At 66.3% G+C, this 112687-nt stretch carries 108 protein-coding genes and 1 pseudogene (2 of these 109 cut by a window edge); 55 read left to right on the top strand and 54 right to left on the bottom strand.

The window, feature by feature from the left end:
• The 4 genes from FBY30_RS07285 to FBY30_RS07270 all read right to left on the bottom strand — a co-directional run.
• Positions 1–544: the 5' portion of an ABC transporter ATP-binding protein gene (locus FBY30_RS07285; RefSeq protein WP_235009369.1), read on the bottom strand. The gene continues 269 nt to the left of window position 1, outside the view; 544 of the gene's 813 nt are visible here — the first part of the coding sequence; its start codon is at positions 542–544; its stop codon lies off the left edge, out of view.
• A 1-nt stretch (position 545) separates the two neighbouring features.
• Positions 546–1577 carry a FecCD family ABC transporter permease gene (locus FBY30_RS07280; protein ID WP_442858297.1) on the bottom strand — a complete coding sequence of 344 codons (1032 nt, stop codon included), beginning with the start codon at positions 1575–1577 and terminating at the stop codon, positions 546–548.
• A gap of 80 nt (positions 1578–1657) precedes the next feature.
• The gene (locus FBY30_RS07275; RefSeq protein ID WP_235009545.1) at positions 1658–2686 is read right to left on the bottom strand and encodes a FecCD family ABC transporter permease; all 1029 of its coding nucleotides are present in this window, start codon (positions 2684–2686) and stop codon (positions 1658–1660) included.
• Positions 2687–2750: 64 nt separating this feature from the next.
• Complete coding sequence (locus tag FBY30_RS07270; RefSeq protein ID WP_142132266.1) at positions 2751–3839, bottom strand: ABC transporter substrate-binding protein; 1089 nt, start codon at positions 3837–3839, stop codon at positions 2751–2753.
• 354 nt (positions 3840–4193) lie between these two features.
• On the opposite strand from FBY30_RS07270, the gene FBY30_RS07265 reads away from it, so the two are divergent.
• On the top strand, positions 4194–4688 hold the full coding sequence (locus tag FBY30_RS07265; RefSeq protein ID WP_142132265.1) for an FBP domain-containing protein: 495 nt from the start codon (positions 4194–4196) through the stop codon (positions 4686–4688).
• A gap of 19 nt (positions 4689–4707) precedes the next feature.
• Here FBY30_RS07265 and FBY30_RS07260 read toward each other — a convergent pair whose 3' ends face one another.
• From FBY30_RS07260 to FBY30_RS07250, 3 genes are read right to left on the bottom strand one after another with little or no spacing between them, the layout of a single operon-like run.
• Positions 4708–8169, bottom strand: a complete 3462-nt coding sequence (locus tag FBY30_RS07260) for an ATP-binding protein (protein WP_142132264.1) — start codon at positions 8167–8169, stop codon at positions 4708–4710.
• Positions 8166–9095: a DUF4194 domain-containing protein gene (locus FBY30_RS07255; protein WP_142132263.1), complete on the bottom strand. Its 930-nt coding sequence runs from the start codon at positions 9093–9095 to the stop codon at positions 8166–8168. Before FBY30_RS07255 ends, FBY30_RS07260 begins: the two co-directional genes overlap by 4 nt.
• Entirely contained in the window at positions 9088–10545 is a 1458-nt protein-coding gene (locus tag FBY30_RS07250; protein WP_142132262.1) for a DUF3375 family protein, read from the bottom strand. The genes FBY30_RS07255 and FBY30_RS07250 overlap by 8 nt, the downstream gene beginning before the upstream one ends.
• A gap of 272 nt (positions 10546–10817) precedes the next feature.
• Here FBY30_RS07250 and FBY30_RS07245 point away from each other — a divergent pair, with 272 nt between their 5' ends.
• The 3 genes from FBY30_RS07245 (at position 10818) to FBY30_RS07235 (ending at position 14143) form a co-directional block, all read left to right on the top strand.
• On the top strand, positions 10818–11120 hold the full coding sequence (locus FBY30_RS07245) for a hypothetical protein (protein ID WP_142132261.1): 303 nt from the start codon (positions 10818–10820) through the stop codon (positions 11118–11120).
• A gap of 61 nt (positions 11121–11181) precedes the next feature.
• Positions 11182–13182, top strand: a complete 2001-nt coding sequence (locus FBY30_RS07240; protein WP_142132260.1) for an acyl-CoA dehydrogenase family protein — start codon at positions 11182–11184, stop codon at positions 13180–13182.
• Positions 13183–13246: 64 nt separating this feature from the next.
• Positions 13247–14143, top strand: coding sequence for a TIGR04086 family membrane protein (locus tag FBY30_RS07235; protein ID WP_142132259.1), 897 nt, complete (start codon positions 13247–13249; stop codon positions 14141–14143).
• Here the strand turns inward: FBY30_RS07235 and FBY30_RS07230 are convergent, their stop codons facing one another.
• A complete protein-coding gene (locus FBY30_RS07230; protein WP_142134998.1) occupies positions 14144–14512 on the bottom strand; it encodes a YchJ family protein in 369 nt (122 codons plus the stop codon).
• A gap of 196 nt (positions 14513–14708) precedes the next feature.
• Here FBY30_RS07230 and FBY30_RS07225 point away from each other — a divergent pair, with 196 nt between their 5' ends.
• The 5 genes from FBY30_RS07225 to FBY30_RS07205 all read left to right on the top strand — a co-directional run bounded on the left by FBY30_RS07225 (position 14709) and on the right by FBY30_RS07205 (position 18891).
• Positions 14709–15359 carry a hypothetical protein gene (locus tag FBY30_RS07225; protein WP_142132258.1) on the top strand — a complete coding sequence of 217 codons (651 nt, stop codon included), beginning with the start codon at positions 14709–14711 and terminating at the stop codon, positions 15357–15359.
• 39 nt (positions 15360–15398) lie between these two features.
• Positions 15399–16403, top strand: a complete 1005-nt coding sequence (locus FBY30_RS07220; RefSeq protein ID WP_142132257.1) for an aldo/keto reductase family protein — start codon at positions 15399–15401, stop codon at positions 16401–16403.
• Positions 16404–17264, top strand: coding sequence for an SDR family oxidoreductase (locus FBY30_RS07215; RefSeq protein ID WP_142132256.1), 861 nt, complete (start codon positions 16404–16406; stop codon positions 17262–17264).
• Positions 17265–17357: 93 nt separating this feature from the next.
• Positions 17358–18473 carry a sulfite oxidase gene (locus FBY30_RS07210; RefSeq protein ID WP_142132255.1) on the top strand — a complete coding sequence of 372 codons (1116 nt, stop codon included), beginning with the start codon at positions 17358–17360 and terminating at the stop codon, positions 18471–18473.
• A 34-nt stretch (positions 18474–18507) separates the two neighbouring features.
• On the top strand, positions 18508–18891 hold the full coding sequence (locus FBY30_RS07205; protein WP_142132254.1) for an RNA-binding S4 domain-containing protein: 384 nt from the start codon (positions 18508–18510) through the stop codon (positions 18889–18891).
• A gap of 17 nt (positions 18892–18908) precedes the next feature.
• Here FBY30_RS07205 and FBY30_RS07200 read toward each other — a convergent pair whose 3' ends face one another.
• Positions 18909–19421, bottom strand: coding sequence for a hypothetical protein (locus FBY30_RS07200; RefSeq protein WP_142132253.1), 513 nt, complete (start codon positions 19419–19421; stop codon positions 18909–18911).
• Between the two features lie 369 nt (positions 19422–19790).
• Between FBY30_RS07200 and FBY30_RS07195 the strand changes: the two genes are divergently transcribed.
• The 9 genes from FBY30_RS07195 to FBY30_RS07155 all read left to right on the top strand — a co-directional run bounded on the left by FBY30_RS07195 (position 19791) and on the right by FBY30_RS07155 (position 29711).
• On the top strand, positions 19791–21167 hold the full coding sequence (locus tag FBY30_RS07195) for an HNH endonuclease (protein WP_142132252.1): 1377 nt from the start codon (positions 19791–19793) through the stop codon (positions 21165–21167).
• Positions 21146–22027 carry a cytochrome c oxidase assembly protein gene (locus FBY30_RS07190; protein WP_142132251.1) on the top strand — a complete coding sequence of 294 codons (882 nt, stop codon included), beginning with the start codon at positions 21146–21148 and terminating at the stop codon, positions 22025–22027. Before FBY30_RS07195 ends, FBY30_RS07190 begins: the two co-directional genes overlap by 22 nt.
• Before the next feature lie 102 nt (positions 22028–22129).
• Positions 22130–22747: a uracil-DNA glycosylase gene (locus FBY30_RS07185; protein ID WP_142132250.1), complete on the top strand. Its 618-nt coding sequence runs from the start codon at positions 22130–22132 to the stop codon at positions 22745–22747.
• Between the two features lie 161 nt (positions 22748–22908).
• On the top strand, positions 22909–24021 hold the full coding sequence (locus FBY30_RS07180; RefSeq protein WP_142132249.1) for a thermonuclease family protein: 1113 nt from the start codon (positions 22909–22911) through the stop codon (positions 24019–24021).
• A 215-nt stretch (positions 24022–24236) separates the two neighbouring features.
• Entirely contained in the window at positions 24237–24872 is a 636-nt protein-coding gene (locus tag FBY30_RS07175) for a DedA family protein (protein ID WP_142132248.1), read from the top strand.
• A gap of 42 nt (positions 24873–24914) precedes the next feature.
• A complete protein-coding gene (locus FBY30_RS07170; protein WP_142132247.1) occupies positions 24915–25622 on the top strand; it encodes a FadR/GntR family transcriptional regulator in 708 nt (235 codons plus the stop codon).
• A gap of 30 nt (positions 25623–25652) precedes the next feature.
• Positions 25653–26735, top strand: a complete 1083-nt coding sequence (locus FBY30_RS07165) for an asparaginase (RefSeq protein WP_142132246.1) — start codon at positions 25653–25655, stop codon at positions 26733–26735.
• Positions 26736–26743: 8 nt separating this feature from the next.
• Positions 26744–28174 carry an aspartate ammonia-lyase gene (locus FBY30_RS07160; protein WP_142132245.1) on the top strand — a complete coding sequence of 477 codons (1431 nt, stop codon included), beginning with the start codon at positions 26744–26746 and terminating at the stop codon, positions 28172–28174.
• A gap of 22 nt (positions 28175–28196) precedes the next feature.
• Complete coding sequence (locus FBY30_RS07155; protein ID WP_142132244.1) at positions 28197–29711, top strand: amino acid permease; 1515 nt, start codon at positions 28197–28199, stop codon at positions 29709–29711.
• Positions 29712–29801: 90 nt separating this feature from the next.
• Here the strand turns inward: FBY30_RS07155 and ggt are convergent, their stop codons facing one another.
• Positions 29802–31634 carry a gamma-glutamyltransferase gene (gene ggt / locus FBY30_RS07150; RefSeq protein WP_142132243.1) on the bottom strand — a complete coding sequence of 611 codons (1833 nt, stop codon included), beginning with the start codon at positions 31632–31634 and terminating at the stop codon, positions 29802–29804.
• A gap of 88 nt (positions 31635–31722) precedes the next feature.
• Here ggt and FBY30_RS07145 point away from each other — a divergent pair, with 88 nt between their 5' ends.
• The 3 genes from FBY30_RS07145 to FBY30_RS07135 all read left to right on the top strand — a co-directional run bounded on the left by FBY30_RS07145 (position 31723) and on the right by FBY30_RS07135 (position 34695).
• Positions 31723–32670: an L-lactate dehydrogenase gene (locus tag FBY30_RS07145; RefSeq protein WP_142132242.1), complete on the top strand. Its 948-nt coding sequence runs from the start codon at positions 31723–31725 to the stop codon at positions 32668–32670.
• Between the two features lie 110 nt (positions 32671–32780).
• Entirely contained in the window at positions 32781–34097 is a 1317-nt protein-coding gene (locus tag FBY30_RS07140; protein ID WP_142132241.1) for an ATP-binding protein, read from the top strand.
• 52 nt (positions 34098–34149) lie between these two features.
• Positions 34150–34695: a flavodoxin domain-containing protein gene (locus FBY30_RS07135; RefSeq protein ID WP_142132240.1), complete on the top strand. Its 546-nt coding sequence runs from the start codon at positions 34150–34152 to the stop codon at positions 34693–34695.
• Here FBY30_RS07135 and gluQRS read toward each other — a convergent pair whose 3' ends face one another.
• Positions 34696–35577, bottom strand: a complete 882-nt coding sequence (gene gluQRS / locus FBY30_RS07130) for a tRNA glutamyl-Q(34) synthetase GluQRS (protein WP_142132239.1) — start codon at positions 35575–35577, stop codon at positions 34696–34698.
• Positions 35578–35904: 327 nt separating this feature from the next.
• Between gluQRS and FBY30_RS07125 the strand changes: the two genes are divergently transcribed.
• Positions 35905–36375 carry an Lrp/AsnC family transcriptional regulator gene (locus FBY30_RS07125; RefSeq protein WP_200830753.1) on the top strand — a complete coding sequence of 157 codons (471 nt, stop codon included), beginning with the start codon at positions 35905–35907 and terminating at the stop codon, positions 36373–36375.
• Positions 36376–36377: 2 nt separating this feature from the next.
• Here the strand turns inward: FBY30_RS07125 and FBY30_RS07120 are convergent, their stop codons facing one another.
• The gene (locus FBY30_RS07120) at positions 36378–36833 is read right to left on the bottom strand and encodes an Lrp/AsnC family transcriptional regulator (protein ID WP_142132237.1); all 456 of its coding nucleotides are present in this window, start codon (positions 36831–36833) and stop codon (positions 36378–36380) included.
• Between the two features lie 106 nt (positions 36834–36939).
• Between FBY30_RS07120 and FBY30_RS07115 the strand changes: the two genes are divergently transcribed.
• Positions 36940–37581, top strand: a complete 642-nt coding sequence (locus tag FBY30_RS07115) for a LysE family translocator (RefSeq protein ID WP_142132236.1) — start codon at positions 36940–36942, stop codon at positions 37579–37581.
• 32 nt (positions 37582–37613) lie between these two features.
• Here the strand turns inward: FBY30_RS07115 and FBY30_RS07110 are convergent, their stop codons facing one another.
• Complete coding sequence (locus tag FBY30_RS07110) at positions 37614–38591, bottom strand: hypothetical protein (RefSeq protein WP_142132235.1); 978 nt, start codon at positions 38589–38591, stop codon at positions 37614–37616.
• 151 nt (positions 38592–38742) lie between these two features.
• Here FBY30_RS07110 and FBY30_RS07105 point away from each other — a divergent pair, with 151 nt between their 5' ends.
• Positions 38743–38973 (top strand): hypothetical protein, encoded by a 231-nt coding sequence (locus FBY30_RS07105; protein ID WP_142132234.1) that lies wholly within the window; start codon positions 38743–38745, stop codon positions 38971–38973.
• A 2-nt stretch (positions 38974–38975) separates the two neighbouring features.
• On the opposite strand, the gene FBY30_RS07100 is transcribed toward FBY30_RS07105, so the two are convergent.
• The 4 genes from FBY30_RS07100 to FBY30_RS07085 all read right to left on the bottom strand — a co-directional run bounded on the left by FBY30_RS07100 (position 38976) and on the right by FBY30_RS07085 (position 43105).
• Positions 38976–39479 carry a DUF456 domain-containing protein gene (locus tag FBY30_RS07100; protein ID WP_142132233.1) on the bottom strand — a complete coding sequence of 168 codons (504 nt, stop codon included), beginning with the start codon at positions 39477–39479 and terminating at the stop codon, positions 38976–38978.
• 106 nt (positions 39480–39585) lie between these two features.
• Positions 39586–40785, bottom strand: coding sequence for an NAD(P)-dependent malic enzyme (locus FBY30_RS07095; protein WP_142132232.1), 1200 nt, complete (start codon positions 40783–40785; stop codon positions 39586–39588).
• Between the two features lie 287 nt (positions 40786–41072).
• Complete coding sequence (locus tag FBY30_RS07090) at positions 41073–41681, bottom strand: TetR/AcrR family transcriptional regulator (protein ID WP_142132231.1); 609 nt, start codon at positions 41679–41681, stop codon at positions 41073–41075.
• A gap of 137 nt (positions 41682–41818) precedes the next feature.
• Entirely contained in the window at positions 41819–43105 is a 1287-nt protein-coding gene (locus FBY30_RS07085) for an MFS transporter (RefSeq protein WP_142132230.1), read from the bottom strand.
• An 88-nt stretch (positions 43106–43193) separates the two neighbouring features.
• On the opposite strand from FBY30_RS07085, the gene rraA reads away from it, so the two are divergent.
• From rraA to FBY30_RS07070, 3 genes are all read left to right on the top strand, one after another.
• Positions 43194–43688, top strand: a complete 495-nt coding sequence (rraA, locus tag FBY30_RS07080; RefSeq protein WP_142132229.1) for a ribonuclease E activity regulator RraA — start codon at positions 43194–43196, stop codon at positions 43686–43688.
• A gap of 99 nt (positions 43689–43787) precedes the next feature.
• Complete coding sequence (locus FBY30_RS07075) at positions 43788–45452, top strand: MDR family MFS transporter (RefSeq protein ID WP_142132228.1); 1665 nt, start codon at positions 43788–43790, stop codon at positions 45450–45452.
• Between the two features lie 213 nt (positions 45453–45665).
• Positions 45666–47108 carry a sugar porter family MFS transporter gene (locus FBY30_RS07070; protein ID WP_142132227.1) on the top strand — a complete coding sequence of 481 codons (1443 nt, stop codon included), beginning with the start codon at positions 45666–45668 and terminating at the stop codon, positions 47106–47108.
• Between the two features lie 81 nt (positions 47109–47189).
• Here FBY30_RS07070 and FBY30_RS07065 read toward each other — a convergent pair whose 3' ends face one another.
• The 6 genes from FBY30_RS07065 to FBY30_RS07040 all read right to left on the bottom strand — a co-directional run bounded on the left by FBY30_RS07065 (position 47190) and on the right by FBY30_RS07040 (position 53642).
• Positions 47190–48416: an MFS transporter gene (locus FBY30_RS07065; RefSeq protein WP_142132226.1), complete on the bottom strand. Its 1227-nt coding sequence runs from the start codon at positions 48414–48416 to the stop codon at positions 47190–47192.
• Between the two features lie 32 nt (positions 48417–48448).
• Positions 48449–48889, bottom strand: a complete 441-nt coding sequence (locus FBY30_RS07060; protein ID WP_142132225.1) for a MarR family winged helix-turn-helix transcriptional regulator — start codon at positions 48887–48889, stop codon at positions 48449–48451.
• Positions 48890–48931: 42 nt separating this feature from the next.
• On the bottom strand, positions 48932–49423 hold the full coding sequence (locus tag FBY30_RS07055; RefSeq protein WP_200830752.1) for a GNAT family N-acetyltransferase: 492 nt from the start codon (positions 49421–49423) through the stop codon (positions 48932–48934).
• 125 nt (positions 49424–49548) lie between these two features.
• Positions 49549–50712, bottom strand: a complete 1164-nt coding sequence (locus FBY30_RS07050) for a mannitol-1-phosphate 5-dehydrogenase (RefSeq protein WP_142132223.1) — start codon at positions 50710–50712, stop codon at positions 49549–49551.
• Positions 50712–52826, bottom strand: a complete 2115-nt coding sequence (locus FBY30_RS07045; protein ID WP_142132222.1) for a PTS mannitol transporter subunit IICBA — start codon at positions 52824–52826, stop codon at positions 50712–50714. Before FBY30_RS07045 ends, FBY30_RS07050 begins: the two co-directional genes overlap by 1 nt.
• Positions 52827–52913: 87 nt before the next feature.
• Positions 52914–53642 carry a TetR/AcrR family transcriptional regulator gene (locus FBY30_RS07040; RefSeq protein ID WP_142132221.1) on the bottom strand — a complete coding sequence of 243 codons (729 nt, stop codon included), beginning with the start codon at positions 53640–53642 and terminating at the stop codon, positions 52914–52916.
• A 162-nt stretch (positions 53643–53804) separates the two neighbouring features.
• Between FBY30_RS07040 and ptsP the strand changes: the two genes are divergently transcribed.
• The 3 genes from ptsP to FBY30_RS07025 are packed head-to-tail and all read left to right on the top strand — an operon-like array spanning position 53805 to position 56795.
• A complete protein-coding gene (ptsP, locus tag FBY30_RS07035) occupies positions 53805–55490 on the top strand; it encodes a phosphoenolpyruvate--protein phosphotransferase (protein ID WP_142132220.1) in 1686 nt (561 codons plus the stop codon).
• Between the two features lie 52 nt (positions 55491–55542).
• Complete coding sequence (locus FBY30_RS07030; RefSeq protein WP_142132219.1) at positions 55543–55965, top strand: helix-turn-helix domain-containing protein; 423 nt, start codon at positions 55543–55545, stop codon at positions 55963–55965.
• Positions 55965–56795, top strand: a complete 831-nt coding sequence (locus FBY30_RS07025) for an alpha/beta fold hydrolase (protein WP_235009368.1) — start codon at positions 55965–55967, stop codon at positions 56793–56795. The genes FBY30_RS07030 and FBY30_RS07025 overlap by 1 nt, the downstream gene beginning before the upstream one ends.
• Here FBY30_RS07025 and FBY30_RS07020 read toward each other — a convergent pair.
• Positions 56758–57978, bottom strand: coding sequence for a PucR family transcriptional regulator (locus FBY30_RS07020; protein ID WP_142132218.1), 1221 nt, complete (start codon positions 57976–57978; stop codon positions 56758–56760). The genes FBY30_RS07025 and FBY30_RS07020 overlap by 38 nt on opposite strands.
• A gap of 234 nt (positions 57979–58212) precedes the next feature.
• Between FBY30_RS07020 and ald the strand changes: the two genes are divergently transcribed.
• Positions 58213–59331 carry an alanine dehydrogenase gene (ald, locus tag FBY30_RS07015; RefSeq protein ID WP_142134995.1) on the top strand — a complete coding sequence of 373 codons (1119 nt, stop codon included), beginning with the start codon at positions 58213–58215 and terminating at the stop codon, positions 59329–59331.
• A 76-nt stretch (positions 59332–59407) separates the two neighbouring features.
• Here the strand turns inward: ald and FBY30_RS07010 are convergent.
• The 6 genes and pseudogenes from FBY30_RS07010 to FBY30_RS06985 all read right to left on the bottom strand — a co-directional run bounded on the left by FBY30_RS07010 (position 59408) and on the right by FBY30_RS06985 (position 67388).
• Positions 59408–60469 (bottom strand): annotated as a pseudogene (locus tag FBY30_RS07010) (Gfo/Idh/MocA family protein).
• 107 nt (positions 60470–60576) lie between these two features.
• Positions 60577–62295: an ABC transporter family substrate-binding protein gene (locus FBY30_RS07005; protein WP_142132217.1), complete on the bottom strand. Its 1719-nt coding sequence runs from the start codon at positions 62293–62295 to the stop codon at positions 60577–60579.
• A gap of 49 nt (positions 62296–62344) precedes the next feature.
• Positions 62345–64540 (bottom strand): ABC transporter ATP-binding protein, encoded by a 2196-nt coding sequence (locus tag FBY30_RS07000; RefSeq protein WP_142132216.1) that lies wholly within the window; start codon positions 64538–64540, stop codon positions 62345–62347.
• Positions 64537–65526: an ABC transporter permease gene (locus FBY30_RS06995; protein WP_142132215.1), complete on the bottom strand. Its 990-nt coding sequence runs from the start codon at positions 65524–65526 to the stop codon at positions 64537–64539. Before FBY30_RS06995 ends, FBY30_RS07000 begins: the two co-directional genes overlap by 4 nt.
• A 2-nt stretch (positions 65527–65528) precedes the next feature.
• Positions 65529–66512 carry an ABC transporter permease gene (locus FBY30_RS06990; RefSeq protein WP_142132214.1) on the bottom strand — a complete coding sequence of 328 codons (984 nt, stop codon included), beginning with the start codon at positions 66510–66512 and terminating at the stop codon, positions 65529–65531.
• A 267-nt stretch (positions 66513–66779) separates the two neighbouring features.
• On the bottom strand, positions 66780–67388 hold the full coding sequence (locus FBY30_RS06985; protein WP_442858272.1) for a TetR/AcrR family transcriptional regulator: 609 nt from the start codon (positions 67386–67388) through the stop codon (positions 66780–66782).
• A gap of 122 nt (positions 67389–67510) precedes the next feature.
• Here FBY30_RS06985 and FBY30_RS06980 point away from each other — a divergent pair, with 122 nt between their 5' ends.
• From FBY30_RS06980 to FBY30_RS06960, 5 genes are all read left to right on the top strand, one after another.
• Positions 67511–68068 (top strand): NAD(P)H-dependent oxidoreductase, encoded by a 558-nt coding sequence (locus FBY30_RS06980; RefSeq protein ID WP_142132213.1) that lies wholly within the window; start codon positions 67511–67513, stop codon positions 68066–68068.
• A 179-nt stretch (positions 68069–68247) separates the two neighbouring features.
• On the top strand, positions 68248–68892 hold the full coding sequence (locus FBY30_RS06975) for a GerMN domain-containing protein (RefSeq protein WP_235009367.1): 645 nt from the start codon (positions 68248–68250) through the stop codon (positions 68890–68892).
• 88 nt (positions 68893–68980) lie between these two features.
• Positions 68981–70273 (top strand): aminotransferase-like domain-containing protein, encoded by a 1293-nt coding sequence (locus FBY30_RS06970; protein ID WP_142132212.1) that lies wholly within the window; start codon positions 68981–68983, stop codon positions 70271–70273.
• 44 nt (positions 70274–70317) lie between these two features.
• On the top strand, positions 70318–70746 hold the full coding sequence (locus FBY30_RS06965) for a universal stress protein (protein ID WP_142132211.1): 429 nt from the start codon (positions 70318–70320) through the stop codon (positions 70744–70746).
• Positions 70747–70923: 177 nt separating this feature from the next.
• The gene (locus tag FBY30_RS06960) at positions 70924–71259 is read left to right on the top strand and encodes a hypothetical protein (RefSeq protein WP_142134990.1); all 336 of its coding nucleotides are present in this window, start codon (positions 70924–70926) and stop codon (positions 71257–71259) included.
• A gap of 30 nt (positions 71260–71289) precedes the next feature.
• Here the strand turns inward: FBY30_RS06960 and FBY30_RS06955 are convergent, their stop codons facing one another.
• The 5 genes from FBY30_RS06955 to FBY30_RS06935 form a co-directional block, all read right to left on the bottom strand.
• Positions 71290–71907 carry a phosphatase PAP2 family protein gene (locus FBY30_RS06955; RefSeq protein ID WP_200830648.1) on the bottom strand — a complete coding sequence of 206 codons (618 nt, stop codon included), beginning with the start codon at positions 71905–71907 and terminating at the stop codon, positions 71290–71292.
• A gap of 3 nt (positions 71908–71910) precedes the next feature.
• The gene (locus FBY30_RS06950) at positions 71911–73395 is read right to left on the bottom strand and encodes a dihydrolipoamide acetyltransferase family protein (RefSeq protein WP_142132210.1); all 1485 of its coding nucleotides are present in this window, start codon (positions 73393–73395) and stop codon (positions 71911–71913) included.
• Positions 73396–73402: 7 nt separating this feature from the next.
• Positions 73403–74383, bottom strand: coding sequence for an alpha-ketoacid dehydrogenase subunit beta (locus FBY30_RS06945; RefSeq protein WP_142132209.1), 981 nt, complete (start codon positions 74381–74383; stop codon positions 73403–73405).
• Positions 74383–75612 carry a pyruvate dehydrogenase (acetyl-transferring) E1 component subunit alpha gene (pdhA, locus tag FBY30_RS06940; RefSeq protein ID WP_142132208.1) on the bottom strand — a complete coding sequence of 410 codons (1230 nt, stop codon included), beginning with the start codon at positions 75610–75612 and terminating at the stop codon, positions 74383–74385. Before pdhA ends, FBY30_RS06945 begins: the two co-directional genes overlap by 1 nt.
• A gap of 149 nt (positions 75613–75761) precedes the next feature.
• Positions 75762–76880, bottom strand: a complete 1119-nt coding sequence (locus FBY30_RS06935) for a histidinol-phosphate transaminase (RefSeq protein WP_142132207.1) — start codon at positions 76878–76880, stop codon at positions 75762–75764.
• Positions 76881–76983: 103 nt separating this feature from the next.
• Here FBY30_RS06935 and FBY30_RS06930 point away from each other — a divergent pair, with 103 nt between their 5' ends.
• Together FBY30_RS06930 and FBY30_RS06925 are read left to right on the top strand one after the other, a co-directional pair.
• Positions 76984–77409, top strand: coding sequence for a phage holin family protein (locus tag FBY30_RS06930; RefSeq protein WP_142132206.1), 426 nt, complete (start codon positions 76984–76986; stop codon positions 77407–77409).
• 224 nt (positions 77410–77633) lie between these two features.
• Positions 77634–78554, top strand: a complete 921-nt coding sequence (locus FBY30_RS06925; protein WP_142132205.1) for a hypothetical protein — start codon at positions 77634–77636, stop codon at positions 78552–78554.
• 27 nt (positions 78555–78581) lie between these two features.
• Here the strand turns inward: FBY30_RS06925 and FBY30_RS06920 are convergent, their stop codons facing one another.
• Together FBY30_RS06920 and FBY30_RS06915 are read right to left on the bottom strand one after the other, a co-directional pair.
• Positions 78582–79928, bottom strand: a complete 1347-nt coding sequence (locus tag FBY30_RS06920; RefSeq protein ID WP_235009366.1) for a hypothetical protein — start codon at positions 79926–79928, stop codon at positions 78582–78584.
• On the bottom strand, positions 79928–80230 hold the full coding sequence (locus FBY30_RS06915; protein ID WP_142132203.1) for a hypothetical protein: 303 nt from the start codon (positions 80228–80230) through the stop codon (positions 79928–79930). Before FBY30_RS06915 ends, FBY30_RS06920 begins: the two co-directional genes overlap by 1 nt.
• Positions 80231–80396: 166 nt before the next feature.
• On the opposite strand from FBY30_RS06915, the gene purB reads away from it, so the two are divergent.
• Both purB and FBY30_RS06905 read left to right on the top strand, forming a co-directional pair.
• Positions 80397–81839, top strand: coding sequence for an adenylosuccinate lyase (gene purB / locus FBY30_RS06910; RefSeq protein ID WP_142132202.1), 1443 nt, complete (start codon positions 80397–80399; stop codon positions 81837–81839).
• A 132-nt stretch (positions 81840–81971) separates the two neighbouring features.
• A complete protein-coding gene (locus FBY30_RS06905; RefSeq protein ID WP_142132201.1) occupies positions 81972–82649 on the top strand; it encodes a histidine phosphatase family protein in 678 nt (225 codons plus the stop codon).
• Here FBY30_RS06905 and FBY30_RS06900 read toward each other — a convergent pair.
• The 3 genes from FBY30_RS06900 to FBY30_RS06890 all read right to left on the bottom strand — a co-directional run bounded on the left by FBY30_RS06900 (position 82646) and on the right by FBY30_RS06890 (position 84554).
• Positions 82646–83626, bottom strand: coding sequence for a serine/threonine-protein kinase (locus tag FBY30_RS06900; RefSeq protein WP_142132200.1), 981 nt, complete (start codon positions 83624–83626; stop codon positions 82646–82648). The genes FBY30_RS06905 and FBY30_RS06900 overlap by 4 nt on opposite strands.
• Positions 83623–83967: a hypothetical protein gene (locus FBY30_RS06895; protein ID WP_235009365.1), complete on the bottom strand. Its 345-nt coding sequence runs from the start codon at positions 83965–83967 to the stop codon at positions 83623–83625. Before FBY30_RS06895 ends, FBY30_RS06900 begins: the two co-directional genes overlap by 4 nt.
• A 71-nt stretch (positions 83968–84038) precedes the next feature.
• The gene (locus FBY30_RS06890) at positions 84039–84554 is read right to left on the bottom strand and encodes a MarR family winged helix-turn-helix transcriptional regulator (RefSeq protein ID WP_142132199.1); all 516 of its coding nucleotides are present in this window, start codon (positions 84552–84554) and stop codon (positions 84039–84041) included.
• Positions 84555–84709: 155 nt separating this feature from the next.
• On the opposite strand from FBY30_RS06890, the gene FBY30_RS06885 reads away from it, so the two are divergent.
• The 4 genes from FBY30_RS06885 (at position 84710) to FBY30_RS06870 (ending at position 89414) form a co-directional block, all read left to right on the top strand.
• Positions 84710–85213: a GNAT family N-acetyltransferase gene (locus FBY30_RS06885; protein WP_142132198.1), complete on the top strand. Its 504-nt coding sequence runs from the start codon at positions 84710–84712 to the stop codon at positions 85211–85213.
• A gap of 193 nt (positions 85214–85406) precedes the next feature.
• Positions 85407–86483, top strand: a complete 1077-nt coding sequence (locus tag FBY30_RS06880) for an extracellular solute-binding protein (RefSeq protein ID WP_142132197.1) — start codon at positions 85407–85409, stop codon at positions 86481–86483.
• 46 nt (positions 86484–86529) lie between these two features.
• Positions 86530–87594, top strand: a complete 1065-nt coding sequence (locus FBY30_RS06875) for an ABC transporter ATP-binding protein (RefSeq protein WP_142132196.1) — start codon at positions 86530–86532, stop codon at positions 87592–87594.
• Positions 87591–89414, top strand: a complete 1824-nt coding sequence (locus FBY30_RS06870) for an ABC transporter permease (RefSeq protein ID WP_142132195.1) — start codon at positions 87591–87593, stop codon at positions 89412–89414. Before FBY30_RS06875 ends, FBY30_RS06870 begins: the two co-directional genes overlap by 4 nt.
• Here the strand turns inward: FBY30_RS06870 and FBY30_RS06865 are convergent, their stop codons facing one another.
• Positions 89415–90470 carry an FAD-dependent monooxygenase gene (locus tag FBY30_RS06865; protein WP_142132194.1) on the bottom strand — a complete coding sequence of 352 codons (1056 nt, stop codon included), beginning with the start codon at positions 90468–90470 and terminating at the stop codon, positions 89415–89417. It abuts the gene before it with no gap.
• 57 nt (positions 90471–90527) lie between these two features.
• Between FBY30_RS06865 and FBY30_RS06860 the strand changes: the two genes are divergently transcribed.
• Entirely contained in the window at positions 90528–91067 is a 540-nt protein-coding gene (locus tag FBY30_RS06860; RefSeq protein ID WP_142132193.1) for a TetR/AcrR family transcriptional regulator, read from the top strand.
• 36 nt (positions 91068–91103) lie between these two features.
• Here FBY30_RS06860 and FBY30_RS06855 read toward each other — a convergent pair whose 3' ends face one another.
• Positions 91104–92294 (bottom strand): 4-hydroxybenzoate 3-monooxygenase, encoded by a 1191-nt coding sequence (locus FBY30_RS06855; protein WP_142132192.1) that lies wholly within the window; start codon positions 92292–92294, stop codon positions 91104–91106.
• A gap of 113 nt (positions 92295–92407) precedes the next feature.
• Positions 92408–93151 carry an IclR family transcriptional regulator gene (locus tag FBY30_RS06850; RefSeq protein ID WP_142134986.1) on the bottom strand — a complete coding sequence of 248 codons (744 nt, stop codon included), beginning with the start codon at positions 93149–93151 and terminating at the stop codon, positions 92408–92410.
• 155 nt (positions 93152–93306) lie between these two features.
• Between FBY30_RS06850 and FBY30_RS06845 the strand changes: the two genes are divergently transcribed.
• A complete protein-coding gene (locus FBY30_RS06845; protein ID WP_235009364.1) occupies positions 93307–94548 on the top strand; it encodes an MFS transporter in 1242 nt (413 codons plus the stop codon).
• A 57-nt stretch (positions 94549–94605) separates the two neighbouring features.
• Here the strand turns inward: FBY30_RS06845 and FBY30_RS06840 are convergent, their stop codons facing one another.
• Positions 94606–95682, bottom strand: a complete 1077-nt coding sequence (locus FBY30_RS06840) for an FUSC family protein (RefSeq protein ID WP_142132191.1) — start codon at positions 95680–95682, stop codon at positions 94606–94608.
• A gap of 154 nt (positions 95683–95836) precedes the next feature.
• Between FBY30_RS06840 and FBY30_RS06835 the strand changes: the two genes are divergently transcribed.
• On the top strand, positions 95837–96679 hold the full coding sequence (locus tag FBY30_RS06835; protein ID WP_142132190.1) for an ACT domain-containing protein: 843 nt from the start codon (positions 95837–95839) through the stop codon (positions 96677–96679).
• On the opposite strand, the gene FBY30_RS06830 is transcribed toward FBY30_RS06835, so the two are convergent.
• The gene (locus FBY30_RS06830; protein ID WP_142132189.1) at positions 96639–97172 is read right to left on the bottom strand and encodes an HPP family protein; all 534 of its coding nucleotides are present in this window, start codon (positions 97170–97172) and stop codon (positions 96639–96641) included. The two genes, FBY30_RS06835 and FBY30_RS06830, sit on opposite strands and share 41 nt — an antisense overlap.
• A 260-nt stretch (positions 97173–97432) precedes the next feature.
• Between FBY30_RS06830 and FBY30_RS06825 the strand changes: the two genes are divergently transcribed.
• The 5 genes from FBY30_RS06825 to FBY30_RS06805 all read left to right on the top strand — a co-directional run bounded on the left by FBY30_RS06825 (position 97433) and on the right by FBY30_RS06805 (position 102532).
• Entirely contained in the window at positions 97433–98791 is a 1359-nt protein-coding gene (locus FBY30_RS06825) for an MFS transporter (protein ID WP_142132188.1), read from the top strand.
• A gap of 80 nt (positions 98792–98871) precedes the next feature.
• Positions 98872–99555: a GntR family transcriptional regulator gene (locus tag FBY30_RS06820; protein WP_142132187.1), complete on the top strand. Its 684-nt coding sequence runs from the start codon at positions 98872–98874 to the stop codon at positions 99553–99555.
• The gene (locus tag FBY30_RS06815) at positions 99552–100340 is read left to right on the top strand and encodes an aspartate/glutamate racemase family protein (RefSeq protein WP_142132186.1); all 789 of its coding nucleotides are present in this window, start codon (positions 99552–99554) and stop codon (positions 100338–100340) included. Before FBY30_RS06820 ends, FBY30_RS06815 begins: the two co-directional genes overlap by 4 nt.
• Before the next feature lie 30 nt (positions 100341–100370).
• Positions 100371–101798: an amidohydrolase family protein gene (locus FBY30_RS06810; RefSeq protein WP_142132185.1), complete on the top strand. Its 1428-nt coding sequence runs from the start codon at positions 100371–100373 to the stop codon at positions 101796–101798.
• An 8-nt stretch (positions 101799–101806) separates the two neighbouring features.
• Positions 101807–102532 carry a maleate cis-trans isomerase family protein gene (locus FBY30_RS06805; RefSeq protein ID WP_142132184.1) on the top strand — a complete coding sequence of 242 codons (726 nt, stop codon included), beginning with the start codon at positions 101807–101809 and terminating at the stop codon, positions 102530–102532.
• A gap of 21 nt (positions 102533–102553) precedes the next feature.
• On the opposite strand, the gene FBY30_RS06800 is transcribed toward FBY30_RS06805, so the two are convergent.
• The 7 genes from FBY30_RS06800 to FBY30_RS06770 form a co-directional block, all read right to left on the bottom strand.
• Positions 102554–103516: a diacylglycerol/lipid kinase family protein gene (locus tag FBY30_RS06800; RefSeq protein ID WP_268815713.1), complete on the bottom strand. Its 963-nt coding sequence runs from the start codon at positions 103514–103516 to the stop codon at positions 102554–102556.
• A gap of 33 nt (positions 103517–103549) precedes the next feature.
• Entirely contained in the window at positions 103550–104923 is a 1374-nt protein-coding gene (locus tag FBY30_RS06795; protein WP_142132182.1) for an NAD(P)(+) transhydrogenase (Re/Si-specific) subunit beta, read from the bottom strand.
• Positions 104920–105225 carry an NAD(P) transhydrogenase subunit alpha gene (locus FBY30_RS06790; RefSeq protein ID WP_142132181.1) on the bottom strand — a complete coding sequence of 102 codons (306 nt, stop codon included), beginning with the start codon at positions 105223–105225 and terminating at the stop codon, positions 104920–104922. Before FBY30_RS06790 ends, FBY30_RS06795 begins: the two co-directional genes overlap by 4 nt.
• Entirely contained in the window at positions 105225–106421 is a 1197-nt protein-coding gene (locus tag FBY30_RS06785) for a Re/Si-specific NAD(P)(+) transhydrogenase subunit alpha (protein WP_142132180.1), read from the bottom strand. The genes FBY30_RS06790 and FBY30_RS06785 overlap by 1 nt, the downstream gene beginning before the upstream one ends.
• 170 nt (positions 106422–106591) lie before the next feature.
• Positions 106592–107248, bottom strand: a complete 657-nt coding sequence (locus FBY30_RS06780; RefSeq protein WP_142132179.1) for a GntR family transcriptional regulator — start codon at positions 107246–107248, stop codon at positions 106592–106594.
• A gap of 131 nt (positions 107249–107379) precedes the next feature.
• The gene (locus FBY30_RS06775; RefSeq protein ID WP_142132178.1) at positions 107380–108168 is read right to left on the bottom strand and encodes an IclR family transcriptional regulator domain-containing protein; all 789 of its coding nucleotides are present in this window, start codon (positions 108166–108168) and stop codon (positions 107380–107382) included.
• A 112-nt stretch (positions 108169–108280) separates the two neighbouring features.
• Positions 108281–109117: a shikimate dehydrogenase family protein gene (locus tag FBY30_RS06770; RefSeq protein ID WP_142132177.1), complete on the bottom strand. Its 837-nt coding sequence runs from the start codon at positions 109115–109117 to the stop codon at positions 108281–108283.
• Positions 109118–109261: 144 nt separating this feature from the next.
• Between FBY30_RS06770 and FBY30_RS06765 the strand changes: the two genes are divergently transcribed.
• From FBY30_RS06765 to FBY30_RS06760, 3 genes are all read left to right on the top strand, one after another.
• Positions 109262–110326 (top strand): MFS transporter, encoded by a 1065-nt coding sequence (locus tag FBY30_RS06765; RefSeq protein ID WP_235009363.1) that lies wholly within the window; start codon positions 109262–109264, stop codon positions 110324–110326.
• A 3-nt stretch (positions 110327–110329) separates the two neighbouring features.
• Entirely contained in the window at positions 110330–110599 is a 270-nt protein-coding gene (locus tag FBY30_RS20945; RefSeq protein WP_235009362.1) for a hypothetical protein, read from the top strand.
• Positions 110600–110753: 154 nt separating this feature from the next.
• Positions 110754–111350, top strand: a complete 597-nt coding sequence (locus tag FBY30_RS06760) for a hypothetical protein (protein ID WP_142132176.1) — start codon at positions 110754–110756, stop codon at positions 111348–111350.
• 32 nt (positions 111351–111382) lie between these two features.
• Here FBY30_RS06760 and FBY30_RS06755 read toward each other — a convergent pair whose 3' ends face one another.
• A complete protein-coding gene (locus FBY30_RS06755; RefSeq protein WP_142132175.1) occupies positions 111383–112192 on the bottom strand; it encodes an IclR family transcriptional regulator domain-containing protein in 810 nt (269 codons plus the stop codon).
• An 11-nt stretch (positions 112193–112203) separates the two neighbouring features.
• Positions 112204–112687, bottom strand: partial view of a 3-oxoacid CoA-transferase subunit B gene (locus tag FBY30_RS06750; protein WP_142132174.1) — the 3' portion only. The gene runs 206 nt beyond the window's last position; only the last 484 of its 690 coding nucleotides appear in the window; its start codon lies off the right edge, out of view; the stop codon is at positions 112204–112206.

Here is a 112687-nt window from a genome sequence, read left to right as displayed (position 1 = left end):
CCAGGTCCAGGACTTCCACCTGGTGGGCCAGGTCGAGGTAGGTGGTGGGTTCGTCCAGCAGCAGGACGTCGGTTTCCTGCGCCAGCGCCATAGCGATCCACACCCGCTGCCGCTGCCCGCCGGACAGTTCGTCCACGTCCCGCCCGGCGAGCTCCAGCGTTCCGGTGGCTTCCAGCGCGCGCTGTACCGCGGCGTCGTCCTTTCCAGTCCAGCTCCGGAAGAAGCCCTGGTGCGGGTAACGGCCCCGGCCCACCAGGTCGCGGACGGTGATGCCGTCCGGGGCTGTGGGGTGCTGGGGCAGCAGGCCCAGGGTGCGGGCCACCTCACTGGCCGGACGTTCGTGGATGTCCTTGCCGTCCAGCGCCACGGTACCGCCGGCGGGCTTCAGGAGCCGGGACAGGCCGCGGAGCAGGGTGGATTTTCCACAGGCGTTGGCGCCCACGATCATGGTCACCCTGCCTTCGGGGATCCGAACGCTGAGGCCGTCCACCACGCAGCGTTGGTGGTACTTGAGGGTCAGGTCCTGGGCTTCGAGAACCGCCATGTCAGGCATCCTTTCGGTTGGCCGTGACCAGGAGCCACAGCAGGAACGGGGCACCGAGCACGCCGGTGATGACGCCCACCGGCAGGACGGTGCCGTCCAACAGCAGGGGCGCCAGGTTGGTAGCGAAATAGTCGGCGACCAGGACAATGAGGGCCCCTACAAAGGCCGACGCCGGCGGGCTGGCTTTCCCGGTGAAGCGGCGCGCGATGGGACCGGACAGGAAGGCGACGAACGAGACCGGCCCGGCGGCCGCCGTCGCCACTGCTGCCAGTGACACCGCGCTGACCACCAGGACCAGCCGCGTCGTGTTCACCCGGATGCCGAGGCCGGCTGCGGCGTCGTCCCCCAGCTCCAGGATTCGCAGCGGCCCGGCGACGAACGCGACGGCTGGGACCAGCACCGCGAGCGCCAGGAACAGGATGCCGGCGCGGTCCCAGTCGGCGGAGTTCAGGGACCCATTGAGCCACACGAGCGCGTCCGCGGCGGTGCGGATGTCGGCGCGGGTCATCAGGAAGCTGACCACGGCCTGCAGGGCGGCCGCGATACCCACGCCGGCCAGGATCAGCCGGTTTCCGGCGGCGCTCCCCCGGCCGGTTCCACGGTGCTTCACGCCGCTGGAGATTGCGTAGATGAGGGCAACCACGGCCAGGGCACCCGTCAGTGCCGCCCCGGACACCACGGCACCGGATGCGCCGAAGACAACGATGGCCACGACGGCTGCCGCGCTGGCACCGGAACTGATGCCGATGACGTCGGGGCTGGCCAGCGGGTTGCGGAGCATGGTCTGGAACAGGACACCGGCCAGCCCGAATGCGATGCCGATCATGGTGCCGATGACGGCCCGGGGCAGCTTGTTTTCCATCACGATGAAGCTGGCACCGGGTATCTTCGCGCCGCCGCTCAGATGGTTGACCACGATGGTGACGAAGTCCGGGATGGTCACCGTGTAGCTCCCCAGCAGGACGGACACGAAAAACAGGAGTACGACGGCGGCACCCAGCACCGCGGTCCGGCTTCCTCCGCGAGATGGCAGATGACCCCAATGTTTTCGCGCGGGACTGCCGTTAAATGCCAATTCGCGGGGTTTGGTCAGCGTCGCAGGCTCCTTGATACTCACAGCGAAGCCCCCTTCCCGCGGCGGACAAGCCACACGAACACCGGGGCGCCGATTAAGGCAGTCATGATCCCGGCCGGAACCTCACCGGGCAGCAGCACCACGCGGCCAATGATGTCCGCGGCAAGCAGCAGTGCAGGGGCGGCCACCATAGAGAAGGGCAGGATCCAGCGGTAGTCCGGGCCTGTGAGGAAGCGGACTGCGTGCGGGATGACAAGGCCCACGAAGCCGATGGGCCCGGCCAGGGCGGTGGCAGTGCCGCAGAGCAGGACGATACCCAGTGCGGTCACCGCGCGGGACAGGCCCACCCGCTGCCCGAGCCCGCGGGCGGTATCGTCCCCGAGTGCCAGGCTGTTGAGGAGCCGCCCGGCGAACAGCACGATCATCGCACCGGCCGCCAGGAACGGCAGGCCCGGCAGGAGCACCGACCAGTCCCGGCCTGCGATGCCGCCCACCTGCCAGAAGCGGAACCTGTCCAACGTGTCCTGGCTGGAGACCAAGATTACGTTCATGAGCGATGACAGCCCGGCACTCAATGCTGCTCCCGCCAGCGCGAGCTTCACCGGCGTGGCTCCCTCCCGGCCCAGCGAAGCGATGAGGTACACGACGACAGCAGCTGCGGCAGCCCCGGCGAAGGCGAACCAGACATAGCCGGTGAAACTGGTGGCACCAAAGATGTAGATCCCGGTGACCACTGCCAGGGCTGCCCCCGCGTTCACCCCGATGATGCCGGGATCGGCCAGCGGATTGCGGGCCACCCCCTGCATCGCCGCGCCGGCAAGGCCCAGCGCGCCTCCGGCCAGCAGGCCCAGGACAGTGCGCGGGATCCGTGCATGGACCACGGCATGGTCCCCGTTCGTGGCGTTGAACGCGGTGAGGGCCTGCCACACGGTGCCGGGCGGAACGTCGCGGGCGCCCACGGCCAGCGATGCCCCGGCCAGCAGCACCAGCACGACGACGGCGGCCAGGAGCCAGGCGGCCCGTCTCCTTCCCGGAGCATCACCGCGGAGGGTGCCCGGGGCTGCCATGGCCGGCAGCCCGGTGCCGTTGTCCGCTGCCGGACGCGCCGTCGTCGTACTCATGTAAATTCCCCTACTTCACTGCGGCCGCGGCGGCGGCCAACTGCGGCAGGAACGCGTCCAGGGACCAGGGCAGGCTCAGCGGCGACGAAGCCGAGATGGACAGGGTCAGCGTGTTGTCAGAATCTGCTACCAGGGCGCCGTTTTTGATGGCGGGGATCTGGCCGAGCAGCGAATCGGCCTTGATGGCGTCCGCTGTGGAGGAGTCGGGAACCCAGGTGACGAAGATGTCCGACAGCAGCTCGTTCGCCTTCTCGGCCGACCATGGAATGTAGAACTCCTTGGATCCCTTGGAGTTGTCCGCAACCACCGGGGCCAGCGTCATGCCGATTTCGCTCAGGAAACGGGGGCGGTTGTCGTTGGCGGTATAGACGTTGACGCCGTCGCCCTTCACTGGCTCCAGGTTGCCGTAAATGAAGCTCTTGCCCTGGATCTGCGGGTACTGGGAAACCTTGTCCTTGACGGTGGCTTCCGTGTCGGAGACGAGCTTGGCGGCTTCGCCCTCCTTGCCCAGGGCCTTGCCGATGATGGTGGTGGCGTCCTGCCACGACGTTCCGTACGCCACGTCGGGGTGGGCCACCACGGGGGCGATCCCGCTGAGTTTCCTGTAGTCCTCTTCGGTGAGGCCGGAGTAGGCGGCGAGGATGACGTCCGGGTTGAGCTTGGCGATTTCGGTGAAGTTGATGCCGTCCGCCTCCGAGTACTGGACTGGTGCCTTGGCCGACCCGAATCCGGCTCCCAGCTTTTCGAGGGCCGCGTCCTTCCATGGTGTGGAGCCCTGCGGGTTGCCGCCCCATTCATTCTTGGGAACACCTGCCGGGACCACCCCGAGGGCGATCGCGACGTCGTCGTTCACCCAGGAGACCGTGGCAACGCGGGTGGGCTGCTTCTCGATGGTGGTCTCGCCATACACGTGCTTGATGGTGACCGGGAATGCTGTGCTGCTGGTGGCGTTGCCCGCATCCGCAACCGGGGTGGTTGGGCCCGTGCTGCAGGCGGAAAGCGTGAGTGCTGCCGCTGCCAGCACTGCCGTCGCCTTGGCGGCGGAAGAGAAGAGCGTCCGGCGGGTGGGTACGGGGCCGGGGAATAAGGGGCTGGTCACGGGACTCCTTGAATCAGGCTGACAAAAACTTAAGTAAGGCTAACCTATGTTTCGGGGTATTACGCAACACTTTCATTGCCTAATCCGGGGAAGGCGATGCAGCACAGACGACCGGGGTTCTTGGACACGGGGGAGTTGAACTGGCAGGATGGCCTTGCCGGACCGGCGGCAGAAACACCGGGATGCTGAACAGGAACAGGACAACGGGAACAATGCGCACGCAGACGGTCACTTGGGCCGCCGCTGCCGCGGGAAGCGGGGTGGCCGCTTTGGCCTGCACCGCGGGAACTGACTGACTCCCCCTCGTTACCCTGGCCCGGCTCCGGGCCGCCCACCTTTCATGAAAGTTCAGCCATGCAATCAGTCACGCCCCAACAGATCCGTTCATCGTTCATCAACGCCAGCCGCTCAGAGGCTGCAAAACTCACACTGCCCAAGAACTTCGACTCCCTTGACTGGGACAACCTGGAGTTCCTGGGCTGGCGCGACGAAAAGATGCCGCTGCGCGGTTACCTGGTGGTTCCCGGGGCCAAAGGCCTGACGGGAATCATGCTCCGGGCACCCGAAGGCGGCGCCAGGAAGAAGCGCTCGGTGTTGTGCGAGCTCTGCCGCGACGTGTTCTCAAAAGAAGACGTGCTTCTTTGGGTCGCCAAACGGGCCGGACAATCCGGCCGCGACGGCAACACCGTGGGCACCCTGATCTGCGCCGACTTCCTGTGCTGCGGCAACGTCCGCAAGGAACCGCCGGTCAACGAGATCAACCCGGATCCGGCCGCCGTGGTGGTGCGCCAGATCCAGGGCCTGCAGGAACGCACGGCGCAGTTCCTGGGCAGAGTGCAGTCGAAGTAGGCGCGCAGTCCAAGTAGGGCTAGCGCAGGACGATGTCCACCGGGTTTGCCTCGGACCGCCAGGCCCCTTCCTCGCCGGGACGGGGCCGGATTACGGGCGCGGTAAGGACGCCGGAGCGGTTGGTGCGCCGGTCGCGGAGGATCTCGGTGACCGAGCCCAGGTGCCGGGACAGGTCGATCACGTTTTCGGGGGCTGCCAGCAGCAGCTGGAAGCCGAACTCGTGCAACGCCTTGATCCCGGCACCTGCGAACTCCTCGGAGGCGAGCACGAAGGCCTCGTCCATCATCACTGTGCCGTAAGTGGTGAAGCCCTGCTCCGCGATGCCCAGCTGGTAGCTCAGGGCCGCGGCCATGATGAACGCCGTAAACCGCTGTCGCTCGCCGCCGGACATGGAACCGGTGTCGGCGTGCATGAACACCTCGGTCTTTTTGCCGCCGCGGGGGCCTGCCACTTCCCTGTGCTCTTTGCACTGGATGAACAGATGTCCGCGCACGTCCAGCACCTCGGCGCGCCATCGCCGGTCCTCGGGTGCCTGCGATCCAAGTCTCTTCACCAGGGTTTCCAGGGACTTGTAGCGGGCGGTGAGCTCGCCGTCGTCGTCCTTGTCGGGGCCGGAACCGTCCGCGCGGGCTGCCTCCGCCTTGGCCGGCCGGGTATGCCGCGCCTTCAGGGCGTTTTGGATGGCGTCCTTGAACTGCTTGGCCGTGGGCGGCAGCGTCTGCTTGATGTCCAGTTCCAGGTAGCTGCCTTCGTGGAAGTTCACCTGCGACAGGATGCCGTTCAGCGGCAGGATCCGGCTGGTGATGGAGCGGCGTTCCTCGTCCAGCAGGTGCAGCAGGGTGCTGAACGATTCATGCGTGCGCTGGTTGAAGAACTGCCGGAACTCCGCTTCCTGCGCAGGCAGCCCGTCGTTGACGATTGCGTGGTACCGGGCCTCGAATTCGCTGGCCGCGCCGATGCTGGTGCCGTGGTCCGCCGAGATGGCGCTGCCCCACTCGCGCACGAAACCTTCGAAGATGCGGGTGAGCCGCTCGGCCGTGGCCTGTCCGCGTGACTCCGCGGTGTGCAGTTCGCCCAGCAGGGCGGTGCGGACCCGGTTGGCCAGGTTGTCCAGCTCGTGCATCTCGGTGACGTCGCCGAATTCCGCGAAGTACGGTTCCAGCGCTTTGACGGTGGGATCCGACGGCGGCGCCTGGGCAAGGCGGTTCCGCGCGGCTTCCAGCAGGGTGTCCGCAGCCGTCAGCTGGCGGTCGAGTGCCTTATATTCGCTTTGCAGGACCGCGGCGGATTCCGTGCTGGACTGGTGCTTCTGCCGGACCTCCTCGATGGTGGCGCGGAGCGGTTCCAGGTCCGCCTGGGCGTCCAGGGCGTCCTTGAGCCGCTGCTCTATCCGCGCCAGCTCATCGGCAGCAACTGCCGCAGACACCTGCTCCCACGGGCGGTCATCTTCGGCAATCCTCCGCAGCGCATCGAGCTGCCGGCTCATGCCCTGGTGCGAGTCCTCGCGGCTCTGCGCCAGCTCGGCGGCTTTGGCCACTTCCTGCCGGAGGTCCTCCACCTGGGCCGCCACAAGTTCCAGCTTGGCGGCGTTGTCGAAGCCCAGGACGTAGTCCTGCCGGCTGGTGAAGCGGTCGTCCTTTTCCACCGTGTGCCGGTTGCGCTTGACCACGCCGCCCAGGCTCAGGCCCTTGTCCATGCCGGCCAGCTCGTCGGGGTCTTCGACGCAGGGGTAGGCAAAGTCCAGGGCGATCCGCTCGCGGACCCATTCGCCGGCCTCGGCAGCCGAGCCGGCGGCGAGGATGTCCAGCTTGGTGAGCAGGTCGCCGTCGCGCGCGTCCTCCACGGCGAGCGCACCGCCGGCAAGCGGCTTGGACACGTCCACTGCCCGGAGCGCGCCGCGGACATTGTGGTCGTTGAGGTACCGGGTCACGGCACCGAAGTGCTCACCGGGGACCAGCAGGGTGGTGGCCAGGCTGCGGAGGGCACGCTCCGCAGCCGGACGCCACCGTTCCTCTCCCTCGGCCAGATCCATCAGTTCACCGGCGAAGGGCATCCGGTCCTCGGGTACGCCGGTTGCGGCGGCGATAGCCGCACGGTTTTCGATGCTCGACGGCGGCAGGAGGGACTTGCGCGTCTTCAGCGAGACGAGCTCCTGCTCGGCAGCGGCCAGCTCGCGTTTCCGGCTGGCATGGGCGTCAAACGCCTCGAACCGCAGCTCCTGAAGCGCCTGCGAATCATCCTTCAGCTCTGCCGACCGTGCCGCCGCCTGTTCGTGGGCCTGCTCCCAACCGGCGGCGCTCCACTCCAGCTGCAGCCCGGCGTCGGCCAGCGCCTGCTGGGCCGCCTCCTCCACCTGCTGGCGGAGCTTCAGGCCAACCCGGGCGTTCTCCAGCGACTGCTCGATTGCGGAGATCGCGTTACCGCCCTGGTTGTTGTAGTCGGTCTCCAGCTGCCGCAGTTCCCTGGCCAGGCCATCCCGGACACCCCGCTCGGCGCCGAGTTCCTTGGCTTTCGCCTGGGCCAGTTCACGGAAGCGGAGCAGGGTCTTCTGATGGACCGTGACGGCGAGCTGCTGCTTGTACGCCTCGAACTCCTCGCCCACCAGCTCCCGGAGCCGGTTGGCGTCCAGCAGCGACTGCGCGTACTCCCGGTTCAGCCCCGGCACCGGCGCCAGCTGGTCGCGCTGCTGCCGGACGTCCTCCAGCCGCTGGCGGATGGACATCAGGTTGCTGAACTCCTCCACCACGTCATCCGCGGCGGCCAACGTTGCGGGGGCGTCCAGGACCTGGTCGCGGAAGAACGTGTTGACGCTCCCGCCCAAGCCCTTGCCGGCCTGGATCACGCGCAGCAGGGGCAGCGCCTGGTCCGAGCTGATACCCAGAAGGCGCCGGAACCGCTCCGCGAACGCCTTGTGGACGTCGAAGACCTGGGCGTGCGGGAAGATCGTCTCCAGCGCTCCCTTGGTGAAGCGCTTGTCCGCAATCCCCTCCAGCGTCTCCAGGTCCAGGGGCACGTTGTCGATCAGGTAGAACCGGCCCACGCTGGACTCCGTGCCGTTCTTGGGCAGGTCGAACAGCGCCGAGATCGTCACCCGCGTGCCGGCCGCGTTGTCGAATGTCAGGGCGACGGCGGACCACGTGGCACCCGGCCGCTGGAACGCACTGGCCGAGCCCTCGCCCACGGCCTTGTCCCCCACCTTGCCGCGCATATACGTGAACGTGGTCCGCTTGTCCTCCACCGCCCCCGAACGCTGCGCCGCCGCCTCATTGGACCGGGGCCGCGCATCAAACACCCGCAGCATCGCATCGAACAACGTCGACTTGCCCACGCCCGAGTTACCCGTCAGCAGCGTCCCGTCGCGGTCCACGTGCATCGTGTGCGCCCCATGGAACGTCCCCCAGTTGACCACCTGCACCAACGCAAGCCGCATCTGCCCCGGGTTCGTGACATCCCCCAACGGGAGCATGCTCGCGATCGTCATTTAGTCACCTCAGTCTTGCTTTCGTTCGCGCCGCCACCGGGCACATGCTCGGCGTGCTCGCTCGTTCCTCGCTTAGACGCACGCTGCCGCATGTCCCCGTCGTCACCGCTGGTGCCGGGGGCGGCATCGGCGTCGTCGTCCCCCGCACCGTCGTCCTCACCCGAAGTATCGCCGTCGAGGTCTATTAGCGCTTCTGTGCCCGTGGGATCTGCCGACGCTGCTACCAAGGCCTCGATGTGGGCCGGGATGTCGCCGATGTTTTCGAACGGCAGGGCCAGGGGCAAGGCATTGGAGATCGTGTAGACGTCGTCCAAGCCCGTGGGCAGCAGGAGTTGGCGGGCCAGGAGCTTGGTGATGGCGCGGGTGACCACGTCGGAGTCGCGGAGGGCGTCCTGTTGCCCGGCAGGCTGGTAGTGCGCCACCAGGTCCGTAATTTCCTCGCGGGTGATGGTGGGATCGGTTTGGGCGGTGACGTGCCGGTCCAGCAGCAGGCGGAGGCGGAGCAGCACGATGGTTTCCACCCGGCTGAGGGCACGCTGCTGGCGCAGGATGCTGGACCGGGTGCTGCCGCCGATCACCTCCGGGTCCACCGGCCGGAGAACGGCGATCTTCCGCTCGTGGTCCAGCTGCAGGGTGAGGAACAACTCGGAGAGGCGGCTGCGCAGGGTTACCTGGTTGTCCAGGAGTACGGTCCACAGCTTCTCGTCGCGGCCACCGTCGATGTACGGGCCCTTGAGGAGCTTCACCAGGGCCTGGCGCACCTTCATGGACAGGACGCCGGTGTCGCCGGGAAACAGCGCAGCGCCGTCGACGAAGGTGTCGCGCGGTGAAACGGTGAACGGGCGCTCGGCTGCCGGTGCGGGCTCGGCCCCAGGCTGGATATCCTCAGCCTCGTCCAGGCCGGCGTCGTGTGAAACCTCAGTCATCTGAATCCTTTGCGAGCGTGACCACCGGCAGGTAGGCCCTGCGGGTTGAGCCGTCTATCTGTTCGAAGTCCAGGCCCTCATAGTCGCTGCGGTTAAAGTCGGCCCCGGCGTGCAGGGCCTCCGACAGCAGGGCGCGGATGGAGTTGATGTGCTGCTCTTCGGGCGGCAGCTGCTGCCAGGCGTCGGCCAACGTTGCGGCTCCTGCCAGGGCCGCCCGGACCACGGCCGGCTTGGCCTTGCCCGTCCTCGGCGAGCGCACCCGGTCCGAGTCGGTGAAGGCGATGGGGTCGGCCAGGCGGGGCGGTGCCGCGAACTCGTCCGGGTCGAACAGCTTCACCATGGACAGGGACTCGAAGCCGGCGTTGTAGAGGACCGGCCCGGGAACCAGACCGGGCCGTTCCCGCTCGTACGGGAGGGAGCGGATGGCCTGCTCGGCTTCGCGCAGGACCTGGCGCAGCCTGACCGATTGGCGGAAGTCGTCACTCTGGACGTACGTGTTGAGGCTTTCGCTGAGCTTGCCGTAGATGCGCTGGATCTGGCTGTGCTGCTGGCGGAGCTCGGCCACCAGGTTCTTCAGCGTTTCCCGGTCCTCGGGTGAGAGCTCGTCCGCGAACTGCCGGCTCAGGACCTCACCGATAGCGGAGCGGAAGCGAAGCTGCTGCTGCGGGTCCTCAAGGAATGCGGTGAAGGAACGGAACGTCCTTCCCTCGGGGCTCTGGCGCAGCCGCTTGTCGGCTTCCAGGACCTGGGCCATCGTGGCACCCTTGGTCAGCGACTCCTCGATGATCTGGTTGCGGAGTTCACCCACCAGTTCCTCGATCCGGTCGCGCATCTTTTTGTAGTCGGCAGGCAGGCTCGCGGCGAGGTCCAGGATGTTCCCGGCAGCTTCGACGGCTTCGTCGTCGTCAAGCAGGCCGTCGAACTCGCCGGTGCTGATGTCCTCGATCAGTTGCTGGCGCTCCTCAATTTCCTCTTCCAGCGCTTCGAGGCGGGCGCTCTGGTCCGGGTTGGTTTCGTTGGCGAGCTTTTCCACATCGCCCAGGAGCGTGCCCAAGCGGGAACCGTTCAGGGTGGACCGCTCACTGGAGAGGCTGTCCAGGAAGGCGAGCACACGGGCTGCAGGCTCGGTGGCCTCATAGACAATCTGTCCGGACTGGTTGCGGCGGGTCAGGAACTGCCGCCGGGTCCACTCATCGCCAAAAGCCTTGCCGTTGGCCCCTCCTCCCAGCCCGGGGTCCTGGCGCCGGAGCTCCTCAAGGAAGGTGTCGACGTCGGCGTGGAACTCCTCGAGCGGCACCTGGGGCCGGGTGCGGGTAAAGGAAGCCTGCAGCACCGCGATCACCCACGGCGCCGAGCGCGTCAGGGCCCAGGCAGGTCCCTTGGTGAGGAGTTCGAGGTCCCGGAGCCGGGCGCTGATGGCGTCAGCGGATGACCTGGCGGAGCGGGGCACACACTCTCCTTGGGCTGTTGGCTGTTGGGCTGTTCCGGGCGCTGGGCAGGGCCGACCGAACGGGACGGACCGGAAAACTGCCAACTACAAGGTTAACGCAGCCCGCCGCGACCGCTTCGTGACCTACCTGCCGGTAGTGTTTCGATCCCGTATCAACAGTCACTTCTGTCCCATCCTGCTCTGGCTGGCCGCGCCGCGTCACTCTAATCTGCTGCTACTGGTCTTCGCCACACAGCAGTCTTTCGCATAGCAATGTCGCAGCAGGGGGATTCATGCAGTTCGATTTGAGTTCAGTGGAAACAGCCACCTTGGTGTTCATCGGTACCCTGGTTTTCGGTGCCGTCCTGGCCGGATTCGTCCTCACGGCGGGGCTGGTCGCGCTGGCGGTACTGGGGGTGGGCAAACTCATTTGGATGGTGGTGGCCAATACGCTGATGGCCGTAGTCCACGGAATCAACGCCGGCTGGGACAAGCTGGTCCGCCGCGCCTCCGCCGTGGACCTTCCGGCCGATTTCCAGGGCCAAACGTCCCCTAGCACCGGAACCTACCCGCGGGTAATCTTGAGGGACAGCTGAAGGGTTCTCCAACCCCGGCGGATCCATGGCTACACCGGCCATCCGGCCAAGGAGATAACCCATGACCTCCGCCACTGACAGCCAGGCCAAGGACGCCCCGGCTGATGAGACCCCCGTCCCCGCCGGCAAGATCGGTGCCGGGGCCACCGCTGAAGATGCCCGGGCCGTCGCCGAAGCCGCCCGCGAATATGGCTGGGACCGTCCAAGCTTCGCCAAGGGCCTTTACCTTGGCAGCTTTGACCTGGACCTGGTCCACCCGTGGCCTGCCGCGGACCCTGCATCCGTGGAACGGGGTGAGGAGTTCATGGCCCGCCTCACGGAGTTCGCCAAAACCATGTCCGGCCGCGCGATCGAGCGGGAAGCAAAGATCCCGGACGACTACATCAAGGGCTTGACGGATCTGGGCGTCTTTGGCATGAAGATCCCGGAGGAATACGGCGGCCTTGGGCTCTCGCTGGTGTACTACGGCCGGGCCCTTGCCTTGCTGGGCAGCGTGCACCCCAGCCTGGGCGCCCTCATCTCTGCCCACCAGTCCATCGGCGTGCCGGAGCCGGTAAAGGTCTTTGGCACGCCGGAACAGAAGCGCGAGTACCTGCCCCGCTGTGCCGCCGGTGCCGTCACCGCGTTCCTCCTCACCGAACCGGACGTGGGCAGCGATCCCGCGCGCCTGGGCAGCACAGCAACTCCAACGGACGACGGCGACGCGTACCTTTTGGACGGCGTGAAACTTTGGACCACCAACGGGGTGATCGCCGAACTGGTGGTGGTGATGGCGGTGGTCCCGGCGCACACCGATCCGGACGGCACCAGGCACAAGGGCGGCATCAGTGCGTTCGTGGTGGAAATGGATTCCCCGGGCATCACGGTGGAGAACCGGAACGCGTTCATGGGCCTGCGCGGCATCGAGAACGGGGTGACCCGCTTCCATCAGGTAAGGGTGCCGGCCGCCAACCGGCTGGGCCGCGAGGGGCAGGGCCTGAAGATCGCGCTCACCACGCTTAATACCGGCCGCCTGGCGTTACCCGCCCTCTGCGTGGCCTCCGGGCGGTGGAGCTTGAAGATTGCCCGGGAATGGTCCAACGCCCGCACCCAGTGGGGCCGTCCCGTGGGCGAACACGAAGCCGTGGGCAAGAAAATTGCGTTCATCGCGGCCTCGGCCTTTGCCCTGGACGCGGTCTTCGAACTCTCCGCCGAGCTTGCCGATGCCGGCCAGAAGGACGTCCGGATCGAGGCGGCGCTCGCCAAGCTCTGGGCCACCGAGATCAGCTGCACCATTGCGGACGAGCTGGTCCAGATCCGTGGCGGGCGGGGCTTCGAGACCGCAGAGTCGCTGGCCGCGCGGGGTGAACGTGCGGTGCCGGCCGAGCAACAGTTGCGGGACCTGCGAATCAACAGGATCTTCGAGGGGTCCTCGGAAATCATGCGGCTGCTGATCGCCCGGGAAGCGGTGGATGCGCACCTTGCTGCCGCCGGCGACCTTGCGTCCCTGGACGCGAGCCTGGCCGACAAAGCGAAGGCCGCCGTCGGGGCTTCCAGCTTCTATGCCAAATGGCTGCCGAAATTGGTCGCCGGCGCCGGCATGGACCCCCGCTCGTACGGTGAGTTCGGCAGGCTGGCCAAGCACCTCCGCTTCGTGGAACGCTCGTCGCGCCGGCTGGCACGTCAAACCTTCTACGGCATGGGCCGGTGGCAGGCCAAGCTGGAGCGGAAGCAGGCGTTCCTGGGCCGCGTGGTGGACATCGGCGCCGAACTCTTCGCCATGACCGCCTGCTGTTCCCGCGCCGAGATGCTCCTCAAGACGTCCCCTGACAAGGCCGCCGGCGCGTACGAACTGGCCGACGCCTACTGCGAGCAGGCCAGGGTGCGTGTGGACGAGTACTTCGACCAGCTGTGGCGGAACACGGACGACGCCGACCGGGAGCTGACGCGCAAGGTCCTGGCCGGTGACTACACGTGGCTTGAGGCGGGCGTGCTGGACCAGTCCGAAGGCACCGGCCCCTGGATCGCCGATGCCTCGCCGGGGCCGTCCCAAAAGGAGGACCTGCACCGGAAATACCGGTAAAACCGCAGGTCACAAAATAGTAAGCACGCTTGCTATCGGCTGGGGCGGGTGGTTGAGTTGAGGCATGAGCAGCTCAACGGACCCAGAGAACCCGCCTCCCCGCCGCGCCCGGGAGGACGAAACCACCCGCAGCGGAAGCTACCGCAACGGTAACGCCGACGACGCCGCCACGCGCTCGTTTGACCAGGCGCCGGCCCGGGAAGGAGTGGGGGCGCGGGAAGAAGTGCCAACCCGCGCCGTGGACCGTGACCGCGGCATTGGCAGGGACCGGGACGCCGTGGTGGACCGTGACCGCGCGGACGTCAGGGCGGAGCGGGAATACCAGCCCGCGCCGACTGTTGCCACCCCCGTAGTTGACGCCGGACTGGCAGACAGGGAAACCGCCGTCGCGCGCCAGAAGGAGCGGTTTGGCGGCATCAAGGTGGGTTCGGCGTTCTTTGGCTGGCTGACCGCTACCGGTATGGCCGTGCTGTTGACGGCGCTGGTGGCCGCCGCCGGCACCGCCGTGGGGCTCGCCAATAACACCGACGTCAACCAGGCCGTAAACCAGGCTGCGCAGAACAGCGGCACCGTCGGACTGGTGGGCATCATCGTCCTGCTGGTGATCCTGTTTCTCTCCTACTACTGCGGCGGCTACGTGGCCGGCCGGATGGCCCGCTTCAACGGCGCCAAGCAGGGGCTCATGGTGTGGGTGTGGGCCTTGATCGCGGCCATCGTGGTGGCAATCCTGGGGCTCGTGGCAGGACAGCAGTTCAACGTCCTCGCCAACCTGAACAGCTTCCCCCGCATCCCCGTCAATGAAGGCCAGCTCACCACCACCAGCATCATCGCCGCGGTGGTGGTGGCAGCAGTGGCCCTCATCGGAGCCATCCTCGGCGGCCTGGCAGGCATGCGCTTCCACCGGAAGGTTGACCGCGCCGGCTTCACCCCGGACAGCGAGTTCTACGACGACGAGGAGTAGTCAGGCGAGGATGTCGCCGTCCACGTAGAACCACCGGCCGTCCTCGCGGACGAACCTGCTGTCCTCGTGCAGGACGCCCCGGTCGTTGCCGTGCCGGTAGTAGGCCTTGAACTCCACTCTTCCCTCGGTATCGAACGGGCCGCCGTTGCTGGTGGCCACGATGTCCAGGCGGCGCCACTCCATGGCCGGATCCAGGTCCAGGCCCGCCGGCGCAGTGGAGGGGTGGTGTGTGCGCAGGAGGTAATCCTCGTCCAGCTGGACAAATGCGGTGTAGCGGGACCGCATGAGCTGCTCCGCCGTCGCCGCCTGGGCCCGGCCCGAATGGAACCGGCCGCAGCACTGGGAGTACGGCTCCCCGGACAGGCACATGCAGTTTGAGGAATCAATTGGGTCGGTCACCCGGCGATGCTGTCACATCCGGTAACAGGTTCGCTACAACCCCGGCCATGATGCTGTGGAGGGCGGCACGTCCGGCCAAAAATCCGTATGGTGGAGAAGGAGCTTGCGGGTCCGGCACTTGTTGCCCGGACGTAGGCCCAGGACGAAGGCAGAGAGGAGAGCTGACGTGGACCACCCGGACACTCTCGTCCTCAACCTGACCTTCCTGGGCACTGTGGGCGTGGCCCTCATGATGTTCGGCGTCCTCTTCCTGCTGGGGGTCATCACCCTGGTCCTCGCAGGCCTTGGCCGCCTGGCCGCCCTCGTGCTGATGGTCCTCTTCGGCCGCGTCCCGGGCAGGACCGGCGAAGGGCGTTCTGCCAACACGGCAACCAGCCGCGCTCAGTCCCGTAAGCCGCTCCGGGAACGGGCCGTCGCGCTGAAGCCGGACCGGGTGAAGGAGTCGCTCCGCACCGCCGTCGTACGCCATCCCAAGCTTGCCGCCGCGCGCCCTGAACCCGCGGTCCTCGCGGAAGACTGGGCCTCCGCTGTTGCCGAGGCGGATAAGCGCGCCCAAGCCAGGGCACGGGCGGAACGGCCGGAAATCAAGTTGTCCGTCCGGGACCTTCCGGACCCGGCCGTACCTGCGGACAAGGTCTCCGAAGTGGCCCCGCTGGTGGAGTCCGCCCTGCACAACCACCGCCCGCCGCATGAAATGCCGCGGTCATTCAAGAAGCCGCAGCCGCTGCACCCGGTGCCGCCGCTGGATACCGGATCCCTCGTGTCGCTGGCCGGCCCGCAGCAGGTACTCAAGGAACAGGCCAAGGAGAATGGCTAAGCCCTTACCCTGAGCAACCATCTGCGTTAGCGTGAACACATGGAATTCAGATACCTCGGAAACAGCGGCTTCAAAGTCTCGGAAATCACGTTCGGCAACTGGCTGACACACGGCTCGCAGGTGGAGAACGACGTCGCCACCCAGTGCGTGCGGGCGGCCCTCGACGCCGGCATCAGCACCTTCGATACAGCAGACGTCTACGCCAACACGGCCGCGGAGACCGTCCTGGGCGAGGCCCTGAAGGATGAGCGGCGCGAGTCCCTGGAAATCTTCACCAAGGTCTTCGGCCCAACCGGTCCCAAGGGCAAGAACGATCTGGGCCTGTCCCGCAAGCACATCATGGAATCCATCAACGGTTCGCTGCGCCGGCTGCAGACGGATTATGTGGACCTGTACCAGGCCCACCGCTACGATTTCGAAACGCCGCTGGAAGAAACCATGCAGGCGTTCGCTGACATCGTCCGCCAGGGCAAGGCGCTGTACATCGGCGTGAGCGAGTGGACCGCGGAGCAGCTCCGCGAAGGCCACAAGCTGTCCAAGGAACTGGGCTTCCAGCTCATCTCCAACCAACCGCAGTACTCCATGCTCTGGCGCGTCATCGAGGCCGAGGTGGTTCCGGCGTCGGAAGAACTGGGCGTGTCCCAGATTGTCTGGTCCCCCATGGCACAGGGCGTCCTCAGCGGCAAGTACCAGCCCGGCCAGCCAGCTCCCGAGGGCAGCCGCGCCACGGACGAAAAGGGTGGCGCCAAGATGATCCAGCGGTGGATGCGGGATGACGTGCTGGCAGCCGTGCAGGAACTGAAGCCGATTGCCCAGGAGGCAGGGCTGACCATGCCGCAGCTGGCCGTCGCCTGGGTGCTGCAGAACCCCAACGTGGCGTCCGCCATCGTGGGTGCGTCCCGGCCCGAGCAGATCGCCGACAGCGTGGGCGCCGCCGGCGTGAAGCTGGAGGCGGAGGTCCTCAAGCGGATCGACGACGCCATCGGCGGCCTCGCAGAACGGGACCCGGCACAGACCAAGTCGCCGGCCACACGGGAAGCGTAAGTGGCGTCCCCGTCGGAACTGCCGGAGCTTGCGGTCACCGGCTCCACCGGAGGCCTGGGCGGCATGGTGGCGCGGGAGCTTGCCGCGTCCGGTTTCGCCCAGCGCCTGCTGGTGCGCGACGCCGTGCGGGCGCCGCAGCTGGACGGCGCGCATGCGGTGGTGTGTTCCTACGGGGACGGCGCGGCCTCCCGGCAGGCCCTGGAGGGAGCGAAAGTCCTGTTCATGGTGTCCGCCGCGGAGTCCGAGGACAGGCTGCAGCAGCATTACGCGTTCGTGGACGCCGCTGCGGAGGCCGGAGTGGAGCACGTGGTGTACACGTCCTTCTACGGCGCGGCGCCGGATGCCACCTTCACCCTGGCCAGGGACCACTACGCCACGGAGGAGCGGATCAAGGCGTCCGGGATGGAATACACCCTCCTGCGCGACAACTTTTACCTGGACTTCCTGCCGTTGATGACCGGGGACGACGGCGTGATCCGCGGACCTGCCGGTGACGGCGTCTTTTCGGGGGTGGCGCGGGAGGACATCGCACGCTGCGCCTACGCGGTGCTGCGCGATCCAGCCATCCATAAGGGCATGACGTACAACCTCACCGGGCCGGAAGAGCTGACCATGGCGCAGGCCGCCGAGGTGCTCAGTACCGGGACCGGGCGGACCGTGCGCTACCAGCCGGAGACGCTGGAGGAAGCCTACGCATCCCGGGCCTCCTACGGGGCTCCGCAGTGGCAGCTGGATGCCTGGGTCAGCACTTACACGGCCATGGCAGCAGGCGAGATGGCAGGGCTTTCGCCGGACGTCCACGGGCTGACCGGCCAGGACCCCATCAGCCTCGCCGAGTTCTTGACGCGGCCGGTGCTGTAGCGGCGATTTAATTTCGTTGACGGGCGGGTGGGCCCGGCGTAGACCTGTTGGTGCCGGGGGCGTCGTTAGTCCGCCAAGCAGAATCGCACGGCCATGAATTACAGCAACCAGCAGTCAACCCGGCAGGAGCCGGCGCCGGCGCCGTCACCGGCCACGCAGCCTGCGTCCGGCCCGCTCACCCGGGAGGAACTGCAGCTCGCCGCCCGGAACCACTCCATGCCACTGGAGGCGCTCCGCCGCGACGTCACCCCGCCCGGGCTCCACTACGTGCTGACGCACTTCGACATTCCGGAGCTCGACGGTTCGTCCTGGCATTTGCGGATCGGCGGGGCCGTAGAACGCGCCCTGGAACTGGGCATGGCGGCGCTCCGCAGGGACCCTGCCATCACCGTGCCCGTCACCCTCGAGTGCGCAGGGAACGGCCGGTCGCTCCTTGAGCCCCGGCCCCTCAGCCAGCCGTGGGTCCTGGAGGCGGTGGGCACGGCCCACTGGACCGGGGTTCCACTGGCCTACCTCCTTGGCAAGGCGGGCGTACTTCCGGACGCGGTGGAGGTGGTCTTCACCGGAGCCGACGCCGGGATACAGGGCGGCGTCCCCCAGCGCTACGCACGCAGCCTGCCGATCCGCGAGGCGCTGCGTCCCGACGTCGTCCTTGCCTACCAAATGAACGGCGCCGACCTGCCGCCGCAGCATGGCTACCCGCTGCGGCTGGTGGTCCCGGGCTGGTACGGGATGGCCAGTGTGAAGTGGCTGGAGTCCATCGAGGTGGTTAGGACGCCCTTCAGGGGCTTCCAGCAGGAGGTCGCGTACCGCTACCAGGACTCCGCGGACGACGCCGGCACGCCGGTTTCGCGGATCAGGGTGCGTTCGCTGATGGTTCCGCCGGGTGTTCCGGACTTCTTCTCCCGGCAACGGTTCCTGCGTGCGGGCCCGGTCATGCTGGAAGGCAGGGCATGGTCCGGCGAAGGTACCGTGACCGCCGTCGACGTGGGGATCGACGGCACCTGGCTGCCCGCCCACTTGGACAAGCCGGCGGGCGGCTACGCGTGGCGGCGGTGGAGCCTGCCCTGGGTGGCGAACCCCGGCGAGCACGTCCTTTCCTGCCGCGCCACGGACATCACGGGTGCCACCCAACCACTGGAGCAGAACTGGAATTTCCAGGGGATGGGCAACAACGTGGTGCAGCAGGTGACCGTGACTGTGGAGTGATGTTGCGGCCCCGGGGCTATACTCGGTGCCAATCATGACCAGCCTTCCTTCCTCCCCCGCCAGTGTCCGGATCGATGCCTGGCTGTGGGCCGTGCGCGCTTATAAGACGCGTTCTGCCGCCACCGCAGCCTGCCGCGCGGGGCATGTCCGCCTGAACGGCAGCCCATCCAAGGCGTCGGCGACGTTGGTGACCGGCGATACCGTCACCGTCCGCATGCCTGGCTACGAACGCATCCTCGAAGTGCGGCGGCTCATCGCCAAACGCGTGGGAGCCGAGGCCGCGTCGCACTGTTTTACCGACCACACTCCCCCGCGGCCCGTTCTGCCGGCACTTGGGCTTCCCCAGCGCGACCGCGGCGCTGGGCGGCCCACCAAGAAGGACCGCCGCGAAATGGAGCGGCTGCGGGGACCTGCGTGACAGGCGCGTTGCCGCCGTCAAGCGCCCGCTTTGGTTCGTGCCTGCACAAGGTTGGCGAACGGTAAGCGGCCAAATTCCTCCACAAAAGCAGCGTGGTAACCAGCTTCTGCGCGGTTTAGCTGGTCCGCCGGAAGTTCCTTCCACGCAATTGCCAGTGATCCGGAGTCGGCGAGTTGCCAGATAAGCCGCCCGTCCCAGTGGCCGGGCGGCTTCCCCTGCCCAAAGTCAGCGAATTCCTGGATCTGGCGCCGAAGCCCGCGGTTCCCCTTGCTTCCGGGTCCGGCCTTCCCCATGTAGAGCACAACGGCGCCATCCACCCACTCGGCGGCTAACGCGGCCGCGGGGAGGGACGGGTCCTTCTTCTTGAAGACGCCCGCGGTGCTTTTCGAGAGGAAGCGGGGCGTGAAGCCGTCCGGAGCAATCACGGCGAAGAGGCCTGTTCCTTGTGGGATCCTCATGGTCTCGAGGTCCTGGACCGGCCGGAAGCCAGCGAAACCTTCGGCCTTCAGGCCCTTCCTGGTGAACTGCATAGTCCATTGAACAGCAGGCCAGGGACCACCGCTGCGTTTGCGTTTTCCACATAGGGATCTTGGGTGTCTGTTGATGTCACACCCTGCTGGAAGACTTTGGTTATGGAGGCAGTTTTGGGGGCAGCGGGAGTTCTGGAGGCACAGCCTCGGGGGTTTTTTGCTGCTGATTTGCCGCAGCCCACGGGTGCTGTGGCAAGCGTTGCTGAAACGCCGGAGGCCTTTCCGTCATTGCCTGCCATCCCGTCCGCTACTAATGCCGGTCAGCGTCAGTTCGCACCGGCTGCCCCTTCCATCTCGCCGGTTGCGCCTTCCATTGGTGACGTCTTGAGCCTGCTTGCCCGCGTCCCGGTCCCTGCAGATGGGGCGGGGATGAACGAGCAGATCCGCGGCCTTGAGGACCTGAAGTGCCTGGCCGGTGCACGCCAGGCCGATACCGCTGTTGCTTTTGATCTTCAGCAGCGGCGGGAGCAGGCCGCGGCCGGTGTCCCTGCTAATGAGCAGGGTGCCGGGGTGGCTGCGCAGATCGCGCTCGCGCGGCGGGAGTCCCCGGCTAAGGGTTCCCGGTTGCTGGGCCTGGCCAAGACCCTTCCCGGGATGCCCCATACGTTCGCCGCGTTCCGGTCCGGCTTGCTGAACGAGTGGCGGGTCACGCTGGTGGTGAAGGAAACCATCTGCCTCTCCCCGGAGGACCGGGCCGGGGTGGATGAGGAACTCGCCGCCGATACCGGCGCCCTGGACGGCATGGGAGACAAAGCCGTAATCGCCGCGGTCCGTGCGGCGGCGTACCGGCGGGATCCCGCCTCGGTTGCGAAGCGGGCTGCCCGGGCCGTGGGTGAGCGGTGCGTGAGCCTGCGCCCGGCCCCGGACACCATGGCCTACCTGACCGCGCTGCTCCCGGTCGCCCAGGGTGTCGCCGCGTACGCCGCCCTGGCCAAAGACGCCGACGACACTGCCCGGTTGGCCGGGGATGACAGGTCGCGGGGGCAGGTCATGGCCGACACCCTCGTCGAGCGCGTCACCGGCACCCCGGGCGGGATCAACGGGGTGGAGATCCAGCTCGTCATGACCGACCGCACCCTCCTCCAAGCCGACGCCGAACCCGCCCGGCTGCCCGGTTACGGCACCATCCCCGCAGCCTGGGCCAGGGAACTCACCCTCACCAACCCACCAACCACACGAACACCCGCCACAGCCTCGGATGCGGGACCCGGTCATGCAGGTCCCGACGAAACCGTCAGTGACGCAAGGGTCAGCGCGGCGGACCCGGAAGAACACACAGGGCTGGAGACGCAGGAGCTCAACCTCTGGGTCCGGCGGCTCTACACCGCACCCGGCACAAATGAGTTGGTGGCGATGGACTCCAAAGCACGGATCTTCCCGGCCGGCCTGAAACGCTTCCTCCAGATCCGGGACGATACCTGCCGGACCCCGTACTGCGACGCCCCGATCAGGCACCACGACCACATCACCGCCTGGCACAACGGCGGACCCACCACCGCCGTCAACGGCCAAGGCCTCTGCGAAGCCTGCAACCACACCAAAGAAACCCGCGGCTGGACGGCAAAACCCGTCCCCGGCCCACGCCACACCGTCACAACCACCACCCCAACCGGCCACACCTACCACTCCACCGCCCCACCACTCCCCGGAGCTCCGGTTCGCGGAGCCCCGGTGCACAACCAAGCAGTCAGACCATTCTCAGGAACGCCACCTATTCTTGGCGCGTGCCACCCCTTGAGATCCTGATGTCCTCCTGGCAACTCGACTGGGCTGCAACTGCCTTCGTCGTTGTGGCCGGCGTCCTGTACGGGTGGGGAATGCGGTCAGCCGCCGGCCGAGGCCAAGGCTGGCCTGTCTGGCGGGCGGTTGCGTTCTACGTCCTGGGCCTGGGCTCGTTCGTCGTCCTGACCTGTGGGTTCACTGGCGTCTACGGCGCGGAGCAGCGGTGGGCATTCACCATCAAGATATCCATGCTGCTCTTTGTCGTTCCGCTGCTTATCGGGCTGGGAAAGCCCCTCACCCTTGCCCGGGCGGCCTTGCCGGCCAGGGGAATAGGCACCCTAAACACTGTCCTGGCCAGCCGGCCTGTCCGGTTCGTCAGCAACTCATTCGGTGCGCCGCTGCTGGGCCTGGTGCTCTTTTCCACGTTCCTGACTCCCATGTTTTACACACTCCGGACAAATCCCGTGGCCGGCGCACTCCTCACCCTCGGTGTTCCGCTGCTTGGCATGCTGATGGCCCTCCCCATCATCGAGGAGTCGGACTTCCAGCGGTCCAGCGCGTACCTGACCCTGGAATTCATGTTCGTCTTCATCGAACTGCTGATCGACGCGATCCCCGGAATCCTGCTCAGCCTGAACGGCCAGGTGCTCGACCACGCAATGTCAGTGCCCAACCCCCAGTGGTGGTTCAGGGATGCGTTCCAGGACCAGCAGTTTGCGGGAAACCTGCTCTGGTTCATCTGCGAAGTTGTGGACCTCCCACTGATCATCCTCATGTTCATCCGCTTCTCACGGAGCGATAAGCGGGAAGCTGGAGTCTTTGATGAGCTGACAGACGAACAGTTGAGCGAGCTGCACAGGCAGCACCTGCGCGGCCCGCACTAGGTTGGCCTGCTCAAAAAATTCGGTGTGCGCACCACTCCCGGTGAAAGCGTAGAGTGACATAGGACGCCTGATTCTGGACGCCTTGCTGCTAAGGGAGAAATCGTGACGATTGATTGGGACGAAAAAAAGGCCCTGTTACAGGAACCGAATATCGCGAAGGTAACCCAGCTTTGCGACGAATTGATGGAAAAGAAGCCCGGTTCCACGGTCCCCTACATCGACCCCGTACACGACGAAGATGAGTGCAGGATCATTAGCCTCCAGGCCAGTCCCGGCAAGGGGACCGAGTCCGGATTTGTTTCCCACAACAACGACGACGAAGCGGCCCGCCGGGCAACCCAGATTTACGAGCTCGCTGAACTGGACCCCCGCTACGTCATGCCTTGGAACGCTTACCCCTGGGTCCGCGAGAGCGGCAGTCCCTCGGCCCTGAGCGTCCAGGAGAAGACCGATGGGCTCCGCCCGTTCCGGCAGTTCCTCAAGATCAATTCGCGTGTCTCGGCCATCATCGCGCACGGTACGGATGCGTCCACGTTCCTGACCCTGTTCGAGAAGACCTACCACTCCTCGCTGAAGAACAACGGAATCAAAATCTATAAGGCCACCGCCCTTGGCGGCAGGGCCTTTGCTGTTTCAGAGGCAAAGCAGGAAGAGCTCCTGGCCAAGAACGTGGAGACCTACCGGGATGCCATGCAGCGGGCCGGCATCCAGCACCTCTAGGGCGCGCTTCCCCGGGTGCACGGAAAACTGCGCACACCTTGATCCACCCTTGATGAATCCTTGCTTCTCCATCTCCAGCATTAGTGGAGTAAACACTCAGGATTCTCCGAGGTAGAGCGCTCGATCGGCCTCGTTTCCTGCTGCAATTGGGGGAACTTGGCATGAAGAAACTCATAATCGCTTCACTGGCAGCCACTGGCTTGGTCGCAGGATCATTTGCTGCAGGTGCAGCTGCCAACGCTGGTACCGGCACCGTTGTCCGAGTCGTCGACGGGGACACCCTGGTAGTTTCCATCAACAACGGCGACCACACGATCCGACTGTTAAATATCGACACTCCTGAGACCAAGGACCCGAACCAACCGGTCGAGTGCCTCGGGCCGGAGGCCTCAAAGTACCTTGAGGGCCTGCTGCCGAAGGGAACCCAGGTCAGGCTCGAGTTCGACGCCGAGCGCCACGACAAGTACGGCAGGACTCTCGCCGGAGTCTTCACAGCCGACGGGTCTCTGGTCAACGCCAAAATCGCGCAGCAGGGACTGGGAATTCCAGTCGAATACGGCGGCAACAGGAAGTTCCTGCCGCCCGTGCAGGCAGCCTACGAAGAGGCCAGGGCTGCCAAGAGCGGGCTCTTCTCTGAGAGCATCGGCTGCACACTTCCTGCGCAGTTGGCTGAGACAACGAAGGGCCTCGAGACGGCCACCGAGGCATCACCGGCAACCACCTCTGCCGCGGCAGGTACGGCTGCAGGCGTCCTCGCGAGCAAAGTGGCAGCGGCCAAGGCACTCCGAAAGGTCCTTAATGGGGACAAAGCCACTGAGCGGGCCCTATTGTGGGCCGGACTTTCCACTGCCGTGCTCGCGAAACAAGTGTCCAACCTGGACAAGAAGATCACTGCCGCGGAGAAGAAGGCAGAAGACACGACAACGCTAAAAGCGACCTTGGAAGCAACGGAAAGAAGAGCCGAGGAAGAGCGCAAAACGGCTGAGGCCAGGGCCGTGGCCGAACGGAAAGCGGCAGAGGAGCGCGCTGCCGCGGAAAAGAAGGCAGCAGACGAGGCTGCTGCGGCTGAGGCAGCTGCGAAAGCTGCAGCCGATGAAGCAGCCCGGAAAGCGGCAGCTGAGGCCGAACGTTTACTTAATCTGCCTGCACCGGCACCAAACCCGGCGCCTTACGTTGCGCCGGCCCCGCAACCGTACGTTCCGCCTGTCGCCACGACCAAGTACACGGGCCCGCGCTGCTACGCTCCCGGCGGCAAGACCTGGCGGCCGTGCTGAGGGTCGTGGCACCACTGCCGGCAGCGGTCTGTAAGCAATGGGCTGACAGGAAGTTTTCAGGAGCACCTGCGCATACTCGTGGGTACCACCGGCGAAAGAACCAGGCTCAACGTTGAAGTCTTCCACAACCCGTTCACCCGAGGCAGCGTCGCCAGGCGCTGATTTCCCGGCGACGCCCGGGCACGTCTCCGCTCCGCGGGCTTAAAGTTGGTTCCATGACGGGCTTTATCGACGGACTCCTGAACGTCAGCCCGATCGTGGCGTACATAGCCGTCTTCTGCCTGGTCTTCGCCGAAGACGCCATTTTCGTCGGTTTCATAATTCCAGGTGAGACGGCGGCCGTCCTCGGCGGCGTAGTGGCCAGCCGCGGTGAGGTGCAACTGGGAACCATGATGGCCCTGGTGGTGTTAGCCGCCATCATTGGCGACAGCGTGGGCTACGAGGTAGGCAAGCACCTGGGGACCCGGCTCGTGAAAACAAAAGTGCTGGCACGATACTCGCGCAAGGTGGAGAATGCGCAGGAATTCCTCCGGCGCAAGGGCGGATCCGCCGTTTTTCTGGGCCGCTTCACCGCCTTCCTGCGCGCCGTCATGCCTGCCCTGGCCGGAACGTCCCGGATGCCCTACGGCCGGTTCCTTGCCTACAACGCTGCGGGCGGCATTGTTTGGGGCATCGGCTTCGTGTTGCTGGGCTTCCTCGCCGGCAATTCCTACGAGGCCGTAGCCCAGGCAGTGGGCCGGGACCTCGCCGTCGTCATCGCAGCAGTTGCCGTGGTGGCGCTCATCGCCTGGCACCTTCGCTCACGACGGCGGCAGCAACGGCGGCGCGCGGCGGCCCAGCGGCAGGACTAGAGAGAGTTTGACACCCTTTGTGACCCGTGCCATATTTATAGCGTGAACCTGTCAGACAGCCGGACAGCAGGACAGCCTGTAGTCCGCCCCCTTGCCCGGCTGAGCGCCGCCGAGGCGGTGTTCAACACCATCAGGGAGGATATCGAGTCCGGCGCCATCCCGGTGGGGAGCAAGCTAAGCTCGGAGGCCACCCTTTCGCAGCAGTACGGAGTCAGCCGCTCGGTGATCCGGGAAGCCCTCCGCTCCTGCACTGCCCTGGGGCTGACGGTTACCAGGACCGGCAAGGGCACGTTCGTCGTCGCCAGCAAGGTGGCCAACGACCTCACCCTGGGACAGTACTCGGCACGCGACCTCACAGAAGCGCGCCCGCACATTGAAATCCCGGCCGCGGGACTGGCGGCTGAACGGCGCACTGCGGAGGAACTGGAAATCCTCCGCGGTATTGTCGCCGCCATGGCCGTGGAAACCGATCCCGAGTCCTGGGTGGCCCTGGACTCCAGCTTCCACGCCACCATCGCCCGCGCCAGCGGCAACAAAGTGTTCGCGAGCGTCGTGGCCGACATCCGGGACGCCCTGGCACACCAGTCCGAGACACTGAACATGGTGGCGGACCGCCAGCACGCCTCCGACATTGAGCACCAGCAGATCCTTGCCGCCATCGAATCCGGCTCCGCGGAAAAGGCCCGCGCCGCCATGGCCCACCACCTGGAAGCCGTGGGCGTCGCCCTGGACTCCATCCTCAATAACTAGCCAGATCTAACCAACCCTTCCAAGGACCCCATGCCATCCCCTGTGTTTTCTGCTGCCCACACTGCTGCCCCGGCCGAGCTGGCCCTGCCGCAGCACACCCCGCTGGTCGCCGCCATCCGCGACGGCCTGGTGGAGAGCGTCCATTACGGCTCCGCCGTTGCCCTTGGCGCTGATGGTTCAGTGGCGGCAACTGCTGGCGATCCTTTGGCACCCTTCTACCCGCGCTCCGCGCTCAAGCCTCTCCAGGCGGTGGCCATGATCCGCGCCGGACTTGAACTCCCGGCTGACCTCCTGGCCCTGGCCGCTGCAAGCCATTCGGGCGCGGCGGCGCACCGCGACGGCGCCCTGCGCATCCTCGAACTGCACGGGCTCGCCCCCACCGACCTGGAAAACAGCACCGACCTGCCCTACGGCACGGCGGAGCGGGAGGACTGGCTCCGCACCGGCGGCAGCGCCACGCAGATCACCCAAAACTGCTCGGGGAAGCATGCCGCCATGGTGGCCACCTGCAAGATCAACGGCTGGCCGGTACGTGGCTACCTTGACCCGTCCCACCCGCTGCAGCAGCTCGTGGCGGCAACTGTCATCGACCTAACCGGTGAGGAGCCCGCCGGTGTAAGCACCGACGGCTGCGGCACCCCGCTGTTCGCCCTAACTCTGGGTGGCATGGCCCGCGCCTTCGGCCGGATTGCCCAGGCGGCCGCGGCCTCCTTGGAAGGAAAGAACGACGACGGCAGCCCGGAAGCCGCCGTCGGGCTCGCCATGCAGCAGCACCCGGAGATGGTGGCAGGAGAAGGCCGCGACGTCACCGCGCTGATGCGCTTGGTCCCCGGCACCGTGGCCAAGGACGGCTTTGAGGGAGTGCAGCTGGTGGGTCTGCCCGACGGCGGCGCCGTGGCCGTAAAGATTTCCGACGGCGGCGACCGCGCCCGGATGCCCGCCACCGTCCGCCTGCTGGAGTCGCTGGGAGTGGATACCGGGCCGCTCGCCGGCCTCGCCACATCCCCCGTGCTGGGCGGCGGCCACCCTGTGGGCCAGCTCCTGGCCACCGACTTCCTGAACCCTTCTTTCCTGAACACCAACCAGTCCACGCCCGACAACGAAGCCCTGTGAGGACAACCATGACCATCACCGATACCGCGGCGGAAGCCACCTCCGCCCCGAGCAGGTCGGAGCACGACCTGCTCGGCGACCGGGACGTCCCAGCCAACGCGTACTGGGGTGTGCACACGCTCCGCGCCGTGGAAAACTTCCCCATCACCGGCCAGAAGCTGTCCTCCAACATGCACCTGGTCCGCGGGCTTGCCGCGGTCAAGCTGGCCGCCGCCCGCACCAACCGTGAGCTCGGCCTGCTGGACGGCGAACGCGCCGACGCCATCGAGCAGGCGTGCCTGGACGTCCTGGCCGGGAGGCTTGCCGACCAGTTCGTAGTTGACGTGGTCCAGGGCGGGGCCGGGACATCGTCGAACATGAACGCCAATGAGGTCATCGCCAACCGGGCCCTGGAAATCCTGGGCCACCCCAAGGGCGACTACGCGCGGCTGCACCCGAACGACCACGTCAACCTCAGCCAGTCCACCAACGACGTGTACCCCACCGCCGTCAAGCTGGGCACCATCTTCGCTGCCCGGGAACTGCTGGCAGCACTCGAAGAACTCGAGGATGCCTGCGCCGCCAAGGCCATGGAGTTCCGCACCGTGGTGAAGATGGGCCGCACCCAGCTGCAGGACGCCGTGCCCATGACCCTGGGGCAGGAGTTCGGCAGCTACGCCGTCACCATCGGCGAAGACCGGCTGCGCCTGGCGGAGGCCGAGCTGCTGATCCACGAGATCAACCTCGGCGCCACCGCCATCGGCACCGGCCTGAACGCCCCGGCCGGCTACGCCGCAGCAGCCTGCCGGCACCTGGCGGAGATCACCGGACTCCCGCTGGTGACCGCCGTCGACCTCATCGAGGCCACCCAGGACGTAGGCGCCTTTGTGCACCTGTCCGGCGTGCTCAAGCGCGTGGCGGTCAAGCTGTCCAAGATCTGCAACGACCTCCGCCTGCTCTCCTCAGGCCCCCGCGCCGGCTTCGGTGAAATCAACCTGCCCGCCGTGCAGTCCGGCTCCTCCATCATGCCCGGCAAGATCAACCCAGTCATCCCGGAAGTGGTCTCCCAGGTGGCCTACGAGGTGATCGGCAACGACGTCACCATCACCATGGCCGCCGAAGCCGGGCAGCTGCAGCTCAACGCCTTCGAACCGATCATCGTGCACAGCCTCCACAAGAGCATCTCCCATCTGGAGGCAGCCTGCCGCACCCTTACGGCCCGCTGCATCCGGGGAATCACCGCCAACACCGATCACCTGCGCCGCACCGTGGAGCAGTCAATCGGCCTGGTGACCGCCTTGAACCCCCACCTCGGCTACTCCACCGCAACCGCCATCGCGCAGGAAGCACTTGCCACCGGCAAGGGTGTAGCGGAACTCGTCCTGGAACATGGCCTCCTCACCGATGCCCAACTCCAGGAACTCCTCAGCCCCGAACGCCTGGCCAACCTCAGCAAGTAATCCCCTTGTAAGGACATCCCCAATGACAAACACACCCCTTCCAGACCACCTGATTGACGGTGGCCATGCGCATGCCACTGAGACCTCCCTGCACGCGGAGGACAAGGGCTACCACAAGAACCTGAAGCCGCGGCAGATCCAGATGATCGCGATCGGCGGTGCCATCGGTACCGGCCTGTTCCTGGGCGCCGGCGGCCGGCTGAACGCCGCGGGCCCGTCCCTGGTCATCGCCTACGCCGTGTGCGGGTTCTTCGCGTTCCTGATCCTGCGCGCCCTGGGCGAACTGGTCCTGCACCGTCCGTCCTCGGGTTCGTTCGTTTCCTACGCCCGCGAATTCTTCGGCGAAAAGGCCGCGTTCGTTTCCGGCTGGTTCTACTGGATCAACTGGGCCACCACCACCATCGTGGACATCACCGCCGCCGCGCTCTACATGCACTTCTTCGGCAACTACATCCCCTGGATGGCCGACGTCCCACAGTGGGTCTGGGCACTGACCGCCCTCATCGTGGTCCTGGCCCTGAACCTGGTCTCCGTGAAGGTCTTCGGCGAAATGGAATTCTGGTTCGCCCTGATCAAGGTCGCCGCCCTGGTCGCGTTCCTCATCATCGGCACCTACTTCGTCATCTTCGGCACCCCCGTGGACGGCCAGCAGGTGGGCATCAACCTCCTGTCCGATAACGGCGGGATCTTCCCCAACGGCCTGCTGCCCATGATCATCCTCATGCAGGGCGTCCTGTTCGCCTACGCCTCCATCGAACTGGTGGGCACCGCCGCCGGTGAAACCGAGAACCCGGAAAAGATCATGCCCAAGGCCATCAACTCCGTGGTCTTCCGCATCGCCGTGTTCTACGTCGGCTCCGTGATCCTGCTGGCCCTGCTGCTGCCCTTCACCTCCTACCAGAAGGGCGTCAGCCCCTTCGTGACGTTCTTCGGCTCCATCGGCGTCCAGGGCGTGGACGTGATCATGAACCTGGTGGTCCTCACCGCCGCCCTGTCCTCGCTGAACGCCGGGCTCTACTCCACCGGCCGGATCCTGCGCTCGATGTCCGTCAACGGTTCGGCCCCCAAGTTCGCCTCGCGCATGAACAAGGCCGGCGTCCCCTACGGCGGCATCGCCATCACCGCCGTGGTCTCCCTGCTGGGTGTTCCGCTGAACTACCTGGTCCCCGCCGAAGCTTTCGAAATCGTGCTGAACATCGCCTCCGTGGGCATCATCATGACCTGGGCCACCATCGTGCTGTGCCAGATCCAGCTCAAGCGCTGGGCCGACAAGGGCTGGGTGGAACGCCCCTCCTTCCGGATGTTCGGCGCCCCGTACACCGGCTACCTCTCCCTGCTCTTCCTGGTGGGCGTCCTGGTCATGGTCTTCATCGACTCACCGTTTACCATGCTCGTGACCGCGATTGCCTCCGTCCTCATGGTCATCGGCTGGTACGCCTGCCGGCACCGCATCCGCGAAATCGCCGAAACCCGCGAAGGCTTCACCGGAATGTCCCCGGTGGTCGCCAACGCCCCGGCTGACACCTTCAAGAAGTAACCGCGCAAAAACGTCAGACGGCGGCACCTGGGTTCTGGAATTCGCAGAACCCAGGTGCCGCCGTCGGGGTTTAACGGTGGCTGCTGCCTGTCACTTTGACGGCTTGACCACCATGGCAGATCCGCCGCCGCGCCTGACCGGCTCCGCGGCCGCCAGGACGCGCCCTTCCCCAAGGAACTCGATGGCGGTGGCTGCCCCGATTTCAGAGGCGGAGGTGAACGAGTCACCCGACGGTGTCAGCTTGTGGCCGAAGCGGGATGTCAGGGCCGCGCCATACTTGTCGATGAAGGCCGGTTCAGCGGTGACGCTGGCCGTGTTCCGCTGGGACGCACGGGGCGCCGCAATGGCGTCAGGGGTGCTCATGCCCAGGTCGATGCGGTTGACGATGGTCTGCAGGACCGTGGTGATGATGGTGGAACCACCCGGAGACCCCAGGGCCAGGAACGGCTTGCCGTCCTCCAAAAGGATGGTGGGCGACATGGAGGAACGCGGCCGCTTACCCGGCTCGATCCGGTTGGGGTCCGTGGCGCTGTAGACCGTGGAGAAGTCCGTGAGCTCATTGTTGAGCAGGAATCCGCGGCCGGGGACAACCATGCCCGAGCCGCCGGTCTGCTCGATGGTCAGCGTGTATTCCACCACGTTGCCCCACTTGTCCGAGACGGTCATGTTGGTGGTGGAGATGTTCTCCGTGTCCTTCTCATCGGCGAGCGCCGCCGGTGCCGCCGGGCAGGTGCCGTCGTAGTTGGCCACGTCGCCGGGCTGGACGGGCTTGGCTGCTGCATGGTTGGGGTCGAGTTCGCAGGCCCGTTCCTTGCCGAAGATGGGATCGGTCAGCGCCTCGGTGGGCACGTCCACGAAGGCGGGGTCGCCCACATACTTGCCCCGGTCAGCGAACGCCAGGGCGCTGGCCTCAAGGTAGTGGTGCAGCACGGCCGGCTGGTCTGCCTTCAGGCCGGGCAGGTCAAAGACATCCAGGATGTTGAGCGACTCCCCAACCGTAGTACCTCCACTGCTGGACGGCGCCATGCCATAGACGTCATATCCGCGGTAGTTCACGTGGGTGGGGTCCTGGTCCAGGGCTTCATAGTTGGCCAGGTCTTCCGCAGTCATGGAACCCACCGGGACGGGGAGGGTGGTGTCCGGGGACTTCGGCGGGCTCTGCACCGTCTTGGCGATCTCCTCCGCCAGCGGGCCCGTGTAGAACGCACTCATGCCGTCCTTGGCCAGCATGCGGTAGGTGGCGGCGAGGTCGTGGTTCTGGAAGATCGAGCCAACCTCGGGCAGCTTGCCGTCTTTCAGGTACAGGTCCTTGGTAGAGGTGAACGCCTCGAACCGCTTTTGATTGTCCTGCGTCTGGTTGCGGAAGGTCTCATCCACCACGAAGCCGCGGTCTGCAACCTTGATGGCGGGCTTCAGGGCGTCCTTCAGGCTGAGCGTGCCCCAGCGTTCCAGCGCCCGCTCCCACGTGGCCGGCGTGCCGGGGACGCCTACCGAGACACCGCTGGTGACAAGCTCAGGGGTGAACGGGTAGGGCTTGCCGGTGTTGGGATCGATGAACGCATCCTGCTTGATCCCGGCCGGCGCCGTTTCCCGCCCGTCAATGGTGCTGACCTTCCCGGACTTTGCGTCGTAATAGACAAAGTAGCCACCACCGCCGATCCCGGCGCTGTACGGTTCCGTGACGCCAAGAGTGGCGGCCGCGGCGACGGCAGCGTCCACTGCGTTTCCGCCCTTGCTCAGGACTTCGATGGCCGCCGCTGACGCGTCCGGGTCCACCGTGCTGACGGCGCCACCGTAGCCGGTGGCCGTGGGATTCTTGTCGGTCTGCCGGGGATCGGCGGACGCGGGGCTGATGGCCCCGGTGGTGACGCTCATTGCCAGCGCGGCAGTAACAGCTGCGAGCCGGCGTCCGAGATGTGGCATGGTGGCTCCTACGTGGGGTTTCGAGTGATGTGGGCCACGCTACTCTTCGGGTAGGACACTCTCAACGACTCCGGATGGGAAGGGCACCATGGCAGGATCCAAACTCGCAGTAGTGGGCGCCGGGAGCGTCGGCACGTCGCTGGCCTACGCCGCGCTTATCCGCGGCTCGGCCAGCAACATCGCATTGTTCGATGTCAACGCGCCCAAGGCAGAGGCCGAAGCCCTCGACCTGGCGCACGGCAGCCAATTCGCCGCAGCCTCCGGGACCGTCACCGGAGGCGGGGATATCGCCGTGACGGAAGGCGCCGACGTCGTGGTCATCACTGCGGGTGCCAAGCAGAATCCCGGCCAAAGCCGCCTGGACCTGGCCGGCACCAACGTGCGGATCCTGGAGCAGCTGATGCCGCCGCTGCTTGAGCGTGCGCCGGACGCCGTCTACGTCCTGGTCACCAACCCCTGCGACGTGCTGACGGTGGCCGCCCAGCGCATCTCCGGGCTGCCGTCGGAACGGATCTTCTCCTCCGGCACCGTGCTGGACACGTCCCGGCTGCGGTGGCTGCTGGCCCGCCGTGCGGGGGTTTCCGTCACCAGCGTCCACGCCAGCATGGTGGGTGAGCACGGCGACACCGAGTTCCCGCTGTGGTCCGGCGCCACCATTGGCCCCGTCCCTATACGCGACTGGACGGACGGCGGCGAGCGGATCTTCACCCCCGAATACCTTGCCGCCACCGCCAAAGAGGTGGTGCAGGCGGCCTACAAGGTGATCGCCGGCAAGGGGGCCACGAATTACGCCATCGGGCTGTCCGGTGCCCGGATTGTGGAAGCCCTGCTGCGTGACGACAACGCCGTCCTGCCGGTTTCCACCGTACTGTCGGGGCTCCACGGGATCTCCGGGGTGGCACTGTCCCTCCCCAGCGTGGTGGGCCGCGGCGGCGTGCACCGCGTCCTGGAAACGCCCATGGACGACGGCGAGCTGGCGGCTTTGCGTCACTCCGCGGACACGCTGCGCACCACCATGGACGCCCTGGGCATCTAAGCCGCCGTCATGCAACGCCGCCGCAACCCTCCGCCGGCGCTGGTTCGCATATGCTCACCACAGAAGTGCACGCTGAGCAGGCTCAACGACGAACCAAACAGGAGCAACGCATGACCAACTGGCGCATTAGGGATTTCCATTCGGCGGACCTGGACGGGATCCTGCACCTCTGGGAGACGCTCAAGGCCCACAACGTGGAACCTGTCTACGCCCTGTCCGAGGTCCTCGCGTCCTGCGAAAAGGACCATGCGGTGGTGGCGGTACAGGGCGAGCAAGTGGTGGGTACCGCCGTCGGACGTGCCGCGCACGACCAGGGCTGGATCGTCTTCCTGGCCACCCTGCCCGAATACCGCGGCAGGGGCATCGGCACGTCGCTGCTGGCCGCCGTCGAAAATCGTATGGCCCCGCACGGCCTGAACAAGCTTTCGGCACTGATGCCGGAATCCGAAACCCGGGTGGAGGCCTTCCTGGGCCGCGGCTTCGCGCTCAAGAAGAACCTGCGCTACTTCGAACGCACCATCCCGGTCCAGCGGCAGGAACTCGGCGCCCTGGGCCAGCTGGGCGGCCGTGTCCTGGCCCGGGACCTGTGGGAAAACGTGGCAGGCATGCGCAGGGAAAAGGAACTGCTGGAACGGCGCCTGGTGCTGCCGCTCGCCGAGGCGGACCTGGCCGATGAGTTCGGCGTGGTGCCGCCGCGCGCCGTCGTCCTTTTTGGGCCGCCCGGTACCGGCAAGACCACCTTCGCCAAGGCCATCGCGTCACGGCTGGAATGGCCGTTCGTGGAAGTTTTCCCCTCCCGCCTGGCCGGCGATCCGCAGGGCCTGGCCGGTGCCCTGCGCGAGACGTTCCTGGAGATCGCGGAGCTGGAGCACGCCGTGGTGTTCATCGACGAGGTGGAGGAGATCGCGTCCCAGCGCGCCGGCGATCCACCGTCCCCGCTGCAGGGCGTCACGAATGAACTGCTGAAGATCATCCCCGCGTTCCGTGAGCAGCCGGGCAGGCTCCTGGTCTGCGCCACCAACTTCATCCGAGCCCTGGACTCGGCCTTCCTGCGGCACGGCCGGTTCGACTACGTCATCCCCATCGGGCTGCCGGACCGGCAGGCGCGGGAGGCGATGTGGCAGCGGTTCATTCCCGCCACCGTTGTGGATGGGGTGGACGTGGAACTCCTCGTGGAACGGACCGAAGGCTTCTCCCCGGCAGACATCGAGTATGCCGCCCGGAGCGCCTCCCAGCGGGCGCTGGAAAAAGCAGTGTACGACGACGGCGGACTGGCCTCCGGAGGCGAGGTTTCCGTCCGTGAGGCGGTCCGGAAGGGTCCCTCCACCCAGGACTACCTGGACGCCATTGGTGACACCCGCACCACGGTGAGCCCCGAGGTGCAGGCGGACTTCCTGGAAGATATCGAGGCGCTGGGCCGGGTCTAGCTGGGACTTTTGCCCCTTTGCCTTGTCCTGGCGGAACACCAGAGTAGTGGCCATGGCAAAGATTCTGATCCCCTACGGGACCACCGAGGGCCAAACCGCCCGTATCGCCGAGTACATCTCCGATGTGCTGCAAGCGCACGGCCACGAGGCCGCCACGCTGGATTTGAAGCACGCGGCCCATGACCTGCCGGAGGGCTTCGACGGCGTCATCGTCGGCGCTTCCATCCACGCAGGAAAGCACGAGGGGTTCGTAGCGGATTTCGTCCGCAGGAACCGGGACGCCCTGGAGCACATGCCGGCCGCCCTGTTTTCCGTCAGCCTCTCGGCGCACGCCGATCCGGAAGAGGCACAGAAGTACGTGTCGGAGTTCGAGCACGCAACGGGCTGGCACCCAGCAAAGGTGGCGCTGTTCGGCGGCGCGCTCTTGTACACGGAGTACGGGTTCCTGAAGCGGATGATGATGAAGAAGATCGTCAGCAGCCAAGGCAGTGCGGACACGGACACCGGGCGTGACTACATCTACACGGAGTGGGACGGGGTGCGGCGGTTTGCGGAGGAGTTCATGGCTGTCTTGGACCGGAAACCCGCACCGGAATAGTCAACTCCCGGGCCAGACCCAAGGCTCGCTGGGCAAGCGTGCCGGGTCAAACGCGCCCAGGGCGTGGTTAAGGTTCCCCGGCGGCAACCCCAGCGAAGCCAGCAGCCGGTCCCGCACCTCCTCGACCGGGACGCCCGCTCCTGCGAGGTCCGCCAGCGTCACTGCGCCGTCGCGCTTGGCCAGCCTGGCGCCGTCGTGGTTCACCACCAACGGCACATGCGCATATTCCGGTACCGGAATACTTAGGAGGGAGGCGAGATAGGCCTGCCGGGGAGTGGAGGAAAGCAGGTCATCGCCGCGGACCACCTGGTCTATGCCTTGCGCGGCATCGTCCACCACCGCCGCAAGGTTGTACGCCGTCACACCGTCGTTGCGGCGCAGCACGAAGTCGTCCACAGCTCCCGTGTAGTCGCCACGGAGGACATCCTGCACTTTGTATTCCGTTACGTCCGCCCGCAACCGGATGGCCGCAGGGCGCGTGGACCGCTTGTACTCCAGCTCCGCCGGGTCCAGGTTGCGGCATGTGCCGGGGTAGGCGCCTTGAGGGGCATGCGGGGCCGACGGCGCCTCCTGGATTTCGCGGCGGGTGCAGAAGCACTCGTAGGTCAGGCCGGCTTCCTCCAGCCGGGTGATCGCCTTGGCATACAGGTTTCCCCGATCTGTCTGCCGGACGACGTCCCCGTCCCACGTCACGCCGATGGCGGCCAGGTCGCGCAGCTGCACGGCTTCAGCTCCTGCCCGGGCGCGGTCCAGGTCCTCCACCCGCAGGAGGAACCTGCGCCCCGTGGAACGGGCGAAGAGCCACGCAAGAATAGCTGTCCGCAGGTTTCCCACGTGCAGTTCACCGGAGGGGCTGGGGGCAAAGCGGCCGGCCGAGGTCATAAGCCAACCCTAGACGGAAGAACACAAGAGCCCCTCAGCTACCGATGACTACGGAAATCCGCTACGTCGGTAGCTCAGGGGCTCTTGCCGTGTTTGCAGAATGAGCGTGGTGTGAACAAGCCTCAATCAGCGGCGGCCTCCTTGCGGGAAGCGGTGTCCAGAGTGCCGGGTGGTGTGCCGGGAAACTGTAGCCTGCGGGGACCAGCGGTAGCCTTTGCCCTTGTTGCCACTATTCCAGCAGGCCTTCTACAGTTGGAACAACAAGCAGGCGCTGGATTAGTCAATCTGATCACTTCCTGCGGCTGAAGCAGGCAGGGAGTGGTCAATTTGCAGGAACTGGACGCCACGGACAAGCGCATCCTGAATGCCCTGGATGAGGACCCGCGCGTCCCCATCATGGTGCTGGCCCAGAAACTGGGCCTGGCACGCGGAACGGTGCAGTCGCGAATGGAGCGGATGACGGCGTCGGGCGCGCTGCGGCCCAACAGCAGCCGCGTACTGCCCTCGGCCCTGGGCCGGGGCGTTGCCGCAGCTGTCAGCGCGGAGCTGGACCAGAGCCATCTCAACGAGGCCATCGCCGCCCTGCGCAAAATTCCCGAAGTCCTGGAATGCCATGCACCGGCCGGGGACACCGACCTGCTGATCCGGGTGGTGGCCAAGAGCCCTGACGACCTTTACCGCGTCTCCGAGGAAATCCGCCTGTGCCCCGGCATCGTCCGGACCTCCACCAGCATGTTCCTGCGCGAAGTCATCCCGTACCGCACCACCGGACTCCTTGAGGATGGGCCGGAGCGCTGAGCCTACACCGGCGGCCCGGCGTTGGATTTCAGGTTTTTCATGACCAGGGTTGAGGTCAGCCGCTCCACCCCGGGCAGGGACGTGAGCTCCGTATCGTAAAAGCGCTGGTAGGCCGGCAGGTCTTCCGCGATGATTTTCAGCAGATAGTCCGGGGATCCGAAGAGCCGCTGCGCCTCGATAATGTTGGGATTCTCCGCCACCCGGTTCTCGAAGACCTCCATGGTGGACCTGTCCACCTGGCGCAGCGTGACAAACACGATTGCCTCAAATCCCAGGCCTACGGCAGCAGGGTCAACATCCGCCTTGTACCCGCGGATCACGCCCGACTGCTCCAGGTCCCGCAGCCGCCGGTGGCACGGCGCCACCGTCAGGCCCACCTTTGAAGCCAGCGCCGTGGCAGTCATCCGCCCATCCTCCTGGAGGTGGCGCAAAATACTTCGGTCGATCTCATCCATCACGCAATAAACATACTGCCTGAGGCGTGAGCCGGGCGAAAAAGGGAAAGCACTTTTGGCGCGATTCTCCCTATGGTTGCTCCTGAGAGCCCTTCGACAGGAGAAACCCATGAATCCGCAGCTGTTCCTGGCCTTCTTGGTGGTGGCCGCAGCGCTTGCCTGCACCCCGGGAGTGGACTGGGCCTACACCATTTCCGCAGGGCTCCGTCAGCGCAGCTTCGTCCCCGCAGTTGCCGGACTCTGCGGCGGTTACGTCCTCCACACGGCCCTGCTGGTGGCCGGGCTCGCCGCGGTGCTGGCCGGCATGCCCGGCGTCCTGGGCTGGATCACTTTGGCCGGAGCAGCGTACCTGTTGTGGCTCGGTGTGGGCACCCTCCGGTCCTGGCGGGGCGCCAGCTTCAGTGCGGATGCCGACGGCGGCTCGGGCACCCAGCTGCGCACCTTCCTGCAGGGCATGGGTACCAGTGGGATCAACCCCAAGGGCCTGCTCTTCTACGTAGCCCTCATTCCGCAGTTCGTCAGCGCCGACGCCTCCCTGCCTGTGCCGGTGCAGTCGGGGCTGCTGGGCATGACGTTCGTGGCGCTGGCCGGCCTGGTGTACACGGTAGTGGCCCTGCTTTCACGCACCCTGCTGCAGAGCAGGCCCGGTGCAGCGCGGGCGGTGACCTTGGCCAGCGGCATCATCATGGTGGCGCTGGGGGCGGTGCTGCTCGGTGAGCAGGTGCTGCCGTTCCTGGCCGGGCGGCCTTAGGTCCCGGCCCGGCGTGCTTCACAGCGGAATTCCTAGTCCCCGCTGAGTTCCTTCCAGTCCTGCTCCCAGATCCGCCGCATTTCCTCGTCCTTCCGGATGGGTACCGGCGCCTCAAGCTCCCGCTGCGGTTCCGGGTCCGCGCGCCGGCGCCCCCAGTCACGCGGGTTCAGGGACCGGCGGCTCGATTCCAGTACCAACATCGCCCTGTCCGTGAGCGCGTCGTTGCGGAGCGCCAGGTGCGTTTTGCGGCGGCGAAGGACTTCGGCGATCGCCTGGTGCGCAGCATCGAACCGGCCCTCCCGGCGCAAGGCACGCGCCCGGACCAGCAGCAGGGCTGCCGACAGGTCGTCCGCGTTCAGCAGCCCCTCGGTCCAGTCAATGACGGTACGGCTCCGACCCAGAGTGAGGGCCAGCGAGCAGCGCGCCAGGGCCATGGGGAGCGACGGCGGCAGCCCGGCCAGTGCGTCGAGCGCAGCTTCAGTGCGGCCCGTCTCGCGCAACGAATGAGCCAGGGCCAGGAACACCGATTCCTCGCTGAACAGGACGGGAATCTCCACCCGCTCGGCGAGTTCGATCCTGGTGACGATGCGGGTGAGGTAGGTGGAGGAGTAGCGGTTCGCTTCGTCGTCGTTCCTGGTGGTGAGTCCGCGCTGGAGGAGCTCGGAGGCGCGCAGGTAACCGCCGTGCTTGTACACCAGCAGTCCCGCCATCAGGTAGCAGAGCCCGGCCCATCCCGGGTAGGCGCGCGCCAAGGTGATCAGGCGCTCCGGTTCCCGGCTGGTGAAGACAGCCTCATGGATCGCCTTGGCCGGCTTGGGCAGCAGCCGCTTGAGCCGCGGCACCTCACCGTCGATGGACAGCAGGGCCGGATTGCGTCCGCCCAGGACCCCGGTGAGCAGGCCGCCTACTCCCCCGGCGAGGTCATGGACCGGAGTGCGCAGTTGGGCCTGCCCGAAAGGAGTGAGGTCGCGGCTGTCCCAGTAGATCGGTGCAGTATCCCCGGAGCTCATCCTTCCATGCTAGCCGCGGGAAGCTTTCGGCTGGCGCGGCCCCCGAAGCCCGGACACAGTGGACCTTGCTTAGTGACGGGGCCTTGTCCCACGCAGTATTTTCAGGAAAGGTAGTAAGCACCCTTAGTAATCATCCAGTAAGGAGAACTCCATGCAGATCGACAAAAACCAGATCCTCGAACTCCTGCGGTCCCAGGGAGACCAGGACAAGGCCTCGCAGGCGGAGTCCGAGCTGCCGGACCAGGTGGACACCGAGCAGCATGCGGGCCTGCTGTCCAAGCTGGGCATCAATCCGGCCGACCTGCTGTCGAAGCTTCCCGGCGGCTTGGGGGACAAGCTTCCGGGCGGCCTGGGCGACAAGCTCGGCGGACTGGGACTGTAGGCTCAGCCGTTGGCGGCGGCTATCCACACCCCGATAACCCAGGTGCTGGCTGCAAGGCAGGCGAGCCCGAATTCGGCGAGCATGCCAAGGCCAGTGGCCTTGAGCGCCGCCCAGCTGGACCTCGCCGCCGTCGAGAAGTTGCGGGTCCGGAGGAACTCGCTGAGCAGCAGGCCGGCGGCGAAGCCCACGAAGAGCCCTACGACCGGGATGATGAACATTCCCACCACGGCCGCCACCAGGGCCACCACGACGCTGCGGCTGGGAATGGCGTGCTGCTTCAGCTTCCTCCCCGTGAGGACAGCCCCGGCAGTCATCCCCGCGGCGACGAAGATCATGGCCACCGCGAAGACCACCCAACCGGCTGTCCCGGCGCCGCCCCAGATGGCCCAGGCCAGCAGGCTGACGCCAATCAGGACACTTCCGGGCAGGACGGGGATGATGGTGCCCGCCACCCCCACCAGGATTGCCAGGCCGCACAGGATGGTCACGACGGTCTCGGAGGTCATGGTCCCCAGTCTAGGGGCCGCTTAACACCGAGCTTCCTAAGCCACGACGGCGGTGCCTCCTTTCGCGCAGGAGGCACCGCCGTAGTGGTTTCTGCAGGAAGAAGCCTTACCCTGCTTCCACCGTCACGGCGACGGCGGCGGTCACGGCCGGGGCAACGCGCGGGTCCAGCGGGCTGGGCACGATGTAGTCAGCCGAAAGGTCCTCGGCCGCCAGCTCGGCGATGGCACGCGCCGCAGCAAGCTTCATGGCAGGCGTGATGCGGCGGGCGCCGGCATCCAGGGCTCCGCGGAAGATGCCGGGGAATGCCAGGACGTTGTTGATCTGGTTGGGAAAATCGCTGCGGCCGGTGGCCACGACGGCGGCGTACTTCACGGCCACCTCCGGCAGGACTTCCGGGTCCGGGTTGGACAGCGCGAACACGATGGCGTCCTGGTTCATCGTTGCCAGGTGTGCCTCGTCCAGCTTGGAGGAGGAGACGCCGATGAAGACGTCTGCTCCGGCCAGTGCCTCGGCCGGGCCGCCGGTGATGCCACGGGGGTTGCTGCGGCCGGCGATGTCTGCCTTCTTGCTTGTGGAATCTGCTGCCAGGTCCGGGCGGCTGCTGTTGATGACGCCGCGCGAGTCCAAGAGGACAACGTCGCTGATGCCGGCTGCGAGCAGGATTTCGGCGACGGCGATGCCTGCCGCGCCTGCGCCGGACACCACCACCTTCAGCCCTTCCAGCCCGCGGCCGGTGACCTTGGCGGCGTTGGTCAGGGCGGCGAGGGCCACGACGGCGGTTCCGTGCTGGTCGTCGTGCATGACCGGGCAGTCCAGGGCCTCGATCAGCTTTTCCTCCAGCTCGAAGCAGCGCGGGGCGGAGATGTCCTCGAGGTTGACGGCCCCGAAGCTGGGGCGAAGGCGGACCAGGGTCTCCACGATCTCGTCGACGTCGGTGGTGTTGAGGACCAGCGGGATGGAGTCCAGGTCGCCGAAAGTCTTGAACAGGGCGGACTTGCCCTCCATGACGGGCAGCGAGGCGCTGGGGCCGATGTTTCCAAGGCCCAGGACGGCGGTGCCGTCGCTGACCACGACCACCAGGCGCTCGGCCCAGGTCAGGGTGCGGGCCAGTTCCGGCTTGGCGTGGATGGCGCGGCTGACTTCGGCAACACCCGGGGTGTAGGCGATGGACAGGTCACGCTTGTTGGACAGCGGGGCTGTGGTGCTGATGGACAGCTTGCCGCCCCGGTGGGCTTCGAAGATCTCGTCCTCGGTCAGCGGGGCGGTTGCGGAATCGTCAATGGCAGTGATTGCGTCAATGGACACGTCGTTGTCTCCTGGTGCTCGCCGTGGGCGCACGGCACGTGGGGCTTGGGCCCGGCCGGGCCCAAGCAGGGAAAGTAGTGCGACAGGAAACCCAGGGGTGGCGGGTCCGCGGGAACGCCGGGGATGTTTCCGCCCTGCCGCTCCTGTGCCTCCATGCTAGGCAACGGAGGAACCACCATTTGGCGGCTCACAACAGCCATTTCCCGGGATCATGCGGTCAACAGGGCAACGTTGTGATCCAGATCACCCTATTATGGCGTATTTAAGCGGGTATTGGTCTAGGCCAGTTACGCGGATTTCGTCACTGTGAACCTCGAGTCCGCCTCAGGAGAGAGCCGGCCGCAGGCCTTCTTGAGGTCTTCCTCGGCCTCAAAGAGGGAAAGCCGGCGGTTCCGCACGGACTGGACCAGACCAGTGACGGTCAGCAGGAGGACCCTCGCCCCCACGGCGTCACCGCAGGCAGCGGTGACGAGCTTCTCACTGAGCGCGTCGATCTCGCACAGGAGGTCTGTGGTGTCCTTTTCAGGAAGGTAGACGCCACGGCTCAGGCACTGCTCCACCGCGGGCTGCATGACGCGCATGTGGAAGATCTCCATCAGCAGGCCGGAGAGCGCACGCCCCCGGAAGCGCGGGGAGGAATTGCGGGTCCCGGCCTGCAGCTCATCCAGCTGCTGCCGGTACAGCGCCAGCATCAGGTGCGTTGGCGACGGAAAGTAGCGGTACAGGGTGCCCAGCGGCACGTCCGCTTTTTCTGCCACCTGGGCTAGTTCCACGGCATCCAGTCCCGTGCGGGCAAACCCTGCAGCCGTATCGAGGATCCGTGCGTAGCGGAGGCGCTGGCGTGGAGCGGAAGGCCGGGCGGCCATGGGCGGATGGTCTGAAAAAGTCTCGGGCATCAGCATTCCGGGGTTGTGTTTTAGCGACTGCGGCCAGGAGCGCCCCCACTTCCGTACCGCCCTGCAGCCGGTTCAACTATACGGCACAGGTCCGTGCCCTAATTCGTCAGCCACCCTTACTATCGGTCCCCCCAGGGTCAGTTGACGCCCTTGATTTTCACCACGAAGACGGCGCCCAGCAGCCCAATGACGGCCGCTGTGAGGAACAGCGTCCGGTAGCCGCCCCCGTAGGTTACGGCCAGCAGCGCCAGCGCCGGCGCGACCACCTGCGGCAGGGAATTGGCCACGTTGATCACCCCCATGTCCTTGCCGCGGCTGACGGGGAACGGCAGGACCTGCGTGAGCAAAGCGAAGTCCACGGCCAGGTACGCGCCGAAACCGATGCCCAGCACGGCGGCGCCGGCAAGGGCTCCCGGCCACACAGGGAAGAACGCCATGATGGCACCGGCCATGGCAATGGTGGCGGAGGAACCGATAACGAAGGGTTTTCGCCGCCCCATCCGGTCGCTCCACGGTCCCGCCAGCACTGCGGTGATCATCACCATCACGGCATAGATCCCCGTCAGGACCAGCACGCCGGCGGCCGGATCCTCGTGGCCGATCACGTCCCGCAGGAAGAAGAGCAGGTAGACGATGGTCAACTGGTTGCCGACGTTCACCAGGAAACGGGTCAGCCATGCCCACGCGAAGTCCGGGTAGCGCCGGGGACTGATCCAGAAGCCGCGGAGGAACGCGCCAAGCCCGAAGGGCCCAGCGGTGTCCTTGGGCAGTGCGGGGTCGTTCCGATGGAACAGGTATGGCAGCACGGACAGCAGCAGCGCCCCGGCGCACAGCCAGTAGCCCACCATGAAGTTGCCCGACACCCCCGCACCGAAGACGGCCCCGGTGAGGATTCCGAGCGTTTGGCCCATAGCGGCAAGGCCGCCCACTCCCCCGCGCTGGACCACCGGCACCCGGTCCGGCACAGCGGCGGTAATGGCAGCGTAGGCGGCGTTTGCGCCGAGCTGCACCAGGCACCAGAACAGCACCATCAGCGCCACGGCGCCGGAGAAGGACATGGCCACCAGCGCGGCGGTGGCCAGCACCGCTCCGGCCAGCACCCACGGGGACCGGCGGCCGAAGCGGGACGTGGTCCGGTCCGAGAGCGCGCCGAAAAGCGGATTTGCCACCAGGGAGACAGCCGCACCGCAGGCCGTGACCAGCGAGAGGATGGCCTCCTTGCCGGGGGCGTCGATGGTGATTGCCTGCTGGCCGATGAACACGTTGATAGGGCCGAAGAAGGCCGCATTGATGCCCACGTTCACCAGCACCAGGCCGGTGACCCAGCGGGCGGTGACCTTGTGCACCGGCTCGGCGAGCGCCGCCGTCGTGCTTTCGCCTGCGGAGGTGCCATGTGCCGGCACAGGCGTGTTGGACAGACTCATTGGCTTGGCTCCCCCTGGTGCAGCCGGTTGGCGGTGCGATCAGACTATCGTGGTGCCCAAGCTGCCCCAACGGATAGAGGAGAACCAGATGAGCGCACCCACGCCGGCAGAAGCTTCTGCGGTTAATACGGCGGACCTTTACGACCAGCGCGGCGACGAACTGGCGTCCGTCTCCCTGCAGTTCCAGTCGCTGGGTGGCCGTTCGCACTTCAGCGGCCCGGTCCGGACCATCCGCTGTTTCCAGGACAATGCGCTGGTGAAGTCGACGCTCAACTCTCCGGGCAACGGGGCCGTGCTGGTGGTGGACGGCGGCGGCTCGCTGGGCACGGCGCTGATGGGGGACATGATCGCCGAAAGCGCGGTGGCGAACGGCTGGGCCGGCGTCGTCATCAATGGGGCCATCCGGGACCGGGTGGCGATCGGGCAGCTGGACCTGGGCGTCAAGGCGCTGGGCAGCAACCCGCGGAAGAGCCTGAAGGCCGGTGCCGGCGAGGTGGACGTGGACGTAGTGATCGACGGCGTGACCTTCCGTCCCGGAGCCACCGTCTGGTGCGATCCGGACGGCATCCTCGTCGAAGCGTAAAGCGAAAAATCTCCAAGGCGGGGAATAGAAAGAGCAGGTAAGATAGTTACTGAAAGCAACTATCGCTGCTTATATCCTTTTCTTTCCCTTGGAGCACCCATGTCCAAATCCACGGCCGCGCCCGCCGCCGGAGAAGCCCTGACGCAACGCCAGATCGTCACTGTAATGGTGGGCCTGATGCTGGGCATGTTCCTGGCATCGCTTGACCAGACCATCGTCTCCACGTCGATTTACACCATTGCCAATGACCTGGACGGGCTCTCCCTGCAGGCATGGGCCACTACCGCGTACCTGATCACCTCCACCGTCAGCACCCCGCTCTACGGCAAGCTAAGCGACATCTTTGGCCGCCGCCCGCTGTACCTGACCGCGATCGCCGTCTTCCTGGCGGGCTCCATCTACGCCGGGTCCGTGCACTCGATGACCGAGCTTGCCGTTGCCCGCGGCATCCAGGGCCTGGGTGCCGGCGGCCTGCTGGCCCTGGCGCTGACCATCATCGGGGACATCGTCTCCCTCAAGGACCGCGCCAAGTACCAGGGCTACTTCATGTCCGTCTTCGGCATCTCCTCGGTCCTGGGTCCCGTGGTGGGCGGCACCTTTGCCGGCTCCGCCAACATCCTTGGCTTCGACGGCTGGCGCTGGGTCTTCTTCATCAACGTGCCCATCGGCCTGGCCGCCCTGGTGGTGGTGTTCCTGTTCCTGCACCTGCCGGCCAGGCACCTCAAGCAGAAGATCGACTACTGGGGCGCCGCTGCCATCACCGTGGCCATCGTCCCGCTCCTGCTGGTGGCCGAACAGGGCCGCTCCTGGGGCTGGACTTCCACCAATTCGTTCGTCTGCTACGGAGTGGGCGTGCTGGGCATCGCGTGGTTCCTGCTCGCCGAGAAGCGCGCGGGGGACTACGCCCTGATCCCGCTGCGGCTCTTCCACAACATCACGTTCGGGCTGTCCTCGCTGCTGAACTTCATCATCGGCATCGGCATGTTCGGCGCCATCGCCATGCTCCCCATGTACCTGCAACTGGTCAAGGGCCTCACCCCCACCGAGGCCGGCCTGATGATGATCACTTTCACCATCGGCATCCTCTTCGGCTCCATCACGGCCGGCCGCACCATCTCAGCCTCGGGCACGTTCCGGATCTTCCCCATCATGGGCACCGGCATCCTGACCGCCGCCGCCCTGGTGATGGGCTCCGTCCTGAAAGTTGACACCGAGCTCTGGGTTCCCGGCCTCATTGCGGTGTTCTTCGGCGTGGGCCTGGGCTTCTGCATGCAGCCGCTCACCCTGGCCATGCAGACCTCGGTTCCGCCGCGGGACATGGGCGTCGGAACTTCCTCCGCGGCCTTCTTCCGCTCCATGGGCGGCGCCGTGGGAACCGCCGTCTTCATCTCCATGCTGTTCAGCCTGGCCGCTGACAGGATCGCCGAAGGAATGAAGGCCGCCGCCAGCGACGCCGCCTACCTGGCCGTCCTCAAGGACCCGGCCGTCGCTTCCGATCCGGCAAACGCCAAGCTGTACGACTTCTTCAAGAACGGCGCCTCCAACGACTCGCTCAACGACACCAGCTGGCTGCACACCGCCAACAGCACGCTGACCCGCCCCATCACCGAAGGATTCGCCACGTCCATCGACACGGTGATGCTGACGGCCGCGGCGCTGACCGGCCTGGCGTTCCTCATCAGCTTCGCCCTGCCGCGGAAGAAACTGACAGACCAGAACCCCTCCGCGCAGGACAAGGACAACATGCAGATCCCGGCACACTAGCGGGGCGGCGCAAAGACCAGACGACGACGGCGGCACGGCCCGCCGTCGTCGTCTTCTTTTAAGGTGCGCAGCACCGCGCCCGGGCAGCCCCCCCCCAAGTGGATCGAGGAGCCATGGCATGGAACACTTGCGGAAGCGCACCGGCGACGTAACCGGTTCTGCAGCCGACGACGTCCGCACCGCTTCCACCCATTCCAGAACCCAGGGAGAACCATGCCCACTGCACAGGAGCAGACCAATACCAGGATACCGCGGCGGGTGATCTGGCTGGCGCTTGCGGGGGCGGTGGGCGGATTCCTCTTCGGGTTCGACTCGTCCGTGGTCAACGGTGCCGTGGACGCCCTGAAGGAAGAATTCGCGCTGTCCGAGGCCGTGACCGGCTTCGCCGTGGCCGTCGCCCTGCTGGGCTGCGCGGCGGGCGCTTTCCTGGCCGGCAGGGTGGCGGACCGCCATGGCCGCATCCCCGCGATGAAGCTGGGCGCGCTCCTCTTCCTGGTCAGCGCCCTGGGGACCGGCTTCGCCTTCGGCGTGTGGGACCTGGTGTTCTGGCGCCTGGTGGGCGGGCTGGGCATCGGCCTGGCCTCGGTCATCGCCCCCGCCTACATCTCCGAGATTTCACCCCGGAAGGTCCGCGGCCGCCTTGCCTCGCTGCAGCAACTGGCCATCACCACCGGCATCTTCGCCGCCCTGCTCTCGGACGCGGTCCTGGCCACCACCGCCGGCGGTGCGGACCAGAACTTCTGGCTGGGCATTGAAGCGTGGCGCTGGATGTTCCTTGCCGCCGCGGTGCCCGCCGTCGTCTACGGCTGGATTGCCTTCACCCTGCCCGAGTCCCCGCGGTTCCTGGTATTCAAGGGCAAGGAGGACGAGGCCCGGAAGGTGTTCGCCTCCATTGCCCCGGCCGAGGACACCGACCGGCACATCCGCGACATCCAGGAGGCCATCGAAGAGGACAAGCTGGCCGGCCAGAAAGGCTCCCTGCGCGGCAAGACCCTGGGCCTGCAGGCCGTAGTCTGGGTGGGCATCATTCTCTCCGTGCTGCAGCAGTTCGTGGGCATCAACGTGATCTTCTACTACTCCACCACCCTGTGGAAGGCTGTCGGCTTCCAGGAGAAGGACTCCCTGGCCATCTCGGTGGCAACCTCGGTCACCAACATCCTGGTCACCCTGGTGGCCATTGCCCTGGTGGACCGCGTTGGCCGCCGCCCCATCCTCCTGACCGGGTCCGTTGGCATGGCCGTGTCCCTGGGGGCCATGGCGCTGGCGTTCTCCTCCGCAACCGGCAGCGGCGAGGACATCACCCTGCCGGGCGCCTGGGGTCCCGTTGCCCTGGTGGCCGCCAACATCTTCGTGATCAGCTTCGGCGCTTCCTGGGGCCCGCTGGTATGGGTTCTCCTGGGCGAGATCTTCCCGTCCAGGATCCGTGCCCGCGCCCTGGGCCTGGCCGCCGCGGCGCAGTGGGTGGCCAACTTCGTGATCACCCTTAGCTTCCCCGTCATGGCAGCCGCGTCCTTGCCGCTGACGTACGCCATGTACGCCCTGTTCGCGGCAGCGTCCTTCTTCTTCGTCATGTTCAAGGTGCCGGAGACCAACGGCATGTCCCTGGAGCAGGCGGAGACCCTGTTCGTACCGAAGGGGTCGGCCAAGGCCAAGTAACGCCCCACCACCTTGCACAGGAAAACAACAAACCCTCCACCACATGGCGTGATGGAGGGTTTGTTGTTTGATCAGCTGTGCCTAGACGACGTGCGGTTCGTGTGAGGACAGGTACTTGCGCCCGCCGAACGCGATGGCGATGGCGATCACCATAGCCAGGGCGCCGGCGAAGAACGGAACCTGCGGGCCGAAGTGTTCACCGAGCTGCGCCGCCAGGAACGGTGCCAGGGCGCCGCCCATCCAGCGGACAAAGTTGTAGCCGGAGGACGCCACGGGCCGGGGCGAATCGGAGACACCCATGGCCAGTTCGGTGTAGATGGTGTTGTTGACGCCCAGCAGCGCACCGGCAACGATGACCAGGACGACGACGGCAGGAACCGAGTGCCCGGCCGCCAGTCCCAGCCCCGCCAGGTCCAGCATGAGCAGGAACAGCGTTCCGGTCAGGACTTTGACGGCGCCGAAGCGGTTCTGCAGGGGCGGTGCCACGAAGACGGAGAACACGGCCACGGCCACGCCCCAGCCGAAGAAGACACCGCCGATTCCGTAGGCGTTCATGCCCAGGATGAACGGGGTGAAAGCCAGGATGGTGAAGAAGCCGTAATTGTAGAACAAGCCGCTTGCCGCCGTGGTGCGCAGTCCCTTGTGGCCCAGCGCCAGCAGGGGGTCGCGCAGCCGCACCTTGCGTTCGGGCAGCGGCGTCTTGGGCAGCAGGGTGATCAGCGCGATGAAGGCGGCGGCCATCAGGACTGCGGTGCCGAAGAACGGTGCGCGCCACTGCCAGCCGCCCAGGAGGGCGCCGAGGAGCGGGCCGAGGGAGATGCCCAGGCCCAGGGCGGCTTCGTAGAGGATGATGGCGGTGCCGGCGCCGCCGCTGGCCACGCCGACGATCACGGCGAGCGCGGTGGCGACGAACAGGGCGTTGCCCAGCCCCCAACCGGCGCGGAAGCCAACCAGTTCACTGACGCTGGCGGACAGGCCGGAGAGCGAGGAGAAGACGACGATGACGGCCAGGCCGATCAGCAGCGTCTTCTTGCCGCCGATCCGGGAGGAGACGAATCCCGTGATCAGCATGGCCAGCGCCGTGACCAGGAAGTAGCTGGTGAACAGCAGGGACACCTGGCTGGGGGTGGCGTTCAGGTTGGTGGCAATGGCGGGGAGGATGGGGTCCACCAGGCCGATGCCCATGAAGGCGAACACTGCAGCCAGGGCGGTGGCCCAGACTGCCTTTGGCTGCTTCAGGAATGAGGCTTTTTCAGCCTGCAGGGTTGATTCTGGTGCTTGCAGGGATTCTGCGAGCTGGCCGTCCATGGAGGGTACTCCTAAGTTTCGTACTAATCGGTTCAGTTCTGGAGCGATGCGTTGATCTTGTCGATGACCGGCAGGGCCTCGGCCAGGGCTTTGCGGTCCTGGTCGGTGAGGGTGCTGAGGATTTCGGCCATCACCTGGTTGCGGCGCTTGTTGGCGGAGTCGACGGCGGCGCGGCCTTCCTCAGTCAGGATCACGCGGACCGCACGGGAGTCCGCCGGGTCCGGCTCGCGGCGGGCCAGGCCTGCGCGCTCAAGCTTGATGATCTGTTCGGTGGCACTGGGCACGCGGACTCCGAGGTTCCGGGCAATCTCACCGACCCGCTGGCCGTCCCCAAGCATCATCTTGAGGGTGCTGAGCTGGGCGGCGCTGAGTTCACCGTCGGCGTCGAGGCGCCGAACCAGGTAGATACTGTGGCGGAGGGCTTCGCGGAACCCGCTGGCAAGCTCCTGCAGCTGGGCATCGTTCGTATTCATCGTTAGGTAGCCTAACATTTAGGCACCCTAACGGTCAAGGAGTTAGAGTTCCAGCTTCATGCCGACATGGCTGGCCTCGAAGCCCAGCTGCTCGTAGAACCGGTGGGCTGCCGTGCGGCTCTTGTGGGTGGTCAGCTGCATCAGCCGGCAACCGTGGTTCCGGGACTCCTGGACGGCCCATCCCACCATCAGCTTGCCGATGCCCTGCCCGCGAAGGGACGCCGCCACCCGGACGCCCTCAAGCTGAGAGCGCCAGGCTCCCTGCCGGGAGATGCCGGGGAGGAAGCTCAGCTGGAAGGTGGCAACAACAGGTCCCGCCTCCGCGCCCGGCGGCACCAGCTCCCCCACCGCCAGCAGGTGGGCGGGATCGGCCTCGATCGCGTCGAAAGCCCGCTCGTACGGTTCCATGTCCCTGGCGGTTTCGCGGCCGGCGCCCAGTGCGTCATCCGCCAGTAAGTGGACCAGGGCCGGCAGGTCCGCGCGGGTGGCGTGGCGGAGGCGGAACGTCCCGCCGTCGACGCCGGCAGTGAACAAAGCAGCAGCTTGTTTGGAAGTCACCCGCCCAGCTTGGCACAGCAAAAACCACGACGCCGGCACTTTTGAAAGTGCCGGCGTCGTGGTTTACGCAGTACGTCGGTTAGTCCGGAAGGCGGACCAGGTCAGGCGGGGGTGCGGGCCAGCTCCGCCTGCCGCTCCTCCACGAGGGTGGCCACGGCGTTGAATAGCGGGTGCTCCGGTTCAAGCCCCGTGATCCTGGCTGTGGCGTCGGCGGGGCTGGCGGATCCCAGGATGCCCGCCAGTTCGGTGGCTTCCGCATCGGCGGGATCGTTGAACCTCAGCGCGGCCGCGATCGCACCCAGCAGGGCCTCGGGCACGACGCCCCGTTCGGCAAGTTCCGCGGCAGGGCCGATGAACCGTTCGTGCCGGCTTAGCTTCCGCAGCGGAGCCCGGCCCACCCGGTTGACCGTGTCCGGCAGGTACGGGTTGGAGAACCTGACCAGGATTTTCTGGACATAAGCCTCCTGTTCGTCGTTGCTGAACCCGTGCTTGGCCACCAGCAGCTGCTTGGTTTCCTCCAGCACCGCGCGCACGTCCTCGGCCACGTCCTGGTCGGCCATGGCGTCGGAGATCTTCTCCAGGCCCGCTTCGAATCCGAAGTACGCAGCAGAGGCGTGCCCGGTGTTGACGGTGAACAGCTTCCGCTCGATGTAGGGCGAAAGGTCATCCACGAACGCGGCACCGGGGATCACGGGGGCGGAATCACCAAAGGCGGTGCGGTCGATGACCCACTCGTAGAAGGTCTCCACGGTGACGTCCAGGCCCTGCCCGGCCTCCTGGTTGGGCACGATCCGGTCCACGGCCGTGTTGGCGAACACCGCCTTGCCGTCCAGCACTGCGGCGGTGACGCCCGGCTGGGAGGCCACCTCCTTGGCCAGGATGTCCGTGGCATTGATGGCGTTCTCGCAGGCCATTACCTGCAGCGGCGCCAGGCCCGGCTCCCGCGCAACGATGCCCTTGGCGATCACCGGCGCCACGAACTTCAGGATGTGCGGACCCACCGCGGTGGTGACGATGTCCGCCGTCGAGATCTCCTGGACCAGTTCCGCTTCCTGGGCGTTGGAGTTCAGGGCACGGAAGTTGTCCACGGTGCGCACGGCGGGGTTCTCCCCCACCTCGTGCACCGCGTAGCTGTCGGCGTCTTTGAGCCGGTTGATCAGCTCCTCGGCGACGTCAGCGAACACCACTTCATACCCGGCATCATGCAGGAGCAGGCCCACGAAGCCGCGTCCGATGTTGCCGGCACCAAAATGTACTGCCTTCACTATGCGTTGACCTTTCCGAAGAGGTCCAGGACTTCGTCTTCGGAGGTGGCGGCCTCCAGGCGGGCCACCTGCTCCTTGTTGGTGAAGACCTTGGCAATGGAGGACAGGATGTGCAGGTGCTCATTGTTGATGCCTGCCACGCCCACCACGAACTTGACCTGCTTGCCGTTCCAGTCGATGCCTTCCGGGTAGCGGATGACGGACACTGCCGACTTGCGGATGTGGTCCTTGGCAGCGTTGGTGCCGTGCGGGATGGCCAGGAAGCTGCCCATGTAGGTGGACACCGATTCCTCGCGTTCGTGCATTGCGGCAATATAGCCCTCGTCCACGGCACCGCGGGCCAGGAGCAACCGGCCGGCCTCGTCGATGGCGGCGTCGCGGGTGGTGGCCGAACCGGTCAGAACCACGCTCTCGCGGGCCAGGATGTCACCGGAGCCATTGGCGGAGGCATCGGCAGCAGGGGCTGCGTCGACCGGGGCGTCGGCGGCGTGGGCACCGTGGGTGGTGCCGGCGCCGGCCGCCGCCGCCATTGCGGGCCCTGAAGCGGAGGCACCGCCGGGCGTACCCGCTCCCGCGTCCGGCCCCTCGGTGGCCGCAGCACCTTCGGTGTTGCTCTCCCGGACCAGGTCAACGATCTCGTCATAGCGGGGGCTGTTCATGAAGTTATCCACCGAGTAGTGCATGGCGCTGGAGGTGACAGGCTTGGCGCGTTCGGTCAGGTCCTGGTGGGTGACCACCACGTCGTAAGTGTCGCTGAGGTTGGCGATGGAGGCGTTGGTGACCTTGACGTCCGGGAAGCCGGCCGCCTTGATCTTGTTCCGCAGCACCGAGGCGCCCATGGCACTGGAGCCCATGCCGGCGTCGCACGCGAACACGATGTTCCGCACGGGACCAGCCAGCACGCCCACTCCGCCGCGGCCCGCCGCTGCGCCGGCAGCGGTTCCGGCACCGGCACCGGTCAGGTGGGAGGACACAGAGCTCTTCTTGCCCTTCATCTCCTCCATGCGGGCGGTGGCGTCGCCGAGGTCCGCCTCATCGCTGTGCTTGGTGGTCTTCAGGATCACCGAGGACACCAGGAAGGAGACTGCCGCGGCGAGCACCACGGACAGGATCACCCCGAAGTAGCTGTCGCGGGAGGTCTGCGCCAGCACGGCGAAGATGGACCCTGGGGCAGCAGGCGCCACCAGGCCGGAGTTGGTGACCGCAAGGGTGGCGATGCCGGTCATGCCGCCCGCGATGGTACCCAGGATCAGCAGCGGACGCATCAGGACGTACGGGAAGTAGATCTCGTGGATGCCACCAAGGAACTGGATGATGGCAGCGCCGGGAGCCGATGCCTTGGCGGCGCCGCGGCCAAAGAATGTGTACGCGAGCAGGAGGCCCAGGCCGGGGCCGGGGTTGGCTTCCAGAAGGAAGAGGATGGACTTGCCCTGCTCAAGCGACTGCTGCACGCCCAGCGGCGTGAGCACGCCGTGGTTGATGGCGTTGTTGAGGAACAGGACCTTGGCCGGTTCGATGAAGATGCTGGTCAGCGGCAGGAGGCCGTTGTGCACCAGGAACTGGACAAAGTTGCCCGCGGCGGTGCTGAAGGCGGTAACCAGGGGCGATATGCCGTAGAACCCCAGCAATGCCAACAGGGCACCCCAGATGCCGGCGGAGAAGTTGTTGACCAGCATCTCGAAGCCGGGGCGGATCTTGCCGTCCCAGATCGAGTCGATCTTCTTCATGGTCCAGCCGCCCAGGGGGCCCATGATCATGGCGCCGATGAACATCGGGATGCCGGCACCGACGATCACGCCCATGGTGCCGATGGCCCCCACCACGCCGCCGCGGACGTCGTAGACCATCTTGCCGCCGGTGTAGCCGATCAGCAGCGGCAGGAGGTAGGTGATCATGGGACCCACCAGGCCGATGTTCGGCTTCCCGTCGGTCTCACCGAAACCACCCAGTTGCGGAACGGGCAGCCACCCCTTCTCGATGAAGAGGGCGGTGATGATGCCCCAGGCGATGAACGCCCCAATGTTGGGCATGATCATGCCGGACAGGAATGTCCCGAACTTTTGGACGTGCACGCGCGCGCTGGTGCGGGGTTTTGCAACTGTCTCTGTTGCCATGTGATTTCCTAACCGTCATTCCTGCTGCTCCGCAGGATGGTCCGATGATTACGACGACGTACTGCTGGGTATTACCGGTTTGTGGGGCTAACCTGCCGGGCTGGTGGAGATCCGGTGGAGCCACTCGAGGAAGAGCTTGAGTTCCGAGCTGGAAAGCTGGTCAGAGTGCGAAGCCTGAAGTGCGGCGTTCAGGGCAATCGCTGCCACCACTACCGAGGACTTTCCGGTGCCGCCCGGGGCCGGGCCGCTGGCGGGCTCGGCGGACACCGCAAAGATCATGGCGTCCCGGGTCATGGTGGACAGTTCGAGGTTGCGTTCGGTGGCGGGTTCCGCAATCAGCATGAGAGTCACGCCCACGTTGGCCGCCAGGATGGACCTGGCCGCTTCCCTGGGCTGGACGTTCAGCTGGCCCGCCGCCGCTGCCTTGTTCAGCATGTCCTCCATCAGCGCTTCGGCATCGGCCACAATGGCCGGCCGGCTTTCCGGGCGGATATTGCCGAACATCACCAGGTACAGCTCGGGCTGGTTCAGGCCGAACTGGACGTGGTTGTCCCACATTCTCCGGATGTCCTCAAGGGGCTGTCCGGAGGGGGCGAAATCCCTTTCGCCCGCGACATATTCTTCAAACCCTGCGGCGACGACGGCGTCGAACAGACCTTCCTTGTCACCGAAGTGGTGGTACAGCGTGGGAGCCGAAACCCCCGCCAGCTGGGTGATCTGGCGGGTGGAAACCGGAGCTCCCGCGGAATTTGCCAGCAGTTCAGCGGCAGCACGAAGCAGTCGCATTTTGGGGGGAAGCTGGCCATCCAAACTCATAACCGCTACCCTAGCACCTATAGCGTTGCTATATGAACTGAATCACATACAATTTTTTCAGGCACGTTTCCTGCCCCTGGACGTAGCAGTCCTCCGGCCGGACCCGGCACGGCGCCGGAGCACTTGGCGGGCCTGTCTACCGGCAGAGAATGAGGACCTTCAGTGCAGAACTTCCCAGGAGTAGGCGTCAGCCCAGGCCGCGTCATCGGCGCCATCCGGCAGATGCCCAAGCCGATCAGCGAGCCTCCCGCCGGTGAACAGCTGGCCCCGGACACCACTGCCGAGGAAGCCACCGCGGCGCTGAAGGCAGCGGCTCAGGCCGTGCACGACGAACTGAAGGACCGTGCCGCCCACGCCACCGGTGACGGCAAGGCCGTCCTGGAGGCGACTGCCCTGATGGCCAAGGACACCATGCTGATCAAGGGGGCGGCCAAGCTGGTGGCCAGGGGCGTTTCTGCCGAACGAGCCATCTGGGAATCCGGCTCCTCCGTATCGGAAATGCTGCACAACCTGGGCGGTTACATGGCCGAACGCGCCACCGATGTCCTGGACGTGCGCGCCCGGATCGTGGCCGAGCTGCGGGGCGTGCCCGCACCCGGCATTCCCGCTTCCAACACCCCGTTCGTCCTGGTGGCAGAGGACCTGGCCCCAGCGGACACCGCCACGCTTGACCCCAACAAGGTCCTGGCCCTGGTCACCGCGGGCGGCGGCCCGCAGTCGCACACCGCCATCATCGCCCGCTCCCTCGGCCTGCCGGCCGTGGTGGCCGCCGTCGGCGTTGACGAACTGCCGGACGGCACCGAGGTGTATGTGGACGGCGCGGCCGGCAGCATCACTGCGGAACCGGACCAGACCCTCCGCGCAACTGCGGAAGCGTGGGCTGCCACGGCATCCCTCCTGGCCGAATTCACCGGTACGGGCGCGACGGCGGACGGCCACGAAGTGCCGCTGCTGGCCAATGTGGGCGGCGGCAAGGACGCCGAAGCGGCCGCCAAGCTGGGAGCCCAGGGCGTGGGGCTCTTCCGCACCGAATTCTGCTTCCTGGAACGGGACACCGAACCCAGCGTCGAGGAACAGGCCGCAGCCTATAAGAGCGTGTTCGACGCCTTCCCCGGCAAGAAGGTGGTGCTGCGGACGCTGGACGCCGGCGCCGACAAGCCGCTGCCCTTCCTGACCGACTCCACCGAGCCCAACCCTGCCCTGGGCGTCCGCGGCTACCGCACCGACTTCACCACCCCCGGCGTGCTGGACCGGCAGCTGGAGGCCATCGCCCTGGCCCAGCAGCAGTCCGAGGCCGACGTCTGGGTCATGGCCCCCATGATCTCCACCGCGGAAGAGGCTGCCCGCTTCGCTTCCATGTGCGCTGACGCCGGCATCAAGACGCCGGGCGTGATGGTGGAGGTCCCGTCCGCGGCCCTCACCGCGGAAGCCATCCTTCGTGAAGTCGGCTTCGCCAGCCTGGGCACCAACGACCTTACGCAGTACGCCATGGCCGCCGACCGCCAGCTCGGCCCGCTGGCCAACCTGAACACCCCGTGGCAACCCGCGGTGCTTCGCCTCGTTGGACTGACCGTCGAAGGCTCCCGCGCGGAAGGCCACAACAAACCCGTGGGCGTCTGTGGCGAGGCCGCCGCCGATCCCGCCCTCGCCGTCGTCCTCACCGGGCTTGGCGTCACCACCCTGTCCATGACCGCCCGCTCGCTGGCCGCCGTGGCAGCGGTCCTGAAGACAGTCACCCTGTCCGAGGCGCAGGAACTGGCCAAGCTGGCCCTGTCCGCGCCGAGCGCCACCGAGGCACGGGCCTGGGTTCGGGAGAAGCTGCCGGTCCTCGAAGAGCTGGGCCTCTGACGCCTCCTCCACGGCTCCGGCGTGCCGGCCGCGGCCGGGATAGGCTACGTGCATGGCACTGATAGCCCCCCGCGTCACGGCCGGCCTGCCCGCCGGCGACGCGCGCAGCCTTGCACGCGCCCTCGAGGACAGCAATGACATCACCGTGTTCGTGGACGGCACCGTCCACCGCCTGCCCGGACAGGCGCGGGACGCCGTCGTGGACCTCCTCGCCAGGCTGGGCCGTGGCGAGACGGTGACCGTGGGCAGCGTCGAGGAGATGCTGACCACCTCACAGGCAGCCGAGCTGGCAGGGATCTCGCACACCTACCTGCGCAACATGACGGACCGCGGCGAGATCCCGGTGGAATACCGCGGCTCACACCGCCGCATCCGGACGGCCGACATCATGGCCTGGCTCGACAAGCAGAAGCTTGCGGAACAGAAGCGCAAGCAGGGCAGGGACGCCGGGCACGACGCCGGCACGGGGGAATAGTGCGGACCCCATCGGCGTGGGTGCGCAGCCGGAAAGAGGTTGCGCTTCGCTCGGCCGACGTGGAAGCGAACGGTTTCAGGGGGCGCATTCTCTGGGCAGACGGTACCCCTGCCCCGGGTCCGGCTGCTGCGGCGGGCCCGGCAGCACCCGCCTACATCCTGATCCACGGCATCGGTGTTTCGCACCGCTACCTGCGCCGGCTGCACGGTGAGCTTGCCGCCGTCGCCCCTACATACTCGCTGGACCTTCCAGGATTTGCCGCAACCCCCAAGCCGGGCAGGCAATTGTCCGTAGCGGACTACGGCGCCTTCATCGCGCAGGCGCTGAAGGCAAGCGGTATCAGCTCGTACATCCTGGTGGGTCATTCCATGGGCGTGCAGTTCGCCATCGAGGCGGCGCTCTACGCCCCGGGGCAGGCACAACGGGTGGTGTTGATGGGTCCCGTGGTTGACTCACGGCACCGCAGCGTCCGGCGGCAGGGCCTGGCCCTGTTCCTTGATGCGCTCCTCCGCGAAAACTTGTCCTCCAACTGGCTGGTCTTCTCGGACTACTTCCGCTGCGGCCCCCGCTGGTACTTCACCGAGCTCCCCGTCATGATGTCCTACCCCACCGAAGCACGGCTGGCTGGCGTCAACGTTCCCGTCCTGGTGCTGCGCGGCAACCATGACCAGGTGGCCGGTGCCGACTGGTCGCTCCGGCTCTCGCAGGTGGTACCGCAGGGAAGCTTCGTAGAGATTTCCAGGGCTGGGCACGTGGCACAACACCTGCGCCCGCGGGAGGTGGCAGCCGCGATCAGATCCTGGGCCGCGCCGCCCATCGTCGCATCTTGAGCGCGGCGTGCAGTTCCAGCCGGGGAAGGCCCTTCAAGGGGTCCACGCCCAGCAGTTGGCGGATCCGGCCGAGCCTGTTGTAGATGCTGCTCCGGTGCAGGTGGAGCTTGCCGGCCACGTCCTGGACTGATCCGTCGTTGTCGTAGAGCAGTTCCAGCACCGGGATGAGCTCGCCGTTGCGGTCGTGGTCCTCAAGCATCCGGAAGTACACCGAGCCGGAGTCCGCCCAGGCCCCCACTCCTCCCCCGGCCGATGCGAGCAGCTGGTACACGCCAGTGGACCGGCAATCCACCAGCTCGCCCAGCTGCGGATCCACCGCCGCCGCCTGGGCCGCCACCCGCGACTGCCGGTATGCCTCGGCGAGCTGCCTGGTCTTGGCGAATCCCTCGCTGATGCCCAGGATGATCCGGTGGACCGGGCGGCCGGAGCGCTTGGCCAGCTCCAGCTGGTAGTGCACCAGGACCTGGGCATGGTTGGCGCGGCCGGTCGATTCGCGGAACAGCACCACGGAATGGGTCTCCGTGCCGGCACTGAAGAGGGCGGCATCCATGCCCACCGTTGCCTGGAGCGCAGTGGAGCGGTGGATCAGGGTGGACGCGATGGGGTCCGGGCCGCTGGCCCAGCCGTCGGCATCGAGTACCGTAACCATCTGCCACGGCCCCCGGCCCTGGACTTCCTTCCAGCCGGCCACCGCTGCCACCGCGTTGGGTTCTCCGGAGCATGCCAGCAGGAACTCACGCTCACGGCTGCGTCGGAATTCGGATTCGGCGGTGTTTGAATCGAGCAGGAGGCCGGAGAGCAGCTCCAGCTCATGGTTGACGCCGGGCAGCTGGGTGAGGATCGCCGTCGGGCTTTCCTCCGCCGAATCCTGCTGCACCCACAGGTACCCAACCCGGAAGCCCCGGACCATCAACGGAACGCAGACCCGGCCCAGCATGCCCAGGTCCGGGTTGGCCGGGACCACGACGGGCCGCACGGCGGTGGCAATCCCGTGCGATAGCTGCCATGCGCTCACGTCCGCCGGGACCTTCTTGCTCAGGAGGAAGTTCACCCGCACCCGGTCGGCATGGGACTGGTTGGAGCTGTAGGCAAGCAGCAGCCCGTCCAGGTCCTCGAGCGACAGGCCACGGCCCAGCTTCTGCGCCACCTGCTCGACGAGCTGTTCCACACCCTGCTGCTGCATGGGCCAACAGTACTGCCTTGGAAGCGTCCCGCACGAACGGACAGGAGGCGACACCTGACGCTTCAGGACTCGACAGATGTCGAGCTGCAGCGGACAAAAACCGCGGAATTCCAAGGTTTTTGAAGTCCTCACGGTCCGGGACTCATGTCGCCTGGCTCACAGCGGGATTTATCGTTGAAGCACGAAATTCCTTCCGCCTTTCCGGCCCACCGGCCCCAAAAACTGGAGCAGACGATGATCATCGGCGTCCCCAAAGAAATCAAGAACAACGAATTCCGGGTGGCCATCACCGCCGCCGGCGTCCACGAGTTCCTCACCCACGGCCACACCGTCCTGGTGGAGCGCGGGGCAGGCCTGGGTTCGGGCATCACCGACGAGGAATATTCGATTGCCGGCGCTGAGATCGTCAACGAAGCCGATGACGTCTGGGCCCGCGCCGACATGGTGATGAAGGTCAAGGAGCCCATCAAGTCCGAGTACCACCGCTTCCGCAAGGGCCTGATCCTCTTCACGTACCTGCACCTGGCCGCCGAGCCGGAACTGACCAAGGAGCTCATCAACTCCGGCGTCACCGCCATCGCCTACGAGACCGTCCAGGAGGGCCGGACCCTCCCGCTGCTGGCCCCGATGTCCGAGGTTGCAGGCCGCCTGTCCGTCCAGGTGGGCGCCACCTCGCTGATGGCTCCGGCCGGCGGCAAGGGCGTCCTGCTCGGCGGCGTGCCCGGCGTCCGCCCCGCCAAGGTGGTTGTCCTGGGCGCCGGTGTGGCCGGCACCAACGCCGCAGCCATGGCCCTGGGCCTCGGCGCCGACGTCACCATCCTGGACATCAACATCAACCGCCTCCGCGAGCTGGACGCCCAGTACCAGGGCCGGCTGAAGACCGTTGCCTCCAACAAGTACGAGATCGAAAAGTCCGTGGTGGACGCCGACCTGGTGATCGGCTCAGTCCTGATCCCCGGCGCCAAGGCCCCCAAGCTGGTCACCAACGACCTCGTGGCCCGCATGAAGCCCGGCTCGGTCCTGGTGGACATCGCCGTGGACCAGGGCGGCTGCTTCGAGGACACGCACCCCACCACGCACCAGGAACCCACGTACAAAGTGCACGACACCATCTTCTACTGCGTGGCCAACATGCCCGGCGCCGTGCCCAACACCTCCACCTACGCGCTGACCAACGTCACCCTGCGCTACGCCGTGTCCCTGGCCAACCTGGGCGTCAAGGCGGCCTTCGACCGCGACCCCGCCCTCGCCGCCGGCCTCAACATCGCCGCCGGCCACGTGGCACACCACTCCGTGTCCGAGGCCCACGGCCTGCCCCTCGTGGCCGACTGGCACGAGCTCGTCTCGGCCTAAGTCCCCTTCATCGATTGCTCCGTAACTGTCCTTTTGAACCCTCAGAACGGCAGTTACGGAGCAATCGATGAGTTTTTTAACCCAGTTCCCTCGCACTCTCGATGATCTTCAGGACCTCTACCGCGTCCTCTGGGTCTACGGGGAGGGGAAGGGGCGACTCCGCTCCGCCGTCGAGGATCTTTTCTGCCAGCAGCCGGTAGAACTCCGGGTAGTTGCCGCGTTCGGTGGGGAGCCGGTCCAGGTGTCCGTCGCGGCCCAGGAGGCCGGCCCATTCCGGTGCCTCCACGCCGTAGTCGGCGTCCAGGGGGCTGCCGCCGGCAGCCATGTAGGGTTCCTGCGGGTCCACGCCGTTCTTGGTGAAACCGCCGATGGAGCCCAGGACCCGGAAACGCGGTCCCTGCTGCGCTCACAGGGCATTCATGGTGAGGTGGCTGATTACGCCGGAATCATGGCGCAGGGCCAGGAAGACGTCGTCATCCGCCCTCTCGTCGGAGCGCCGCGCCGTCAGCTCCGCGTGCAGCACGGTGGCCGGACCAAACAGCTGGAGCGCCTGGTCGATCAGGTGGCTGCCGAGATCGAACAAGGTGCCTCCCCCGTCCGCAGCCGTGGCGCGGGCTTTCCAGGCCTTGCCGATGGTGGGCGACCAGCGCTCGAAACTCGAATCGAACCTGGTCACCTCGCCCACCCCCTTGACGGCCAGCAGCTTTTGCAGGGTGAGGAAGTCGCCGTCCCACCTGCGGTTGTGGAACACCGTCAGCACGCGGCCCCGCTGCCGGGCCAGGTCAACCAGTTCCTGTCCCTGCCCACTGGTGACCGCGAACGGCTTGTCCACCACCACGTCCAGGCCGCCCTCCAGCGCGGCCTTGGCCAAGGGGTAGTGGGTCACTGGCGGCGTCGCCAGCACCACAAGGTCAAGGTCTTCTGCCCGCTCAAGGACGGCGGCGCCGTCGCGCACCACCTCCACCCCCGGAAGCCGGGACGAGGCACTTGCCTGCCGCCCGGCGTCGGACGTTGCAACGATGTCCAGCGAGTAGCTGGCGTTGGTGGCCAGCAGCGGCGCGTGGAACACGCTGCCGGCGTGTCCATAGCCGACGACGGCGGTGCGGATGGTGCGGGGTTCGCCTTCGGTACCGGTCATGGAACTACGCTACCGCCGGGGCCGCGCGCATAAAGAAGAAGCCGGCACCCCTGTTGCCCAGGGATACCGGCTTCTTCGCTAGGCGGCTAAGACCGCCCTAGTGGTGTCTACTTCTTTTCCCAGCCGATGGTGGTCCAGTCCGGAACCTGCGAAAGGCTCTGGAACAGGGACGGTCCGTAGTTGGCCAGGCCCTTGCGGACGAAGGAGATCTGCGGGCCGTTGAAGACCACGCCCATGGAGTAGTACTTGGCCATGTGCTCCTTTTCCACATCCATGGCTGCCTTGTTGCGGGCGGCATTGTCCTCGATGGAGGCGAGGTCGGCGATCTTCTTGTCCAGCTCGGCGTCGCCCAGCTTGTTCTCGTTGACCTTGGAGTCGTAGTACTGCTTGACAGCGTCGGTGGCGTCCGCGCCTACGGTGTAGCCGGAGATGCTCAGGTCGAATTCGCGGCTGCCCAGGACCTTGCCGAAGTCGGCGGAGGCGCGCTGGTCAATCCCCACGTCCATGCCGCCGGCCTGAAGCTGCTTCTGCAGGGTCTGGGCCACAGCCAGGGTGGTGGGATCGTCACCGAAGTTGCTGATCTTGAAAGCGGCAGGCTTGCCGTCCTTCTCCATGACGCCGTTGGCATTGGCGGTGTAGCCGGCGTCGGTGAGGACCTTCTTGGCGGCGTCCGGGCCGGTCTCCTTGACGGGGTAGTTGTCCTGGTAGTAGTCGGAGAACGGCAGCAGCATCATGGAGCCTGAGCTGGGCTCTTCCCAGTTGAGGCCGTTGAACCGGACCTTGCGCAGGGCTTCGCGGTCCACGGCGGCGAAGATCGCCTTGCGGACGTTGACATCGGTGATGCGCTGGGCGTTCAGGTTCAGGCCGCCCGCGAACAGTCGCTGGCCGCGGCGGATGTCGGTGTCCTTGGTGCCGTCCAGCTGCTTGTAGAGGGAGATGGTGTTGGCGTTCATGGCGTCAATCTCGCCGTTCTTGAACGCGGCGATCTGGGCGCTGGTTTCCAGCTGGCGGAAGGTCACGTTGGACAGGACGGGCTTCTGGCCCCACCACTTGTCGTTCGGCACCAGGGTGACGGTCTTGGCGGCGGTGTCGTACTGGTCCAGCTTGAAGGGGCCGGCCATCCACTCGGGGTGCAGGTTGCCGTTGTAGCCCTCGTTGAAGATCTCGGGGGTGTTGACGGCGGGGTGGATGAGGCCGAAGAAGAGCGAGTCCACCGGGAAGACCGGGCGGCTGGTCTTGACGATGACTTCCTTGTCGTTGCTGCCTGCCTCGACCGAATCAACGAACTCGTATGCGCCGGAGCTGACGATGTCGTAGCCGGCATCCGGGCTCTTGAGGATGTTCCAGGTGTTCTTGAAGGCCTTGACGTCAATGGGCGTGCCGTCGTTGTAGGTGGCCTTGGGGTTCACCTTGATGGTGATGGTCTGCTTGCCGTCCTTGACCTCACTGTCCACCGACTCGCAGAAATCCGTGTTGGGGGTGACCTTGCCCTTGAAGTCCACCTTCCAGCAGCCGCCGATGCCGCCGCTGTTCATTCCCACGGGGTTCATGGGCACCTGGAGCGCCGAGTTGTCTGCGCTGTTGCCGTTGTTGGAGAACCCGTTGAAGTCGGGGCCGATGTTGCCCAGCGGCAGGGTGACCTTGCCGCCCTGCTGAAGATCGGCTGCCGGCTTTTCGTTGATGCTGATCAGCTTGGACAGGTCGCTGCCCGAATCCTGCCCCTTGGCGGTTTCGGGGCCGCTGGCACCGCCACCGCCGCCGCAAGCGGTCAGCGCCAGGGCCGCAGCAACCGCTGCAGCTCCGCCGATCCTGTTCAGTTTCCTCATGGTTTTCCCTTCATAGGTGCGAGTGGTGGAGCGTGTGGGTCGAGAAGCCTCAGGGTGCATGGTGGTCCGCCGGTTCGTGGACCACCAACATGTCCTCATCCAGTTCCCCGTCAGGGAAGAAGCAGGCGAACTGCTGGTCCGTGGCGGTTGCCGCGGCTTCCAGCGGCGGTTCGAGGGTGAGGCACTTTTCCTGCTTGGCCGGCGGCAGCGCCGCGAAGACAGGACAACGGGTGGCGAAGTTGCAGCCCTTGGGTGCCTGCAGCGGCGAGGGCAGGTCACCCTGGAGGATGATGCGTTCGCGGGTGCGTTCCAGCTGCGGGTCCGGCACGGGGATGGCGGAAAGGAGCGCGCGCGTGTAGGGGTGGCGGGGGTTGTCGAACACCCGGTCCACGGCCCCGACCTCAACAATCTTCCCGAGGTACATGACGGCCACGCGGTTGGAGATGTGCCGCACCACGGAAAGGTCGTGCGCCACCAGCAGGTAGCTCAGGCCCAGCTCGGCGCGCAGGTGGTCCAGGAGGTTGATGACACCTGCCTGGACGGATACGTCCAGGGCCGACACCGGCTCGTCCAGGACCACCAGCTTGGGGTTCACGGCCAGGGCACGGGCGATCCCGATCCGCTGCCGCTGGCCACCGGAGAACTGGTTGGGGAAGCGGTTGACGTGGTCCGGCTGCAGGCCCACCAGCTTCATCAGCTCCATGATCCGCTTCCTGATGGCGGCGCGGTCCATGCCCGCGTTCTGCAGCGGCTCGGCAAGGACCTCGTACACCGTGAACCGCGGGTCAAGGGCGCCGGTGGGGTCCTGGAACACCATCTGGAGCTCGCGGCGCATCTTTCCCTTGGTCTTTGCGTCGGCCGCCTGCTTGTTGCTGAGGCCGCCAATCACTACCTCGCCGTCCTGGTCCGGATGGAACTCCATGATTTCCAGCAGCGTGGTGGTCTTTCCCGACCCCGACTCGCCCACGATGGAGAAGCACTCACCTTCGCGGACGTCGAAGCTGAGACCGTCCACCGCCTTGACGGTTCCGATCCTGCGCTTGATCAGGGCGCCCCTGGTCAGCGGGAAGTGCTTGCGCACGTCCTTGAGTTCCAGCACGGTGGTCCGCTCCGCCCGGGGAATCGCGTCGAAGCGTGACACGGGCACCGGTGGGGCGGCGAACACATCGTGGACGTCCACTTCCCCGCCCAGGGCCTCGGACTTGATGCAGGCAGCCCGGTGCCCCTGGCCGTCGACCGGTGCCAGGGCGGGCTCGCCCTCGAGACAGGCGTCCGATGCCAGGGGGCACCGGGGGGCGAACGAGCAACCGGTGGGTGGGTGCAGGAGGTTCGGTGGCATGCCTGCGATGGGAACCAGCGAAGTCTTCTCGGCCACGTCCACGCGCGGGACGGCGCCGAGCAGGCCCAGGGTGTAGGGCATCCGGGGGTTGTAGTAGATATCGTCCACGGCGCCGGTCTCCACGGGCTTGCCCGCATACATGACCATGATGTCGTCCGCCATCCCGGCCACCACGCCGAGGTCGTGCGTGATCATGACGACGGCGGCCCCGGTCTCTTCCTGCGCGGTGTGCAGCACTTCGAGGACCTGCGCCTGGATAGTGACGTCCAGGGCCGTGGTGGGCTCATCGGCGATCAGGACGCGCGGGTTGTTGGCGATGGCGATGGCAATCATGACGCGCTGGCGCATGCCGCCGGAGAACTCGTGCGGGAAGGCTTTCAGCCGTTCCCTGGGGCTGGGGATGCCCACCATGGCCAGGAGTTCGACGGCGCGCGCTTCCTTGGCTTTCCTGCTCATGGTGGGGTGGTGGATGGTGAGCGCTTCGATGATCTGGGTGCCGACGGTGAACACCGGCGTGAGGGAGGACAGCGGGTCCTGGAAAACCATCGCCAGGTCGTTGCCGCGGTACTGGCACATGTCCTTGTCGCTGAGCCCCAGCAGCTCGCGGCCCTTGAGCCGGACGGACCCGGAGACCTCTGCCGTTGGCGGGAGGAGTCCCATGATGGCCAGGGAGGTGACGGATTTGCCGGAGCCCGATTCACCTACGATCCCGAGTGTCTTTCCGGGCATCAGGTCAAAGTCGACGCCCCGGACAGCATGGACCACGCCGTTCTCGGAATTGAAACGGACGTTCAGGTCGCGGACCGACAGGACCGCGTCGGTGGGGGCATGCAGTCCTGCCACGTGCAGCCGCTCGACGTCGGACCGTGCAGGCTGGGTGGCTCCGGTGGTGGTTTCGCTGCTCATGCCGTCTTCTTTTCCGCGGTGGTTTTCCGGGCTTTGGCCTTCTTGGCCTTGCCGGTGGAACTGGAGCTGGGGTCAAAGGCGTCACGCAGACCGTCGTTCATCATGGCCAGGGATCCGGTCAGCAGGAACATGACGGCGAGCGGAACCCAAAACATCCACGGGAAGGTCTGCACCTGCGAGGTTGCCGCGCCGATCAGCACGCCCAGGCTCACGTCCGGGACCTTGATGCCGATGCCGATGAATGAGAACGCCACCTCGGCAAGGATTGCAGCGGTGACGCCGCGGGTGATGTCCAGGATCAGCAGCGAGCCGATGTTCGGCACCAGGTGGCGCCAGACGATCCGGCGCGGCGGGACGCCCATGTACTGGGCAGCCTTGACGAAGTCCCGCTGCATCAGCGACATGGACATGGAGCGGATCAGGCGGGCGGTGCCCATCCAGCTGAACACCAGCAGGACGATGATGAGCAGCAGCCACGAGGGAAGGTCGCGCTTAAGGCCTGCGCCTCCGCCGCTGGTGGCAACTGCCACCACCAGGAGCGCCGGCATCATGATCAGCGCTTCCAGGATGAACAGCATCACCTTGTCCACTTTGCCGCCAAAATAGGCCATGGTGCAGCCGTAGACCGCGGCAACCAGGACCGAGACCAGGCCCACCACCAGGCCGATCAGAATGGAAATCCTGGTGCCCTCGACGGTCATGGCATAGAGGTCGATGCCCGCCTGCGACGTGCCGAGGTAGTGGTCGGCCGACGGCGGCATCCCGATGTTGAAGGGGTCGATCGTTTCCTTGTCCCACTGCGTGAAGAACCCGCCGATGAACGAGAAAACCGTCAGGGCCAGGAAGATGGCCAGGCCCGCCACTGCCGTCTTGTTGCGCAGGAACCGGCGGAAGATGATGGTGTTTTTGCCGATGACGACGTCGGCGCTTTCCAGGTGCGCATCCTGCGCTTCGGCGGCCAGGTCTACCGCGTTGAGATTGGTCATGGTTACTGCACCCGCACTCTCGGGTCGACAAGCGTGGTGGCGAAGTCCGCCAGGATGGCGCCGATGGCGAAGATCACTGAGCCGTAGGCCAGCGTGGCGGTGGCGGCGTTGACGTCCTGCAGCGAAATTGCATCAATGCTCCAGGAGCCGACGCCGGGCCAGGCGAAGATTTTTTCGGCGAAGAAACCGCCGGCGAAGATGGCCGGGATGGTGAAGGCGATGCTTTGGGCCACCGGAATGAAGGAGACGCGCAGCGCATGGCGGGCGATGGCCTGGTTCCGGCTCAGGCCCTTGGCCCGGGCAGTCCTGACGAAGTCGGCGTTCACGTTGTCCAGCAGGTATTGCCGTTGCGCGATCTGGTACGACCCCCAGCCCACCAGGGTGATTGCGACCGTGGGCACCGCATAGTGGGCCAGGAGGTCGACGAATTGGGGCCAGCCGGGCGCAACGCCTGGAGTGGAGATGCCCGTGACAAAGAAGATGCGGTTTCCCGCTGATTCGTTGATGCTGATGGCGCCCAGCTGCACAAGGAAGTAGGCGATGGGTGCAGGCACAATGTGGGCAAGGTAGCTGTAGGACGTGATGGCGCGGTCCTGGAACCTGTATTGCCGCGCCGCCGAATAGACGCCCAGGGCAACACCAATGACCAGGGTCAGGATGATCGAGGCCAGGAAGAGCCGGGTGGAGATCCAGACGCGGTCCCCGAACTCGGCGTTGATGTAGGCGCCGTTGGGGCTCCGGCCCCAATCCCAGCGGGTGACGATGCCGGTCAGCCAGTCAACGTAGCGCTCCCATGGGCTGAGGTCCGGGTCCAGTCCCTTCAGCCGCATGGAGTTGGCCACCTGTTCCGGGGTTGGCCGGGGGATCCGCTCCTGCTCGAGCAGCGCCGGTTTGAGGGAGCTGACAGCCAGGAAATACCCGGCGGACGTGGTGAGGAAGATCATCACCACATAGGTGATGCCGCGCTTGGCGAGGTACTTGAGCATGGCCGCTGCAGGATCCTTCCGTCTTCCCCCGACAAGCACGGATTGTGCCGCCTCACCGGGTCCCGAACCAGCGGGTAGCTGGCTTCCCGCAGCCCTATGGGCAGGTCCTGGTGGACTATGTCGCGGGTCACATTCCAGAGGAAACTATCACAAGCCCCAACCCGAAAAGCGCGGTAATCCCTCGAAATCCGGCGCGCCGTATCAGATCGTTATGAATAGTTCTGTGAAGTTGGTTTGACTGGACGCGCTGGACCGCCGGCGCGTAGCCTACGCGGCTGTTACAACCCGTGTCACAAGATCGCGCCACGAGACGGCAAGGCGGTCACGTGTGACACCGTGGTCGCGGATGAGGTGCAGGAGCCGCTCGGGGTCCAGGGTCGCGGTAAGGGAACCTGCCATCAGCCAGGGCTCCGGGGAGTCGACTCCGGCTTCGCGCAGCAGCATTTCCACGTGCTGGTTCCAGAGGGCGACGGCCGGCACTTCGAACCGTCCGCGCGAGGCATGGCCCGCTGCAAGGACCAGGTCCCCGAACTCCACCACGTAGGCAATCCGCTCGGCGCCAAAAGCGATAAGCCGTTCGAGGGGCGCAGCGCCTGGCCCCATGGGCGGCGGGCCGAACAGAAAGCGGGCCTGGAAGGCGGCCTCCGAATCATTCAGCAGGGTCAGCATCAGCCCGGCCCTGCTCCCGAAGCGGCGGAAGACGGTGCCCTTGCCCACGCCTGCGTGCTCGGCCAGGCGGTCCATGGTGAGCGCCCCCGCTCCGCCCTGTTCGATCAGTTCGCGGGCAGCCAGCAGGAGGCGCTCCCGGTTGCGGGCGGCATCGCTGCGCTCCGCGGCCGTTACCGGCATTTCCGGCCGCACTGGGATGGAACTCACAAAGACAGTGTAGCCAGAGGGAATAGAAGCGGACCGCGGTCCGTTTACTCTGGGTGAAAGGCTGCAAAGCCTGAAGACAGACCGCACGCGGCCCCCGCCGCGGCCCCTAGCCAGGAGTTTTCATGACCAAGAGCACCGTACTGACCCTTGTGGGCAGCCTCCGCGCCGGATCCACCAACCAGCAGCTGGCGGAAGCCATCCAGCTCAACGCACCGGAGCAGGTGGACGTGGTGATCCACGAAAGCCTGGGCAACATCCCGTTCTACAACGAGGACATCGACGTCGAAGGCCAGGTCCCGGCCGCAGCGGCAGCACTGCGCGCGGCAGCCCAAGAAGCCGACAGCGTCCTGCTGGTCACCCCCGAGTACAACGGCACCGTTCCCGCCACCTTGAAGAATGCCATCGACTGGCTGTCCCGCCCCTTTGGCGCCGGCGCCCTGGCAGGCAAGCCGACCGCCGTCGTCGGCACCGCTTTTGGCCAGTACGGCGGCGTGTGGGCCCAGGATGAGGCGCGCAAAGCCGCAGGCATCGCAGGCGCAAAGGTCCTGGAAGACGTCAAGCTTGCCGTCCCAGGTTCCATGGTGCGCTTCGCCGAAGTCCACCCCAAGGACGACGCCGAGGTAGTGGAGCAGATCAAGGGCATCTTCGACGCCCTGGCCGCATCGGCTCCGGCAGCCTAGCCCGTCCCGCATCCCGCGGTGCCCGGTACGCCCCTTGCGTACCGGGCACTGCCGCGTTAAGGGGCGGGCGCAGGCGCCGTGACCAACTCTTGTCCCAACCGGTACCGTCCGGACATCTGCGGCAGGAAGGGCGGCCATAGCGTTAATCCACTGGAACTACCGGATCGGATTGCGGCCCCATGGCAGGAAAAAGAAGCTGGGACAGCCGCGGGCTTGGCGCCATGGTTGCCGTGGGATGCCTGGCCCTGCTGCTCACCGGGTGCAGCGCCCTCCTCCCCAAGGCGGACGGGCAATCCCCTGCCGCAGCCGGGAGCACCGGACCAAGCGCCGCCCCGCTGGCCTTCCTGCCGGCCACAATTCCCGCCTCCGGATCCGGAAGCGGTGCTGCGACAGCCCTTGCCGCCCTGGGCAGCGGCACCGACGCAACGGCCGCGCCGGTCACGGCGTACTTCGTCCTGGTGGACGACGGCGGCAGGCATGGGGTCCGCTTCGGCTGCAACGACAGCCTGGTGGGCGCAGCCCTGGCCGGCGGTGCGGGGGACGGCAGGCTTAAGGCGGCGATCAACGCCCTCCTGGGTGCGGAACAGCAGCCGCACAACCTGTACAACGCGCTGGGCAGCTCCCGGCTGAGGTTCCTGTCCGGCAGCTTCGACGGCACCACAGTCACCGTCTACCTGTCGGGAACCCTGAACCCGGGCCGAACCTGTGACACGCCCCGGGTTGAGGCCCAGCTCACCCAGACCGCCCTTGACGCCGTGGGCGCTGTCAGGGCCGCCATCTACATCAACGGTGAAAGCCTGGCTGACTACCTGAAGTTGCAGTAGCCGGTCGCCTGGGGACGAACTTTCCGCGGGTAAATCGTGGATAAACAGCTGTTGCTTTTGGAGCAACAGCGGGCTGTATCCTGACTCTGTGACCCACGAAACACTTGACGCTGCTGCCGGCACCCTGCCGGCAGAGGCCATTGACGCCATCGAACGTGCTGCCACCTCCGCGCACCGGCACGAAGAGCTCTTCTCAGAGCGTGCGGCAAACATCCGCCAGTCCGCCGTGCGCGACGTCTTCGACATCTCGATGCGGCCCGGCCTGGTGTCCCTGGCCGGCGGAAGCCCCTACCTGCAGTCGCTGCCGCTTGACCGCCTGGCGGCGACGGCTGCGCAGATCATCGCCGAGGACGGCCTCACTGCCCTGCAGTACGGCGCCGGGCAGGGAACCGCGGAGCTGCGCGCCCAGATCTGCGAGGTCATGGCCGCCGAAGGCATCCTCGATGCCAAACCGGAGAATGTGGTGATCACCGCCGGCTCCCAGTCGGCACAGGACGTGGCCACCAAACTCTTCTGCAATCCCGGTGACGTAGTGCTGGTGGAGGACCCCACCTACGTGGGCGCGTTGAACACCTTCGAGGCCTACCAGGTCCAGGTGGAGACGGTGGAGATGGACCAGTATGGACTGGTCCCGGAACTGCTGGAAGCCCGCATTGCGGCCCTGCAGCTGGCCGGCAGGAGCATCAAGTTCCTGTACACCATCCCCAACTTCAACAACCCCTCCGGCATCACCCTGGCCAAAGAACGACGGCAGCAGATCGTAGACATATGTCGCAGGGCGAATATTTTGGTGCTGGAGGACAACCCTTACGGCCTGCTCCGTTTCGAGGGGGAACCCCTCGCTCCCCTGCGGGCAGCGAATCCGGATGACGTGATCTACCTGGGCTCTTTTTCCAAGATCTTCGCCCCAGGCCTCCGCATCGGCTGGGCCCTGGTACCGGAACACCTGCAGCGCCGCTATTACCTGGCCGCCGAGGCCGTGACGCTCTGCCCGCCGGCCCTGAACCAGATGCTGGTCTCGGCCTACCTGGGCGGATACGACTGGAAAGGGCAGATCGAAACCTATCGCGGGCTGTACGCCGAAAGGTGCCGCGCCATGTTGGCCGCCCTCAAGGAATTCATGCCGCGCGGAACATCCTGGACCAGCCCGCAGGGCGGCTTCTTCGTCTGGGTGACGCTGCCCGAAGGCGTCGACACCTATCCGCTGCTGCTCAAGGCGATCGACGCCGGGGTGGTGTTTATCCCGGGAGCCGCCTTCACGCCGTCGGACGAGCCATCCAACAAGCTGAGGCTCGCCTTCAGCGCCGTGCCTCCTGACGCGATTGCCGAAGGCGTGCGCCGCCTTGCGCCGGTGCTGCAGGAAGCCATTGCCGCGCTGTAGCGTAAGCCACACGAAAGCCGTAAACCGAGCAAAGGAGCATGCATATGGGTGGAATCATCGTTGTAGGGGTTGACGGCAGTGAGACCGCAAAGAAGGCGGCCGAGTCGGCCAAGGACCTGGCGGCAGCCATGGACGCTTCGCTGCACGTAGTCTCCGCCTTCGACAGCGACCGGACCGAAGTGTTCGGCAGCGGCAGCGACCGGTGGATCGTCTCGGACGCGGACGCGGCAGAGCAGGTAGCGCGGACCGTGGCGGAATCGCTGGGCCGCGACATCACCGTGACGTACTCCGCGGCACGCGGACGCCCTGCCGACGCCTTGATCAAGGAAGCGGTCCGAATGGACGCGCGGATCATTGTGGTTGGAAACCGGCGCATGCGCGGCGTTGGCCGGGTGCTTGGCAGCGTGGCCAACAGCGTTGCCCACAATGCTCCGTGTGACGTCTACATCGCCAACACCTACGACGTCGACTAGGCCCTCCAGCAACCCCCGGGCGTAACCCCGGACACTCCCCGTGGTGGCGGACATCGCTGCGGGGGGTGTCCGTTCTCACCGCCATATCACCGTTTCAGCTGGTGGCGCAACGATAAAATTGTAGAGGCCCCCAAAGGCGTGGACACTGACGATTCCACCCCCAGCGAAGGGCTTCCCTTGATTACTCTGCAGCGCCGCCAGCTGGTTGGTCACGACATCCTCCTGGCCCGCCACGGCAACCACATCAGCTCCATGCGGGTGGACCGCAGCAACGACCGGGTGGTTGCACTGCTGGACGACGGCAGCCTGGACAGCGCGCCCAACCTGATCACTCCCGGCCTTCAGCTTCCGGCGACCGTCCGCAGCGTCCTGCGCGAGGACTGGAAGCTGCTGAGCGCCTGGGCCGGCATGGCCGCCTTGATGGGCGTCCTGATGACCGGCGCCGCGGTGGCCTTGGGAGCTACTGCCGATCCGGCGATCATTGACGCCCTGACTGCCTACAACGCGTACTAAAACCCCGTAGCTGCGCGTGCTCTGCGGGGCTCAGCCCACCAGCCAGCTCCGCAACAGCCACCAGATCCCGGCCATCACTACCCCGCCGAACAGCGAACCCGCCACCACCTGCGCCAGTGTGTGCGCCCTCAGGACCACCCTTGACCAGCTGACCGCCGGAACCAGGAGCAGCAGCGGCGCCCATGCCGGGCCCAGCATCAGCACTGATACGACGGCGGCGCAGGACATCGCGGCGGCGTGGCCGCTCATTTTCCAGAACGGGCTGACCGCAGCCAGCACCGCGACTCCGCCCACCACCGCCAGGACCATGGCCACCACACTCGACGGCGCGTCCACGGCACTGAGCACCAGCAAACCGACACCAATGGAGGCCAGCGCCATCAGCAGCACGGGCGCACGCTGCTTCCGGTCGCTGACGTGATGGTCCGTCACCTTCCCCAGCCGGACCAGGACCAGCAGCACTACGAGCGGAACCACGCAGACAAAGAGGGCCGCCAGCGCGCCGTAGCCGATGGATCCGGGAAACCCCGCCTCCGCCAGCGGGCTGATCAGCAGTTGGAGGGAAACCACCACCGGTGGCTGGAAAACCTCAGTCAGCCATCTGGCGGTCCGGTTCTTGACCCGGATTGACCCGCCACTTGCCGTCACCGGCTAATCCAGGAGGAGCGCGGGCTCTTCCAGGATGGCCGCGACGTCGGCCATGAAGCGGGCGGACAAATCACCATCCACCACGCGGTGGTCGAAGGATCCCCCAAGCGTGGTGATCCAGCGGGGGATCACCTCGCCGTCCAGCACCCAGGGCTTCTGCTTGATGGTCCCGAAGGCCACGATGGCCACCTCGCCCGGGTTGATGATGGGCGTGCCCGTATCGATGCCCAGGGCGCCGATGTTGGTGATGGTGAGCGTGCCGCCCTGCATTTCAGCCGGCTGCGTCTTCCCGGCCCTGGCGGTGGTGGCAAGGTTGTTCAGGGCCAGGGCGAGTTCCTTGAGCGACAGGTCCTGGGCGTTCTTGATGTTGGGCACCATGAGGCCGCGCGGGGTGGCTGCGGCGATGCCCAGGTTCATGAAGTGCTTGACCTGGATCTCCGCGGACCCGTCTCCGTTGTCCACCCACGCCGCGTTCACGCTCGGATTCCGGGCGGCCGCCCAGATGACAGCCTTGGCCAGGATGAGCAGCGGTGAAACCTTGACGCCCTCGAAGTCCCGCGAGGCCTTGAGCCGCTTGACGAACTCCATGGTGCGGCTGGCGTCGACGTCCACGAAGATGCTGACGTGCGGTGCAGCGAAAGCGGACTCCACCATCGCCTTGGCCGTGGCCTTGCGGACGCCCTTCACCGGGATCCGCTCCACACGCTGGTCCTGCGGCTTCCCTGCCTTGCCCCAGAAGCCGTCAGCCTTGTCCAGTTCGGCGTCGCGCTGGGCCTGGTAGCTCACCAGGTCCTCCCGCGTCACCTCGCCGCGCGAGCCGGTGGCCACGACGTCCGCAAGGTCGATGCCCAGGTCGCGGGCGATCTTGCGGACCGGCGGTTTGGCCAGGACGCGGTTGACCAGGCCGGTGATGGTGCCACCCAGGGTTGGGCGGTTGTCGACGGCGGCAGGTGCGCCCGCGGACACCTCTGCGGGGGTCCGCGGCTGCACGGGCTCAACCTCGGGGGCGTTGACCGTCACGGCAGCGGCAGGTGAGGTCTTCCGCGGACGCCGCTTAACGGCGTCGGCCTTCGGGCCGGAACCCACCAGCGGACCGCCGGCCGGGGCACCGGCGCCAGTGCCGCCGTCGTCCGTTCCCTCCGGCTCTTCGTCCTGGGGAAGCGTCCCGTAGAGCGGCTGCGCTGTTTGCTGCGGCTGCGCCGGCGCCTCCGGGGCGCGCACGTCTGCCGGGGTGGGGTCGCCGGCAACTTCGTCGCTGACGCTGATGATGGCGGTCCCGACGTCGACGGTCACCCCTTCCTGCACCAGCAGTTCGGTGACGGTACCGGCAAACGGGGACGGCAGTTCCACGATGGACTTGGCGGTCTCGATTTCACACAGGACGTCGTTGATGGCCACGGCATCGCCGGGCTTGACCTTCCAGGAGACGATTTCCGCTTCCGTCAGGCCCTCGCCGACGTCGGGCAGGTTGAACTTGTTCAGGGTCATGGTGTCCTCAGTAGGAGAGGGCGCGGTCCAGCGCCTCCAGGATGCGGTCGATGTCCGGAAGGTAGTCTTCCTCCACCTTGGCAACGGGGTACGGCATGTGGAATCCGCCCACGCGGATCACCGGGGATTCGAGCGAGTGGAAGGCGCGTTCGCTGATGCGGGCCGCGATTTCGCCGCCGATTCCGCCGAACGTGGGTGCCTCGTGCGCCACGATCAGCCGTCCGGTCTTTTGCACGGACGCGGTGACAGTGTCGAAGTCAATCGGCGAAATGGAGCGCAGGTCGATGACCTCAACGCTGCGGCCGTCCTCTTCAGCGGCGTTGGCAGCGGCAAGGGCCACGGGAACCAGCGGACCGTAGGCCACGATGGTGGCGTCGGTCCCCTCCCGGAGCACGTGGGCCTTGAACGGGTCTTCGGCGGTGCCCGGCGCCTGGACGTCCACGTCCCCCTTGAGCCAGTAGCGGCGCTTGGGTTCGAAGATGATCACCGGGTCCTGGCACTGCACGGCCTGCTGGACCATCCAGTAGGCGTCGTGCGGGTTGGAGGGGGTGATGATGCGCAGGCCCGCCGTGTGGGCGAACAGTGCCTCGGGGGACTCCGAGTGGTGCTCCACCGAGCCGATGCCGCCGCCGTAGGGAATGCGGATGACCACCGGAACGGTGAGATTGCCGTTGCTGCGGGCATGCATCTTGGCCAGCTGCGTGGTGATCTGGTTGAAGCCGGGGAAGACGAAGCCGTCGAACTGGATTTCACAGACCGGGCTGTAGCCGCGCAGGGCCAGCCCGATGGCGGTGCCGATGATGCCGGACTCCGCCAGCGGAGTGTCCACCACGCGGTCGGGGCCGAACTCGCCGATCAGCCCGTCGGTGACCCGGTAGACGCCGCCCAGGGGGCCGATGTCCTCGCCCATCAACAGGGATTTGGGGTTGGCGGCCAGGGTGGCGCGAAGGCCCTCATTGATGGCCTTCGCAATGGTCATGGTGGTCATCAGTGGCCTGCCTTTGCTGCCTGCCCGGCGGATTCTTCCTCGCCGGCGAATCCTGCACTGTATTCCTCGAACCACGCCAGTTCCTCCGCCACCAGCGGGTGCGCTTCAGCGTAAACGTTGGCGAAGGCCGTCCGGATGTCCGGGTTTTCGAGATCGTGGGCGGTGCGGCGGACATACGCGGCCAGCTCGTCGCCGTCGGCCTTCACCTTTGCGAAGTAGGCGTCGTCGGCCAGGCCTTCCGCGCGCAGGTACTTTTCCAGCCGGGCCAGCGGGTCCTTGGCGCGCCAGGCGTCCTCTTCGTCGGAGTGCCGGTACTTGGTGGGATCGTCCGCGGTGGTGTGTGCACCCACCCGGTAGGTAAAGGCCTCAATCAGGACCGGGCCCTTGCCCTGGCGTGCGTGCTCGAGCGCCCACTCGGTGACCGCGTGCACAGCGATCACGTCATTGCCGTCCACCCGGATGCCGGGGAAACCGTAGCCCTTGGCGCGGTTGGAGAGGGGCACGCGGGTCTGGACGTTGGTGGGCACGGAGATGGCCCAGTGGTTGTTCTGGCAGAAGAACACCACGGGGGCCTTGTAGGAGGAGGCGAACACCATCGATTCGTGGACGTCGCCCTCAGAACTGGCTCCGTCGCCGAAGTAGGCAATGACGGCTGCATCCGGCTGCTTGCCTGCCGGATCCGACGCCGCGAGCTTCTGGTCCCGCTGGATTCCCATGGCGTAGCCGACGGCATGCAGGGTCTGCGCGGCCAGGACCAGCGTGTACAGGTGGAAGTTGGTGTCCTTGGGATTCCAGCCACCGTTGGAAACCCCGCGGAACTGGCGCAGGAGTTCTGCCAGGTCCACGTTGCGGGTCAGCGCTACACCGTGTTCGCGGTAGGTGGGAAAGATGTAGTCCTGCGGCTGGCTGGCCCGGCCCGAGCCAATCTGCGCTGCCTCCTGGCCGGTAAGCGGGACCCACAGCGCCAGCTGCCCTTGGCGCTGGAGGGCGGTGGCCTCGACGTCGAACCGGCGGATGGCGGCCATGTCGGAGTAGAGGCCGCGGAGGTCCTCCGGGGTGAGCTTGTCCGCGTAATCACTGAAGACCGGATCGGCGCCCAGCTTTCCGTCAGGGCCCAGCAACTGCACCATCTGGGCAGGGGGCTCGCCCATGACGGCCTCAGCATCGGCCTCCCGCTGGTCGTCTACCGCTGTTCCGTCGAACTCGGTGGAAGGCAGATGAGTGCCCATACCGTCTCCTTGCCTGCCGCATCCGGATGCAATGCGATGTCGTGAGGATATATGCCTTACAAGGAATACATTCCCTTTACGGCATATACATTGGCTTACTGATCCTAACTTTATCTGCGGTAAGTAGCCGGAGGGCTACTTGTTAAGCACTAGGAAGTTGCTGGCGCCTTTGTATAGTCGGCACACAACTGGAGGAACCGTGAGTTTGCCTCGGGTTCCCCGATGCTGACCCTCACGCCTTCCCCGGCGAACGCACGCACGGAGAGGGCCCGCGTGCCCGCGAACTCCGCAAAGGCCGTGCTTTCGGCACCAAGGGCGAGCCATACGAAGTTTCCCTGGGCATCGGGGACCGCCCATCCCAGCTCCCGGAGGCCAGCCATGACGCGCGTCCGCTCATCCACGAGTTTTTGTACCCTTTCCACAACCTGGGGGTAATTCTCAAGGGAAACAATTGCGGCTTTTTCGGCAATCTGGGACACGGCAAAAGGTGTTGCGGAGACCCGAAGGTACTGGGTCAGTTCGGGATGGGAGACGCTGTAGCCCACGCGAAGCCCGGCCAGGCCATGTGCCTTGGAGAACGTGCGGAGCACCACAACATTCGGGTATTTGCGGTACAGCGCGATTCCGTCCACCGCGTCCTCCGCCCGGACGAACTCCTGGTAGGCCTCATCGATGACCACCACGACGTCGGCCGGTACGGACCGGATGAAGGCCTCAGTCTCAGGTGCGGTGAGGGCCGGGCCGGTGGGGTTGTTGGGCGTGCAAAGCAGGATCACTTTGGTGCGGGCACTCACGGCGGCCGCCATGGCTGCGAGGTCGTGCCGTCCGTCAGCCGTTACGGGGATCCGTACGCTCTCGGCGCCCGCCAGGCCCACGCTGATGGGGTATGCCTCAAAGGAGCGCCAGGCATAAATGACCTCGTCCGCCTTGCCGTCGTCGTTCTGGCCGGCAAAGGCCGCCAGGATCTGGTTAAGCGCGCCCAGGCTTCCCGCTCCGGTCACGATGTCCTCGGCAGGCACGTCAAGGAAGTCTGCGAGCGCGGCACGGAGCCTGCTGCTCAGGGGATCCGGGTAGCGGTTGACGTCTCCCTGGTTGGCAATGGCGTCCAGCACCGCCGGAATCGGCGGCAGGGGGTTTTCATTGGAGGACAGCTTGTAGCTGGCCAGTCCGCTGACCGCGGCCGGCGGCTTTCCTGCGGCATAGCGGGGCAGCCGGTCCAGCACCGGGCGCGGCGCGATTCCGCCCGCCCTGGTTTCAGATGAAGTCATGGCCTCTAGCCTACTTCGAGGCCCTCAAGGGTTCCGGGGAGCGAACGGCAGAAATTTAGGGTGGTCCCAGCCGCCCGGAAGGACGGTATGGAAGCATGGTGCCATGGGTTCCTTCATCCTACGGGTCGTCGTTAATGCCGCTGCTCTTTGGGTGGCCAGCTGGGTCCTGCCCGGTATGGAAATCTCCAGTACTGCGGCATCTGATGCTGTGGCCAGGACCGGCATTTCGCAGGACACCGGGACCATCGGGATTGTGGTGGCTTATCTCTTTATCGGCCTCATTTTCGGCGTGGTCAACGCCCTCGTGCGGCCTCTGGTAAGTCTCCTTGCGCTTCCCATCACCATCCTGACGCTCGGCCTGTTCGCGATAGTGATCAATGCAGCGATGCTGTACTTGACCTCCTGGATCAGCAGCTACACCCCGGTGCACCTCACCTTCGATTCTTTTTTCTGGACTGCGGTGCTGGCTGCGATCATCATCTCCCTGGTCTCGCTGGTGGCAGGACTGTTGCCGGGCGGCCGCCGCTGACGTTCCGCGGGACCACAAGCCGGACCTGCCCCCAACCAGGCAGGACTCACCCGCCCAAGTAGGAATCCCCGCGGAACCAGGTACCTAACAGGTGCCTTTCCCGGTGACGGTTCCCAAAAGTCCAGTACCGGCCACCCATGACCCCCATGAGGCCCGCCTTTTAGGCTGCGAACCGGGCCCCAGTAAGGCCCGTCGCTATCAGTTCCTGAACACGGGGGCCAAAGATGAAGCCCATAAGAATCCTGCTCGCCGCCTGCCTGCTTTTCGCGTGGCAGGCCGGCCCTGCTTATGCGGACGCTGAAACAGGGCCGGTACCCAGTCCCGCGGGTCTGGGCAACGACATCTCCTGGCCCCAATGCGGCGCGGATCTTCCTGCACCCCCTGCCTTCGCGATCGTGGGCGTGAACGGCGGCCGGCCGGATACTGCCAACCCGTGTTTGTCCGACCAGCTGGCCTGGGCGGATCAAAGCGCGGCCTCGGCAGGAGGGACGCCGGCGGCCGTGTATGTGAACACGGCCGCCACAGGTCCTGTGGAAACATTGTGGTGGCCTGCAGAGAACACCTATCGGGGCGCTGCTGTCAGCAACCCCTACGGTCTTTGTGATGGCACTGCATCCCCGGCCTGCGCTTACGTGCACGGCTACGGCATGGCCGTCAACGCGGCCGACATCCTGCAGGAAGCCGGGCACACCGTGGCACACCGCATGTGGTGGCTCGATGTTGAATTCGGAAACAGCTGGCTGTGGGACAAGGCGGTAAATGCCGCCGAACTGGAAGGCATGACGGCCTACCTGCAGGGCGCCGGAGCAGAAGTAGGGATTTATTCGACCGGCTATCAGTTCAACGAGATTGTGGGCGACGTCCGTCCCGGCAGCAACCTCGACAAACTCCAGAACTGGCTGGCGGGCGCCTACTCCGCAGAGTCGGCAGAGGAGTATTGCGAGGCTCCCCCTCTGACGCCGGGCGGAACTGTGACCACAACGCAGTTCACGGAAAACGACCTCGACTACAACTACCGGTGCCCTTCCGCTGTCCCCGCTCCGGCCCCGCAGCCGGCCCCGCCGGCCGCTCCGGAACCTCCCCCGAAACCCGAAAACCCGCGCTCAAATCCCTATGCTGAACTGCACGCCGCGCAGATTTCATGACTCCCCGCCGGGAAACAGTCAGGGCCGCTACCGGGCACCCGGCTGCGGCCGCCCGGAAAAGGGGTCCCTGGGGTCCTTGGGAACAGAGGGCGGCGGGGTCTTGGACAAGGCAAAGCGGGTGGCAGTGGCAGCACCTCCGGCACCGAGGACACTCCCAAGCACCGCCGTGGACTGGACCAGTGAAGGGTCTTTGCTGGCGCCCACCTGCCGGGCTGCCTCCTCATAGCCCGGGAGGCTGTGTCCGGGACCCAAACCGGCATCTTCTCCACCGCGCACATAAAGGTCATTGGTCATGGTTACGGTGACCTGGTTCCTGGCGTCGCGGTTCGCCAGGCCATCGCTGCCTGGCACCCAGTCTGTTCGGTGCTCCAAGTGAAGGCTGCTGACATCGGGCGAAGGCATGATGCGAGAAACGGGTGACCCGGCGGTCAGGACGTATTTGAGTCGGTACTCCTTCAGGAAGGCCTCGTCAGCCGCCAAATTCATGGCGTGGATGCCGCCCTGGCTGTACCCCACCGCGACCACCTCCGCGCCGGGTTCGGCACCGGCCGCCCGCAGCGACTGAATGACAGCGGCATTGATGCGTTCCGAGCGGGCACCCATGCCGTCTACGATGCCGCCGAGGTCAAAAGGATTGGTTCCCCCGTCGGATTCGTTGACCTGGGTCCCGGGAACCACCACAACGTAGGCTTTCCTGCCTCCGGCATCCACCTCAATGACTTCGATGTAGCCGCTGCCGCGTGCCTCAATCATCCGGACCCGCTCAAGCAGCCCGGCGGGGCTCGCATCGAGATCGATGGGGATGGTTTCTTCCTGCGTGGGCTTTACCGGGCCCGTGCGCAGGGAAGGGATGTTCTCTTCTACCCCGGGCTTGATCGCGGGAAGGAGGATGACGGCATCTGCCACCAGCATTTCAGTGGCATCCCCGTTGAGGAATCCCGTGCGCCAGAAGTCCACGTGCTTCTGTAGCTCCACGTCCGGATCCGACAGACCCAGCCGCCACTTCAGGTGGGCAGCGGATTCGGCCATCTCATACTCGCGCCTGCAACTGCGGACCTGGCCGCTGATCCGCTGCAGTTCCAGGCGCACTTTCTGGATGGCATCCTTAGCCTCCCAAACGGCAATGAGAGCGGCAGTTCCCGTACTGCGCGGGCGGTTCTGGTGGGCACCGAGCTCCTGCCAGACGGCGGAAAGCCCGGACTCGATGGCTGCGAGCCGATCGGCGAGCCGATCGAGCTTTCCGGCCCCCAACTCCAACTCCTCCAGCTGGACGGTAATGCCGCCCACCCCGCCGGAGACTGTGAGGTTGCCGTCCGGAGGCGGCGGCGAAACCCGGATGGGTCCTCCCGGTCCGGAGGGCGTTGCGTCAGCCATTAGAACCGGCCGTCGGGCGAACATTCGGAGGTCAATGCCGCGCGGGCATGTGCTGCCACCGCGGCAGAAGCTTCCTGAATCCGGTCCAGTGCCCGCCGTACGGCCACCGCCTGCAAGGCGACAGAATCCCGGTAGGCCTGTCCGGCAGGTGACTGCCAGTCCAGCAGCTGGATGTCATGGAATCCCGCCAGCACCCCTTCGGCACTATCCGAGCACTGCGCCACCTTCCTGCCCACCTCCTGCACTTCCAGGCTGACGTCCAGCCCGCCGCCCCATATCCCGTCCATCGATTCGTTCCCCAAGTTGCTTCCCGTCGCGGTTTCCCCGGCCGGCCGATCCGCCCCAACCCTGCCGCTGCCAACGCTAGGGACGCTTCCCTGCCCGGGTAAGCGCCGCCGTCGGCTATGTGGACAAGTAACGTGGGAGACGCGCTTAAGGCGGCACCGCACTTCGTGAAAGAATCAGCACATGCCTGAAACTGCCGCCACAGCTGATACCCGCACGCCCTCAGGACGCCTGGCCCTCGCCGCGTCATCGGAAAAGATCGCGCTTGGCCCCCTGGACGGCCGCTACCAGTCCGCCGTCGCGCCCTTGGTTGACTACCTGTCCGAGGCTGCACTGAACCGCGACCGTGTGGCCGTCGAAGTGGAATGGCTCATCCATCTGACCAGCAACAACGTCCTTCCCGGCGCGGGTCCGCTGAGTGCGGAACAGCAGAGCCAACTCCGCGCCATCGTCACGGAGTTCGACGCCGCATCCGTGGCAGAGCTGGCCGAAATCGAGGCCGTCACCGTCCACGATGTGAAGGCCGTGGAGTACTACATTGGCCGCCGCCTCCCCGCGATCGGCATCGAAAACCTGACCGCCATGGTCCACTTCGGCTGCACATCCGAGGACATCAACAACCTCTCCTACGCTCTCGGCGTCAAGGGTGCTGTGGAGGACGTGTGGATGCCCGCGGCCCGTGCCCTGGTGGCACAGATCAGCAGGATGGCTGAAGACAACCGCGCCGTGCCCATGCTGTCCCGCACCCATGGCCAGCCCGCCACGCCCACCACTTTGGGCAAGGAACTGGCCGTTATTGCGCACCGCCTGACCCGGCAGCTGAACCGGATCGCCAAGACCGAATACCTGGGCAAGATCAACGGCGCCACCGGCACCTACGCAGCCCATGTTGCCTCCGTTCCCGGCGCCGACTGGCAGCAGGTGTCCAAGTCGTTCGTCGAGGGACTCGGCCTCACCTGGAACCCGCTGACCACGCAGATCGAGAGCCACGACTGGCAGGCAGAGCTGTACGCCGACGTCGCGCGCTTCAACCGGATCCTCCACAACGTCTGCACGGACATCTGGAGCTACATCTCCATCGGCTACTTCGCCCAGATCCCGGTCGCCGGCGCAACGGGTTCGTCCACCATGCCGCACAAGGTCAACCCCATCCGCTTCGAAAACGCCGAGGCCAACCTGGAAATCTCCAACGGCCTGCTGGACACCCTGGCTGCCACCCTGGTGACCTCCCGCTGGCAGCGCGACCTCACCGACTCCTCCAGCCAGCGCAACATCGGTGTGGCGTTTGGCCATTCCCTGCTGGCCATCTCCAACGTGGCCAAGGGCCTTGACCGCCTGGACGTGGCCGGGGACGTCCTCGCCGCCGACCTGGACACCAACTGGGAGGTCCTGGGCGAGGCCATCCAGATGGTCATGCGCGCCGAGGCGATCGCCGGCGTCGAAGGCATGGAGAACCCCTACGAGCGCCTCAAGGACCTCACCCGCGGTCATCGCGTGGACGCGGCCCGCATGCAGGAGTTCGTGCAGGGCCTGGGCCTCTCCCCTGAGGCTGAGGCACGCCTCCTGGCCCTCACACCCGGCAAGTACACGGGCATCGCGGACCAGCTGGTGGACCACCTGAAGTAGGCCCGCAGACAGGGCAGGAACGTACGACGGCGGCGCCGGGCTTCGAGGAGGCCCGGCGCCTTCCTTGCATCCGGCAGGGTAACGCCGCTGCCGCCGCACGGTTACAGCCGCCCGGGGTGGGAAACTGGGAACATGAAGCTGCTCCTGATCCGCCATGGCGAAACCCCCGGCAACGTGCTGGGCCAACTGGATACCGACCACCCGGGGCCCGGCCTGACCGAACTGGGCGAACGCCAGGCGGAAGCCATGGCGCGGGCACTGGCCAACGAACGCATTGGGGCGCTCTACGCCTCCACCCTGGTCAGGACCCAAATCACCGCCGCCCCTCTTGCCCGGCTGCACACCCTCGATATCGAGGTCCTGGACGGGCTGCACGAAATCGAGGCCGGCTCACTGGAGAAGCTGACGGACCACGAGGCCCACAAGCGCTACATGGGGACGGTGATCTCCTGGGCTGCCGGTGACCTGGACCGCCGCATGACCGCAGGGCCCGACGGCCACGCCTTTTTCGAGCGGTTCGACGCCGCCATCGCCCAAGTGGTGGAACGGGCTGAACGGCAGCAGCACGGCACGGTTGCCATTGTCAGCCATGGTGCCGCCATCCGCACTTGGGCAGGACTCCGGGCAGATGGCGCTGACCACGAGTTCGCAGCACGCCATGTCCTGGCCAACACCGGGATCGTCGCGCTGGAGGGAGACCCGGCTGCCGGTTGGACCCTGATCCATTGGGACGGCAGCCCCGTGGGTGGCCTTGCCCTGGCAGACCCAACGGCCGGAGATCCAACCGGACGGGACGTAGCGGCTCCCTAGGCCCGCTGCCGGTGGCGCCGGAGGGAGGATGCCCGCGTCGCCGGGCACGTCCCGGCACCCGTTTGGCCACGCTGGCCGCGCTGGCTCCCTTGGCTCTGCAGGCTGCGCTGGATGCCTTGGCCGGGCGACGGAACCTCCGTCATCAGCCGGGCCGCCATCGCCGCGGCGACTGCCGCCGTCGGACGTTCCCCGGGATCCATCGCCGTCAGGGAACGCAGCAGGACAGCCCAGTCGCCCAGGGAATCCGGGATCCCGGGCGAGCGCAAGGTGCGGGCCACGAGGGATTCGACGGCCGTACCGGGAAACGCCTTGGTGCCGGTGAGGAGTTCCAGCAGGACCAGCCCCATGGCGTACACGTCCCACGCTGGCTCCGCTGCCCCGCCGGCAGCCTGCTCCGGGCTCATGTAATGGACGGTTCCGGAGGAAATTCCGGGCTCGGGGGCCGCCCCGGCCATAGCTGCAATACCAAAATCAATGATCCGGACGGGACTTCTCCGCAGTCCGCTCAGCATCAGGTTTGCAGGCTTGATGTCACGGTGCACCAGGCCGCAGGCGTGAAGGTGAGCGAGCGCCTCGAAAAGGCCGCGCGCCCAGCGTGCAACCTCAGCTGGGCGTGGGCTCTGCAACCGGATGGTGTCGGCGAGGCTCGTTCCCAGCGCCAGCTCCTCCACCAGGAAAGGACGCCCTGCGTGGGTACCGCCGCCGGGCATGACGCCCTGCGCAATGAGCCGCACAATCGAGGGGTGGTTGAGTCCGGCCAGGACCCCCGCTTCGTTTTGTATGCGCTGGTGCTGCTTCCGGCCGTTGGCGGCAGCGATCTTCACCGCTACGTCGGGACCGCCCTCCAGGTCCACCGCCCGAAAAACTTCGGCAGCAGACCCACGGCCCAGGCGTTCCCGAAGCTGCCAACGCCCGGCAACGGTGCCCTTCGCTTGGGCCGGGCGCGGCGCAGCAACTGCTGTTTCCAGGAGGCTCATGCGAGGGAAACCAGCGGTGCATGCCCCCACCGGGGATCAGTGGACCAGGCATCGAGCTGGAACCCGCAGCCGCAACGCCAGACAGGCGGAAGCTCAGTACCGACGGCATCGGCGGGCCCAAAGGTGTAGGTCGCTGCTTCCAAGCCGACGGCGGGCGTCACGAGCTGCATTGGAGTTCCGCAGTGGACTGCACATCCGCCCTGCGGCGCAGTGGTGCCGTCCAGGGTAGGCCGTGTCAGGTCCGTGAAGGTCTCCGGCAGGTCAGTGCGGGTATCCGGGATTTCAGCGCCCAGGCGGGGATCAGGCGGTGAAACTTCGGTGAAGGTAACCAAGACACTCACGACTCCGTTGGGAAAGCAACATCAGGAACATTCGTAAGCATACATATAACTAGGTCAACTAGCTAGTCAGCCTAGTGAACTTTTAGTTCCTCATTTTCATGCACCTGGAGTGACTGGGTCATGCGCTGGAGGAAATCGACCACGATGCGTGCCTCGTCCGCGGTGAGGCTTTCCGCTACGGACATCATCCGCCGGTGCATGGCACCAAGGGTTTCGCGCACCTCTTTATCGGATTCGACCGTTGGTACAACCACCACGGAGCGGCGGTCGGAGGGATGCGGCTCGCGTCGAACGTGGCCACTGGCCACCAGCCTGTCGATAAGCGAGGTGGTGGAAGCGCTAGTAATATTGAGGAACTGGCTGAGGTCCTTCGGAACAACCTGCTTGCCCGACGCCTGGACCCTCAGCAGGTACCGCAGGGCAAGGATGTCCGTTTCGCCCATACCCATTGAGTCCCTGGTGTTGCGGCGGATTTCCGTTTCAGCCGCCCGGTAGTCCCGGAGCGACTTCAACACCGCTGCACTGTAGTCCAGCTGCCCGTCGGGTCCGTACCAGTAGCCGGATCCCTCGTTGCCCGTAGAAACCATGGGATCATTTTAGACCAACTGATAACTAGTCTGCCAAGTAACTTGATGTGCCGCCTCCCACAGCCGTTAGCCAAGCCCTAACCAGCAGGAAACGCCCGCGTAACCGCCCCCGCCTAGCCTTGTCAGGCATACCCCTCCGGTGAATCGAGGCAGCTATGCAGACCAACCCCCGGCTGAACATCCGGCAGGTTTCCTGGTCCAACCCCGTAGGCGCGGACCTGCGCCGCGCCCAACAGGCCGAACTGGACGCCCGCTTTGGCCGGCCGGACCACGAACCCGGCCCGCCGCCGTCGGGCGCCGACTGCGCGGTGTTCCTGGTGGCGTATGACAAGGGTTCCGGCCAACCGGTCGGCTGCGGCGGACTGCGGATCCTGGATGGATCAACGGCCGAGATCAAGCGCCTCTACGTACTGCCGTACACGCGCGGCTCCGGCGTGGCCAGTTCGATCCTGGCGGCGCTCGAGGCGCAGGCATTCAACCAGGGCATTACCCGGATCAAGGCGGAGGCCGGTTCAGCCCAGCCTGACGGCCGCAGCTTTTACCAGAACTCGGGATTTGAACCCATCCCCAACTTCGGCCCCTATATCGGGATGGAACACTCGCACTGCTACGCCAAAACCATCAACGCCCACAGCGCAGCCCAGACAGCGATGGCCTAGCGGGGACCCGGAGGGCCAGCACTAACGTTCGCCCCCGGTTCACGCCCAGGGCGTCCTCCGTTTCCCCGACTGGTCCAAAGTGAGCAGCCGGGCTGTTTATCGAATCGATAGCTATAACAGCCCGGTTTTCGTCATGCCCCGCTATAGGCTGTGCGGACATGCTCCGATTCCAGTCCAGAAATGAGTCCTGATCGTGCGTAAATTGCAGACCTTGGTTGCCGCCGCCGTCGCCGCCACCCTTCTCGCCGGATGCGGTGGCACCTCGTCCCCGCCGGCCTCGTCCGGGGAAGCCTCCGGTTCAGCGGCAGGTGCGTCAGCAGACACCCTTGTTGTTTACACCAACTCCAACGGCGAAGGCCGCGGCGATTGGCTTACCAAGAAGGCCGCCGATGCCGGCTTCAAGATCGAGATTGTGGGTGCCGGCGGCGCTGATGCCACCAACAAGCTCATTGCCGAGAAGAACAATCCCATCGCGGACGTCGCCTTCGGCCTGAACAACATGTACTTTTCGCAGGTCAAGAACGAGGGAGCGCTGGAGGCCTACCAACCCAAATGGGCTGGTGACGTGGACAAGGGCCTGGGCGACGGGGAGACGTACTGGCCCCTGGTGAAGCAGGCCATCCTCCTGGGCTACAACTCAGACAAGATCAGCAAAGATGCGGCACCAAAGGACTGGACGGACCTTTGGACAAAGGACGAATTCAAGAGCCGCTACGAACGGGTCACCGGCATGGGCACCGCCACGGCACAGCTTGTCTTCGCCGGTATCCTGTCGCGCTACCGCGATGAGTCCGGGGATTTGGGGATCTCCGACGAAGGCTGGAAGCAGGTTGAACAGTACTTCAAGAACGGAAGCCCGGCCGTAGCGAAAACCGACCTGTTTGCCCGCATCGCGTCCGGCGAAGTGGACATGGGCCAGATGCCGTCCTCCATCATTGCTGAGCGCGAGAAGTCCTTCAAGGTGAACGTCGACACCGTCGTCCCCTCCGTTGGCGTCCCCCTTGCAGTGGAGCAAATAGCCCTCGTGAAGGGGACCAAGAAGAAGGAGCAGGCGCAGAAATTCATCGACTGGTTCGGCAGCGCCGATGTCCAAGGTGAGTTCGCCCAGCAGTTCAACTCCATGCCCGTCAACAAGGGCGCCCAGGCAAAGGCCAATCCGGAGGTGGTGAACTTCTTTGCGGACCTTAAGCAGCAGGACATCGACTGGAACTTCGTGCAGAAGAACATGGGCGCCTGGGTGGAGAAGATCGAGCTTGAATACATGACCTAGCCCGACCTCCGCCCGCCGTTCCCGCACCACACCAGACAGGTTTGCCATGATCCGCTTGGAGAACATCGAAGTTACCTTTGGCGATTTCACCGCCATTCCACGCCTGGACCTGCATGTCCGACCGGGCGAATTCTTCACCCTGCTGGGGCCCTCCGGTTGCGGGAAGACCACGGCACTGCGCACCTTGGCCGGCTTTATCCAGCCGGCCAAGGGCACCATTCGTGTGGACGGAAAGGACGTCACCCGCCTTCCCAGCGATAAGCGGCAGGTGGGTATGGTGTTCCAGAACTATGCCCTTTTCCCCAGCATGAGCGTGTGGGAGAACATCGCTTTCGGGCTCCGGGTCCGGAAGGAAAAAGCAGCTGACAGCGACCGCCTCGTCCGGGATATTGCGCGGCGGGTGGAGCTCAGCGACGAGCAACTGGCGAAAAATGTGGCAGAACTTTCCGGGGGCCAGCAGCAGCGGGTGGCCGTTGCGCGTGCCCTGGTGCTGCGGCCGAAGATCCTGCTGCTGGACGAGCCGCTGTCCAACCTTGACGCCAAGCTGAGGCACCAGTTGCGCCAGCAGCTAAAAGACCTGCAAAGCGAGTTTGGCATCACCACCGTGTACGTCACCCATGACCAGGACGAGGCACTCGCCATGAGTGACCGCGTGGCCGTGTTCAACAAAGGCGTCATTGAGCAGGTCGGGACGCCGCAGGACATCTACGACCATGCCGCCACCGAGTTCGTCTGCAACTTCATTGGCGACAGCTCGGCCCTGACACCGGAGTTTGTGGCAGAGGTTAATCGGCTCTCCGGAGCCGGGCTCAGCACCGACGCCAAGTCGTACCTGCGGGTGGAAAAAGCCTCACTGGACCAGCCTGTGGCCGGAGGCGATGCCGTCGGACTGTCCGCCACCGTGGTCTCGCGCACGTACCACGGCCTCCACAGCCGGTACGTTGTCCGCAGCCACGGGGCTGACATCCGCCTCCTGGTCAGGGAGGACGGCGCTACCCACCCTGACGCCGGTACGGGTACAACGGTCTATGTCCGGCCGGAACACATCCTCCAGTACCACCCGGACACGGGCGTTGCCTTGACCCGGGACCAGGCGGTCGCCCTGCCATGAGTGCCAACACCACGGTGCGCCACATGGTTCGCTCCCCCTTCGTCCTGGTGGTCGGAGTGGTCCTCACGTGGTTCATTGCCGCTTTCCTTGTCTGGCCCAACGTCAACATCCTGATCGCCACTTTCTTTCCGGACGGGAGCTTTTCGGGCCGGGCGGCCGAGAAGCTGTTCTCCTCGCAGCGCGCAATGAAGGCCCTTGGCAACAGCTTTCTCCTGGCCGTCGCACTCTCCGTCACCGTCAATGTGGTGGGGGTCTTTATCGTCCTGGTCACGCACTACTTCCGCATCCGCGGCTCCAGGATCCTCTTCCTGGGCTATGCCTCCACCTTCATCTACGGCGGCATCGTGCTGGCGGCGGGCTACAAATTCATCTACGGCGAGAAGGGCATTGTCACCTCGCTGCTGGTCAAGATGGTTCCCGGCATGGACCCGGGCTGGTTCTCAGGGTTCTTCGCCGTCCTGGTGGTGATGACCTTTGCCACCACCACCAACCACATGCTGTTCGTGGCGAATGCGCTCAAAGGCATCGACTACCAGACCATCGAGGCCGCACGTAATCTTGGCGCCTCCACGTGGACCATCCTGCGGCGAATTGTCCTGCCCATGCTCAAACCCACACTGTTCGCCGTCACCATCCTGTCGTTCCTTACCGGCCTGGGTGCATTGAGCGCACCCCAGGTGCTGGGTGGCCGGGATTTCCAGACCATCACACCGATGATCCTGACGTTTACCAACAGCCCCACCTCGCGCGACCTGGCCGCGCTGCTGGCCGTAATCCTCGGCGTGGCCACCATCCTGATGCTCGCCGTGATGTCCCGCCTGGAGAGGGGCGGCACCTACTTTTCCGTGTCAAAGGTGTCCTCGGAACTGCAAAAGCAGGAAATCCGAAACCCCGCAGCCAACCTGGCCGTGCATGCTGTGGCGTATCTACTCTTCGCCATCTACACGCTTCCGGTCGTGTTGATCGTGCTTTATTCCTTTGCCGACGGGGCGGCCATCCAGACCGGACAGCTTTCGCTCGCCAACCTGACAATGGAGAACTACGTTCGCGTCCTCACCCAGGAGTCAGGGATCCGGCCGTTCATCGTGAGCGTGGTGTACAGCGCCCTGGCAGCCGTTATCGCCGTCGGCGGACTCCTTTTCGTGGCCCGGCTGCTGCAGAAATACAGGAACTGGGTGGCCTCGGCCTTTGAGTACCTGCTGCACATCCCTTGGATCCTGCCCTCCGCGCTGCTGGCCCTCGGCTTAATCGTCAGTTACGACCATCCCAGTCCGCTGGTGGGAGGTGCCGTCCTGACCGGAACCACCGTGATCCTGCTTATCGCGTTTGTCACGGTGAAGATCCCGTTCACGCTCCGGATGCTCAAAGCGTCCTTTGCCTCCATGAACTCCTCGCTGGAAGAGGCTGCAGCCATCATGGGCGCCAAGACACTTTACGTCTTCCGGCGGATCCTCCTGCCGCTGGTGCTGCCGGCCGCGGCCGCCATCACCGCACTGAATTTCAACAGCCTGCTGGACGACTATGACACTGCCATCTTCCTTGCCCATCCGCTGGTCCAGCCGCTGGGCCTGGTGATCAAGGCCAACACTGACGGGGCCGAGGGAACTGAGGGAATTGCCAATACCTTCGTTTACACGGTGCTCCTCATGGTCATTACGGGTGTGACGATGTACCTGGTGTATGGCAGGTCCGGCCGGCGCGGGACAAGGAAGCGTCTGCCCGCACTGCCTTCCGCTTCGCAGGCTCCCGGTCCTGGACCCCAGGACGCGCAGGCGCCGGGTGAGGATGACGCCACGCGTCCCGCGGCTGCCGTCCGCTGATCAGCCTCCGGCAGTGCTGCCGACGGCGGCCGTTGCGTTCCGCCGTCGGGCAAGGCTGAGCACGCGGTCCCGCAGCGGCTGGGCACGGTCGGCGAGCGCAATCCGTCCGAGCGCTGACGAGGCCACGCTCACGGCACGGGTGCGCAGCCGCCGCTGCCTGTTGTAGGCCCGCAGCGCCTGGTCCTCGGGAAGGGTGTTGAGGAAGTCAGCCAGCGTGACCGCGTCCACCAGCGACTCGCAGGCCCCGCGGCCCAGGGTTGGCATCATGGCGTGGGCGGCATCCCCAATGAGCACCCTCCTGCCGCTGACGTAGGAGCCCAGGCGAGGCACCGTCCACAGGCGCTGGACCAGGCATTCCTCCGGTGTGGCCGCGGCCAGGGCACGGCGGATGGCGGGGGCATGGTTGGCGAAGCGTGCCCGTGCCTGCTCGAGGGCCGACGCTGGGTCTATTCCGTAAGGGCCGAGGTCCGACCGGTAGCTCGCGTACCAAAAGGAGCCTCCCCGGGCAGCGGCCATCCCGAACAGGTCGCCGCGGCCCCAGTACTCGCCCACCTCATCCGGCCCAACCGGAGTGGGGAGGGTGCCGCGAAGAGCAAGGTAAGGGGTGAGGCGGGCATCGGTGGCCCCGCCCCAGGCCGCACGTCGGACCATGCTGTGGACACCGTCGGCGCCCACCACCAGGCTGCCGTCTGCGGGCACCGCCTGTACAGTCTCAGTGACCCGTCGGACGGTTGCGGGCACTGCTTCATCCAGCAGCCGGATCAGGTCAATCCGGGAAATGCCGAACATCCCGCCCGCGTCGACAGTGACCCAGGGTTCCCCCTGGCCGTTGCGGACCGAGCCGCTGCCCAGCACCGGGCTGACCGCCCGCGCCTCCTCAAGGATTCCAAGCCGCGCCAGTGCCCGCTGGGCATTTGGCCACATGCCCAGCGCATTGCCCACAGTGGGCAGCCCGGGGCGTTTCTCGTAGACGGTTACCTGGAAGCGGCTGGGGTCCAACGCCGCCGCGAGGGCGAGCCCGGCGATACCACCGCCAACGATCGTGATCGTTTCCATGAATCAGATTTTACTACTTTTGTAGTGAATGGGAAGGCGTCCCACTACACTGAACGCATGCCGGACCGCCGCACCCAACTGCTTGACGCCGCCTTGGCCGTAGTGGCGGACAGGGGAATGAAGGGCCTCACCCACCGGGCTGTTGACGCCGCAGCAGAAGTCGCCGAGGGAACCACCTCGAACTACTACCGGAGCCGCGCCACCCTGGTGGCGGCAGTGCTGGAGCGGCTGCTGGAGTTGGACGCAGCGCTCCTGGCAGAGCAGGGTGCGGCCGGCCCGCCGCGCAGCATTGGGGAACTGGCAAACCAGTTGGCCTCGCTGATACTGGTGCTTGCCGGGCGGCACGCGGGCCTGACCCGCGCCCGGCTGGCCCTCTCCCTGGACAAGCCCGAATCGGTGACCGCCGGCCACTTCCGGCTGGTGGGCGGGCTGGAGCAGGCCCTGGCCGCACTGGAAGTACCTGATGCCGGGGCCAAGGCCCGGGACGTGGCGGACTACGGCGACGGCGTGCTGCTGCACCTGCTGACCGTCCGGCGGGACGATGCTCCGGACGCTGCCGCGATCGCTTCGGCAGTCCGGCGGCTGCTGGCGCCATAAGACCGACTGGCAGCCCGCCGTCGTAATTCCCCTGGTTTAGGAAGCGGCAGTGGGCCAGCCCGTGTACGCCTCGGCGAGGTAGGCCCTGCCGTTGCGGGAGGAGACCACGGAGTTCAGTTCCCCGAGCTGTCGGGCGCGGGAGAAGTCATCGGCGTCCGCGGGGGTGTGCAGCATGGTGGTCATCCAGTAGGAGAACTGCTGCGCCTTCCACACCCGGTCCAGGGCGCGGTCACTGTAGGTGTCCAGAAGTGCATCCGAGCCGGAGTTGTAGTGGCTGTCCAGGCCCTCGAAAAGGACCTTGACGTCATTGATGGCCAGGTTGAGGCCCTTGGCACCGGTGGGCGGAACCGTGTGGGCTGCGTCGCCGGCCAGGAACAGGTTGCCGTGGCGCATGGGCGTGTGGACGAAGCTGCGGAACGGCAGCACCATCTTCTCCAGGACCGGGCCTTCCCTGAGCTCGAAGCCGTTGCCGTTGACGCGGCTGCGGAATTCGGCCCAAATCCGGTCATCATCCCAGTCGGCCACGTTTTCCTTGGGGTCGCACTGGAAGTACATCCGCTGCACGCTCTCGGTCCGCTGGCTGATCAGGGCGAAACCGTTGGCCGAGTTGGCGTAGATCAGCTCATCCGAGCTGCGCGGCGCCTCGGCCAGGATGCCAAACCAGGCGAAGGGGTATTCGTGGAAATACCACTTGCGGTGGGCTTCGGGGATCTGGAACCTGCAGTGGCTGCGGGAGCCGTCCGCACCGACCAGGAAATCGGCCTGGATCTCGTACTCAGCCCCGTCCGCGTCCGTGAACCACACCTTCGGCTTGCCTTCGAGGTCGTGCACGGAGGTGTCGGTGACGCTGTAGCGGACGTCGCCGCCGTCGTCCTTCCGGCGGGCGGCGAGGTCCAGGAAGACATCGGTTTGCGGGTACAGCCACACGGACTCCCCCACCAGGTCCTTGAAGTCGATGCGGTGGCTCTCACCATTGAAGCGCAGCTCAATCCCGTCGTGCCGGTCGCCGTCGCGCAGCACCCGGTCCGAGACGCCGCTGTCCACCAACAGGTTGACGGTGCCATGCTCCAGGATGCCGGCCCGCACGGTGCGGGCTATCTGCTCGTGGCTGCGGATCTCGATCACCGTGGAGTCGACGCCTGCCTTCGCCAGCAGGTGGGAGAGCATGAGTCCGGCGGGACCGCCGCCCATGATGGCCACCTGCGTGGTGATGATTTTTCGTGCCATGATCTGTCCTCGCTTCATTGCGGGCCCCGCCTGCGCGGCACCGGATCGGTTCGTCTGCCAACCAGTGTGGGCCGAAGGTGGTGACACCCGTTACACCCATTCCGTTCAACGGATCAGGCGTCCGCCATCTGCCGGGCAATGCCGCGGGCGGCTGTCTGCAGTGCCGGCACCAGCGCCTGCAGGCGCATCTCACGGAGGGGAACCACGACGCCGAGCGACGCCACAGCGCGCTGCCTGCGGTTCAGGACCGGGACGGCTATGCCCCAGGTGTCCGGATCCACTACGCCCTTGAGTTGGGCGAAGCCCTGGCGGGACGTCTCGGCCAGGAGCGCGCGGACCGAGTCCGCGGTGACTTTTCCCTCCGGGTCGGTAAACCCATCGAGGTATTCCTCCTGCATCATCTTGTCCTGGTGGGCCATCAGCGCCAGCCCCGCGGACGAGATGTGCACCGGCATCCTTCCTGCCACCTGGGCGCGGTTGGCCACCGATCCGCGCCTTGACAGCCGCTCCACGAACAGCGCCTCCCAGCCGTCCAGCACGGCCAGGTTCACGTTCTGGTGCAGGACCTGCTGGATGTCCTCCATGAACGGCATGGCGGCCTGGCGCAGGGCGAGCGTGGGGGAAGTCCGGTTCACCAGCTCCCACAACCGGACCCCGGGCCGGACCATGCCGCCCGGCGCTGCCTCCAGCAGCCCGTGGGCGGCAAGCTGGCCCACCAGGCGGTGCGTGGTGGTGAGCGGCAGGCCGGCGCGCTGGGCGAGGTCGCTCAACTGCAGGGCGCCGACGTCCTGGGGGAAAGCGGAAATCAGCCGCACGATCCGGTCCACCACGGAGTCGCCGGATTTCGAGTTGGCCAGGGCAATCACTCGCTTCCGTTGAATGGGAAAACATGTCCCAGATTACACCCCCTGGTGATACAAACCTCACTGGGGATGTGGGCGATGCTGCCCAAAACCACCACGGCAAAGCAGCCCGCCGCTCAAACTCCTGGAAGATACACCGAGGTATTTCTATGTCATTTGCGCCAACTCAACACCGCTCCAAGTGGCCGGTCTGGCTTTGCTGGCTCGCGATGGTCCTTGACGGCTTTGACCTGGTGGTCCTGGGCACCGTCATCCCCACGCTGATCAAGACCCACGAACTTGGCTTCGACGCGGTGGGCGCCACGTGGGCCGCCACCATCTCGCTTGTCGGCGTTGGCGCCGGCGCCCTGTTCATCGCCCCGCTGTCCGACCGCTTTGGCCGCCGCCGCCTCCTGGTGGCCTGCGTCCTGTGGTTTTCGATCTTCACCATCGCCGTGGTGTTCGCACCCAACGTCGCGGTGTTCTGCGTCTTCCGACTCCTTGCCGGGCTGGGTCTTGGCGCCTGCCTCCCGGCCGCCCTGGCCTACATGAACGACTACGCTCCCGCGGGCACGGCCGGAAAGTCGACTACCCGGACCATGACCGGCTACCACGCGGGCGCTGTGGCCACGTCCTTCCTTGCCCTGATGCTGATCCCGGACTGGCGGATGATGTTCATCGTGGGCGGCCTGGCGGGCATCGCCCTGGCACCCTTCCTGTGGTTCAAGCTCCCTGAAACCCTGCCCTCAGCGGCCGCCTCAACGACAGAAGCAAGGGAACCGGCCGCAGCCCGCGCCAGCTTCCGGGACCTGGCACGCAAGCCCTACCCCCTGGTGGCGCTGGCCATCGCGGCCGCTTCGTTCATGGGCCTGCTCCTGGTCTACGGCCTGAACACCTGGCTCCCGCAGCTGATGGCCGGCGCCGGATACACGGTCAGCACCGGCCTGGTCCTCCTGCTGGTCCTGAATGTGGGCGCCGTGGTGGGCCTGGTCATCGCAGGCATCCTGGCCGACAAGCACGGCACCAAGAAGGTGGTACTGCTGTGGTTCGGGCTCTCCGCGGTCTTCCTGGCGGTCCTGAGCGTCAAGATCCAAAGTGAACTGCTGCTCAACCTGGCAGTCTTTGTCACGGGCGTTTTCGTGTTCAGCGCACAGGTGCTGGTCTACGCATGGGTCAGCCAACTGTTCCCGGCAGCCCTCCGCGCAACAGCACTGGGGTTCGCCGCCGGCGTGGGCCGTCTGGGCGCGATCATGGGCCCTGCAGTGACGGGAACGCTGGTGGCTGCCAACATCGCCTACCCCTGGGGCTTCTACGTTTTTGCGGCTGCTGCCGCCATTGCCGTGGTGGCACTCGTGGCAGTTCCCCACACCATCCGGGCAGTCCGGGAAGAGTCAACCGCGGAACGCCCATAACCGGCCGCCGTCCGGCCCGCCCCAGGTGCTCCGGGGCGGGCCGAACGCTGAAGGCGGTCAGGCCGCCGTCGTTACCCGGCCCTGCCTCCGCCGCAGACGGCGCCATACGGCGGGAGCCAGCACCACTGCTATGCCGACGGCGGCCCCAATGACCGTCTCCACGATGCGGTCACGCAACAGGAAAACAGGCGAGGCGGGAACCACCAGGAGTGTGGAGATCAGTGCCAGTGGGGTGACGAACACCTGGGCCAGGAGGTACTGGCGGAGGATGAACATCTCGGCGCCGAACTGGCATAGCGCCATGACGAGCACGGTCTGCCAGGGCTGCAGGCCCACCAGCAGGATCGCCGCCAGGACCAGCAGGCCCAGGACGGTGCCAATGATTCTTTGAATGCCGCGGCGTACGCGGTGCCGGGTGGTGTGGCCCACCAGGGGAACGACCGCAGCCACCATGGCCCAGTAGTTGTGCCCGAAACCCAGGCTGGACCCGGCCCAGGTGGCCAGCGTGCCGGCAAGCCCCGCGGCCACCAGGTAGCCGAACCCTTCAAGCCAGGCCGTGCGCTTCTCCGCGGGGGTGCGCCGGATCCGCGGAGGCCTGGTCCACGGGGTGCGGTGGGAAGGAAGGATCCGGGACGAGAAGCCGACAAGCAGCGCGAACACCGTGGTGAGGACAGCCACCAGCATGCCCTGCCAGAGGGGCGGCTGGTTGGGAATGGACGCAATGGCGGCGAACGCGAAGATGTGGAAGAGCGACCCCGCCGGGCGCAGCCGCAGCCAGGAGATGGCGACGGAACAGGCGCCTGCCACCAGCGTGGTGGCCAGGACCAAAAGCCAGGTGTGGGTGGCGGCATCCAGGCCCCAGGCAGGACCCATGCGGGCCGCGAGCGCCGCCAGGAAGATCACCAGCAGCATCAGCAGCCCGGCCCGCAGCTGCAGCACGAAGCGGACGGCATGCGGTTCGCCGCGGCCGTAGATTCCGGTGAAGGCGCCGAAGGACGCGAAGATTGCCAGGTCCAGCCGGCCCAGCAGCACCAGCGTGATGAGGGGAACGAAGACGCCCACGGCACACCGCAGCGCCGGGTGGTGGTCTTTATTGCCGGGGCCGATGGTGAACATCTCGGCAAACATCTTCACGGGCAGCGCCTTCCTGGGGTGGATTCTGGACGGGCGGCCACGCTGACGTTCCTGATAAATCCTACGGCCGGGACCCCATGCAGCGCCCGCCGCGTTCCCCTGAATGGAATCGGAAGGCAACGCAGGGGAAACAACGCGGGGCAATGCTTGAGCCATGAAGCACCCTTCGTCCCACCCGACCGCTAAAGAACTGCGCTGCGAGGTCTGTGGTCAGATGCCGGAACCGCCCAAGGCCCGGCTCACCCTGGCGAACGTGGCAGTGATGCTTCCCATCGAGCTGTTGGTCCATGCCCTGGTGGTGGAAACCCACCTTCCTTATGTGGCCAAGGTGCTTGCGCTGACGCTCACCGCGACGGTCCTGGTGATCTGGGTGGCCGAGCCGTCAGCCGCCCGGCTCCTGCTCCGCTGGCTGCATGCTCCTGCCTTGAGGCGCCGCCGGCAGCTGGCGGCAGCCCCATCGCTGTGGCGGGCGCGGACCATGCTGCGGGACCAACCCGGGTCACTGCAACGGATCACGCGGGCGCTGGCGCGTCTGGACAGCAATATCCTCAGCATCCACGTCCATCCGGTGCCTGGCGGCGTCCTGGACGAGTTCGTCCTCTCGGTCCCGGGCCACGTGGGCGAGCGGGAGCTTTTGGAGGCACTGCACGACGGCGGCGTCGGAAGTTCCCACGTTTGGCCCACCACCGCGCTGGCCATGGCGGACGGACAGACCAAGGCGCTGAGCCTCGCGGCGCGCATCGCCGCCGCCCCGGACGAACTGCCCCTGGCGGTGGCCGAGCTGCTGCACGCAAGGATCCTGCCGCCGTCGGACGCCGGCGGCAAAGGGCCCGACGACGGGACGCGCCTTAAGATCCCCACGGCATGGCACGGGCCCATCACCTTTTCCCGGCCGGGTGAGCCGTTCACCCCGGCGGAATCAGCGCGGGCCCACCGGCTCGCCGAACTGGCCGAAATTACTTCTTATCGGCCGGCCGCGTTCCCAACAGGACGTTGAGCCCCCACCCCACCACGGTGATCAGGATGATGGCCCCGGCCATGGACGCCAGCTGGACCGGACTGGACAGGATGCCGAGGCTGACGATCAGGGTGGTTGCCCCGGCGGGCGGGTGCGGCAGGCCCAGCCAGGTCAGCACCAGGGTGGTGAGCCCCACGGACAGCACGCCGCTGAGGACGTGCAGCGGGGTCAGTCCGCCCACCGTGGCGGACGGCTGGTCCTGCAGGCCCAGGGCATATAGGCACAGGACGCCGGCCAACAGCCCGACGCCATGCCCCACCAGGGTGTTGACGGGCCTTGAGGCTTTTTGCTCGGGCGATTCGAAGAACAACATCACGGTGGGGCCGAGGCTGGGAAACAGCCAGGGCAGGTGGAACAGGAGCCCCACCGCGCCACTGACGGCGAGGACAACGATGCTCAGGACCCCTGCGTACAGTCCGGCGCCCAGCTTGTTCCAGTTCTTCTTAGCCCGCTCCAGCACTGGTGTGTTCATGGTTCCCCCGTACCCGGCGGGCGCCGGTCACAATCGGTTGGGAAGCCGGCCCCGGCGCCTGTGCCCGAAAAATCCTTGACAGTGGCGGGAGTCACTCCTACCTTTGATTTGGGATCCCAAATTGGGATCCCAAAAATGCAAAGCTTCCGCCCGGCGCTCCGGATCGTCCGGCGGACACTCCCCATTGGCAACGGCCCAACGGGCACGTACCGCACCGTTCGCATCCCCCCATCCGTAAACTTCCCCGTGAAGGAGAAGCTGTGTCCATCCCAAACACCGAAACAACGGCCACATCCCCCGAGGCCACCCCCGGCACCGCCGACGAACCCGCAAAGGACGGCACGCAACGGCGCACCGCCGTCCGGTGGAAGCTCTTTTTGCTGCTCCTGGTCCTGGTCTCCGTCAACTACATTGACCGCGGTTCCATCTCCGTCGCGCTGCCCATCATCCAAAAGGAATTCAACCTGGCCCCCGAACTGGTGGGCCTGCTGCTGTCCGCGTTCTTCTGGACCTACGCCCTGATGCAGGTGCCCGTGGGCTGGCTGATCGACAAATTCGGTCCCCGCAAGGTGATGACCGCTTCCTGCATAGGCTGGGGTGCTGCCACGGCGGCCTCCGGCATGGCAGGCGGCTTCCTCAGCATGTTCATCGCGCGGCTCGGCATCGGCGTGACGGAGGCCGGCGTGATGCCCGCCGGCGGCAAGCTCAACGCCATTTGGATGCACAAGTCCGAACGCGGCCGCGGTGCCACCATCCTGGACGCCGGTGCACCCCTGGGCGCCGGGCTTGGCGGCATCATCATTGCCGGCCTCATCGCCTCCACGGGCAGCTGGCGCTGGTCCTTCGTCATCGCCGGTGCCGCCACCGTCCTCATGGGCCTGGCCGTCTGGTGGTACGTCCGGGACAACCCCCGCCAGCACCGCGGCGTCAACGACGCCGAGGCCTCCTACATCGAAGCGTCGCACGCTGCCGAGGATGCCGAAGCAGCCATGGACGGCAGCAAAGGCAAGCGCGGGCTGATCCCCTACCTCAAGTTCCGCTCCTTCTGGGCCATGTGCCTGGGCTGGCTCGGCTTCAACGGCGTGTTCTACGGCCTGCTGACCTGGGGCCCGCTGTACCTTGCGCAGGCCAAGGGCTTCGACCTGAAGACCATCGGGTGGTCCACGCTGGTGATCTTCGGCGCAGGGTTCGTCGGCGAGATCATCGGCGGCACCATCGCCGACAAGTGGCGCGCGTCCGGCGCCTCCGCCAACCTGGTCATGCGCACCCTCCTCGGCATCTCCAGCGCCATCGTCGTGGCGGGCCTGGTGGGCGTGACCGTGGTCCCTGACGCCACCACCGCAGTGGTCCTGCTCTCCGTTGTCCTGTTCTTCCTGCGCTGGGTGGGCCTGTTCTGGAGCATCCCTTCCATCCTGGGCGGCCGCACCAACGCCGGCGTCCTGGGCGGAGCAATGAACCTCAGCGGCAACATCTCCGGCTTCGTCACCCCCATCGTCGTCGGCCTGATCGTGGGTGCCACCGGCTCCTACACCTGGGCGCTGCTGTACTTCGTGGGTTCCGCGGTGATCATGGGCGCATCCGTCCTCACCCTGAACTACAACAAGCGGCTTCCTGTCTAAGCTGACCCTCGCAGGGAAACTTGCAATCGACGCCCCCGCAGCCGGGAGCAGTGCCGCACGAGAATCCGGAATGGAGCACCATGCTGACCGCAGAAGAGACCCAGGACAAGGACCGCCCCCTCCGCGAGACTGTCCGGGACACCCTCCGCACCCGGATTTTTGAAGGACACTACGCTCCCGGCACGCGGCTGGTGGAGCGCGACCTGGCCGCCGAGTTTTCCGTTTCCCGGCTGCCGGTCCGCGAGGCCCTGCGAATGCTCCGCATGGAAGGCCTGATCAGTGACCGCGGCGCACGCGGGGCCGAGGTCAGCAGCCTCAGCCCCAAGGACGTTGAGGACCTCTTTGACGTCCGCCAGTCCCTGGAGGTGCTGGCCTGCCGGCTCGCCGCCAAGCGGGCCACCAAGGCTGACCTCGCCTATCTCAAGGGCCTGCTGGACAACGCGGAGGCCTTCCTGGCGAAGGGTTCGGTCATGGAAGCGCACCGCTCCAACAGCGAATTCCACGACGCCATCACCCGGATCGCAGACAACAACTTCCTCAAGTCCGCCCTGGAACCCCTCCAGGGCCGGATGCACTGGCTGTTCCGGCACGTGGCCGACCTGCCCGAGCTCATCCGCGAACACCGCGAACTCTACGCTGCCATCGCCAGCGGCGACCCGGACAGGGCAGCCGCCCAATCCGCATCCCACATTGGAAAGTACCGGGACCAGTTCCCCGAGGACTTCCAGAAAACCGAACCAGAATTCCATCGGAAGAGAAAATGAAACTCCTGGTCATCAACCCCAACATCAGCGCCGATGTCACCGCACTGATCGAATCAGAAGCGCTGCGGTCCGCCTCCCCCGGCACCGACCTGCTGGTCCGGACGGCCGGCCACGGCGTCGAGTACATCGAAACCCGCTTCGAATCCCTCATCGCCGCCGGCGCGGTAGCGGAAATCATCGCCGAGCACACCCGCCCGGGAGCAGACCCGGTGGATGCCGTGGTGGTGGCAGCCTTTGGCGATCCCGGCATGCCGGCCCTCAAGGAACTGGCCGACGTGCCCGTCATCGGCATCACCGAGTCCGCCCTGTGCGCAGCAGCGCTGCAGGGACATCGCTTCTCCATCATTGCCATCTCGGACCGGATCAAGCCCTGGTACCGCGAATGCGTGGAGCAGTTCGGCCTGGCAGGCCGGCTGGCCTCCATCCGTTCCATCAACGACTCCCTCACCAGCATCGCTTCCGTCCAGCAGGACTTCCGGGAAACCCTGCTGGCACTCAGCCGGCAGGCCGTGGCCGAGGACGGCGCCGACGTCGTCATCCTCGCCGGCGCCCCGCTGGCAGGCCTGGCCCGCGAACTCAACGGACAAATTCCCGTACCCGTCGTTGACGGCATTTCCGCCGGCATCCGCATGGCCGAGGCCGTGGCGGCCCTGCAGTCCGGAACCCACCGCGCCGGCGCCTTCGCCCCGCCCCCGGCCAAGGACCGCAAAGGCCTGTCCGGCAACCTGGACGCGGCCCTCGCCGCCCGCCAGGAGCACGCCGGCACCCCGCAGCCCGCCGCCTAAGCCCCACTTCACCAACCCAGGAGGACACCGATGTCCCACCAGCCAGACCTCATCATTGCCAACGCAACCGTGGTGAACAGCACCGGCCGCCAGGAAGCCCACATCCTGGTGCACCACGGAAAGATCACCGAACTCATCGACGCCGCCCAGCCGGTACCCGCGGCGGACCGCACCATCGACGCCACGGGCAAGCTCGTGATTCCCGGCGGCGTGGACGGACACTGCCATGTGGCCCAGGTGACCGGACGCTTCCGCACCCTGGACGACTACCGCACCACCTCTACGGCCGCTCTGTGGGGCGGCACCACCACGATCATCGACTTCGGTATTCCCCGGGATGCCCAGGAAACCCCACTGGCCGCCGTCCTGCACAAGAAGGAACTGGCCACCCAGTCCCGCTGCGACGTGGCCCTGCACGGCGCCGTGGTCAGCTGGGACGAGACGGTGCCGTGGCAGCTGGAGCAGCTGGCTGCCGAGGGCGTCCGCTCGGTGAAGATGTACACCACCAACCGCGGCACCACCATGGCCGACGGCGACACCATCCTCAAGGTCATGCGGGAAATGGTGCGGCTGGACGGCCTGGCCTACATCCATGCCGAGCACGACCCCATCATCACCGACTGCACAGAACAGCACGCCCAGGACGGCCGGATCGGCATTGAACACCTGCACCGGACCCGGCCCGAGCTGGCCGAGGAGATCTCCGTGAAGGAAACCCTGGCGATGGCCGAATACACGGGGGCGCCGGTGTACTTCGTCCACCAGTCAACGCCCGGCGCCGTTGACCTGGTATCGCAGGCGCGGGAGCGCGGGATTGACGCCTACTCCGAAACCTGCCCGCACTACGTCACGCTGGACGACTCCGTCTACGCCTCCACCTTCCCCGAGTGGTTTGCCTGCTGCCCGCCCATGCGCTGCCCGGAAACGGTGGCGGCCCTGAAGGAGCGGCTGGCGGCCGGCGCCATCCACACCATGTCCTCGGACCACTCCTGCTACGACCTGTCCCAGAAGCGCGAACGCACCGATGACGTGCGCGCCATGCCGCACGGGCTCCCCGGCGTGGAGACGCGCATGCCGGTCACCTTCACCGCGATGACGTCCGCCGGAGCCAGCGTGGAACAATTTGTCAGTGCCTTCGCCGCCGAACCTGCCCGGATCAACGCCGTCCCCGGCAAGGGCCGCATCGCCGAGGGGTTCGACGCCGACCTGGTGGTTTTCGATCCCGCCGAGGAACGCACCGTCAACGGCGCAGCCCTGCACATGGGGACCGACTTCTCCCCCTTCGACGGGAAGGCACTCACGGGCTGGCCCGCCGTCGTGGTTTCCAACGGCCGCGTGGTCCTGGATGCGGACGGCTTCCACGATCCCGGCGCCGCAGGCCGCTTTCTCCACCGCAACGGCTTCCGGCAGCACCAGTCCGCCTCCGACGCCGCCCACCTGCCCGCCGCCGCCCTCTAGGAGCCACCATGCCTGCAACCACCCGCCCCCGCAGGATCGGCATGATCGTGCCGTCCTCCAACACCTGCCTGGAACCCCAGACGTACCGCATCCTGGGCAGCCGCACCGATGTCACGGTGCACTTCACCCGGATCCCGGTCACCCGGATCGCGCTTGACGATTCCTCGGACCGGCAGTTCGACCCTGCCGTCATGCGCCAGGCGGCACAGCTGCTGGCGACGGCGGACGTGGACGTGATTGCCTGGAACGGCACGTCAGGCTCGTGGCTGGGTTCGGCCCACGACCAGGACCTGGCCGGCGGAATCACGGACGCCACCGGGATCCCGGCCACCACCTCCACGCTGGCCTACCTGGAAGCGTTCCGGGCTTTCGGCACCGAGCGGATCGGCCTTTTCACGCCGTACACGGAGGACGTGAACCACCAGGTCATCGCGTCCTACGAGCGTGAAGGCATTAAGACGGTGGACCACCGGGGGCTGGGCCTGAGCGACAACGAGTCCTTTGCCCGGGTCAGCGACGACGAAATGCGCCCAGGTTCCCTGGAGCTCGCCGCTGCGGCCCCGGATGCGCTGGTGTACTTATGCACCAACCTGTACGGGGCCAACATCACGGCGGAGATCGAGGAAGCCACCGGGGTTCCCGTGCTGGACTCCGTGGCGGTCACCCTCTGGCACGCCCTGAAGCTGGCCGGCGCGCCGCTGCTGGAGCGGCGCTGGGGCAAGCTGCTGGGCTGAGCGGCCCTACGGCAGGAGGCCCTACATCCGCAGCGTCAGGGCACCGGGCTCCATGGTCATGAGCACGTGCTTGCCCTGACCCTCGTGGTCGCCGTCCAGCTGGTAGTCGTCCTTGTGCTCCAGGGTGATTTCAACGCTCTTGCCCTGGAAGTACTCCACGGCGGTGTCCTTGTTCTTGCCCTTGCCGATGATGCCGGCCAGCACGGACAGCCAGCCCAGCTTGCCGTGGTGCGGCGCCAGGACGGCAATATCCAGCAGCCCGTCGTCGATCTTGGCCTCGGGGAAAATCTCCAGGCCGCCCTGGACCTTGCCGCAGTTGCCCACCATCACGCTGCGTACGCCGCGGTGGACAACCCGCTTGCCGTCAATGGTTACAGTTGCCTTGACCGGCTTTCCCGGCAGGTTGCGGATGCCCGCGTCCACGTAGGCCAGCCAGCCCACCTTGTGCTTCAGTTCCTGGTTGGTGTCCGCCATGATGGTGGCGTCGTAGCCCATGCCGGCCATGACCAGGAACAGCTGCTCCTTGTCGGGGTCGTTCCGGCGGGCGCGGACCACGTCGATTTTCCGCTCAGTACCGACCAGCGCACCTGACAGGGCGCCGTCATAGTCAGTCACGTCGATGCCCAGGTTGCGTGCCAGCAGGTTTCCGGTGCCCAGCGGCAGCAGGCCCATGGGGATGTCCCCGCCGGCAAGGACCTCGGCCACGCAGCGGACGGTTCCGTCACCACCGGCCGCGATGATGAGGTCCGCGCCCTGGGCCAGGGCTTCCTTGGCCTGGCCGACGCCGGGGTCCTCCTCCGTGGTCTCGAACCAGAGGGTTTCGCCCCAGCCGTTCTCCTCGCAGTGCTTGGCCATCAACTCGCGCACGTCTATGTCCACCGTCTTGGCCGGGTTGATGACGACGGCGGCGCGTTTGGGCGAAGGGGTGGAGCTGGTCTCAGTCATGGCGTCCTCAAATGGGAGATGGAAAGCAAGCTTCTGAATGAAGGGTATCCCGCCGCGGGGTATGTTCCGCGCCTACAGGGCCTTGACCGCGCCCAGAACCTGCGCCAGCGAGTCCTTGGCGTCACCGAACAGCAGCGACGTCTGCGGCTCATACAGCAGGTCGTTTTCGATCCCGGCGAACCCCGGCCGCATGGAGCGCTTCAGGAACACCACCTGCCGCGCCTCCGCGACTTCCAGGATGGGCATCCCGTAAATCGGCGAGCCCGAGGAGGTCTTGGCGGCCGGGTTCACCACATCGTTGGCGCCCACCACCAGCGCCACATCGGTGGTCTTGAACTCCGGATTGATCTCGCCCATCTCCTTCAGCGACTCGTAGGGCACGTTGGCCTCCGCCAGGAGCACGTTCATATGGCCCGGCATGCGGCCGGCCACCGGGTGGATGGCGAAATCCACCTCGATGCCCCGCGCTTCGAGTGCCTGGGCCAGTTCGGCGGCGGTGTGCTGGCCCTGGGCCACCGCCAGGCCGTAGCCGGGGACGATGATCACCCGCTGGGCGTACCCCAGCAGGACCGCCACGTCCTCCGGTGAGGACGAGCGGACCGGACGCTCGCTCACGGCGGTGGATCCCGCCGTCGAACCTCCCCGGAAGGCGCCGAACAGGATGCCCGCTACACTCCGGCCCATGGCCGCGGCCATGGCACGGGTGAGGATGGTGCCGGAGGCGCCCACCAGGGTGCCGGCCACCACCAGCAGGACGTTGCCCAGTACCAGGCCGGAGGCAGCGACGGCGAGGCCGGTGAAGGCGTTCAGCAGCGAGATGACAATGGGCACGTCCGCACCGCCCACCGGCAGCACGAGCAGGACACCCGCGGCAAGGCCCAGGACCAGCAGCACCACCGCAAGCGGCAACGAAGCAGTAAGCACCACTGCCACCGCCGCGGCCACGGCGGCGAGCAGGACCAGGGCCATCACCACCGGCAGCCCGGGGAACACCACCGGCCGGGTGGTCATCAGTTCCTGCAGCTTGGCGAACGTGACGCCGGAGCCGGCGAAGGACACCGCGCCCACCAGGAGCGTGAATACGATGGCCACCCGCACCCACGGGTCCTCCGCATGGCCCAGTTCCAGGAGTGCCACCAGGGCGGCCGCGCCGCCGCCCACCCCGTTGAACAGGGCCACCAGCTGCGGCATCTGCGTCATCTTCACGCGGCGCGCCACCGGTGCCGCCACTGCCGAGCCGACGGCGATGGCGGCCAGGATCCAGGGGGTGTTCTCCAGCCGGGCGGACAGGAAGACGGTGACGACGGCGATCAGCGCCCCGAGTGCGCCCACCAGGTTTCCGCGGCGGGCGGTGCGCGGTGAGCTGAGCCCGCGCAGCGCCAGGATGAAGCAGACCGCCGCGGCGAGGTAGAGCAGGGAGGTCCAGACGGGATTGAGGAGGCTCATTTGCCGCCTGCCTTGGTGGCTACGTCCTTCTTGCCGTGGAACATGTGCAGCATCCGGTCCGTCACCACGAAGCCACCCACCAGGTTGGCGGTGGCAAGGACGACGGCGAGCAGCGCCACGGCGAGCACCCACGGGTCGGCTGCCTGGCCGGCCACGATGACGGCACCCACCAGGATGATGCCGTGGATGGCATTGGCGCCGGACATCAGCGGGGTATGCAAAGTGCTGGAGACCTTGGATACCACCTCGAAGCCGACGAACACCGCCAGCACCGTAATGGTCAGCAGTGCGATTCCGGCCATCAGAGCGCTCCTTCCTGCCGGGCGGCGGCAGCGGCACCGGCTGTTGAGGCCTGCGCCCGTGCCGCCAGCAATTCGGCCGTGGCTTTGTGCCGCACCTCCCCGGCGTGGGTGAGGCAGGCACCAGCCACCACTTCGTCATCGAAATTCAGCGTGAGGGTGCCGTCGCGGACCAGCAGCGCCAGCAGGTTGGCCACGTTCTTGGCGTAGAGGCGGGAGGCATCGGACGCCATCGCGGAGGCCGGGTCCTTCAGCCCCACCAGGGTGATGTGTCCGGTGCCGTCGGCGGTGGGAATGGGAATGTCCTGGCCCGGCACCGAGCCCTCCACATTGCCGCCCGACTCGGCGGCGAGGTCCACGACGACCGATCCCGGGCGCATGCCCTGCACCATCTCCCGTGTCACCAAAAGGGGCGCGGGCCGCCCGGGGACTGCCGCCGTCGTAATCAAGACGTCTGATTGCGCCACGTGGGGTGCCAGCAGCTGCCGCTGCCGGGTGCCGGCGTCGGAGCTCAACTGCCGGGCATAGCCGCCTGCCGCCTCCGCCGTCTCGAGGTCCAGCCGGATGAACGTGCCGCCCATGGACGCCACTTCGTCCGCGGAGGCGGGGCGGATGTCGTTGGCGAAGACGCGGGCACCCAGGCGCTTTGCGGTGCCGATGGCCTGCAGCCCTGCAACGCCCGCGCCGAGCACCAGGACGCGGGCCGGCGGAATGGTTCCGGCGGCGGTCATGTACAGGGGGAAGAACCGCGGCAGCCGGATGGCGGCCTCCAGCACGCAGCGGTACCCGGCCACCAGCGCCTGCGACGTCAGGGCGTCCATGGACTGGGCACGGGAAATGCGCGGCACCAGTTCCAGCGCGAAGGAGGTCACTCCGCTGTCCGCGAGCGCCTGCACACCCGGCAGTTCGGACGACGGCGACGCGAGCCCTACGGTAACAGCGCCCCTTTTGAGGGATGCGGCGGTGTGAAGGTCAAGGGGGCGGACGTGGGCCAGGATGTCCAGGGCGGCCAGGTCCAGTTGCGGGACCACCGCGGCGCCGGCATTTTGGTACCCGGGGTCTGCGTGCCCGGCACCATCCCCAGCCCCGGTTTCCACCAGGACCTCCAGTCCCATCCCGGCCAGCTGTTTGACGGTGTCCGGGGTGGCGGCCACGCGCCGCTCACCCTCCCGCCGTTCCCGCGGAATCCCCAGCTTCACCCGCCGACTCCTCTTCCTGACGAGCAGTGCAGCGGCTCTGCTGCACGCAGTTGGCTTGAGTCTAAAGCGCTCCGCGCTGCGGCGGGAGTAGGTGCCGGAGGGTTAGTGGTAACGATTCGCCTGTCAGCAGGCCACTTTGGCACGGTGATTGCCTTGCTGAAGGACTGCGCCTATTTGTTGCTGGCGCGGATGGCGTCCGCCACGCTTTCGAGATGGAGCCGCATGGTTTCTGCCGCCGCATCCGGGTCATGGGCACAGACGGCATCAATGATGGCGAGGTGCTGCGGCAGGGAGACGGCCGGGCGGCCCGGCTGGCGGGCAAGGCGGAATTGGAACCTGACTGCCTGTCCCCGCAGCCGCTGGATGGTTGCTGCGGCGGTCTGCTGCGCACTCATGGCGATGATTTTTTCGTGCATCGCCTGGTTGCCTTCCGAGTAGGACTCGCGGTCTCCCCGCTCCACGGCATCCTTCATCCGGGCTGCCAGGTCCTGCAGCTCAACGATGTCCTTCTCGGTGGCCCGTTCGGCAGCCTTGCGGGCACAGAGCGCCTCCAGGGCGGCCCGCACCTCGGTGATTTCCACCGCTTCCTCCACAGAGACTGCACGCACCCGCGCTCCCCGGTTCTGGACACGCTCCACGAGGCCTTCGACACTCAGCTCCGAGAGGGCAACCCGGATGTTTCCCCGACTGGCCCCGTACTCGGCGGCAAGGTCGCCTTCCACCAGGCGCTGGTTGGGCACGAGCTCCCCGCTGACAATGGCGGTGCGCAGGAGTTCTGCAAGCTCAACGGCAGTGAGGGCCCGGCCCGCTCCATCCACGGTGTCCACAGCCAACCTTCTCCCCGTCCCTGTCAGTTGCCAATTTTGCTGACAATTTCCCGAACCCAGCGTACTCCAGCTCCGGTTCCCAGGTGCGTCAGCACCGTCCACGAGGCCAAGGGCCGGCTTGGCCTGATGCGTCAGGTGGGTTGAACGGCACGAACGGCGGGACCGCCGTAATCAAGGGCAATGCGGCGGGCGGTTTCCATCAGCTGGGGCAGGACTGCCGCTTCGATGTCCTGGGCCGCGGCCCGGTGCGTCTGCAGCGAGACGTTGGCCGCGGCCACAACCTCATGTCCGCGCCACACCGGGACGGCCACGCCCCGAAGGCCTTCCTCGAGTTCTTGTGAAACCATGCACCAGCCCCTGGCCCTTGCCGCTTCCACTTCGCCGCGCAGGTCCTCCACGCTGCCGATGGAGCGGTCCGTGAAGCGCTGGAGCCGGACCGAGTGGAGGTATTCCTCCAGCTGCGGCGCAGGCAGCCCGGCAAGGAGGACCCGGCCCATGGAGGTGGCCCAGGCGGGGAAGCGGGTGCCCACCGTGATGGACACGCTCAGCAGGCGCGGAGAAGGAACGCAGGCCACGTAGACCACGTCGCCGCCGTCGAGGATGCACAGGGACGTTGTCTCGTTAAGCTCCGCCGCCAAGTCCCTCAGGTGTGGCTCGGCCACCTTGGGCAAGGTCAGTGCGGCCAGATAGGACCTGCCCACGTCCAGGGAACGCGCGGTCAGCTCGAAGGCCGCCCCGACAGCCCGGAGGTAGCCAAGGTCGGAGAGCGTAAGCAGGAAGCGCCGGGCCGAAGCCCGCGTCATGTCCGTCCGGGCCGCAACCTGCGAGACGGTAAGCCGGGGCTGGTCCGGGGTAAAGGCGAGCAGGACGTCAAAAGCCTTCTCAACCGACTTAACGAAGTAGCCTGCCTGCTCCTCCACGTTCCTGCCCTCCGAACCAACCGGGCGTACCGGCAGGGAATTGCCGGGCTTTTCGCGCCTGTTCGATCATATCGGGCACCGTTGCGGAGGAAGCCTGGCCAAGAATCGGGTCCTAATGCGTATGCCGGAGCCGGACCAGGGATTCCTGCAACAACACGCCTGCTTCTCCGTTCAGTCCCAGGAGGGGCACCATGGCCACCGCCTGCTCCCGCAGGTGGTCCCACCCGTCGATGCACCGGATACCCAAGGCCTTTGCGCGGGCCACGCTGGGGGTGGTGTGGCGGGCGTAGACGAAGTCATACAGGACGGCGTCGGGCGCCAAGGCAGCACCACCCCAGGCCGCCGGGTCGGAGGTGCTTTTTCCGATGGGCGTGGCATTGACGATCAGGGAGGCATCAGGAGCGGCATCCCCGGCCTGCTCCCACGTAATGGCATGCGCGTCGAGGCCCAGTTGGCGCGCGAGTACAAGCAGCTCGGCGGACGCACGGGGATCGCGGTCCGTGATGGACACGGCCCCCACGTTTTCCCGGATGGATATGAGGGCCGCGCGGGCCGCTCCCCCTGCCCCGAGCAGGAGGGCGTGGCGCTGGTAGCCGGGCCCAAGCAATTTCCGGGCAGCAGTAATGTCGGTGTTGTGGGCCTCCAGCCTTTCACCTGAACGCACCAGCAGGTTGCAGGCACCGCTCAGCCTCACGGACTCGTCGGCAGCATCCGCGGTTTCCGCCGCCCAATGCTTATGCGGCATGGTCACGTTGGCGGCCACCGTATCCGGAGCCAGGAGATTTTTACGGACCTGTGCAAGGTCGCCATCCGGCGGCACATCCCACGCCTCGTACCTCCAGCCGTTGCCCAGCCGGGCCAGGACGGGGTTCCACAGCGCGGGTGACATGGCCTGGGAGGCCGCCGACCCGATCAGGACCAGGCGGGAAGCGTGAGTTCGCGGTTCCATGCGTTGCTCCACCTTTCGCAGAGATCGCCGTTGTGATTGGCGTCACCGGCTAGTATCCTCTCTTTAGGCGCATTTCGCACACTTGTTCGGTATGCGTACACGAACAGAAAAGATCCCCGCCTTCAGCGTGGAAGGAACCCCACCATGACCAACATCGCAGCAGGAGCCCAGGCCCAGGCGACGCCTGAAGAGCAGCGTCGTCTCAAGCGCGCAAAGAAGGCAGCGTTGGCAGCCTTCCTCGGCGGCGCCCTGGAGTATTACGACTTCTTCATCTATGCCACGGCCGCCTCCCTCGTCTTCTCGAAGATCTTCTTCCCTGCGGGCGACCCCACCGTGGCACTTATCGCCTCCTTCGCCACCTTCGGCGTCGCCTACGTTGCGAGGCCCTTCGGCGCAGTGGTGTTTGGGCACCTGGGTGACAAGATCGGCCGCAAGAACACCCTGGTTCTCACCCTGGTCCTGATGGGCAGCGCCACGTTCCTGATCGGCGCCCTGCCGGACTTCAGCCTGGCAGGCTACTGGGCCCCCGCACTGCTGGTGGTGCTGCGCCTCCTGCAGGGTCTGTCCGCCGGCGCCGAGACCGCCGGGGCATCGGCGTTGTCCACGGAGGAAGCGCCGGAAGGCCGCCGCGGGTTCTTCGCCAGCTTCGCCATGAGCGGCATCTCGGCCGGCATCGTGCTGGCGTCCCTTGCCTTCCTTCCTGTTGCCGCCATGAGCGAGGCAGACCGCCTTGCCTGGGGCTGGAGGATCCCCTTCTGGCTTTCCCTGGTGGTCCTCATCGTCGCGTACCTGGTGCGCCGCTCCCTGGAGGAGCCCGAGGTTTTCGAGGAAAAGCATGACCACGGCGAACTGGTGAAGCTGCCCTTCGCCAAGATGTTCCAGACCCACCCGGCACAGTTCTTCCAGGTGGCGCTGATGTCCTTCGAGACCGTCACCAACACGTTCATGCAGTCCTTTGGCCTTGCCTATGCGGTGTCGGTGGGTGTCCCGGCTTCCACCATGCTCTGGGTGAGCATCCTGGGCAATGTGCTGGCGGTCGCCAGCCAGCCCCTGATGGCACGGTGGTCGGACAGCCTTGGCCGGCGTCCCATCTTCATCGGGGGCGTGCTCGGTTCCGGCGCCATGATCTTTGTCTACTTCTGGGTGATCTCCACCGGGAACATCCCCATGATCTTTTTGACCAGCACACTGATTACGGCCGGAACCTAGGCCATGTCCAACGCCATCTACCCGGCCTGGTTCTCCGAGCTCTTCAACGTCAAGGTCCGCTACTCGGGCATGGCGATCGGCCTCCAGATCGGCATCCTGTGCGCCGGTTTTACCCCGCTGCTGGGTACCGCCCTGGTGGGAGCGGACAAGGCCAACTGGGGACCGGCAGCCTGGATCGTGGCAGGTTCCTCCATCCTCGCCGTGGCGGGTGCCTGGTGGGCGCGCGAGACCGCCAAGACCCCGCTCCGGGAGCTGGGCAACCACGTGCGGTAGGAGCCTTCACAACCACGGAGCAAACAGAAGAGGACGACGGCGGGAAGCACCCGCCGTCGGCCTCTTGCCTTTGCACCCCGCGCATTTGGCCAGGTCAACGCGCTGTTGTGTGAGAATGAGCGGGATTCACAGACAACAAAATATTGGGGGACCCATGTCAGAGCGCGCAGAATTCGAGGCAACACCATCCGGACCGGAGGGCGGTCACGGAACTCCGGTACCGCAGTACGGCCAGCGGTCTTCGGAACCATGGCTGCCGCCTGCAGGCCAGTTCCAGCTCCCGGTGCCTGCGCCGGCAGCTCCGCGGGAGGATGTGGTGCGCGGCGCCGTCTACGCTGTGGCGGCGGTTCCGGTAGGCATCGCCGCTTGGCTGGTGCTGTGGAACATGGGCTGGATGGCCTCCATCGTTGCCTTTATCGCCGCGGCGCTGGCAGCGCGCCTGTACGTCATGGGAGCCGGCGGCGTCATCAGCCGGCGGGGCGCATGGGTGGTTGTGGCAATAACGGCGGTGACGGTGCTGCTGTCGTTCTGGGGCGGCATGCTGGTGGACGCGGCGAAGTACCTTGGCGGGGGCTCTCCACTGCTGATGCTGGCAGATGCCCAGACCTGGGACCTGCTCCTCTTCAACCTCACGACGAACCGGGAACTGGTCGACGGGTACGGCGGGGACTTCCTCGTTGCCCTGCTGTTCAGTGGGCTGGGCTGCTTCTTCACACTCCGCCGGCTGTTCGCCCAAACCAGGATCAGCTAGCCGGAAGCAGCTTGCGCTGCGCGGCGGCGTTCCTACCCGCGGGCGGTGAGGTCTGCGGAAATGAGTTTGGCGGTGGCCACGATTTCCTGTGTGACTGATGCCAGGTAGGCGTCCGGATCCGGCTTGGCCTCCACGGACTGGGCCTGCAGGGAAACGTTGACGGCGGCCACCACCTTGGCCCCGTCATAAACGGGCGCCGCGACAGACATGAGCCCCAGTTCCAGTTCCTGGTTGAGCAGGCACCAGCCCTGTGCGCGAACGGTTTCCAGGACGGCGAGCAGCTCGGGAACTGTGCCCAGGGCGCGCGGAGTGAGCGGTTTGATGTCCGCGGCCGCCAGGTATGCCTTGAGCTCCGCCGTGGGCAGGTGCGCGAGCAGGACCCGGCCCATGGACGTGGCATAAGCAGGGAAGCGGGTACCCACGGTGATCCCGATGGTCATGATCCGGCGGGTGGTCACGCGGGCAACGTACGCAATATCAGTGCCGTCCAGCACTGCAGCGGAAGTGGATTCGCCGAGCTTGAGGGACAACTCTTCAAGATGCGGCTGCGCGAGCTGCGGCAGGGACAGTCCCGACAGGTACGCGTAGCCCAGCTGGAGGACCTTGGCCGTCAGGGCGAAGGTCTTGCCGTCCGTGCGCACATAGCCCAGTTCCACCAGGGTGTGCAGGAACCGGCGGGCGGTGGCGCGCGTGAGCCCTGTCCGGGCGGCGACCTCGGACAGTGTCATGACCGGGCGCTCGGCGTCGAAGGCACGGATCACGGAAAGGCCCCGCGCCAGCGACTGGACGTACTGGTCGCTGGCCTGCGGGGGCTGGGTTTCCGTGCGGACGGCGTCGGTCATGGTTACCAATCCTAGGTGGCGCTTCCGACGGCGGGCGCGGCCTTGAGCGGGACGGGCACCAGTTCCTGGAGTTCTTCGAGCGTGCAGCCGAAGGTTTCGCGGACGGAGACGCCGTCGGGTCCGGTGAGGAACACGCCCTTGTCCGTGTAGACGCGGGTCACGCAGCCGACACCGGTGATCGGGTAGGTGCAGGACTCCACGATCTTGGAGGCCCCTTCGCGGGTCAGGAGGGTCATCATGACGAAGACGTCCTTGGCGCCGGTGGCCAGGTCCATGGCACCGCCGACGGCGGGAATCGCCCCGGGTGCGCCGGTGTGCCAGTTCGCCAGGTCACCGGTGGCGGAGACCTGGAAGGCGCCCAGGACGCAGATGTCCAGGTGGCCGCCGCGCATGATCGCGAACGAATCGGCGTGGTGGAAGTACGAGGCGCCGGGGAGTTCGGTGACGGGGATCTTTCCGGCGTTGATGAGGTCGCCGTCGATCTGGTCGCCCTTG

It is taken from the genome of Arthrobacter sp. SLBN-83, assembly GCF_006715285.1.
Lineage (GTDB): Bacteria > Actinomycetota > Actinomycetes > Actinomycetales > Micrococcaceae > Arthrobacter.
This window is presented reverse-complemented; position numbering and strand designations above follow the sequence as displayed.

Bases quoted from the DNA above. Each gene is read 5' to 3' on its own strand.
- FBY30_RS07275 (WP_235009545.1), bottom strand. From the start codon at position 2,686: ATGGCAGCCCCGGGCACCCTCCGCGGTGATGCTCCGGGAAGGAGACGG.
- FBY30_RS07265 (WP_142132265.1), top strand. From the start codon at position 4,194: ATGCAATCAGTCACGCCCCAACAGATCCGTTCATCGTTCATCAACGCC.
- FBY30_RS07260 (WP_142132264.1), bottom strand. From the start codon at position 8,169: ATGACGATCGCGAGCATGCTCCCGTTGGGGGATGTCACGAACCCGGGG.
- FBY30_RS07255 (WP_142132263.1), bottom strand. From the start codon at position 9,095: ATGACTGAGGTTTCACACGACGCCGGCCTGGACGAGGCTGAGGATATC.
- FBY30_RS07245 (WP_142132261.1), top strand. From the start codon at position 10,818: ATGCAGTTCGATTTGAGTTCAGTGGAAACAGCCACCTTGGTGTTCATC.
- FBY30_RS07240 (WP_142132260.1), top strand. From the start codon at position 11,182: ATGACCTCCGCCACTGACAGCCAGGCCAAGGACGCCCCGGCTGATGAG.
- FBY30_RS07235 (WP_142132259.1), top strand. From the start codon at position 13,247: ATGAGCAGCTCAACGGACCCAGAGAACCCGCCTCCCCGCCGCGCCCGG.
- FBY30_RS07230 (WP_142134998.1), bottom strand. From the start codon at position 14,512: ATGTGCCTGTCCGGGGAGCCGTACTCCCAGTGCTGCGGCCGGTTCCAT.
- FBY30_RS07220 (WP_142132257.1), top strand. From the start codon at position 15,399: ATGGAATTCAGATACCTCGGAAACAGCGGCTTCAAAGTCTCGGAAATC.
- FBY30_RS07210 (WP_142132255.1), top strand. From the start codon at position 17,358: ATGAATTACAGCAACCAGCAGTCAACCCGGCAGGAGCCGGCGCCGGCG.
- FBY30_RS07205 (WP_142132254.1), top strand. From the start codon at position 18,508: ATGACCAGCCTTCCTTCCTCCCCCGCCAGTGTCCGGATCGATGCCTGG.
- FBY30_RS07200 (WP_142132253.1), bottom strand. From the start codon at position 19,421: ATGCAGTTCACCAGGAAGGGCCTGAAGGCCGAAGGTTTCGCTGGCTTC.
- FBY30_RS07195 (WP_142132252.1), top strand. From the start codon at position 19,791: ATGAACGAGCAGATCCGCGGCCTTGAGGACCTGAAGTGCCTGGCCGGT.
- FBY30_RS07180 (WP_142132249.1), top strand. From the start codon at position 22,909: ATGAAGAAACTCATAATCGCTTCACTGGCAGCCACTGGCTTGGTCGCA.
- FBY30_RS07175 (WP_142132248.1), top strand. From the start codon at position 24,237: ATGACGGGCTTTATCGACGGACTCCTGAACGTCAGCCCGATCGTGGCG.
- FBY30_RS07165 (WP_142132246.1), top strand. From the start codon at position 25,653: ATGCCATCCCCTGTGTTTTCTGCTGCCCACACTGCTGCCCCGGCCGAG.
- FBY30_RS07160 (WP_142132245.1), top strand. From the start codon at position 26,744: ATGACCATCACCGATACCGCGGCGGAAGCCACCTCCGCCCCGAGCAGG.
- FBY30_RS07155 (WP_142132244.1), top strand. From the start codon at position 28,197: ATGACAAACACACCCCTTCCAGACCACCTGATTGACGGTGGCCATGCG.
- ggt (WP_142132243.1), bottom strand. From the start codon at position 31,634: ATGCCACATCTCGGACGCCGGCTCGCAGCTGTTACTGCCGCGCTGGCA.
- FBY30_RS07145 (WP_142132242.1), top strand. From the start codon at position 31,723: ATGGCAGGATCCAAACTCGCAGTAGTGGGCGCCGGGAGCGTCGGCACG.
- FBY30_RS07140 (WP_142132241.1), top strand. From the start codon at position 32,781: ATGACCAACTGGCGCATTAGGGATTTCCATTCGGCGGACCTGGACGGG.
- FBY30_RS07135 (WP_142132240.1), top strand. From the start codon at position 34,150: ATGGCAAAGATTCTGATCCCCTACGGGACCACCGAGGGCCAAACCGCC.
- gluQRS (WP_142132239.1), bottom strand. From the start codon at position 35,577: ATGACCTCGGCCGGCCGCTTTGCCCCCAGCCCCTCCGGTGAACTGCAC.
- FBY30_RS07115 (WP_142132236.1), top strand. From the start codon at position 36,940: ATGAATCCGCAGCTGTTCCTGGCCTTCTTGGTGGTGGCCGCAGCGCTT.
- FBY30_RS07110 (WP_142132235.1), bottom strand. From the start codon at position 38,591: ATGAGCTCCGGGGATACTGCACCGATCTACTGGGACAGCCGCGACCTC.
- FBY30_RS07105 (WP_142132234.1), top strand. From the start codon at position 38,743: ATGCAGATCGACAAAAACCAGATCCTCGAACTCCTGCGGTCCCAGGGA.
- FBY30_RS07100 (WP_142132233.1), bottom strand. From the start codon at position 39,479: ATGACCTCCGAGACCGTCGTGACCATCCTGTGCGGCCTGGCAATCCTG.
- FBY30_RS07090 (WP_142132231.1), bottom strand. From the start codon at position 41,681: ATGCCCGAGACTTTTTCAGACCATCCGCCCATGGCCGCCCGGCCTTCC.
- FBY30_RS07085 (WP_142132230.1), bottom strand. From the start codon at position 43,105: ATGAGTCTGTCCAACACGCCTGTGCCGGCACATGGCACCTCCGCAGGC.
- rraA (WP_142132229.1), top strand. From the start codon at position 43,194: ATGAGCGCACCCACGCCGGCAGAAGCTTCTGCGGTTAATACGGCGGAC.
- FBY30_RS07075 (WP_142132228.1), top strand. From the start codon at position 43,788: ATGTCCAAATCCACGGCCGCGCCCGCCGCCGGAGAAGCCCTGACGCAA.
- FBY30_RS07070 (WP_142132227.1), top strand. From the start codon at position 45,666: ATGCCCACTGCACAGGAGCAGACCAATACCAGGATACCGCGGCGGGTG.
- FBY30_RS07065 (WP_142132226.1), bottom strand. From the start codon at position 48,416: ATGGACGGCCAGCTCGCAGAATCCCTGCAAGCACCAGAATCAACCCTG.
- FBY30_RS07060 (WP_142132225.1), bottom strand. From the start codon at position 48,889: ATGAATACGAACGATGCCCAGCTGCAGGAGCTTGCCAGCGGGTTCCGC.
- FBY30_RS07045 (WP_142132222.1), bottom strand. From the start codon at position 52,826: ATGGCAACAGAGACAGTTGCAAAACCCCGCACCAGCGCGCGCGTGCAC.
- FBY30_RS07040 (WP_142132221.1), bottom strand. From the start codon at position 53,642: ATGAGTTTGGATGGCCAGCTTCCCCCCAAAATGCGACTGCTTCGTGCT.
- FBY30_RS07030 (WP_142132219.1), top strand. From the start codon at position 55,543: ATGGCACTGATAGCCCCCCGCGTCACGGCCGGCCTGCCCGCCGGCGAC.
- FBY30_RS07020 (WP_142132218.1), bottom strand. From the start codon at position 57,978: ATGCAGCAGCAGGGTGTGGAACAGCTCGTCGAGCAGGTGGCGCAGAAG.
- ald (WP_142134995.1), top strand. From the start codon at position 58,213: ATGATCATCGGCGTCCCCAAAGAAATCAAGAACAACGAATTCCGGGTG.
- FBY30_RS07005 (WP_142132217.1), bottom strand. From the start codon at position 62,295: ATGAGGAAACTGAACAGGATCGGCGGAGCTGCAGCGGTTGCTGCGGCC.
- FBY30_RS07000 (WP_142132216.1), bottom strand. From the start codon at position 64,540: ATGAGCAGCGAAACCACCACCGGAGCCACCCAGCCTGCACGGTCCGAC.
- FBY30_RS06995 (WP_142132215.1), bottom strand. From the start codon at position 65,526: ATGACCAATCTCAACGCGGTAGACCTGGCCGCCGAAGCGCAGGATGCG.
- FBY30_RS06990 (WP_142132214.1), bottom strand. From the start codon at position 66,512: ATGCTCAAGTACCTCGCCAAGCGCGGCATCACCTATGTGGTGATGATC.
- FBY30_RS06980 (WP_142132213.1), top strand. From the start codon at position 67,511: ATGACCAAGAGCACCGTACTGACCCTTGTGGGCAGCCTCCGCGCCGGA.
- FBY30_RS06975 (WP_235009367.1), top strand. From the start codon at position 68,248: ATGGCAGGAAAAAGAAGCTGGGACAGCCGCGGGCTTGGCGCCATGGTT.
- FBY30_RS06965 (WP_142132211.1), top strand. From the start codon at position 70,318: ATGGGTGGAATCATCGTTGTAGGGGTTGACGGCAGTGAGACCGCAAAG.
- FBY30_RS06950 (WP_142132210.1), bottom strand. From the start codon at position 73,395: ATGACCCTGAACAAGTTCAACCTGCCCGACGTCGGCGAGGGCCTGACG.
- FBY30_RS06945 (WP_142132209.1), bottom strand. From the start codon at position 74,383: ATGACCACCATGACCATTGCGAAGGCCATCAATGAGGGCCTTCGCGCC.
- pdhA (WP_142132208.1), bottom strand. From the start codon at position 75,612: ATGGGCACTCATCTGCCTTCCACCGAGTTCGACGGAACAGCGGTAGAC.
- FBY30_RS06935 (WP_142132207.1), bottom strand. From the start codon at position 76,880: ATGACTTCATCTGAAACCAGGGCGGGCGGAATCGCGCCGCGCCCGGTG.
- FBY30_RS06930 (WP_142132206.1), top strand. From the start codon at position 76,984: ATGGGTTCCTTCATCCTACGGGTCGTCGTTAATGCCGCTGCTCTTTGG.
- FBY30_RS06925 (WP_142132205.1), top strand. From the start codon at position 77,634: ATGAAGCCCATAAGAATCCTGCTCGCCGCCTGCCTGCTTTTCGCGTGG.
- FBY30_RS06920 (WP_235009366.1), bottom strand. From the start codon at position 79,928: ATGGCTGACGCAACGCCCTCCGGACCGGGAGGACCCATCCGGGTTTCG.
- purB (WP_142132202.1), top strand. From the start codon at position 80,397: ATGCCTGAAACTGCCGCCACAGCTGATACCCGCACGCCCTCAGGACGC.
- FBY30_RS06905 (WP_142132201.1), top strand. From the start codon at position 81,972: ATGAAGCTGCTCCTGATCCGCCATGGCGAAACCCCCGGCAACGTGCTG.
- FBY30_RS06900 (WP_142132200.1), bottom strand. From the start codon at position 83,626: ATGAGCCTCCTGGAAACAGCAGTTGCTGCGCCGCGCCCGGCCCAAGCG.
- FBY30_RS06890 (WP_142132199.1), bottom strand. From the start codon at position 84,554: ATGGTTTCTACGGGCAACGAGGGATCCGGCTACTGGTACGGACCCGAC.
- FBY30_RS06885 (WP_142132198.1), top strand. From the start codon at position 84,710: ATGCAGACCAACCCCCGGCTGAACATCCGGCAGGTTTCCTGGTCCAAC.
- FBY30_RS06875 (WP_142132196.1), top strand. From the start codon at position 86,530: ATGATCCGCTTGGAGAACATCGAAGTTACCTTTGGCGATTTCACCGCC.
- FBY30_RS06870 (WP_142132195.1), top strand. From the start codon at position 87,591: ATGAGTGCCAACACCACGGTGCGCCACATGGTTCGCTCCCCCTTCGTC.
- FBY30_RS06865 (WP_142132194.1), bottom strand. From the start codon at position 90,470: ATGGAAACGATCACGATCGTTGGCGGTGGTATCGCCGGGCTCGCCCTC.
- FBY30_RS06860 (WP_142132193.1), top strand. From the start codon at position 90,528: ATGCCGGACCGCCGCACCCAACTGCTTGACGCCGCCTTGGCCGTAGTG.
- FBY30_RS06855 (WP_142132192.1), bottom strand. From the start codon at position 92,294: ATGGCACGAAAAATCATCACCACGCAGGTGGCCATCATGGGCGGCGGT.
- FBY30_RS06845 (WP_235009364.1), top strand. From the start codon at position 93,307: ATGTCATTTGCGCCAACTCAACACCGCTCCAAGTGGCCGGTCTGGCTT.
- FBY30_RS06835 (WP_142132190.1), top strand. From the start codon at position 95,837: ATGAAGCACCCTTCGTCCCACCCGACCGCTAAAGAACTGCGCTGCGAG.
- FBY30_RS06830 (WP_142132189.1), bottom strand. From the start codon at position 97,172: ATGAACACACCAGTGCTGGAGCGGGCTAAGAAGAACTGGAACAAGCTG.
- FBY30_RS06820 (WP_142132187.1), top strand. From the start codon at position 98,872: ATGCTGACCGCAGAAGAGACCCAGGACAAGGACCGCCCCCTCCGCGAG.
- FBY30_RS06815 (WP_142132186.1), top strand. From the start codon at position 99,552: ATGAAACTCCTGGTCATCAACCCCAACATCAGCGCCGATGTCACCGCA.
- FBY30_RS06810 (WP_142132185.1), top strand. From the start codon at position 100,371: ATGTCCCACCAGCCAGACCTCATCATTGCCAACGCAACCGTGGTGAAC.
- FBY30_RS06805 (WP_142132184.1), top strand. From the start codon at position 101,807: ATGCCTGCAACCACCCGCCCCCGCAGGATCGGCATGATCGTGCCGTCC.
- FBY30_RS06795 (WP_142132182.1), bottom strand. From the start codon at position 104,923: ATGAGCCTCCTCAATCCCGTCTGGACCTCCCTGCTCTACCTCGCCGCG.
- FBY30_RS06790 (WP_142132181.1), bottom strand. From the start codon at position 105,225: ATGGCCGGAATCGCACTGCTGACCATTACGGTGCTGGCGGTGTTCGTC.
- FBY30_RS06770 (WP_142132177.1), bottom strand. From the start codon at position 109,117: ATGGAACCGCGAACTCACGCTTCCCGCCTGGTCCTGATCGGGTCGGCG.
- FBY30_RS06765 (WP_235009363.1), top strand. From the start codon at position 109,262: ATGACCAACATCGCAGCAGGAGCCCAGGCCCAGGCGACGCCTGAAGAG.
- FBY30_RS20945 (WP_235009362.1), top strand. From the start codon at position 110,330: ATGTCCAACGCCATCTACCCGGCCTGGTTCTCCGAGCTCTTCAACGTC.
- FBY30_RS06760 (WP_142132176.1), top strand. From the start codon at position 110,754: ATGTCAGAGCGCGCAGAATTCGAGGCAACACCATCCGGACCGGAGGGC.
- FBY30_RS06755 (WP_142132175.1), bottom strand. From the start codon at position 112,192: ATGACCGACGCCGTCCGCACGGAAACCCAGCCCCCGCAGGCCAGCGAC.